The following is a 114,002-nucleotide window of genomic DNA, read 5'->3' on the forward strand; positions in this document are numbered from 1 at the left end:
GCGGCGATGTCACCGGAGCGCAGCACTCCGTCGCCGAAGTGGGCGGCCAGCGCGAGGCCGCCGGTGACGACGGAGATGGCCTCGGCCGTCGACAGGGTGCCGCTGGGCGACTTCAGTCTGGTGCGCCCGTCGGCCGTCACCCCGTCGCGCAGCTCGCGGAAGACGGTGACGACCCGCCGGATCTCGTCGATGCCGTCGGGCGCGGCCGGCAGGTCGAGGGACCGGCCGATCTGGTCGACGCGGCGCGCGACGATGTCGACCTCCGCCTCGGCGCTCTCGGGCAGCGGCAGCACCACCGTGTTGAAGCGGCGGCGCAGGGCGCTGGACAGGTCGTTGACCCCGCGGTCGCGGTCGTTGGCGGTGGCGATCAGGTTGAAGCCGCGGACCGCCTGCACCTCCTGGCCCAGCTCCGGTACCGGCAGGGTCTTCTCCGACAGGATGGTGATGAGCGTGTCCTGCACATCGGCCGGAATACGGGTCAGTTCCTCCACGCGGGCGGTCATCCCCTCGGCCATGGCCCGCATGACCGGGCTGGGCACCAGGGCGTCGCGGCTGGGGCCGTGGGCGAGCAACTGCGCGTAGTTCCAGCCGTAGCGGATGGCCTCCTCGGGGGTGCCGGCGGTGCCCTGCACCAGCAGGGTCGAGTCGCCGCTGACGGCGGCGGCCAGGTGCTCGGACACCCACGTCTTCGCCGTTCCGGGCACACCGAGCAGGAGCAGCGCGCGGTCGGTGGCCAGGGTGGTGACGGCGACCTCGACGATACGGCGCGGCCCCACGTACTTCGGGGTGATCACCGTGCCGTCGGGCAGGGTGCCGCCGAGCAGGTAGGTGGCGACGGCCCACGGCGACAGCTTCCAGCGGGCCGGGCGCGGGCGGTCGTCCTGCGCGGCCAGGGCGGCGAGCTCGGCCGCGAAGGCGTGCTCGGCGTGCGGCCGCAACGCCTCGGCGGCGGCCCCGTCCCGGGTCGGATCGACGGACGTCGGTTCTACGGACACAGTCATGGCGAGTCCCCCTCCAGCTCGGCCGGTTCGGTCTGGCACCAACCGTGCACCACACCACTGACAATCGCTCTGACCTGCACAAATGGCCCGGCGGGTGCTGTCGCGAGGCCGATTGTCAGTGGCACGTTCTACCTTCGGGGACATGACTCAGCAGGGGGTGCGCTGGACCGCGGACCAGGTGCTGGCACTGGCACCTGACGCCGCGTCGCGCAAAGCGGGCAGCAAACTCGGCGCGGCCGGTCCGTGGTCCGGGACGGGATGTACCGACGAGGGGACGGTGTGGGGGCTGTGCAAGGGCAGCGGCAGCACGCCGTACCGGACGGCCGTCGACGTCGCGGACGTGTCCGGGCCGGCGTACACATGCAGTTGTCCGAGCCGGAAGTTCCCGTGCAAGCACGCGCTCGGACTGCTGCTCCTGTGGGCGGGCGACGTGAGCGCGGTGCCGCGGGCCGAGGCGCCGGACTGGGCGGAGCGGTGGATCGCGGGCAGACGCGAGCGGGCGAAGGAGAAGGATGCGGGGGGCGCGGGGGGCTCCTCCGGTTCCGCGGGCGGGACCGCTGATCCCGAGGCGGCGCGGCGGCGGGCGGAGCGCCGGGCCGAGCGGATCACCGCGGGCGCGACGGAGCTGGAGCAGCGCCTGGCGGACCTGCTGCGCGACGGCCTGGCCGGTGCGGAACAGACCGGGTACGCGTTGTGGGAGGAGACCGCGGCCCGCATGGTCGACGCCCAGGCACCCGGACTGGCCTCCCGGGCGCGCGAGTTGGGCGCCCTGCCGTCGTCGGGTCCCGGCTGGCCGGTGCGGCTGCTGGAGGAGTGCGCGCTGCTCCACCTCCTCGACCAGGCCTGGCTGCGCCGCGAGCGGCTTCCGGACGCACTGGCGGCGACGGTCCGTTCCCGCGTCGGCCTGCCCGCACCGGCGGACGGCCCGCCGGTACGGGACCGATGGCTGGTCCTCGCCCAGTACGACACGGCGGACGCGCGGCTGACGACCCGACGCGTGTGGCTGTACGGCACCGAGTCGGACCGCACCGCGCTGCTCCTCTCCTACGGGGCCGCCGGCCGGGCCCCGGAGCTCGCGCTTCCGGTGGGCCTGACGCTGGAGGCGGAGGTGTCCTCCTACCCGGGCGCGGGTCAGCGACGGGTGGCTCTCGGCAAGCAGTTCGCACCGCCCGCGCGGACGGAGGCACGCCCGCCGGGAGTGACGGCCTCCCGGGCGGCCGCCCGTTACGGCGAGGCCCTCGGCGACGACCCGTGGCTGGAGTCGGTCCCGGTGACCCTGGACAGGGTCGTGCCCGTACCGGACGGTGACTCCTGGCAGCTGGCGGACGCCGACGAGGACACGGCGCTGCCCCTCACCCCGGCGGCCCGCAACCGCCCCGGCCTGTGGCGCCTCGTCTCCCTGGCGGGCGGCAGGCCGGTCACGGTCTTCGGCGAATGCGGCCACCGGGGCTTCACCCCCCTGACGGCCTGGCCCGACGGTCCGGGACCGGCGGTTTCGCTGTGCTGACCCACCCCGCGGAAGGGAACCACATGACCAGGACGCCCGCTCCCCAGGCGCCCCCGTCGGGCGACTGGGAGGAACTCGTCACCTCGGCGCTGCTCGGCACGCAGCGACGCACTCCTCGGGGCTGCGAGCCCGGCCGGGACGCACCGGCGGCACTGCTGGACGCCGCGGCCGTGGAAACCGTCCGCAGACGCGCCGGACTGACCCCGGCCCGTGCGGCCCGGCGTCCGGAGCCGGCCCCCGACGACGACCGTCCGCCACTGCCGGCCGCGGCCGCCCGCCGGCTCACGATGCTCCTCGCCGACCGCCCCGGAACGGCGGGCGGCGGGCGCAGAGGCACGGCACCCGATCTGATGGAGCTGCTGCCCCAGTGGCTGGCGACGGCGAACGCCCGCGGTTTCGCGGCCCCGCCCGAGGTGCTTCCGGCACTGCTGGACGCCGCCCGGGGGCGCACGGACCTGCGCCCGGCGGCGCTGGCCTTCGCGGGCCCGCGCGCCCTGTGGCTGGCCCGGCTGAACCCGGACTGGCGGTTCGCCCTGCGCGCGACGCCGGGCGGCGGCACCACGCTGCCCGGTCCCGAGGCCACCGGGCAGGTGCGCCGGTTGTGGCAGGAGGGTCTGTTCGCCGAGCGCGTCGCTCTGCTGGCGTCCCTGCGCTCCCGCGATCCGGCCGCCGCCCGCGAACTGCTCGCCTCGACCTGGGCGACGGAACGGGCCGAGGACCGGCTGATGTTCCTCGACTCCCTGCGGACAGGGCTGACGCCGGCGGACGAGCCGTTCCTGGAACAGGCGCTGGCCGACCGCAGCCGCAACGTACGGGCGACGGCGGCGGAGCTGCTGTCGGCGCTGCCGGACTCGGCGCTGGCCGCGCGGATGGCGGCGCGGGCCCTGACGTGCGTGTCGCTGGACCGCGCCCAGGACCCTCCGGTGATCACCGTGGAGGCGCCGCACGAGTGCGACGCGGGCATGGAGCGGGACGGGATCGTGCCCAAGCCGCCCGCGGGCCGGGGCGAGCGGTCCTGGTGGTTCGGCCAACTGGTGGAGACGGCGCCCCTCGGGACCTGGCCGGCCCGGCTGGGCGGACGCACACCGGAGGAGATCGTCGCGCTGCCCGTGACGGACGACTGGCAGGGCGAGCTGCACGCGGCCTGGTGCCGGGCGGCGGTCAGGCAGCGGAACGCCGCATGGGCGAGGGCGCTGCTGGGAGCGCCCACGGCACCGGAGGCGGGTGGTCCCGGCGCGGTGTCCCTGGCCGAGCGGGCCAAGCTGCTCGGCACGCTCGACGGGGGCGAACGGGCCGAGTGGGTCGCGGGGTTCATCGCGACGCACGGTCTGTCCGAGGCGTTCCAGCTGCTCGGCATGTGCGGGGTGCCGTGGGCTCCGCCGCTCGGACGGGCGGTGGTCGACGCGCTCAACATCGCCCGGGACGCGGGGAGTTACCCCTGGAGCTTCAGCGGTGTGATGGGGCTGGCCGAGCGCTGCCTCGACCCCTGCGAGGCCGGCCGCCTGGACGGGCTGCTGGCGGTACCGGACGAACCGGAGGACGCGTCGCCGGGTGCGGGCGGGTACTGGGCGGAGGCGTTCCAACGGCTGGTCACGACGCTGCGGCTGCGTGCGGTGATGGCCGAGGAGCTGGGGGCGGCGTAGGGGTGCGCCGACGCCGGGGAGGGGGCAACCGCGCGGACACAAGGACCGGCACGCCTGTCGGCTCCACGGCCCGGGGCGAGGCACGACCCGGCGCCGCGGCCCGGGGGCGGTGCAGCAGACCCTCGGCCAAGCCACCCCGACGCGCCGTCACCTCACCGCACCCCCCGGCGTCGCCCTCCGGGACGTGCGCCGGGGCGCCGGATGCACACGGGCGCCCGCGCAGGCCGCCGCGCCCACCCACAGACCGCCGTACCCACCGCACCGGCGCAAGCCGCGCCGTACCCGCCGCACCGGCGGAGTCCGCCGTAACCGCCCCGCCGACGGGCGAAGAGGTTACGCCTCCGCCGGCTGCCGTACGTGCGCCCGCACCCAGTCCACGATCGACGCCGTCGTCGCACCGGGGGTGAAGATCTCCGCGACGCCCTTCTCCTTCAGCGGGGCGATGTCCGCCTCGGGGATGATCCCGCCGCCGAAGACCAGGATGTCCGCCGCGTCCCGCTCCCGGAGCAGGTCGATCACGGCGGCGAAGAGCGTGTTGTGCGCACCGGAGAGGATGGACAGCCCGATCGCGTCGGCGTCCTCCTGGATCGCGGTGTCCACGATCTGCTCGGGTGTCTGGTGGAGCCCGGTGTAGATGACCTCCATACCGGCGTCGCGCAGGGCCCGCGCGATCACCTTGGCCCCGCGATCGTGGCCGTCGAGCCCCGGCTTGGCCACCACCACGCGGATCGGACCGGCTGCCACACCCATCACTGCCTCCATGAAGCGACTACATCCATCCGTACCGACAAGTACCGCACACATCGCCCACACCCGTACCCGTTCCGCACCAAGTGTGCGAAGTGCACGCCTCCGCGGTACAGGCATCCCGCACCACGCCGTCCGGGGGAAGTGAACGAACGTTATCGCCAGCATCCCGTAACCGGCAGTTTCGCGGTGGAGACAGAGGGGGAAATCACACAGAGGGACATGGTCGCCGCGCACCGGAGTCGCAGGGTCCGCGGCGGGAACACGCGCAGGGAGAACCGCAGCGAGGACAGGGCAGCCGCGGGCCTCGTCGCCGTCCGAAACGGCATCAGAGGGCACAGAGCCCACCGCACTGGCACACTGTTTACACAAACCTCGCAAACACCACGCAGCACCGGTGTCACGGCTCTCCACGAGGGCACACGGGGACAGAGGCGTTCCTCCGCGTGCCGACAGGAGGTCGGCCCATGAAGGTCACGACGGCAGCACTGCCCCTTCTCCCGCTCTGTCAGCGACTCCTGCCCTCCCTCCCGGCACTTCCGGCACTTCCGGCGGTCCCCACCCTGTCGGGACTCGCGGCTCTCCCGGGAATGTCAGCCCTCACCGGCTTCTCGGGCCTGTCCGGCATGACCGGCCTGTCCACCCTGTCCGCCCTGTCCGGCCTTCCCGGCAAGGTGACGGGGCTCTCCATGACCCTCCTGAAGGCCACCGCCCTGGAGGCCGCGATCCTCGCCGGGCACGTCCTCCTCTACCCCTCCGGCATCGTCCAGGAGCGCCGCTGCGTCTCCGAGCCGCCCCGGGCGGGCTCCCCGGGCCCGGAGTCCGCCTCCGTGCCCACCGCGCAGCTGCCGGCCCGCACCAGCCCGCCGGTCGTCCTGCTGCACGGTTTCATCGACAACCGCTCGGTCTTCCTCCTCCTCCGCCGCAGCCTGGCCCAGCACGGCAGGCACCGGGTGGAGTCGCTGAACTACTCACCGCTGACCTGCGACATACGCTGCGCGGCCGAGCTGCTCGGCCGGCACATCGAGGAGATCTGCGAGCGCACGGGCAGTGACCGCGTCGACGTGGTCGGGCACAGCCTCGGCGGCCTGATCGCCCGGTACTACGTGCAGCGTCTCGGCGGCGACCTCCGCGTCCGGACGCTCGTGACGCTCGGTACCCCGCACGCGGGCACCCGGGTGGTGCCACTGGCCAACGCCCACCCGATCGTGCGCCAGATGCGCCCCGGTTCGGCGGTGCTGGAGGAGCTGGCCCTGCCCGCGCCCGGCTGCCGTACGCGGTTCGTCAGCTTCTGGAGCGATCTGGACCGTGTGATGGACCCGCTGGAGACGGCCTGCCTCGACCATCCCGACCTGACCGTCCAGAACGTCCGGGTGAGTGGTATCGGCCACCTCGCCCTGCCCGTGCACCCCGCCGTGGCCACCGGCGTGCGGCAGGCCCTCGACACGCCCGGTCCGGAATCGGGCACGGCGACCGGTGGTCGCCCCGGCGGACTGACCGTCGCCTGAGACCGGCACTCTCACCCGATCGGCCGCAGACAGGCCTTCCCGGAGCAGCCGCCAGGCCGGCCACTCCGGCGGTGACCACCGGGACACACCCCGGCCGATGTCGAACAAACGTCGAACACAAAGCCAAACTCTCGCCCGCCGTCCCCCGAAACACGGCCGATTGCCCGTTTCCTGCGCGCGCGAAACCTGCAGAAGATTGTCGCGCCCGCATACCGCCGGGTACAGTCGCCGCACTGCTCTGGCAGCCCTGTTGTCGAGGCGAAAGAGAAGTTGGTGAACGACCGTCACCCGTCGGGGGGCATGACCACCCCGGCCTCGGCTTCCGACGCCGACCCGGCGCCCTACGCGCCGTACGGCACCGGGGAAGCCCAGTACGGCGACCTCACCACGTACGGCGGCTACGACACCACCGGTTTCGCCACCGGGCACCACACCACGGCGCCCTTCGCCGCGGACCCGCTCTTCGGCGGCCTCCCGGACCAGGACACGGGCGGCTACGACACCACCGGCTCGTACGACACCACGGGTGCCCACACCGCCACGGGCGTGTACGACTCCACCCAGTGGGCGACCGGCAGCCACCAGACGCTGTTCCACGACGCGTACGCCGCCCAGCACCACGCCGCCTACGACACCGGCGCCTATGACACGACCGCGTGGACGGCCGGCGGTCAGCAGTCCGCCACGGTGCCGGCGCAGGCGACGAGCGTCGAGTCGACGGGGCAGTGGGACACGGGTGCCTGGGTCCTGCCCGACCAGTCCGGCGCCCCCGCCGACCGGACCCAGCAGTGGGACTGGGGCACCCAGACCTTCGCGACGGGGACGTTCGGCACGGAGGCCTTCGAAGCGGAGGCCTCGGAGACAGGGCCCTTCGAAGCGGTGGCCTTCGGCACCGGCACGTTCGACACCGGCGCCTACGACGCCACGCAGTGGAACTCGGACGGCGCGGCGGCGCGGAACACCGCGCCGGACACCGCACCGGTCGCCACCACCGCCGCCACCTCGGAGGAACCCGACCCCCGCGACGACGGGTTGTCCGCCACCGGCGAACTACCCGCCGTGACCACCCTGCTCGAGGACCAGGAAGAGGTCGTCCCGGCCCCCCGGATCCCGGCGGCGCGCACCGCCTCCCGGGGCGCGGCGCGTTCCCGTCGGCGTCAGCCGGCCAAGCGCTCGGCGCTGTTGACCATCGCCGTTCCCTCGGCCTGCGTGATGAGCGTCGCCGGCATCGCCGCGGCCTCCGTCGGTGGTCTGAGCGGCGAGGACGGCAAGGAGACCACCGCGTCGGCGGAGGAGGCCGGCACGGGCGCCGTGCCGGTGAAGCCGTCCACCGCCAACAACAAGCTGGACACGCAGCTCGCGAGCCTCTCCGCCGGTGCCGACGACTTCGCCGACCGGGCCAGTCGGACGCAGGAGCGCATCGACCTCAAGGCCGAGCAGGCGGCGGAGAAGAGGAGGGCGGCGGAGGAGGCGGCCCGCAAGGAGCGGCTGCGTCCCAAGTTCGCGCTCCCGGTCGAGCAGCACGGACTCAGCGCCTACTACGGCCAGGCCGGCATCAACTGGATGTCCATGCACACCGGCATCGACTTCCCCGTGTCGTACGGCACGAAGGTGATGGCGGCGACCGACGGCACGGTGCGTACGCAGTACAACACCGCGTACGGGAACATGCTGATCCTGACCGCTAAGGACGGTACGGAGACGTGGTACTGCCACCTCTCCAGTTACCAGGTTCCCTCCGGTACGAAGGTCAAGGCCGGTGATCCGATCGCGTTCTCCGGCAACTCGGGCAACTCGACCGGACCGCACCTGCACTTCGAGGTGCGGCCCGCCGGCGGCTCGGCGATCGACCCGCTCTCGTGGCTGCGCAGCCACGGTCTCAACCCGTCGTGACGCCGTAGCGCCCCTGCGGACCGGTCCAGCCCGCGCCGGTCCGGCCCGAACCGGTCCGGTGCAAACGCACGAGACCGAACCGGTCCGGCCGGATCAACCCGACCGGACCGCCGTGTCCCTCAGAGCTTCTCCACCGGCGCGTACCGCAGCAGCAGCCGCTTCGGCTTGGCGTCCCCGAAGTCGATCGTCGCCTCCGCGTTCGCCCCCGTGCCCTTGACCCCGACCACCGTGCCGAGCCCGAACTGGTCGTGCGTGACACGGTCGCCGACCGCGAGCGAGACCGCCGGCTTCTCGGAGGCGGACCGGCTCGTGGCGAAGCCGGACGCGCCCGACGCCGACGACCGGGACCGGGACGACGACAGCGAGGCCGCCACCGCGGAGACCGGCGCGGACGGCGCGGGCCCGTTCGCCCCGGTCCGCTTCCACTCCAGGTGGGCCGGCGGGATCTCCTCGAGGAAACGCGAGGGCGGGTTGTACGACGGCTGCCCCCAGGCGCTGCGCAGCGTGGACCGGGTCAGGTACAGCCGCTCCCGCGCACGCGTGATGCCGACGTAGGCCAGGCGGCGCTCCTCCTCCAGCTCCTTGGTCTGGCCGAGGGCGCGCATGTGCGGGAAGACGCCGTCCTCCATGCCGGTGAGGAAGACGACCGGGAACTCCAGACCCTTGGCGGTGTGCAGGGTCATCAGGGTGACGACGCCGTCGCCGTCCTCTTCGTCGGGGATCTGGTCGGAGTCGGCGACCAGCGCGACCCGCTCCAGGAAGTCGGCCAGGGTCCCGGTGCCCTCACCCTCGCCCTCGGCCCGCTCCTGCTCGAACTCCAGGGCGACGGCGGCGAGTTCCTGGAGGTTCTCGATGCGGGTCTCGTCCTGCGGGTCGGTGGAGGACTGCAACTCGGCGAGGTATCCGGTGCGTTCGAGGATGGCCTCCAGCACGGTCGCCGGTCCGGCACCGGACTCGACGACGGTGCGGAGGTCCTCCATGAGCGCGTTGAACCGCTTGACGGCGTTCGTGGAGCGCGCGGCCATGCCGTACGCCTCGTCGACGCGGCGCAGGGCCTGCGGGAAACTGATCCTCTCCCGCTGGGCGAGCGCGTCGATCATCGCCTCGGCGCGGTCGCCGATGCCGCGCTTGGGGACGTTGAGGATGCGCCGCAGCGGCACCGAGTCCTCGGGGTTGGCGAGGACGCGCAGGTAGGCCAGGACGTCCCGGACCTCCTTGCGCTCGTAGAAGCGGACGCCGCCGACGACCTTGTAGGGCAGGCCGACGCGGATGAACACTTCCTCGAAGACACGGGACTGGGCGTTGGTGCGGTAGAAGACGGCGACGTCTCCGGCCCGGGCCTCGCCCGCGTCCGTGAGGCGGTCTATCTCGTCGGCGACGAACTGGGCCTCGTCGTGCTCGGTGTCGGCGACGTACCCGGTGATCCGCGCACCCGCGCCCTGGTTGGTCCACAGGTTCTTGGGGCGGCGGGACTCGTTGCGCTCGATGACGGCGTTGGCGGCGCTGAGGATGGTCTGGGTGGAGCGGTAGTTCTGCTCCAGCAGGATCGTCGTCGCGTCCGGGTAGTCCTCCTCGAACTGGAGGATGTTGCGGATGGTGGCGCCGCGGAAGGCGTAGATCGACTGGTCGGCGTCGCCCACGACGCACAGCTCGGCGGGCGGGACCTCGGCCCCGGGCGGCGTGTCGGCGGGGTGCTCGGAGGTGCCGACCAGCTCGCGCACGAGGGCGTACTGGGCGTGGTTGGTGTCCTGGTACTCGTCGACCAGGACGTGCCGGAAGCGGCGGCGGTAGTGCTCGGCGACGTCCGGGAAGGCGCGGAGCAGGTTGACCGTCGTCATGATCAGGTCGTCGAAGTCGAGGGCGTTGGCCTCGCGCAGCCGCGACTGGTACATGGCGTAGGCCTGGGCGAGGGTCTTCTCGAAACCGTCGGCGGCCTGGGCGGCGAAGTCCTCCTCGTCGATCAGCTCGTTCTTGAGGTTGCTGATCTTGGCGCTGAAGGACTTGGGCGGGAAGCGCTTGGGGTCGAGGTCGAGGTCGCGGCAGACCAGGGCCATCAGGCGCTTGGAGTCGGCGGCGTCGTAGATCGAGAAGGACGACGTGAAGCCGAGCCTCTTCGACTCGCGGCGCAGGATGCGCACGCACGCGCTGTGGAACGTCATGACCCACATGGCGTTCGCGCGCGGGCCGACGAGCTGCTCGACGCGCTCCTTCATCTCGCCCGCGGCCTTGTTGGTGAAGGTGATCGCGAGGATCTGGCCCGGGTGGACTCCCCGTGCGGCCAGCAGGTGGGCGATGCGGTGGGTGAGCACACGGGTCTTGCCGGAGCCGGCGCCGGCCACGATGAGCAGCGGGGAGCCGGAGTGCACGACGGCGGCGCGCTGGTTGTCGTTCAGCCCCTCCAGGAGAGCGGCCGGGTCCAGGACCGGGCGCGGGGCGCCGTCCCGGTAGTACGGGTCCCGGTCCGGCGGCATGTCGAACTTCCCGCCGAACAGATCGTGCGGAACCGGCTCCGGCTCGTGATCGTCCTCGGGCGGCGGCGGGGGTTCCTCCTCGTGACCGCGCGGGGTCTGGAGGCTCGCCAGGAAGCTTTCGTCAAAGAGGCTGCTCATCGCTCTCCGAGTCTAGGGCGCCCCGCCGACAACCGGCCGCCGCCCCGGAAAATGACCGGTATCCCACAGCCCGGGACGCCCGGGGACGGACGCCGTCGCACAGAGCGACCACTTACGCCAAAGGTCCGGACACGGAGCGACCCCTTACGCCGAGGATCCGGCGAGTCACGCCGAGGATCCGGCGAGTCGTCGGTCCGCAGCGTGGTGCGTCCGGCCCGGCGGCGGCGCTCTCTAGCATCGGCCCCATGTCATCCGGCACCCCTTCCCCTCTGCGCGCCTGGTGGGCGCGGCGTCCGCCGGCGGCCGGGGCCGCGGTGATGGCGACCGGCATCCTCTCGGTCGGCCTGCACCTGACGCACCACGAGCCGCTGTCCCGCGTCGCGCTGGTCCTGGCCTGCGTCGCGTGGCTGGCGCTCGCGGTGAACTTCGCCTCCCTGCTGCTGTTCGACCGGGCGAAGTGGGTGACGCGGGCGGGGACGCCCGGCGCGCTCACGGCCGTCGCCGCGACGACCGTGGTCGGCACCCGTTTCTCGCTGCTCGGCTGGACGGCCCCGGCGGCGGCGCTGCTGGCGCTGGCCGCGCTGCTGTGGCCGGGACTGCTGCTGCTGGTCGTACAGCGCTGGGGGCGGCGGATGCCCGGGGCGGTGTTCCTGTGCTGCGTCGCCACGGAGGGGCTGGCCGTGCTCGGTGCCTCGCTGGCCACGTCCACCTCGACGGCCTGGCTCGCGCACGTCTCGCTGGTGTGCTTCTGGCTGGGGCTCGCGCTCTACGTCATCGCGCTGTTCCGCTTCGACCCGCGGCAGGTGGCCCTCGGCGCCGGGGACCACTGGGTCGCGGGCGGCGCGCTCGCCATCTCGGCGCTCGCGGGGGCCGAGCTGCTCACCGCGGCCCACCACGGGCCGTACCTGTGGAACCACGACGACGACGCCGTGCTGCACGACGCGACCGTCGCCCTGCTGGCGGTCGACCTCGCGTGGTGCGTCGTCCTGCTCGTCGGCGAGATCGTGTGGCCGCGCCCCCGCTACGACGTGCGCCGCTGGTCGACCGTCTTCCCCCTCGGCATGACGGCGGCGGCGACGCTGTCCGTCGCCGCCGCCGTGGACGTCCCGTGGCTGGAGGGGCCCGGTCGGGCCCTGGTGTGGTTCGCGGTGGCCGTGTGGCTGGTGGTCGCCGCTGGGGCGGCCGTCTCGGCCCGGGCCGGGCTGCGGTCCGCCGCGGCGGGGGACGCGGACGTCAGGTCCACAACACGGCGATGAAGATGTTCACCAGGGTCAGCAGGCCGACGAGGCCGAACAGCGGCTTGTCCACCTTCTCGTCGTCGCGCTTCACGTAGACGAGGCCGAGGATCACGATCAGCACGGCCAGCTTGACGCCGATCTTGACGTTGTCGACGGGGTGGTCCTGAGCCTGGTTGAGGCCGACCAGGACCGCTCCGGTGACCAGCATCGTCAGCGCGCCGTGCAGCATGGCGGGGGTGAAGCGGGCGGCGCCCCGGCCCATCGCCTTCATCTGGGTCAGGAAGCCGCCGAGCAGGGCTCCGATGCCGACGATGTGCAGACCGACGAAGAGGTGGATGAGTACGTCCATGAGGCCGGAGCCTAGTCAGCGGCCGGACACGCTCCGACACCGGCCCGCCGGACCCGAGGGGGTCCGAGCGCATATATGCACCCCATAGCAGTTCGTCGTCCCCGCTTGCCCCCGATCCGGCATTTCGGTCATCACCCTGCGTGAAGGCGGCGGCCTCCCGGCCGGTCCTCGGTCACTTACGGACACCCCGCGGTCCGGTACCGCCAGTTCCACGCAATCCGTCACCGGCTCGTTACCCACCGGCCTAGCGTCCTTCCCCGGGCGACCGGCGCGAGCAGCGGCCGACGCACGGAACGGAAGACGGAACGGAAGGACGTGGATCCCTGGTGGCAGCGCATCGCAGACCGCGGAGGCGCCCCGCGGGCAACGGGACGGCCGCCCGCACCGCTGTCACGCTCACCCTCGCGGGGGCGGCCACCGCGGCCGGACTCGGCGGGACCGGGCACGCCGATCCCGAGCCGACGCCGGCGCAGGTCAGGGCCAGGGTCGACAAGCTGTACCAGGAGGCGGAGGTCGCCACCGAGAAGTACAACGGCGCGAAGGAGAAGGCCGACGCCGCCGAGCGGCGCCTGGAGGACCTGCGGGACGAGGTGGCCCGCAAGGAGGACCGGCTGAACGCGACGCGGGAGACGCTGGGCTCGGTCGCGGCGGCGCAGTACCGCAGCGGTGGCCTCGACCCGGCCCTGCAGCTCGTGCTCTCCTCCGACCCCGACCGGTATCTGGAGGGCGCCGCGTTCGTCGACCGGGTGGGCAGCCGGCAGACGGCCGCCGTCGGCCGGGCGCGCGAGGAACTGCGGGAGGTCGAACAGCTGCGCGGGGCCGCCCGGATCGAGCTGGCCTCGCTGACGTCCCGGCAGGCCGAGCTGAAGCGGCACCGCGCCACCGTCACCGGCAAGCTGGAGGCGGCGCGCCGCCTGCTGTCCCGGCTGACGGCCGAGGAACGCGCCCCGCTCACCGCCGCCCCGGACCGCGCCACCCGCTCGGCGGGCGCCCGCGAGAGCCTGTCGGCCTCCGCCGAGGCGCCGAACTCCCGTGCCGCGGCGGCCGTCGCGTACGCCTACCAGAAGCTCGGCAGCCCCTACGTCTGGGGCGCGACCGGCCCGAACGCCTTCGACTGCTCGGGCCTCGTCCAAGCCGCCTACCGCGCCGCGGGCGTCGCCCTCCCCCGTACGACCTACGCCCAGATCGGCGCGGGCCGCCGTGTCTCCCGTTCGGAACTCGCCCCCGGTGACCTGGTCTTCTTCTACTCCGGCATCAGTCACGTCGGCATCTACGTCGGCAACGGGCAGATGATCCACGCCCCGAACCCCTCGGCGCCGGTGCGCCTCGCACCCGTCGACGAGATGCCGTTCGCGGGGGCCACGCGGGTGGCGTGAGGCCGGGCGGCCGGAACCGATGCGTGCGCGGGCCCTTGCCACCCCAAGGGTCCGGCCCTACTCTCACGACCGGTGAAAGCGCTTTCGCTTTTGTCATGATCAGGTCAACTCTGCCCGCTCCTCCTCCCTCCCGAGCTGAGCGCGCGGACGAGCAGCCACCACCCCGGCACGTCACCGCACCACGGAACCAGGCACCCGGGTCCCGGAGAAACCGCTTCATGCGCCACAGGGCGGCGACGTCGAGGGCCCGCCGAACGACACGACAGCGTGCGGCGACCGCCGCCACGCGAAGACGAAAGGCGAGGCGAGAATGAGACGACCAGTCGCCATACGGCTCTCGGCCGCGGTCGGCACGCTGGCCCTGGCGGTCGCGACCGGCGCGGTCCTGTCCGCGCCCGAGGCGTCGGCCGCGGCCGACGGTGCCACCGGCTACGCGACGCAGAACGGCGGGACCACCGGTGGCGCGGGCGGGCGGACCGTCCGCGCCACCACGGGCACCGCGATCCACGAGGCGCTGTGCAACCGGGCCTCCAGCAGCACCCCGATCGTCATCCAGGTCGAAGGCACCATCAACCACGGCAACACCACCAAGGTGTCGGGCGGCAGCTGCAACACCGCGGCCGACCGGATCGAGCTGAAGCAGGTCAGCAACGTCACGATCGTCGGTGTCGGCAGCGGCGCGGTCTTCGACCAGCTGGGCATCCACATCCGGGAGTCCAGCAACATCGTCGTCCAGAACGTGACCGTCCGGAACGTCAAGAAGTCCGGCTCGCCCACCTCCAACGGCGGCGACGCCATCGGCATGGAGAGCGACGTCCGCAACGTGTGGGTCGACCACACCACCCTGGAGGCATCGGGCGGGGAGTCGGAGGGCTTCGACGGCCTCTTCGACATGAAGGACGACACCCAGTACGTGACCCTGTCCTACAGCGTCCTGCGCGACTCCGGCCGCGGCGGCCTGATCGGCTCCAGCGAGAGCGACCGCTCCAACGGCTACGTCACCTTCCACCACAACCTGTACGAGAACCTCGACTCCCGCGTGCCCCTGCTGCGCGGCGGCATCGCCCACATCTACAACAACCACTACGTGCGCCTGAACGAGTCCGGCATCAACTCCCGGGCCGGCGCGAGGGCCAGGGTCGACGGCAACTACTTCGAGGACTCCAAGGACGTCCTCGGCACCTTCTACACCGACGCGGCCGGCTACTGGCAGGTCAGCGGCAACATCTTCGACAACGTCACCTGGTCCGAGCCCGGCACCGACAACAACCCGGCCGGTCCCGACCCGAAGTCCAACACCAGCGTCAGCATCCCGTACGCCTTCACCCTGGACGACGCGGCCTGTGTGCCGGACGTCGTGAGCCGGACGGCGGGGGCGGGCAAGGGCCTGAAGGTGTCGGACGGCAGCTGCTCGGCCCAGTCCCCGGACCCGACCGGCCCGACGGACCCCACGCCCGGCCCGACCGTGCCCAGCGGCACCAACCTCAGCCTCGGTGCCGGCGCCGACGGTTCCTCCAAGGCGAGCGGCACGAGCTACGGCAACGTGCGCGACGGCGACCTGGGCACCTACTGGTCACCGGCCGGCTCGACGGGCTCCATCTCCGTCAAGTGGGACTCGGCCACCACCGTGTCGAAGATCAACATCAGGGAGGCGGCGGGCAGCTCGGGCACCGTCGGCGCCTGGAAGGCCGTCAACGGCGACACCGGCGCGACCCTGACCTCGGGCACCGGCGCGGGGGTCATCGCCTTCCCCGCGACCTCGCTGAAGAAGCTCACCTTCACCATCACCAGCGCGTCGGGCACCCCAAGGATCGCCGAGTTCGAGACCTACGCGGGCTGACCGGCCCGTCCCCCGAAGAGGCCCGTCGGCCGTGGCACCGGCCGACGGGCCCGGACGTGCGCAGCGGCTAGTACCGCGGCAGGCGACGTTCGCCCGGTGAGGAGCGGCGTCCGGTGCGTGCTCCGGGGGTTCCCCCGGCTGGAGGCTGGGGGAGTGTCGGCCGGAGGCTGGGCGAGTGGGGGCACCCCCTCCGGGGGAGCATGCCGGACGCCGCGACGGGACGCACGTCACCTGCCGCGGCGCTAGGCCCCGCTCCGCTTCTCCAGGCGGCTGCCGCGCGGGAAGGTGACGGACATGATGTCGCTGGGTCCGTCCAGTGCGATGCGGTGCCATCGCCCGCTCGGGACGATGGCCGCCGTTCCCGCCGCCAGCCTGATTTCCTCCTCCTTCCCGCCCGGCTGTTCCGGGCGGAAGCAGAGACGTATGCCGCCGCTGAGGCAGGACACGACTTCGTCCGCGGCGGAGTGGACCTCCCAGTGGTCGGCGTGGACGTCGGCGTCGGACTCCACATGGAAAGTCATCAACTGCCAGCCGTCCCGCTCGGGGTCGAACACGGGCTGCGAGGCGCGCACCTGACCGTCCTGGTCAAGGTGGATGAAGGAAGTGAAGAGATCGATCGGACCGATGGTCATGTCGATGCATCCATTCTGCGGTCATCGTTCATCTGCTGGGGCCGGGGGCCAGGGGCCGGCCTTGGCCCCGCCGTCTACGGGGCAAGGGCGCGACGCAGGGCTGCGCCGAGTTCGGCGAGTTGTCGTTGTGACACGTCGGCGGACAGGATCGCCAGCGAGCCGTGGAAGGTGCCTGGCCACTGGTGCAGTTCGACCGGGACGCCCGCCTGCAGCAGACGCAGCGCATAGGTGATGCCCTCGTCGCGGAGCGGGTCGAACTCCGCGGTGGCCACGTAGGCAGGGGGGAGACCGGACAGGTCGTCGGCCCTGGCCGGGGCCGCGTACGGTGTGGCGGGTTGGGAGCCCAGGTAGTGCCGCCACACCGCCGTGAGTGTGGCGCGGTCGTGCAGGGGTGTGTCGGTGAAGTTCCGCTGCGACCAGGTTTCCTGACGGTCGTCGAGTACGGGCTGATTGAGCAGTTGGAAACAGATCGCGGGCCCCTGCCGGTCGCGCGCACGCAGCGCCACCGCTGCTGCGAGCCCGGCGCCGCTGCTGTGCCCTCCGACGGCGATCCGGCGCGCGTCGACGCCCAACTCGGCCGCGTGGTCGGCCGCCCAGGTCAGTACGGCGTAGGTGTCGTCCAGAGCGGCCGGGAACCGGTGCTCGGGAGACCTGCGGTAGTCCACCGAGATCACCACCGCGTCGGTGGCGGCGGCGATCCGGGCGGCGAAGTGGTGATCGGAGTCCAGGTCCCCCATCACCCAGCCTCCGCCGTGCAGCCAGACGATGGCGCCTCGCGCGCCGTTCGGCCGGTAGATCCGCACCGGCACGTCCGGATCGGCGGGCACGGTGCGGTCCTCGGTCTCCATGCCCGAGGTGTCCGGCGCCGGTGCCGCGGCGGCCCGCGCCGCGTAGTTCTCACGGTCCGCCACCGGATCGGTCAGGTCGGGTTTCACGAGCAGGGGAACGAACGCTTCGAGTTCGGGATCCATGGCGACCATCCTTCATCGCCGCCCCCTGAGCGGTCGCCCGCCAACTGTCGCGTGAGGCCGCCCGGTTGCGCACCGAATGGCGCACCGCCTGCCCGTACCCTTGCACCATGGAGGCCTTGGCCGAACGGTTGTCGCACCTGGATCCGCACGCCCGAGGCGCGATCCGCGTCGTCGCGTTCTACGACGCGTTGATGCGCAGGAGGGTGGACCTCCCGGCACTCGTCCGAGCCTCGGCCGGACTGGCCGGGTGTGTGGTCGGGAGCCGGCTTCACGGCACGGGGCAGGTCATCCGCATCGCGCCCGACGGCAGACAGGCGTCCACTCCCCCACGCCCCGCGTCCACCACAGCGCCGATCACACTCGACGAGGAGGAGATCGGCACGGTGTGGCTGGAACGCCCCGGCCCGCCCGATCCGCTCGACGACGTGCTCCTGGACCGGCTCGCCATCGCCACCGCCGCGGTCGTCGAACGACACGGGCCGGCCCGTACCACCATGGCCGACCCCGCTCTCGTCGAGCTCGTGATCAGCTCCGACACCGACGAAGCGGCCCGGGCCCGGGCGCTACGACTCCTGGGATTCGCCGCCGGCCTGCCGGTCCGCGTCGTCGCCGTACGCTCGCGGCTCCCCCTCGACCAGGTCGGCACCCTGTTCTGCCCGGCTCGCACGGTCAAGGCGGCACCGCTCGCCGACGTGGGCGTCATTCTGGCGACCACCCTGACCCTGCCCCGGCTTCCGGCAGGCGTACGCGCGGGCATCGGCGCCGCCGAGAGCCCTGAACTGTCCTGGCGGCAGGCCCGGACGGCTCTCCGCTTCGCCACTCCGCACCGCCCGGTGGTCTCCTACGCCGATCTCGGCGCGTGGGCGCTGCTCGCGCGGGTTCCCCGGGACGACGCGCGCGACAACGCCGACGTAGCCGCGATCGCCCGCATCGCCGACGGCCCTCACGCCATGGACCTGGAGACGCTGGACGCCTACTGCGCCACCGGCTCCCTGCGCGGGGCCGCCGACCTCCTTCACCTGCACCACAGCAGCGTCGCCCGCCGCCTCGAACGGATCGGCAAGTCCCTGGGCATCGAACTCACCGAGCCCACCGGCCTGATACGAGCGGGGCTCGCCCTCACCACCTGGCGGCTGCTCGACGGCTGAGGAAGGCCGGCTTCCCACGAGCGGGGGACCGACGGAGCGTTCCGCGGTGCGGCTTTCGGGGCGCCGCCGTGCGGCGGGACGGTGCGGCGGGACGGTGCGGCAGCACCGGTGTCGTCGTCGGTGAGCGGCGTTCGCACGCGTGCCGCGCCGAGTGCGACCGGTCGCGCGCGTCCGGCCCCCGGCGCGGCGAGGCGCTCTTCGCCCACGAGTCCGGTGCCGGCCCGCCGCGCCGCAGGCGCACCTCGTCAACCCTCCTTGACCTCAGGAGGGCTTGAGGCCATACGGCCGGCGCGTCCTGGTGATCATCAGGGGAAGGAGGCGCGTGAGCATGGGAGTCAAGGAGTGCTCACGGGAAGAGCTGGCCGCCCAGCCCATCGGCGCGTGGAGCGGCGAGGCTTACCGCCGGGTGGTCGGAGCCCTTCGTGCGGAGCCGGCGGTGGAGGACCTCACCCAGCCCCATTGGTGGACGCTCGACCACGTCGCCGGGAAACCCGGCAAGTGGACTCGACTCGTCGCGGACGACGGCCCGTTCGAGACCGGCACCGGGGCACTCGGTCCGGCAGCACCCTGGCCCTGACGATGGCCATGACCGGATGTGCGGCGTATCTCGACGACCTGACAGGCGACGGTGTCGAGCGCCTTCGCGAGCGCTGCGGAACGGGGTGACGGCGAAGGCGGCCCCCTGCTCGTGAAGGCGGCGGGCCGCCGAAGCGGACCCGCGGGTGCCACGGTACGAGGGCGTGCGGGAGGTGGCTGATCACCGGCCCGGCCGTCGGGATGTGCCCGTCAGGCCCTTGACCGGATGCCGCTTCGACGGAGGATGGGCGAAGAGAGCGGGTCCGCGTGGTGAAGTGCGGGCCTGTGACAACCCCGGCAGCAGGGAGCGTTTCTTCCGATGACCGCACAGCCCGCACGCCCTGAGTGTGGTGGTCCCGGGACCGCCCTGGTCACGGATGCCTCGCCGTTCAAGCCTCCTCTCGTCAAAGCGGTGTTCAGGGACGTGACCCCGATGCACGTCTCTCGAACGGCCGCGTGGGCCGCCGCGTCGGTGACGCGGACGGTGCTGGCACAGATCATCGACGGAGCGAGGAGGGCGGCGGCGCAGGAGGCTCGGAAGAAGCTGGTCCCCGGGGACCTTCTCTCCGCGATCGACCGGAACGTCGAGCTCGAGGTGGGGAGCGGGTGGTACGACCACAGCCCGACGTTCCGGGGCCTGACCGGTGTCCTGTACGACGCCGAGGGTGTCGTCGCGCCTTCTCGTAAGCGCAGCAGGTCGCGCAGACCGAGTGCCGTGGCCGGCGCCCACCGGTTCGAGGCCGGGGTCAGGAAGCTGCTGCGGAGCCAGGGGGTGACGGCCGTCCCGGTGATGGTCCGCGACCTGAACGGAATCGCGAGCGTGTTCCTGACGGACCTCGCCCGGAGCGCGGCCATGGTCGTCCGCGAAGGCGGGATCAAACGTTTCGGCACGGTCACCCTGATGATGCCCGGCGAACCGGACCCGCCCCCGCTCCCGCCCCTCGACGCTTCCCTCCTGGCCCTGTCCACCCGCACGGGGGACGGGCGGACCGTCGGCAGGGATGACGTCCTGGCCGCCACCACGATTCAGTTGTTCGGCGACCTCAGACAGCGCGCCCTCACCGAAGCACGCGAGGCGACGCGGAACACCTCGGCCGACTGAGCGGGTGCGACCGGCATCGCCGCCTGCACCCCCATCCGCTGCCGCGGACCCGCCGAATGAGACGGCCGCCGGGAACCCCTAGCGGAGAGCCGCCGTGCCGTCTTCCGTTTCCCGGTGGCCCGGTCCGGCCGCGTATGCCAGCGGAGGGGCGATCGCCTGGGCGTCCGCTCCCTCGCCGACCCACAGGGCGATGAAGAGCGCGGCGGTCGCTTCCAGGAGTCCCGCACGTTCGAGACCCCCGCCGGCCACGGGTTCGCAGCCCACGTCCTGCACCAACTCGCGTACACGCGCGAGGGCCCTCTCGTCGTCCCCGCAGACCGGAACGGCCAGTGGCCGCCCGTCGAAGACCGGCGGCCGCATGCGCCACACGTCCTCGTGACAGAGGTTGAAAGCCTTGACCACATGGGCTCCCGGTGCCGCCGCGGCAAGTCGCTGCGCGGCCGAGGGGCCGCCTTCCGTCAGCAGCCGGAAGCCCGGCCCGACCGGGTTGGAGCAGTCCAGCAGCACCTTGCCCTCCAGAGCCGCGTGCAGGTCCCGTGCCACGTCCGCTCCCGCCCCGAAGGGCAGCGCGGCCAGCACCACCTGTCCGGACTCGGCCGCCGCGCGCAGACCGGCAGGCTCCGCGCCGCCTCCGACGCGTGCCGCGAGCCGCTCCGCCTTGCGTGCGTCCCGTCCCCCGATGATCACCTTGTGCCCGGCCCGCACCCAGTGGGTGGCGAGCGCGTCGGCCATGTTGCCCGTGCCCAGTACGCCGATTCTCATCACGCGGTCCCTCTCCGTGCCTGTTTCGACCGTTCACCCCGACGCTAGAAGGCGGTTCGGGCACCATTTGGTACGTGACGACCGACGCCTTCCTCGCCGACTGCCGCGCCCGCCTCGCCTTCGACCTGCTCTCCAACACCTGGAACGCCGTGGTGCTCTGGGCGCTGCGCGACGGTCCCAGGCGCCCGGTCGAACTCCGGGAGCGGATCGGGGGCATCAGCTCCAAGGTCCTCACCGAGACTCTGCGGCGGCTGCAGTTCAACGGACTGGTCGACCGGCAGGCAGACCCCGACACGGCAACGCGGGTCGAGTACCGACTCACCGATCTGGGACGGACCTTGCTGGTGCCCATCGACGCCGTCGGTGCATGGGCCTTCGAGCACGGCGATGAGGTCATGGCCGCCCAGGAAGCGGCGTGTACTCCCGACCCGCGGTTCCCTCGTCCGACCTGCCGAGGGGTCTGAACATCCGCCGGGCCCTCAGCGAGGAGGTCCGCCCGCTGCCGCAGGAGTCGGTGCCGGTGTCGGTCCCCCGGCGGCGTAAGGCTTCCGGGGCGCCCCCCTGGCGTTCTCCTGCTTCCGGCCCGGTCGTGGGCAAGGCGTTCGAAAAGAGTTTGCGCGCGGGGCCGTGGCCGGATAGACATTGCGGCTGAACCCCCGCCACGAAGGTGAGGGGCATGACAACGAGAGGAGGGATGAGCCGATGATCCCCATGATCACCGCGCTTGTGTCCTCCCGGGGCGCGGACCGCGTCTGACCCCGGAACGGACGGGCGCCTTCACCGGAGCGTGCCTCGACTGTGGAACAGAACGTCCTGACCATGCGTCCGATCAGCGGACGCGAAGAACTCGGCCTCTTCTCCCGACTGCCCTACGCCCTCAACGAAGAACTGGCGGACGACCTCGCCGTCGGCCGCCGACGTCCGGAATGGATGTGGGTCGCCCTGCGCGGTGACCGCCTGGTGGCCAGGGCGGCCTGGTGGAGCCGGCCCGGCAGCGACACACCCCTCATCCTGGACATCCTCGACATCGAGGACGACGCCTCGTCCCCCGATCACGTGGACGTCGGGGAGCGACTTCTGCGCACCGCGATGGCCGCCACCCTCCCGGAGGGGTCGCGCCCCCCGGAGTACAGCCGTTTCGTCCCGCCGGACTGGCGCGAGAACACGCTGTCCAGGCAAGCCGTCGAGAACCGCATGACGGTGCTGGAACGGACCGGCGCCCGGCTCTTCGTCGAACGGCTGCGCCTGGAATGGCGCCCGGAATCGCCGACTCCCGAGCCCGGCGGGCGCCTTGTGTTCCGTCCGCTCGGCGATGCCGGGGAACTCGTGGCTCTGATGACGTCGGTCCTGGACGGCACACTGGACGCGCACGGCCGCGACGACCTGACCCGGATGTCCGCCCGGGAGGCCGCCCGCAAGCACTACGAGGGCGAACTCGCGCGCTACACGACCCCCCGGGACTGGTGGCGGATCGCCACACTGCCCCACGGGGAACCGGTGGGGTTCGTCCTGCCGGCGCACAACGGCTACAACCCGGTCATCGCCTACATCGCGGTCCTTCCCGCGCACCGCGGCAACGGCTACGTCGACGACCTTCTCGCCGAGGGGACCCGCGTCCTCGCCGAGCAGGACGTCCCCCGCGTCCGCGCGTCCACGGACCTCGGCAACGTCCCGATGGCGAACGCCTTCCGGCGCGCCGGGTACGTCAGTTTCGAGCACGAGATCAATATGACCTGGAGCTGACCGAGGGGCGCCACCGTGCGGCGGGGAGGGTGGGTGGTGGGGGGAACCCCCACCACCCACCCTCACGAACGCCGCTCGGCTCCCGGGGCTCGCGTCCCGAAGCTCAAGCGCCGGTGCGGGCGTACGCGACGAAGGCCGTCCAGACGTCCCCGGCGACGGCGAACCGGGGACTTTGCCCCCCGAGCTTCGAGTCCCGGACGTGCACGGTGTGGGGGCAGGGGGCGACTTCGACGCAGTTGCCGCCCTCGGTACCGCTATGGCTGGACTTACGCCAGCCGAGAGCAACTTCCACACAGGCGCCGCCCTGGCTGTCGCTGTAGCTGGACCTGTACCAGGTGAGGCGTTCACTCATCGCTCTTCTGCCACCTTTCTGATGAATGTGGCCGACTCCTCCACGCTAAGGCAGTGCATGCGGATCATCGCATGGGCTTGGCTGAGTGCACTTACCTTGCCGGGACTCGCGTGCAGGACGCTGACCTCCGGCGCTTCGACGTATCCGTAATGGTCGTGCTCCGGCGTCTCCAGCAGCACGATGGTGCCGTTGAGAGCAACCCCGCTACAGCGGCCAAAAGGAAGCACCTGAATCGACACGTTACGAAGGAGGCCAACCTCCAGAAGGTGCTGAAGTTGCTCCCCCATCACCTGCCCACCACCGACTCGCGTTCGTAGGGCGGCTTCATAGATCACGAACCCATACATCACGCCCACCCGGCGCCGTAGGGCATCAGCCCTCCGGAGACGAGCCGCCACGCGCTCATCGACCGTTTCGTCATCCAAAGGAGGTGAGCTGGCACCGATCAGCGCTCGGGCGTAGGCCTCCGTTTGCAGCAGCCCAGGGATGAGCAGTGGCTCGTACCACGAGAGGGCGATCGCCTCAGCCTCAAGAGCCATGAACTCCTGCGACCGTGCCGGAAACGGCTCCGGCTTCAGGTACTCCTGTGCCGCGACCAGTTTCCCGCCCGCCCCGCACACCTGGTCCGCGACCTGGAGCAGCCGCAGCGTGGGCCGACGGCGGCCGTTCTCCATGGACTTGACGTACTCGTAGTCGTATCCGGCCTCCTTGGCCAGCGCCTCCCGGCCCACGCCGGCCTCCGCGCGCCACATCTTGATCTGGCTGCCGCAGTACCGCCACGCGATCGGCGGCTGGGAGTTCACCTCGGTCGCCATGCACACCCCGCAGGTCCACGCAAGGTACAGCCACCCGCTGTACCCGCTCCGTTCCTCGTGAGGCTACGCGCGAGCCGGGACGGTGATCCCGTCAACCGTGAAACATCGACGCAAGGGATGAACCGCGCATGCAGACCCCGTGGCCGCCGCTGCCCACGACCGCCCCGAAGGACATCGAGTGGCGGTTACCGCGTCACGCACGCAGCGTGGGCCGGGCCCGCGTCCTGTTCCGCGAGCAGGCGGCGTCCTGGGGGCTGCCGCCGGACGTCACGGACACGGCGGAACTGCTGCTGAGCGAGCTGATGACGAACGCGTACCGCCACGCGAAGGTCCCGGCCGGCCGGGAGATCCGGGCCCGCTGCGAACTCACGGAGGACCACCTCCGCGTCACCGTGACGGACGCCTCCGAAGTGCTGCCGACGCCCGCCACGGCTCGCCCGGACGAGGAGTCGGGCCGAGGGCTCGCGCTGGTGGTGGCGCTGGCGGCGGACTGGGGCGCGCGGCGAAGGAAGTGCGGCATCGGCAAGGAGGTGTGGTTCGTGCTCCCTCGCGGGATGTCCCTCCAGTAGCCCGAAGACCTGACGTCATCCGTCGGTGAGTTGCTGGACGGCCTTGAGGACCTGCCCCGCTCCGTCCTCCGTCGCCATGTGCCGCGCGCCGCCCGCGGCGGCTCGCGCGTACGTCTGCTGCTGTACGACCCGGCCGAGCGCGTCGGCGAGCCGTTCGGCGGTGAGGGACCGGAAGGGGATCGGGTCGGTGGCGGCGCCGAGGGCGGCGAGTCGCCGGGCCCAGAACGGCTGGTCGGCGGTCACGGGGACGGTGACCGCGGGCACTCCGGCGCGCAGCGCGGCGGCCGTGGTTCCCGCCCCGGCGTGGTGGACCACCGCGGCCAGCCGCGGGAACAGCGGGGCGTGCGGTACCTCGCCGATGGTGAGCACGTCGTCGCCGTCGGCGGCGAGCCCGGCGCTGCCGGCCTGGAGGATGCCGCGCAGTCCGGCGCGGCGCAGGGCCCGTACGGCGATCTCGCTCAGTCGTTCCCCGTCGCCGGCCGCCATGCTGCCGAAGCCGATGAGGACGGGCCGGGGGCCGGCGTTCAGGAAGTCTTCCAGGTCCGCGGGCAGCGGTTCCGCCGCATCGTGGTGGGGCCACCAGGTGCCCACCACCCGCAGGCCGGGGCGCCAGTCGGAGGGCCGGGGCACCAGGGCCGTGCTGAAGCCGTGCAGGACGGGCCAGTTCGCCTGTTCCTGCCGTCGGCGCGTCTCGGCCGGCGAGGCCGGGGGCAGCCCGAGGCGATGGCGCAGCTTCGCCACCGCCTGCTCGTAGACGCGGTCGGCCATCCGGAGGGCGAAGCGTCCGGCCATACGGTTGGCGTGTCGGCCCAGTGAGCGGGAGCCGGTGACGACGGGCGGGAAGTCGCCGGTCGGTGCGGTGGGCTGGAGGTACACGCCGAGGCTCGGTGTGCCCGTGGCCTCGGTGAGGTGCCAGCCGAGCGGGGCCGTGGTGGTCGACAGAAGCAGCAGTTCCGTGCCGTCGGTGACCGCGTCGGCGAACCCCTGACCCAGGTCGGTGATGAAGGCGGCGGCGGCCCGCATCAGTTCGCGCTTGCCCGTGGCTCCGCCGTGCGCCCGCGGATCGGCCGGAAGGGCGCGGAATTCCAGCCCCGCGTCGCGTACGAGGGGGGCGAAGGTGTCCGTGGTGGCGAGGGCGACGTCGTGTCCGGCCCCGCGCAGTTCGGCGCCCAGGCCCGTGTAGGGCGCGACGTCGCCGCGCGATCCGGCCGCGGCGATCAGGATTCTCATCGGTTCTCCCCGGAATCGGCGCGGCCGCCCGTGTGACGGGCCGCGTTGGCGTGGACCGCCTTGCACAGGTAGGCGGCCAGGCCCGGTCGTTGCTGTGACGGCGGTACGACCAGGGCGAAGGCGCGCGGGTCGGCGACGAAGTCGTCCGCGATGCGCCGGTGCATGTCGGGCGGGCAGGAGGTGAACCACCGTGAGATGTGCAGGCGGTGCTCCTCGGCGAGGTCCATGGCCCGCTCGCCGTCGCTCGGCTCCCCGTCGTCGAAGGCCGCGAGCAGCTCCGCGCGCCAGGCCGTGGCCTCGCCCATGAGCCGGCGCCAGTCCTCCTTGGTGTGGGCGGCCGCGCGCGCCATCGACTCGCGCTGTCCCGCCGAGTCCGCCCACTTCAGCTCCGCCTCGGTGGCGTAGCTCAGGTCGAAGGTGATCTCGCCGAACACCTCGAAGCGTTCCCGGGGGGTCAGGGACACCCCGGTCCGCTGGACCTCGATCGCCCGTTGCGCCACCTCGGCCAGTCGCTGCAGCCTGGCGATCTCCTCGCTCAGCTGCTTCTGCCGGGACCGCAGGTACTCCAAGGCGTTCGCCTGCGGGTCCTTGAAGATCGCGGCGATCTCGTCGAGGGAGAAACCGAGCTCGCGGTAGAAGAGGATCTGCTGGAGACGGACCAGGTCGGCCTCGCTGTAGAGCCGGTAGCCGGCCTGGCTGCGGCCACTGGGCGAGAGCAGCCCCGTCTTGTCGTAATGGTGCAGCGTACGCACCGTCACCCCGGCGAAGGCCGAGACCTGCCCCACGGAGTAGCTCATCCACCTGCCCTTTCGTCGGCATACAGCTTCAGGCCTGACGTAGGGGGAGGGTCAATGCGCCCTCACTGCGGTCCGGCGGGAACGGCCGTCACCTCGGCCGGGTCGCGCTTGCTCCGGGTGCGCCCGGAGGCCGGAAGCGCAGGATCACGCCCTCGTACTGCTGCCGCAGGACCCCGGGGTGCGGGCCGTACTCGCCGATCGGCAAGTACGGCCCGACGAACTCCCACCCTCCGCACGGCGGTTGTGCGCGCGTCACGCAGGACGGTCCACCGGGCCAGGCCCTGGAGCGGAGCGGAACCCACGGATTGGTCACGACGCGATCCGCTCCCTAGGCGGGCTGCGGGGCGGGCGTCACCGGAGCGGCCGCGACCTTGCGGGTCTCGCGCATGATCAGCAGGCCGTTGACCACCATCAGTGTCGCGGTCAGGCCGTGGACGCCGAACGCGGTGGCCACGGAGCCGTGGTGGGCCAGCACGGTGACCATGTCGCCGTACGCGGCGATGGCCTCCACCAGCAGCACCCAGCCCAGCGCCCGGCGTTGCCCCGTCACCAGCAGTACGCCCAGGACCAGAGCCAGGACGACGTCGCGGATTCCCTTGATGACCAGGAAGCCGCCGCCGTCGCCGGACGGCCAGCTCGGCAGGCCGAAGCCCGGCGCCGTCGTCTCCGGGCTCAGGATGAACTCCGTCCCGAACCAGAGGATGAAGAGGACGAAGGCGGCAGCCAGGACGGTGTTGATCTTCTTCAGCGACACGGTTCCGCTCCTTGTGAGTTTTCGTCGGCTTGTCGAGCTTCGTGGAGCTTGTTGAGTCGTGCGGGCCCTGCTCGGGCCGCGTGGACGCAGTTGATCGAGGAGCGCGGCTTGCCGGGATCGCGGTTGCGGGATGCGAGCGGCGGCTGTGTTCCCGGACGTCGGGCTTTCGGCGGTCAGCCGCCCCCGAGGAGCGCGGCTTGTGCGCCACCGGCGCGGCGCCGGCCCGCGCGGTCGGACATCCGACGCCCTCTCGGGCTCGCCCTGACGGGCGAGAACCGTCGATTCACGGGGACGAGCCAGCGCATGTCGGGGCGGCGGTGGTATCAGGCGAGGGCGGCGACCAGCAGGGTGAAGGCGGCGATGATGACGGCGACGCGGATGTAGTGGTAGCGGTTCCAGCGGTGCAGCTGCTGCTTCCAGTCGGCAGGCCGGTTCTCGGGGGTCCAAGTCCTGCTCCGGTTGTTGATCGGGGCGAGCAGCAGGATCGACATGACCACGCTGAGGATCAGCAGTCCGGCGGCGGTGACGACGAGTCCGGCGCCGTGGTGGTGCCATCCGGCGACGGCCCAGATCGCGCTGAGGACGAGCGATCCTATGTACCAGAACGGCATCAGGGTGCCGAGCATCCGGCCGCCGTGGGCGTGGCCGAGCTGGCCGCTGTCCTCGGGAAGCGCGTCCAGGATCCGGTTCATGATGAAGGCGACGGAGAACTCCACTCCCACCATCAGGCCGACGATCACGGTGGTGACGACTTCGAGTGCATGGAACACGACGATCCCCCCATTGAACTAGCGTTGCTAGCTGATGGGTCAACGCTAGAGCTGCTGCCGCTCGATTGTCTAGCGATGCTAGGATCGTTTCATGTCGGTAAAGGAACGCAAGGAGCGCGAACGGGCGGAGCGCGAACGCCTCATCGTGGCGACAGCCCGCGAACTCGCCGAGCAGCAAGGCTGGGACGCAGTCACCACCCGCCGGCTCGCCGAGCGCATCGAATACAGTCAGCCCGTCCTCTACAGCCACTTCCGCGGCAAACGGGAGATCATCGGCGCCGTCGCCCTGGAGGGCGCCGCCGAGCTGGCCGTGGCGGTGCGGGCCGCGACCTCCGCCGAGGACGACCCGCGCGCCCGGGTCGCCGCCCTGGCTCGTGCCTACCTCGACTTCGCCGCACGCAACCCGGCGGTCTACGACGCCTTGTTCCAGCTCGACGGCGGCCTGGCGTACGCGCAGGAGGACACCCCGGAGCCTCTGAAGGACGCCTTCGCCGCGCTGATGGAGAGCCTGGGCGAGGTCGCCGGGGACGGCGTCGACCCGGGGTTGTTCACCGAGGTGTTCTGGGCGTCCCTGCACGGCCTGGCGACCCTGTCCCGCGCGGGCCGCCTGCTGCCCGAGGACGCCGAGCAGAGGGTGGAGCTGCTGGTGGACCGGCTCGCCATGGTCTGACGCACCGCCCCGCGGGCACGCGGCCGGGACCCTCGGGGCCCGCCGCTGCCTGTCTGCCTGCTCCAGCAGGGCGTGTTCACCGCGGACGAGGTGTCGGCGCTGAACCTGCCGCACGGCCACACGCACGCCGCCGACGCCCGGTGCACCGGGCACGCTTGTGTCGCGGACGTGGACGACTACGAGCGGACGTGGGCGGGGAGAGACCCGGGGGTCGCCGCAGGACGCGGCGGGACGGTCACACCAGCCGGCGGGCCGTCGCCCAGCGCGTCAGCTCGTGGCGGTTGGACAACTGGAGCTTGCGGAGGACCGCGGAGACGTGGGACTCGACCGTCTTGACGGAGATGTACAGCTGCTTGGCGATCTCCTTGTACGCGTAGCCGCGGGCGATCAGGCGCAGGACCTCGCGCTCGCGCTGGGTGAGGCGGTCGAGGTCCTCGTCGACCGGCGGAGCGTCGGTGGAGGCGAAGGCGTCCAGGACGAAGCCCGCCAGACGCGGGGAGAAGACCGCGTCGCCCTCCTGGACGCGGAAGACGGAGTCGATCAGGTCCGAGCCGGTGATCGTCTTGGTGACGTAACCGCGCGCGCCGCCGCGGATCACGCCGATCACGTCCTCCGCCGCGTCCGAGACGGACAGGGCGAGGAAGCGGACGGGCCGCTCGGCGTCGGCCATCAAGGGGGCGCAGCGGCGCAGGACCTCGACGCCGCCGCCGCCCGGGAGGTGCACGTCGAGGAGGACCACCTCGGGCCGGGTCGCGGTGATGACCGTGACGGCCTGGTCGACGTCGGCGGCCTCGCCGACGACCTCGACGCCGGTCTGCGCGGTCTCGCCGATCTCGGCCTGGACCCCGGTGCGGAACATGCGGTGGTCGTCGACGAGGACCACCCGCACCCGGCGCTCCCCCGCACCGCCGTCCGCCGGTCCCGCCGCCGCGTTGCCCTCGGTCGCGTCGCTCATGACGTCTTCTCCGCCCTCTCCATCTCCAGCTCGACCTCCGTGCCGCCGTCCGGCACCGCGCGCAGCCGCGCCGTGCCGCCGTTGCGCTCCATGCGGCCGATGATCGATTCTCTGACGCCCATGCGGTCGGCGGGTATCGCGTCGAGGTCGAAGCCGGGACCGCGGTCCCGCACGGACACGAAGACCGTCCTGCCCTCGACCTCGGCGTACACCTGCACCGCGCCGCCCTCGCCACCGTACTTGGCGGCGTTCACCATGGCCTCGCGGGCCGCCTGCATCTGTGCCCCGATCCTCTCGTCGAGCGGACAGTCGCCGACTATCACGACCTCGATGGGCACACCGTGCTTGTCCTCGACCTCCGCGGCGTTGCGCTTGACGGCCTCGGCGAGGGTGGTGGGCTCGTCGTCCTCGTCCTTGCCGTTGCCCTCGGGCTTGTAGAGCCAGGCGCGCAGGTCGCGTTCCTGGGCACGGGCCAGGCGGCGCACCTCGCCCGCGTTCTCCGCGTTGCGCTGGATCAGGGTGAGGGTGTGCAGCACCGAGTCGTGCACGTGGGCGGCTACCTCCGCGCGTTCCTGGGCGCGGATGCGCATCAGCCGCTCCTCGGAGAGGTCCTGCGTCATGCGCACCAGGTACGGGCCGGCGAGGAGGGCGATGCCGACGAGGACGGCGAGCGCGGCCTGCAGGACGGAGCCCAGGTGGGCGGCCGACCCCTGCAGGACGAAGATCGCGGAGACACCGGCCGTCACCAGCAGGACACCGGCGACCGACCGCAGCAGCGTGACGGTGCGCCGGTCGCGGCCGACCTCGGCCCAGCGGGCCCGGCGGGCGTTGTCCGCCTGGCGCCAGACGAGGGCGACGCCCGCGCCGACCAGGACGACCGGCCACAGGTAGGCCCTGGCGCCGTTGCCGAGGTCCACGTTGCCCACGAAGATCATGGCCACGACGACCATGAGGAGCAGGGCGACGATCTGCCCCTTGTCCGGCTTGCGGGCGACGATCCTGCGCCGTCCGTCCGGCGAGGTCTCGGTCGTGACCAGGGACGGGGGTTTCTGCGCGTCGACGCCGCCGACGCCGAGCGGTACGAAGAACCAGAACGCCGCGTAGAGCAGGGCGCCGAGGCCGTCGGCCATGAAGAGGCCGACGAAGACGAGTCGTACCCAGATGACGGGCAGCCCGAGGTGTCCGGCGAGCCCCCGCGCCACGCCACCGAGCCAGCGTCCGTCGCTGCTGCGGTAGAGCTTGCGCGGCGGCCGCGGTTCGAGAAGGGGTGGTGCTGCGGCGTCCGGCATGTCAACGATGGTCACACGGCCCGCCGAGGGGGAGCATCAGGGTCGGTCCCTAAGACTCCCCTGATCTTCGGACCGCGGGCTCCTCGAACGCCTCCCGGGCGCCGGATCAGGGCCGATATCAGGGTCCGACCAGGGTCGCACCGGCTGCCGCCACGGCGTCGCGCCCGTCACCATGGACTCATGACAGATCACGAGCACGCCGCGACGGGCCCGGGACCCGGCTCCGGACCGCGCCCACCGCGGGGCGTCGGACCGCGGGACGCCGCACCCGCCGCGGATGCCGGGGAGGCCGTCGGCACGGACGTGCCGGAGCCGCCCCGCCGGTTCCACCGCGACCGGCGGCACAAGACGCTCGCCGGGGTGTGCGCCGGCCTCGGGCGGCAGTGCGACATGGACCCCGTGATCTTCCGCATCACGCTCGCGGTACTGGCCGCGACCGGGGGCATCGGCCTCATCTTCTACGGCTTCGCCTGGCTCTTCGTCCCGTACGACGACGAGGACGAGAACGAGGTGCGCAAGCTGCTGACCGGCCGGGTCGACGGCCAGGCCCTGACGGCCGTGCTGTTCGCGCTGGTCGGCTGCGGGGTGTTCCTGACCCTGCTGAACAACGGCGGGGTGCTCAGCTTCGCCGTGATACTTTCCCTCCTCCTCGCGGGTGCGGGCTACTGGTCGCGGCAGCGCGACGCCCCCGGCCCCGACCCGCTCGCCGCCCAGGCCGTCGCCGACGCCCCGCCCGAGGCCAAGGCGCCGCCGGCCGCCGTCACCTACCCGTCCTGGTGGCGCGACCCCATAGTCAAGGACGGCACCCACGTCGGCGGTACGGGATACCTGTGGGGTCCCGAGGACTCCCGCGACCGGGACATCGCGGCGGCCGTCACCATCGGGCGCGGCGCCTACCGCGACCGGGACCGGGACATCCCGGCCGACCGGTCCTCCCGGCGTCCGCAGCCGCGCGGCGTCCACGGCATCGGCGGCTTGGTCTTCCTGCTCGCCCTGCTCGCGGGATTCCTCGGCACCCGCCTGACCTGGGACGACCACCCGCTCGGCACCAGCCTGCAGACGGGGCTGGCCTGTGCGCTGGCGGTCTTCGGCGTGGGGATCGCGGTCAGCGCGTTCCTGGGCCGCACGGGGGCCGGTTCGGTCTTCCTGGCGATCCTCACGGCGGGTCTGCTCGCCGGGTCGGCCGCCCTGCCGAAGGACGCCGGCACCGAGTGGACGCGGAGCACCTGGAGGCCCGCGACGGTCGCCGACGTCCACCGACGCTACGACCTGGGCACCGGCACCGGCACCCTCGACCTGTCCCGCCTGGACCTGGCCCGAGGACAGACGGTGACCACCCGGGTCGACGTGGGCGTGGGGCGCATACGGGTGATCGTGCCGCGGGACGTGGCCGTGCGGCTGAACGCCGAGGTGGGCGTGGGCGACATCCAGCTCCCCGGCGACGACGCGAAGGACGTGGACGTGGCACCCGGCAAGCACAAGGAGGCCACGCTGTCCCCCGCCCAGGGCGTCGAGGACGCCGGCACGCTCGACCTCGACCTCCAGGTCGGCCTCGGACAGGCGGAGGTGTCCCGTGCTGCGTCATGACGTCCAGCCCGGCCGACTGGTCGCCGGTGCCTTCCTGACCGCGACGGCCGTGATCTACGCCGGTGACGCGGGGGCCCTGTGGGAGACCCCGTGGTTCGTGATCGTCCCCGTCGTCGTCGGCGGCCTCTGCCTGGCCGGCGCGGTCGGGGTGCTGACCCGGGCGGTACGCCGGCGCCGACGGACACTGCGCACGGACCCGGCCACGGACCCGGACGGGACCCGGGCGGACCTCACGGGCTGACCTCTCGGGCCGGCCTCTCGGACCGGCCTCTCGGACCGAGGGGCCTACCGGTACCCGCCGGTCCGCCGGCGGCGCCGGGTGTGCAGTACCGCGTCCAGCGAGAGGAACGGAGTACCGGCGAGGACGAGGGGGAGCCAGGCCATGAGGTAGGCGAGGTCATTGCCGTAGTAGTACGGGTCGGAGGCCCAGCTGACGGTCAGCCACAGGCTGAGCGAGATCAGCGCGCCGCCGAGCGCCGCCAGACGGCCCAGCAGTCCGAGCAGCGTGCCGATGCCGACGGCCAGCTCGCCCAGGGCGATGGCGTAGCCGAAGCCGGGCGGGCTCTTCAACGCCAGGTCGACCAGGGCGGGGACGGCCGAGGAGTCGCGGACGGCGCGCATCATGTCGCCGATGGATCCGGCGCCCGAGTCCTTCAGGAACGCGCTGTCGGTGAGCTTGTCCAGGCCCGCGTAGACGAAGGTGACGCCCAGGAAGATCCGCAGAGGCAGGAGGGCGTACCGGGTGGCGCCGTCGCGCCAGTCCCGGCCGCCGTTGAGACCGGACACGTGCGGGTCCGTCCGCATGCCGTGCGTCATCACTGCCAGTCACCTCTCGCCCACGCATGTCGACCCCGTCGAAGGTCAGCAGTCACCGACCTCTTCGACAGACCATACGCACGACGTACGGGCCACGCTCGGTCCCCGTCCGATCGGGGTGACCGGGGCGGTCAGTCCGTCACGTCGATCGCGTACCGGTTCGTCTCCACGCCCGCGCCCGTGATCACCTGGACCTCCACCCGGCCCGGCTCCACGTCCGCCGGCACCGGCACGGTCAGCACGGTGTCCGTCGGGTTGCTGAAGCCGCCGGGCACGGGGACCAGGGGCACGTGGACGTGGACGGTGCCGATGCGGACGATCATGCGCGACAGGCGGTCCGCGCGCTGGGCGCCCGGCGGCACGAAACCGGCGCCGCGGATCTCGATGTCGTCGCCGGTGCGGATCGGGGCGTCCAGGTCACCGGCCTCGCGCGCCCGGACCACGGACAGGATCACGGGCCGGCCGCCCTCCGCGTACTTGCCGGCCACGTAGGTCGCCGCCGACACCAGCACCACCACGGCGAGCCCCCACGGCAGGTCGGGCAGCTGCTCCGGCCGCCGGGCCAGCCGTACCGCCGCGAACACGAGGGCGACCGCGCTGATCACGACGTACTGGATGTCGGCGAACGTCCCGCGGCCCGCGTCGTCCGTCAGCAGGTCGGCCGCGCGCGGCCGGTCGGCGCGCACCTTCTGCAGCCGTTGCCCGAGCACCCGCAGCCCGACCACCCGGCGCACCAGCACCGCGATCCCGCACACCACGGCGAGCACGGTCACCACTCCGGCGCCGCGGGCGAGTTCGAGCCCGGAGATCAGCGCGTCCCGTCGCTCGTGCCCCGAGGCCACCGCGAGCTGCCCGGCCAGGACGAGCACGGCGTAGGCGACGAAGAGCACCCAGGCCGCCGCCACGGCCCGGGACGTGGAGAGGCGGTTGTCCTCGCCGATGACCGGGGCCAGGGCCCCGCCCCGTGCCCGGTGGAACCAGGACGCCGCCGTCAGCGCGCCGGCCACGACCACGGCCGCCGTCAGCCCCGCGGTGCGCGCCGCCGACCAGCCGGCGCCGACCGCGGTGAGCGACTGGGCGAGCAGCAGCACCACGACCGCGGCCCACACGGCCCCCGTGGTGCGGCGCCCCAGGCCCGCGAGCCACGCCTCGCCCTCGGCCCGGCCGCGTTCGGCGACGGCCTCCGCGGACTGGGCGAGCTCCTCGGAGACCCACTGCCGGGAGGCCGAGGCCGAGTGGGCCACCGCGGCCGGCAGCCCCTGCCCGGCCGCGAACTCGTCCCGCCTGAGCAGGAACGCGGCGACCGCCCGGCGGTGCCCCTCGCGGGCGCCGTGCGGACAGTCCCCGCACGTGCAGCCGCCTTTGTGCGGCGCCTCGTACGCGCCCTCGCCCGATCCGCTCCCGCGTCTCGCCTCCTGCACCGCCACGCCCGACGCCCGCCTTCCCGAAGCCTGCCGAAACACCTGCGGCACACACGTGCGCCGACACCCGTAAGTCCCTTGGGGCGCCTGCGAATTGTGCCGTACGCCAGGCCCCGCGCGCCCGGCGCCCCCGGTCCCCTCTGCTCAGCGCGGGTGACGTGCGGACCGCCGTGTTGACCCGGCCGCGAGAACTCCCCACGGCCGGGGCAGCCGGCGCGACGGGGCTCGGACGCTCGACGGCGGCACGGTCCGGATCGCGCGGGTGAGACCGGCGGAAAGACGACAGAAGATGTCCGGTATCGGCGCCACACTCCCCGTATGACACCGCGCACCAAGGGCCCCGGCTGGGCCTTCTTCACAGCCGCCGAACCCGGACTCGCCGCTCTCGTGGAGGCGCGCTTCGGGGCGTACCGGCACCACACGCTCGCGACCCTGCGCCGGGACGGGTCGCCCCGCACCACGGGCCTGGAGGTGCGGTTCCTCGGCGGCGAGCTGTGGCTCGGCATGATGCACGGCTCGCTCAAGGCGCTCGACCTGCGCCGCGACCCGCGCTTCGCGCTCCAGGCGAACCCCGGGGAGGGCACCGGCATGGGCGGCGGCGACGTACGGATCTGCGGGCGGGCCGTCGAGGTCGACGACCCGGAGACCAAGGGCGGGTACGTGAAAGAGGTGGAACCGCCGCAGCCGTTCCACCTCTTCCGCACCGAACTGACGGAGGTCGTACGGACCTACGTCGAGGACGAGACGTATCTCGTCACCCAGGTCTGGAGGCCCGGAGAGCCGGTGCGCACTCTCCGACGGACCTGACCGTCGGGACTACTCCCACTCGATGGTGCCCGGCGGCTTCGAGGTGACGTCGAGGACCACGCGGTTGACGTCCTTCACCTCGTTGGTGATGCGGGTGGAGATCTTGCCGAGGACGTCGTACGGCAGGCGCGACCAGTCGGCCGTCATCGCGTCCTCGGAGGAGACGGGCCGCAGCACGATCGGGTGGCCGTAGGTGCGGCCGTCGCCCTGGACACCGACCGAGCGGACGTCGGCGAGCAGCACCACGGGGCACTGCCAGATGTCGCGGTCGAGGCCGGCCGCCGTCAGCTCCTCGCGGGCGATGGCGTCGGCCTCGCGGAGCAGGTCGAGCCGCTCCTTGGTGACCTCGCCGACGATGCGGATGCCGAGACCGGGGCCGGGGAACGGCTGGCGCTGGACGATCTCCTCGGGCAGGCCCAGTTCCTGGCCGACCATGCGGACCTCGTCCTTGAACAGCTTGCGCAGCGGCTCGATCAGCTTGAACTCCAGGTCCTCCGGGAGTCCGCCGACGTTGTGGTGGGACTTGATGTTCGCGGCGCCGGTACCGCCGCCGGACTCGACCACGTCGGGGTAGAGGGTGCCCTGGACCAGGAACTCCACGGCCGGGCCCTCGTCGGCGATGATCTCGGCCTGGGCCTGCTCGAAGACGCGGATGAACTCGCGGCCGATGATCTTCCGCTTCTCCTCGGGGTCGGTGACCCCCTTGAGCGCGTTCAGGAACCGCTCGCTCGCGTCGACGACCTTCAGCTGGACGCCGGTCGCGGCGACGAAGTCCTTCTCGACCTGCTCGGTCTCGCCCTTGCGCATCAGGCCGTGGTCGACGTAGACGCAGGTCAGCTGGGAGCCGATGGCCTTCTGGACGAGGGCGGCGGCGACGGCGGAGTCCACGCCGCCGGACAGGCCGCAGATGGCGCGCTTGTCGCCGACCTGCTCGCGGATGGCCGCGACCTGCTCCTCGATCACGTTGCCCGTGGTCCAGTCGGGGCTCAGGCCCGCGCCGCGGTACAGGAAGTGCTCCAGCACCTGCTGCCCGTGCGTGGAGTGCATGACCTCGGGGTGGTACTGGACGCCGTAGAGCTTCTTCTCGTCGTTCTCGAAGGCGGCGACCGGGACGACGTCCGTGGAGCCGGTGACGGTGAAGCCCTCGGGGGCGGCCGAGCAGGCGTCGCCGTGCGACATCCACACGACCTGCTCGTCCGGGGTGCCCTCGAAGAGGGTGGAGGACGGCTTGGAGACCGTCAGGTCGGTGCGGCCGTACTCACGGGCGCCGGAGTTGTCGACGGTGCCGCCGAGGGTCTGGGCCATCAGCTGGAAGCCGTAGCACATGCCGAAGACGGGGACGCCGGCCTCGAAGAGGGAGCGGTCGAGGGTCGGGGCGCCCGGCTCGTACACCGACGAGGGTCCGCCGGAGAGGATGATGGCCGCCGGGTTCTTGGCGAGCATCTCCTCGACCGGCATGGAGCTCGGCACGATCTCGCTGTAGACCCGCGCCTCGCGGACGCGACGGGCGATGAGCTGGGCGTACTGCGCACCGAAGTCGACGACCAGGACGGTGTCGGGGGCGGCGGCAGCGGGAGTCGCTGATGACACGGGGTGCCTTCCGGCGGTCGGGCGGGGGTCTTGTACTCCCGATTCTACCGAGACGGGCAGGTGGAACGTCCCGCCCGAGGCGCCCCGCCCGCACCCGGCCCCGCGTCTCACCATGCGAACCCGTTTGGACACGGTCCGTTCCCGGGGCATACTGGGCCCATGCTCACGCACCAGACCTTCCTGTTTACCTATGGCAACCGGCCCACCGGCTGCCATGGTCGTGCTGCTTGAGCAACTGACAAGCGACTTCCCAGGCGCCCCGGGCCGACAAGGTCCGGGGCGCCTGTCGTTTCCGGACCCTGCCGGCCCGGGGCACCGCCCCACCCCCGGCGAGGAGCCCCCGAGATGACCGTCACCACCGCAGACAAGACCGGCGCCCGCACCACCGAGGCCGCCGACGTGATCACCGGCGCCCGTGAGCGCATCGACGCGCTCGACGACCGGATCATCGGCCTGATCCAGGAACGGATGGCCGTCTCCGCCGTCATCCAGGAGGCGCGGATCACCTCCGGCGGCCGGCGCGTGAACCTCTCCCGCGAGATGGAGGTCCTCGGCCACTACCGGGACGCGCTGGGCAAGCCGGGCACGGCGCTGGCGATGACGATGCTGGAGCTGTGCCGGGGTCGCATCTGAGTTCGGCACGTTCTCACCCGTACGGCGCGTGACCGTCGCGCGGGACGCTTCGTTGGTCCCGGTGTCCGCGCCAGCCAGGGGCGGGCCCGAAAGAACCACGCGTGGCTCACCGGAGCGATGAGACGTACGGATCGTGCCGTACGTCGTGGGACCTCGCTCCGGGAAGTGACCGGACGGCAGGGGACAGCAGTCCGGTCACCCAAGAGAACGGCCGGCTCCGGGGACGCCCGGGGCCGGCCGACGGAACGCCCGGGCCCGGGCGACCGCCGACAACTGCACGGGGAAGGGCCCCGCGGCCGCAGCCCGCGGGGCCCTTCCCTTGCGTGTGACACAGGACACATAAAGATCCTGTGAGTTCGGGGACAACCATTCACAGGGTTCACTGATCCAACACGTCGAACTGATGAACCAAGGGCCGACCCGCGCCCCCTGCGCGGAGGCCTCCCTGACTTTCCCTCCGTACCGCGCCCACGCGGTGCGCCGGACTTTCCGAGGTCTTCATGAAGCTTCGTCGCGCCATGGCAGCAGCGGCTGCCACGGCAGTGATAGCCCCCTTGGCGCTGCTCGCGGCCCCCGCCGCCTACGCGACCGAGGACCCGTCCCCGTCCGCCTCGTCCAGCACGTCCACGGGCGAGGAGACCAAGGAGCCGGACACCACGGAGTCCGAGACGGCGACCGCGCCGGCGCCGGGCGGCTCCACCTCGACCACCACCGCCGAGCCGAGCCAGTCGTCCACCGCGACCGCCCCGGCCCCCGGCGCGTCGCAGTCCAGCACCGCCGCTCCCACGTCCCCGGCGCCGAGCACCTCCGCTCCCGAGGAGACGGAGTCCCCGGAGCCCGAGCCGTCCGAGTGCGAGGACACCAAGGTCGACGTCAGCATCACCGGCCTGCCCGGCAAGATCGCGGCGGGCAGCGGCTGGCACAAGTTCTCGCTGAACGTGGTCAACAACTCGGACTCCACCCTCCAGGACCTGTCCTACCTCGCCGGCGCGTCCCCGGACGAGGACGGCTACGACCTGTTCAAGAGCAAGCAGGTCAGCCTGCAGGCCTGGAACCCCGACGACAAGGTCTGGGAGGACCTCGACGAGTACGGTTACGCCTTCGGCTGGGCCGGTTACACCCCCGAGCTGAAGCCCGACTACGAGGTCGACGTCCCGCTGCGCATCAACGTGAAGGCCGGTGCCCCGGTCGGCGCCGGCTTCACCCTGGGCGCCACCCTCTACGGTGACGCCGACGGTCAGTGCGCGGGCGTCGGTGCGGCCGCCTACAAGTTCCAGATCGTCGCCGCCGGCACGGACATGGACGGCACCAAGCCGCAGGAAGGCGGCAAGGCTCCCGTCACCGACAAGAAGCCCGCCGCCAACGCGCCGGTGGTCACCGGCAGCCTCGCCGAGACCGGTTCCAGCTCCGCGCTGCCGATGATCGGCCTCGCCGGCGGCCTCGCCGTCGTCGTCGGTGGCGGTGCGGTGTTCGCCGTCCGTCGCCGCAAGGCCGGTGCCGAGGCGTAAGCGCTGAACCGCACGGCTTGACGCAAGACAAGAAGGACCTGCGCTCGGAGGGGGGCGCAGGTCCTTCTCGCCGTACCGGGCGCGCTACTTCTTCGGCGGCACCGCCGGTATCCCGAGGAACGGCAGCCGCAGCGCGCCGAACGCCTCCGCCGGGACCGCCGGGGACTTGGGCTCGACGGGGGCCAGTCGTTCGTACGCCGCGCCCTGCGCCGGGCGCGGGTCCTCCTCGCCCTTGTTGGGCCAGTACGACATCGCCCGCTCGGCCTGGGCCGTGATGGTCAGGGACGGGTTGACGCCCAGGTTGGCGGAGACCGCGGCGCCGTCGACGACGGAGATGCCGGGGTGGCCGTACAGCCGGTGGTAGGGGTCGATGACGCCGGTCTCGCGGGAGGCGCCGATCGGGCAGCCGCCGAGGAAGTGGGCGGTGAGCGGGGTGCCCATCAGCTCGCCGACGTTGGAACCGGCGAAGCCGTTGATCTCGGCCGCGAGGGCCGAGGCCCCGTCCGTCGCCGCCTTGATCTGCTTCGGATTGGGCGAGCCGTGGCCCTGACGCGCGGTCAGCAGGCCCTTGCCGAGGCCCGTCTGCTTCAGGTACGTCGTCAGGGAGTTGTCCAGCGACTGCATCACCAGGCCGATGATGGTCCGCTCCGACCACCTGCGGTTGGACAGGGAGCGCAGCACCTGCAGCGGGTGCCGGGCCGCGTTGCCGAGGAAGCCCAGGACGCGGGAGGCGCCGGAGGCGTCGGGGCCGGCGTACGGGACCTGGAGGATGGACAGGCTGCCCATCGAGTTGGAGCCCTTGCCGTAACGGACGGGCTCGATGTGGGTGTCGGCGTCCGGGTGGATGGACGACGTGATGGCGACGCCGCGCGTGAAGTCGGCCCGTGGCTCGCCGGTGGCCCTGCGGTAGCGCCGGTCGTCGGTCAGGGCGCCGACCAGGGCCTCGGAGTTGGTGCGGGTCAGCTCGCCGAGCCGGTCGGAGAGGTAGGGCAGCTGGCGGTTCGCCTTCATGCGGTGCAGCAGCGTCTGGGTGCCGTAGGTGCCGGCGGCGATGACGACGCGGCGGGCCGTGAAGGTGCGGCCGGCGCCCTTCCTCCGCCGGTCGGTGGGGAGCGTGGCGACCGCGAAGCCGCCGCGTGAGTCGTCGGTGACCGAGACGACCGTGGTCATCGGGTGGACGACCGCGCCCGCCTTCTCGGCGAGGTACAGGTAGTTCTCGTTGAGGGTGTTCTTCGCACCGTGCCGGCAGCCGGTCATGCACTCGCCGCACTCGTTGCAGGCCCTGCGGTCCGGTCCCGCACCGCCGAAGTAGGGGTCGGGCACCCGCTCGCCCGGCCTGGCCCGCACCGTCCCGTCGGCGTCCTCGCCGTCGCCGAAGAAGACGCCGACCGGTGCCATGTGGAAGGTGTCGCCGACGCCCATCCGTTCGGCGGCGGCCTTCAGGTGCACGTCGGAGGGGGTCATCGTCGGGTTGAGGCGGACGCCGAGCATGCGGCGGGCCTGGTCGTAGTACGGCTTCAGCTCCTCCTCCCAGTCCGTGATGTCCCGCCACTGGGGGTCGTCGAAGAAGGGCTTCGGCGGTATGTAGAGGGTGTTGGCGTAGTTGAGGGAGCCGCCGCCGACCCCGGCGCCCGCCAGGACCATGACGTTGCCGAGCAGGTGGATGCGCTGGATGCCGAACATGCCGAGCTTCGGCGCCCAGAGGTAGTTCTTGAGGTCCCAGGAGTTCTTCGGCAGCGACTCGCGGGTGAAGCGGCGGCCGGCCTCCAGGACGCCGACGCGGTAGCCCTTCTCGGTCAGGCGGAGGGCGGACACGGAGCCGCCGAAGCCGGAGCCCACGACGAGGACGTCGTAGTCGTACCCGTCGTCGTGGCCGTTCTCGTCCCGGATCTGGACAGACTTCTCCTGCGACACGTGCTCTCCTCGTTGAGAACGGGCGGACTGGGGCCTAGCGGAAGCGGAACGCCTTCATCAGCCGCAGGCTCCGGCTCATGAACTCCGCGTACTTCTCGTCGTCCATGCCGAGGGACGGTGCCATCGGCAGCAGCCGCTGGTGGGCGACGGTCTGCGCCTCGGTGTACTTGAGGATGCCCTCGGAGCCGTGCCGGCGGCCGAGTCCGGAGTCCTTCATGCCGCCCATCGGCGACTGGACGCTGCCGTAGGCGGGCGCGTACCCCTCGTTGATGTTGACGGTGCCGGTGCGCAGCCGGGCGGCGACGTCCCGGCCGCGCCGGGCGTCCTTCGTCCAGACCGAGGAGTTCAGGCCGTACGGTGTGGAGTTGGCCTGCTCGACGGCCTCCTCCTCGGACGTGAAGCGGTAGACGGAGACGACCGGGCCGAAGGTCTCCTCGGCGCACACGGTCATGGGGGCGGTGACCCCGTCGAGGATGGTCGGCTCGTAGAAGTACGGGCCGATGTCGGGGCGGGCGACACCGCCGGTGACCAGCTTCGCGCCGTGCGCGAGCGCGTCCGCCACGTGCCGCTCGACCGTCTCCAGCTGCCGCTCCCCCACCAGCGAGCCCATGTCGGCGCCGTAGGCGAGGGAGGTGCCGAGCCGCATCGCCCTCGTGCGGGCGGCGAAGCGCTCCAGGAAGGCGTCGGCGACCGACTCGTGGACGTAGAGCCGCTCGATGGAGATGCACAGCTGGCCGGCGGAGGAGAAGCAGGCGCGGACGGCGCCCGCCGCGGCCTTCTCGATGTCGGCGTCCTCCAGCACCAGCATGGCGTTCTTGCCGCCGAGTTCGAGGGAGACGCCGACCAGGCGGGCGGCGGCACCCTGGGCGACCTCGCGGCCGGTGCGGGTGGAGCCGGTGAAGGAGACGTAGTCGGCGTGCCTGACGACCTCGGGGCCGACGACCGGGCCGTCGCCGAGGACGACCTGGAAGACCTCCGCGGGCAGCCCGGCCTCGATGAGGAGGTCACGGGCCCACAGGGCGGTCAGGCAGGTCTCGGTGTCCGGCTTCATGACGACCGCGTTGCCCGCGACGAAGGCGGGGAGCGCGTCCCCGACGGACAGCTCCAGGGGGTAGTTCCAGGGGGCGATCTGGCCGACGACACCGCGCGGGTGGCGCAGTTCGGTGACCTTCGTCAGGGTCGGGATGGCGCCGGCGTGCCGCTTCGGCTTCAGGTACGCGGCGGCACGGCGGCCGTAGTGCCGGGCGGCGACGGCGACGGCCTGGACCTCCTCGTGGGCGTGCAGGCGGGCCTTGCCGGTCTCCAGCTGGATGAGGTCGAGGACCTCGGCCTGGCGCTGGAGGACCAGGTCGTGGAAGCGCAGCAGGACGGCGGCGCGCTGCCGCACCGGTGTCCGGGCCCACACGGCCTGGGCGGCGCGGGCCTGTTCGAAGGCCCCGGCCACGTCCTCGGGCGTCGACTCGGGCAGGTCGGCCAGCTTCTCGCCGGTGAACGGCGTGTGGTTGGCGGTCCGTCCGGAACCGGCGACGCCCTTGGTGAGCCGGGCGACCAGCTCGGGGGTCACCACGTCCGCCGCGGTGCGGGCGCCCGCGGGGGCGGGGGCGAGGGGATTGGTGCCGGTGGTCTCCGGGGCCTGCGCGTCCGTCATGACTCGCAGCGTATGACGCCGGACGGGCTTTGTGTACCCGTGGGTAACGGGGATTCACGGAGTGCTCACACGCTGCCAGCGATCACTGGCGACAAACCCGCTGATCAGGCCGGTCAGAGCTGGTCGACCTCCCAGTTCTCGATCACCGTCCGGGCGATCCTCCGTCCTTCGTCGGCGAAGTACCCCGTGCGCGGGTAGTCGATCCAGAGGTTGTACATGTCACCGTTGTCGGCCCGGTAGTACACGATGTGGAACTCACGCTCGCGCGGGTTCTGCGTGTCCGTCGTCGTGTACTCGATGACGTTCTCGGCGGCCTTGCGGCCTTTGTACTCCGTCTCGCGCGGCTCGCCCTTGGGAGCGGGCTCGTCGGCGAAGTCCCAGGTGTACTCGCCGTCCTTGAGCAGGTCCCAGTCGGCCCAGGCGTCGGCCGCGGCGGTGTCCGGGATCTTGCCGTCCTTGTCGTCCTTCTTGATGTCGCGGTCCACGCGGACCGTCACCGCGCCGCTCGGGTCGGCGAACGTCTCGTGGGTGCCGTCCCAGTCGTCGTCGTGCTTCTGCTTGACGAACGCGGCCGGCACGGCGACGCTCATGCCGACCTTCTTGCCGAGGTCCTGCTTCTCCCAGCCTTTGGGCAACGGCCCCGCGAACGGGTCCGCGATCACCAGGTACGCCCCCACCGCCGCGGCGACGACCACCGCGCCGAGCGCGATCCACGCCCTGCGCCCCGGGCGGGCGCCCCGGCCGCCCGCCGGGGACCCGGCGATGACCTGGGTGGGCTGCGGCGCCGGCGGATTGGCGGCCGCCTCCAGCAGGGAGCGGACCCGGGCGGCGTCCGGGCGGCGGGCCGGGTCCTTGTCCAGCAGGCCGGTGATCGCCTCGGCCAGCGGGCCCCGCGCGGCGGCGGGCGGCGCCGGTACGGCGTTGAGCACCGACTGGAGCGTGGCCGGGGTGTTGCTGCGGCGGAACGGCGAGACGCCCTCCGTCGCCGCGTACAGCACGACGCCCAGGGACCACAGGTCGCTCGCGGGGCCGGGGCGGCGGCCCAGCACCCGCTCGGGGGCGATGTACTCGGGCGAGCCGACGAAGCCGCCGGTGTCGGTCAGGTTGGTGTCGCCCTCGATCCGGGCGATGCCGAAGTCGGTGAGGACGACGCGGTCGTACCGGCCGAGCATCACGTTGTCCGGCTTCACGTCCCGGTGCAGGACGCCCGCCGCGTGCGCGGCTTCCAGGGCGCCGAGCACCTCCAGGCCGATCCGGGCGGCCTCGCGGGCGTCCAGGGTGCCCTCCTGCAGGGCGTCGCCCAGCGAGCGGCCCCGCACCAGCTCCATCACGATCCAGGGGCGGCCGTCCACCACGGCGACGTCGTACACGTCGACGACGGCCGGGTGGTCGAGCCGGGCCGCGGCACGCGCCTCGCGGCGCATCCGCTCGAAGGCCTTGTCCCGCTCGGGTGCGGGGAGGCCGTCGGGGACGCGGGGCTCCTTGACGGCGACCTCGCGGTCCACCGTCTCGTCCTTCGCCCGCCACACGGTGCCCATGCCGCCGTGTCCGAGCTTGGCGATCAGCCGGTAGCGGCCCGCGATCAGCCGTCCGGCGCCCGGCTCGCGCACGTCAGCCCGTGCCGACGCGGGCTGCGCCGGGGCGGCGCCGGCCGGGTCCGGCTGCCCGGGGGCCGGCACGGCCTGGGCGGGCACCGCGTACGGGTTGCCGGGATGCGGTACGGCAGCGGGCGGATTCGGCGGTCGCAGCGCGAAACTCGTCGGCTCGTCGGGCCCGCTTCCAACTCCCCCGTGGTTGCTCATGGACCATCCCTATCGTGCCGGGTGCGCCGAGATCCACCGGCTGTGTTCCGTGGTCACAGACCCGTGACACGCTCTGACGCTTATTTCCTATTCGGGCGGGTCCGCGGGCGCGGGGACGGTCGCCCGGCGGGTCACGGTGACCGTGGCGGTCGGCCCCCCGGAGGGCCCGGCGGGGGCCTCGGCGGAGGGCGCGGACCCGGCCCCCGGCGACGAGACGGGCGGGGACGCCGTCGGCGGTGTGCCGGGCGCGGACGTCGCCGGCGTACCGCCTCCGCCGCCGTCCTCGCCGTCCGCGAGCAGCACCGCCGCCGAGATACCCGCCCCGGCCGCCACGGCGACCAGGAGCACGGCCAGGAGCACGCCGCGCGTGGAGTACCGCGGCCGGCCGGGGCGGTGCGGTGCGGGCGTACGGCCCGTGGCCAGGAAGGCGCGCAGCATCCGTTCCGCCTCGGCGGCGTCCAGCCGGCGTTCCGGGTCGCGTTCCAGCAGGCCCCGGACGACGGGCAGGATCGGCGCGGCCTGCGCGGGCGGTCGGATCTCCTCCCAGACCACGGCGTGCAGGATGCCGCCCAGCGAGTCGCGGTGGAAGGGCGACACACCGCTGAGGACGGCGCACAGCAGCACGCCCAGCGACCACAGGTCGGACTGCGGTCCGGCCTTGGCGCCGGACATCCGCTCGGGGGCGGTGTACTCGGGCGAGCCGACGAAGGAGCCGGTCTCGGTGAGCGTGGTGGCGCCCGCGACCTGGGCGACGCCGAAGTCGGTGAGGACGACCCGGCCGTCCTCGGCGACCAGCACGTTGGACGGTTTCACGTCCCGGTGCAGGATGCCGGCCTCGTGGGCGGTGCGCAGGGCGCCGAGCAGGGCGACGCCGATCCGGGCGGCCTCGGGGGCGTCGACGGGGCCGTGGGCGAGGACGCGGTCGGCGAGCGAGCCGCCGTCGACGAACTCCATGACCATGTAGGCCCGTTCGTCGTCCTCGACGACGTCGTGGACGACGATGACGTGCGGATGCCGCAGCTGTGCCACCGCGCGGGCCTCCCGCAGGGTGCGCTCGCGGCGCCGCCGGGCCTCCGCCGCGGAGAGGGTCTCGTCGCGCGGGAGCGCCTTGACGGCCACCTGACGGCCGAGCAGCTGGTCGGTCGCCCGCCACACGATGCCCATGCCGCCGGCGCCGAGCCGCTCATGGAGACGGTAGCGGCCGGCGATGACACGCCCGCCGGACCCCTGGGTCACCATGTGTCCCATCATGCCCCACCAGGTGCTTCGGCTCCGGGCCGCCGGGCGGCGCGTGGCCGACAATCGACGGGCGTGCGGGCGCTGTCGGCCGGGCTCCCGCACGTGCGTGCGGCAGGGGTCAGGCCGGCTTCTCCCGCCAGCTGCGCAGCACGGCGGCGAAGTGCTCGCTCGTGACCGTCCAGTCCCGCGCGGGGGCGGACATGTAGATGACGTACTCGACGCCGTCCCTGGACATGTACATCTCCTCGACCGCGCGGCGCGGCCCGGCGACGTAGGGCGGGTCCTTGGCCAGCGCCGTCCAGGTGTACTCCCAGCGGGCACTGGGACGGTCGCGGTAGCTGGAGTGCTCGAGCGTCAGGCGCCGGTAGTCCACCAGCCGTTGGAGCTGCTGCTCCAGGTCGAGCTGGTGGGCGTAGGGGTCGCTGAAGTCGGGCGCGGTGTCCACGGCTATGCGCACGAAGTGCAGGCCGCCGTCGGGGGTGTAGTCGACCTGCCGCAGGCTGCCGCTGCCCTCGAGTTCCCGCCGCTCCCAGCCCCGGGGCAGGGAGAGGCTGAAACCCAGCGGGTCGTCGTGGCGCTCCCAGCCGGCCGGGACGGAACCCGTGGCCTCCTCGTCCGCGGAGGCGGAGGCGGAGGGTGATCCGGACGCGGACGCGGAAGGGGAGCCGGAGGCGGGCGGGGCGGACGTCCGGGCGGCGGCCCCCCGGTCCGTCTCCCGTCCCTTGTCCGCCGCCTGGAGCAGCACAGCGGTGCCGCCGCCGACCAGGGCGGCGACGACCAGCGCCAGGGCGAGCGTCCACAGGCGGCGCCGGGGACGTGCGGGAGCGCCGCCCGCGGGGCCGGCGGACGGCTGCCCCGGGACCGGCGTACCGCCGCTCGGCACGGGGCCCGCCGCCGGGCTTGCCGCCTGCTGTCCCACGGCCGTCGGGCCGGTCACCGGCGGGTACGGCGTCCACCCGTCCGTCCCCGGGTGGGCCGGAGGCTGCGCGTGCCCGGTGCCCGCGTACTGCGTCGGGACGTACGCCTGGGCCGCGTCCGGGCGCCGCCCCTCGGCCGCCTCGGCGAGCAGCTGCTCGGTCTCGGTCGCGTCGGGCCGGTCGGCCGGATCCTTGCGCAGCAGGGCGTTGATGACGGGCGCGAGCGGACCGGCGTCCCGGGGCTCGGCGGCCTCCTCCTCGACGACCGCCTGCATGGTGGTCAGCGGCGAAGTGCGGCGGAACGGCGACCGGCCCTCCACCGCCGTGTACAGCGTCGCGCCGAGCGCCCACAGGTCGGACGCGGGGCCCGGGTCGTGGCCGCGCACCCGCTCGGGCGCCAGGTAGTCCACGGAGCCGACGACCTCACCGGTGCGGGTGATGGTGGAGTCACCCTCGATCTGGGCGATGCCGAAGTCGGTGAGGAGCACCCGGCCGTCGTCGGCGAGCAGCACGTTGCCGGGCTTGACGTCGCGGTGCAGGACCCCGGCGGTGTGGGCGGCGCGCAGGGCGCGCAGCACCCACAGGCCGACACGGGCCGCCTCCCGCGGCTCGACGCACCCGTCGTCCTTGACCGCGTCGGCCAGGGAGCGGCCCTCGACCAGCTCCATCACGATCCACGGCCGGCCGTCGTGTTCGAGGACGTCGTGCACGGTGACGACGGCCGAGTGGTTGATCCGCGCGGCCGCGCGCGCCTCGCTCCGGGTGCGTGCCAGCAGGATGGCCCGGTCGCTCTCGGAGACGTAGTGCGCGGCGGTCAACTCCTTGATGGCGACGATCCGATGGAGCACCTCGTCGTGAGCGCGCCACACCCGGCCCATGCCACCGCTGCCGATGGGTTCGCCGAGCCGGTAACGGCCCGCGACGAGCCGGTCCTGCATCTGATTCACGTTTCCCCGCAATGGTCTTGTCAGGGCCAGACTAGGTACCGAGTCCCGTTCGGGGAACGGGCGGGGCGGTCCGGAGACCGCTCTGTGACGGTTGTCGCTTCCCGCGCCGGGACGCAACCGCCGGGCCGGTCACCGCGTCGGCCGGCGGACGCGCGCGGTCCCCCCGGTGCCCCAAGTCCCTTCAGCGCGTGTACTGGTACGTCGCCGACGCCTGTTCGTACAGCCGGGTCACCTCGTCGCGCTCCGCCTCCGGACCGCGCACCTGCACCACGTGGTAGCGCCCGCCGATCAGCATCGCGACGTTGCGCACGAACAGTTCGCCCCCGTCGGCGCCGGTCCAGGTGAACTGCCCCTCGGCCATGGCGCGTCCGCCCACCTCGATGTTCTTCAGCCCGCCGGCGGTGGCCCAGCTGGAGGCGCGGTACGGCGCCAACTCGGGTTCGCTGTCGCGCTGGTAGGTCATCGGGTCGGTGCCGAACTCGCCCGAGCCGTCCCGGCCGGGCACGATGATGAGCTGGAAGTCGCCCTTGCTGTAGACGACCTGGCCGCTGCCGTTGCGCGGTGTGCGGGTCCAGCCCTCGGCCACGGCGACCCGGAAGCCCTCCGGGTCCTTGCGCAGATCGAACCCGTCGGCGGTGTCGGGGCCGGCGGTCTGTGTCTCGGCGGATCCGGCCGACCCCGAGGAGGCGGGGTCGCTCTTCGGGGACGACCGCTCGGGCCGCGGCCCGCCGCCGGCCCCGGGCGACCGCTCGGACGGCGCCCGGCCCGCCTCGGCGGCGGCGCCCGTCCGACCGGGCGCGCCGGCCCCGTCGGTGTCGCTCTTCGGCATGAAGAACATGGCGTACGCGACCGCTCCGGCCAGGGCGAGCAGGATCAGCAGGAGCAGGGTCCGGCCGAGGCTGCGCGGTGAACGGTCCGGTTCCCGCCGGCCCCTTTTGTGCCGCCCGTGGTGGTCGGGCAGCCCGGCGCGCCGCCTGCGCACCAGCTCGCCCCGGCGGCGCACGATGGGCAGCCTGCTGGTGTCGGCGGGCGGGGCCGCGACGACGTGCAGTCCGGCCTCCGGTTCGGGTGCCGACCGCACCAGGGAACGCAGCCAGCCGCTCAGCTCCTCGAAGTCGATGCGCTCGGTGGGGTCCTGACGCAGCAGCGACTCCACGACCGGCCGCAGCGGTCCGCACTCCTCGGCGAACGCGGGCGGCTCCGCGCACACGATCTGCACCAGCTCGGCGGTCGACTCCTCCGGGTAGGGCGCGTGTCCCTGGACGGCGCGGAAGAGCAGCGCGCCCAGCGCCCAGAGGTCGGTGGCGGGGCCGATGGGAGCGGCCAGCTGCCAGTTCTCGTGCACCGGCCCGGCCTGCTCCGGGGCCCAGCGCTCGGTCACGGGCCCGACCACGGCCATCCGGGCCTGCCGTGCCCGCTCGGCGGCGAGCGCGGTGTCCGGCCCGCGCCGCGCGGGGGCGCGGGCGCCCGGATCGTCCCAGCCGCCGGTGGCCGGGGCGGGGGCGGCCTCCCGCCGCGGGGCGGGGGGCAGACCGGTGCGGTCACCGGCCGGTGCGGGGGCGGGGGTGCCCGCCGGGTCGCCGGACGTACGGGGCGTGGCACCGTGCCAGGGGGTCGTACGGACGCCGTAGGGGTCGGTGATCTGTCCGGGCGGTGCGGGGGCGCTGCCGTGCGCGGTGGTGCCGTCGTCGGGGGCGGAGCGGGCGCCGGGCAGGGCCGCGCGGCCGTTCTGCGCCTCCTGGACGCGGGCCGCGGCGCGGGCGCCCGCGCGGTAGGCGGCGATGGCCCCGGCGCGGGCGGCGCGGATGTCGCCGCCGGTGTCGCGCGGGGCGGGGGTGAAGCCGGCGGGGAGCCCGCGGGGGCCCTCCGGGCCGGCCGTGGGCAGTCCGCGCTCGTTGCGCGCCTCGATGGCGGCCCGCCGGGCGGCCTCGGGATCAGCGGCACCGGTTCCGGAGACCCCGGTCGTGCGTCCGGTACCGCCGGAACCGAAGGCGCCGGTGGCGGGTCCGCCCCCGCCGGAACCGAACGCCTCGGCCGCGGGACCGGGAAGGCCGCCACCCGACGCACCGGCCTCGCCACGGGTCCCGCCGGGACCGAACGCACCGGCCCCCGTGTCCGCCCCGCCGGGCCCCAGGGGCCCCCGAGGGTCCCGTGCCCCGGCCGCACGCCCGGCCGGACCGGCCCCCGGCCCACCGCTCTGTCCGTCGAAGCCCGAAGCCCCGGCCCCGGGGCCGGCACCGCCGGGACCCGGCGTTCCGCTTCCGCCGGTCCGCCCGCCCGGGCCCGGCGCCCCGGCAGCGTCCGCCCGCGCGGCCGGATCCGGGCCGTCCCCGTCGTCCTCCGGGGCGGGCACCGGGTCGTAGCCGCACAGCGCTTCCTCCGCCGCCCCGACCGCCAGGCCGGTCAGCATCACCCGGCCGTCGTCGCAGACCATCACCGTGCGGGCGGTGATGTTCCGGTGCACCCAGCCGTAGCCGTGCAGCACCCGCAGCGCCATGAGGACGTCGGAGGCAACCTCGGCCGCCCGGTACGGGGTCAACGGCTGCTCGGCGAGCAGGGCGGCCAGGGGCCTCGCGGCCACCAGCTCGCTCACGATCCACAGCGAACCGCCCTCGGCGAAGACGTCGAACACCTGGTCCAGACGCGGGTGGTCGGGAACCGCGGCCGCGGCCTGCGCGGCCTCCACGGCGCGCCGCACCACCGGGTCGGCCGGTCGCCCCGGGCCGCCCGGGGACGCCTGGTACCGCGGGCCGGGACGCCGGGCACCGCCGTCCCGGGCGGTGAAACCGTCGGGCAGGCCGTCCGCGTCGAGCACCTCCGCCTCGACGACCTCCGGCAGCGGCACCTGCCGGACCAGGACCTCCTGGCCGCTGTAGGTGTCGAAGGCCCGGCTCTCGGTCGGTTCGTACTCGTCGGAAGGCGGCAGCGGCAGGCGGTAGCGGTCGGCGAGTACCCGTCCCGCGTAGTCGTCCACGTTGCCTCCCCCGGCAGCCCGGTCGGTCGGTACCGGTCGGTCAATTCCGTTCGCCTGGCGGCCCGTTCCGGGTGCGTACGGTCCGCAAGCACTCACGATACGTGCCGGAGGCAACCCGCAGAGAGGGGATGCCGGATCTCGGGCCGCTCGGACCCGGGACCGCCGGGCTCAGGACTTGGGCGTGAAGGTCTTCGTCAGCGTCCGCCAGCTGTCCCGGCGCTGGTCGCCGTCCCAGTCGTCGGCCTTCGCCGTGTACATGAGCGCGTACCCCTGGTGGTCGTTGACGACGAACCCCCGGTCGACGGTCCGGTACGCGGTGCCGCCGTCCTGGTAGGTGAACTCCCAGTCGGCCGCGTTCCAGCCGCGGTAGCCCACCTTCTCGATGCGGATCTTCTTGTACTGGGGGCGCACCATGGACCGCTCCTGGTTGTTCCAGTCCGCGACCGGGTCGTCCTTGGGCGTGGACGTCCAGGCGACCAGCAGCTTCTGCCCGCCGGGCCCGGTGAACCGGTCGCCGGTGGAGCCCGAGGACTGGAACTTCCATCCCTCGGGCAGCCCGATCGAGTAGCCCTGGCCGCCCCGGTGGGTGGTGGCCGCGCCGTCGTCCTCGCCGGAGGCGCTCGCGCCGGGGGTGCCCGCGTCCGAGGAGGTGCCCGTCGCCGGCCCGGAGGCGGAGCCGTCGGTGCTGGGCCCTCCGGTCCCGTCCTGCCCGGTGTCACCGCTCGCGGCGGCGGTGGCGGTCGTGCCGCCGCCGGACGCGCCCTTGTCCGCGTCGTCGTCGCCACCGAGGGTGAGGGCGAGCACGGTGCCGAGGACGGCGAGGGCGACGATCACCGCGATGATCACGAGAGTCCGCTTCGGCACCACGTCGGTGAGCGGTGCGCGGGGCACGGGCCGGTGCGGCAGGTCCGGCGGCGGCATGACGGGCCAGCCGGAACTGCGTCCGCCCGCGGCGGCGTTCGGCGCGCCGGCGCCCCCGCCGGTCCCGGTCCCGGGGGCCGTCGTCCGGGCCGGTGCGGCCGCCGCCCCGGCGGTGCCCGACGCGGCGGTGGCACCGGCGGAGCCCGACCGGGTCCGTTCGTCGGCCGGCTCGGTGCGGGACGTGGCCGCGGCACCCGTCGCGCCCGCGCCCGCGGTGGCCTTCCGCACGGAGCGCAGGGCCCCGCGCAGCCGCTCCCCGGCCTCCTCCCGCTTGCCCGCGACGCCCGCCGCGCCGCCGCGCCGCGTGCTCTCGTCCTGCTGCGCCGGCAGCGGTACGACCTTGGTGGCGTCCAGCGGCTCCGCCGCGTCCGCGCGGGCCGCGGGCGCGTGGATGACCCTGTTGAGCATCGCGCGGGCGCCCGCGTCGTCGAGCCGCTGGGCGGGGTCCTTGGTGAGCAGCCCGTAGATGACGTCCCGCAGCGGTCCGGCGTTCTTCGGCTCCTCCAGGTTCTCCGTCATCACCGCGGTGAGCGTCGCGATGGCGGAGCCCTTGTCGTAGGGCGGGGTGCCCTCCACCGCCGCGTACAGCAGGCCGCCGAGGGACCACAGGTCGGCGGCCGGGCCGGGCTTGTGTCCGCGGGCGCGCTCCGGGGAGATGTAGGAGGGGGCGCCGACGAGCATGCCGGTGGAGGTGATGGACGGGTCGCCCTCGACCTGGGCGATGCCGAAGTCGGTGAGCACGACCCGGCCGTCCTCGGCGATCAGGACGTTGGACGGCTTCACGTCACGGTGCAGGATGCCCTCGCGGTGCGCGGAGCGCAGCACGTCGAGGACGGCGAGGCCCACCTCGGCGGCGCGCTTCGGGTCCAGCAGGCCGTCCTCCCGGATGACCTCGGCGAGCGACTTGCCCTCGACGAGCTCCATCACGATCCACGGCCGGTCGTCCTCCTCGACCACGTCGTAGACCGTCACGGCGCTGTTGTTGCGGATCCGTGCGATCGCCTTGGCCTCGCGCAGCGTGCGCGTGATCAGGCGGCGCTTCTCGTCCTCGTCGATGTTGCCCGGGAACCGCAGCTCCTTGACGGCGACCGTGCGCCCCAGGGTCTCGTCCTCGGCGCGCCACACCGTCCCCATGCCGCCGCGGCCGAGCACGTCCCCCAGCCGGTACCGCCCGGCGAGGAGACGTGCGCTCTTGTCCGTACGGGATGTCCCCGCCCGCTCCGCCTCCGACATGCGTCCCCTCATGCAACCCGCCCTGACAGAGCCTTCATTGTCTCTCACCCGGCAAGTGCTCGACGCCCAGGGTGCCTCTCGTGCCGCGCCCCGGCCCGGCACGGCGCGGGGCCCGTGGAACGGCGCGTTCCGCGGGCCCGCGCGAGGGGTGCGGGAACGCGCCGCACGGCGTACCGACCCCGTGTCACCGCGCCCGGCTCCCCTGTCGCGGCACGGCCGCCTACCGCGGCACGATGTCGGGCGCCCCGAGCCGGGCCGCGTCGGCCGTCAGGTCGTCCGGCTGGCGCTGCGACTCCCGCTCGGCCTCGACCCGCTTCTCGTAGTGCTGGACCTCGCGTTCGATCTGGCCCTTGTCCCAGCCCAGGACGGGTGCCATCAGCTCGGCGGCCTCGCGGGCGCTGCGGGTGCCCCGGTCGAAGGTCTCGATGGAGATGCGGGTGCGCCGGGTCAGGACGTCGTCCAGGTGCCGCGCGCCCTCGTGCGAGGCGGCGTAGACGACCTCGGCGCGCAGGTAGTCGTCGGCGGCGTGCAGCGGCTCGCCGAGCGAGGGGTCGGCGGTGACGAGATCCAGCAGCTCCTGCGCCATGGCGCCGTACCGGTTGAGCAGGTGTTCCACGCGCACCACGTGCAGGCCGGTGCGCGCGGCGATCCGCGCCCGCGCGTTCCACATCGCGTGGTAGCCCTCGGCGCCGAGCAGCGGGGTCTCCTCGGTGACGCAGTCGGCGACCCGCATGTCGAGCCCGTGCACCGCCTCGTCCACGGCGTCCTTGGCCATCACCCGGTACGTCGTGTACTTGCCGCCCGCCACGACGACCAGTCCCGGTACCGGGTGGGCGACGGTGTGCTCGCGCGACAGCTTGCTGGTGGCGTCCGACTCGCCGGCCAGCAGCGGTCGCAGCCCGGCGTACACGCCCTCGACGTCGTCGCGCGTGAGCGGCACGGCCAGCACCGAGTTGACGTGTTCCAGCAGGTAGTCGATGTCGGCGCTGGAGGCGGCCGGGTGCGCCTTGTCGAGGTCCCAGTCGGTGTCCGTGGTCCCGATGATCCAGTGCCGCCCCCAGGGGATGACGAACAGCACGGACTTCTCGGTGCGCAGGATCAGCCCGGTGGTGGAGTGGATGCGGTCCTTGGGCACGACCAGGTGGATGCCCTTGGACGCCCGGACGTGGAACTGGCCGCGCTCGCCGACCATCGCCTGGGTGTCGTCGGTCCACACACCGGTCGCGTTCACCACCTGCTTGGCGCGGATCTCGTACTCGCCGCCCCCTTCGACGTCCTGTACGCGCGCGCCGACCACGCGTTCGCCCTCGCGCAGGAAGCCGGTGACGCGCGCCCGGTTGGCGACCGGGGCGCCGTACGCCGCGGCGGTGCGCACCAGGGTGGTGACGAACCGGGCGTCGTCCATCTGGGCGTCGTAGTACTGAAGCGCGCCGACCAGCGCGTCCTTCTTCAAGGCGGGCGCGACGCGCAGCGCGTGACGTCTGCTCAGGTGCCGGTGCAGGGGCAGGCCCCGGCCGTGCCCGCGGGCCATCGACATCGCGTCGTACAGCGCCACGCCCGACCCCGCGTACAGCCGCTCCCAGCCCTTGTGCTGCAGGGGGTACAGGAACGGCACCGGCTTCACCAGGTGCGGCGCGAGCCGCTCCAGCAGCAGTCCGCGCTCCTTCAGTGCCTCCCGTACGAGCGCGAAGTCGAGCATCTCCAGATAGCGCAGGCCGCCGTGGATCAGTTTGCTGGACCTGCTGGAGGTGCCCGACGCCCAGTCCCGCGCCTCGACCAGGCCGGTGGACAGGCCGCGCGTCGCGGCGTCCAGGGCGGTGCCCGCGCCGACCACGCCCGCGCCGACCACCAGCACGTCCAGTTCACGCTCGGCCATGGCCGCGAGCGCCTCGGCGCGCTGCGCCGGCCCCAGTGTCGCTGTCCTCACTGCTGCCTCCCGCTGTCGGTCGCGTCGGCCGCACCCGTCGGGCGTAGCCCGGTTCCGTGTACCCCCTGCCCAGATTCTGACCGGGTTGCCCGACTTCAGCCACCACGCGCCCCAGCCTGTGGACAACCTCCCCACCGGTCACCGTCGACACTCGCCCGGACTCGGCCGATCAATCCCGCAAATCGGTCATATTTACTCCTAGTCTGACCTTGTGCTCGCCCTCTCTGTCCACCGGGCTTGCGCACCTGCCCCGCTTCGGTTACTGGGAAGGACGGCCCACGCCATGCCCGCAGATCTCGCCGTCATCGGACTCGGCCCGTACGGCCTGCCCCTGGCCCAGGCCGCCGTCGCCGCCGGCGTCCCCACGCTCGGTTACAAGACCGGACCCGAGCCCGGGCCCCTGACCCCCGCCGAACTGCGCCGGATGCTCTCGGGGGGCTTCCGGACCCCGGCGGGCCCCACCGAGCTGGGCCGGGTGCGCACCGCGGTCATCTGCGCGCCGACCCCGCCGGGCCCGGACGGCGGCCTGGACCTCGGCCAGGTGGAGGCCGCGGCCCGCACCCTGGCCGCCCACATGCGCCCCCACACCACGGTGATCCTGGAATCGCCCGTGCAGCCGGGGACGACGGAGGAATTCCTGCGCCCCCTCCTCGAGGAGGGCTCCGGACTGCGCGCCGGCCGCGACTTCCACCTCGCCTACTCCCCCAGCCGCGTCGACCCGGGCAACCGCGACTTCACGCCGGCCAACACCCCGAAGGTCATCGGCGGCCTCACCCCCGCCTGCACCGAGTCGGCCGCCGCCTTCTACGGCCGCCTCACCGACAAGGTGGTCCGCGCGCGCGGCCCCCGCGAGGCGGAGACGGTCCAGCTCCTGGAGACCAACTTCCGGCACGTCAACATCGCCCTGGTCAACGAGATGGCCGTCCTCTGCAACGACCTGGGCGTGGACCTGTGGGACGTCCTGCGCTGCGCGGAGACCAAGCCGTTCGGCTTCCACGCCTTCCGCCCCGGTCCGGGCGTCGGCGGCCACTCAGTGCCCCAGGACCTGACCGGCCGGGCCCCCCGCGGCCTGCGCCTGGTGGAGCTGGCCCAGCAGGTCAACGAGCAGATGCCCCGCTACGTCGTCCAGCGCGCCGCCGCCCTGCTCAACGAGCACGGCAAGTCCGCGCGCGGCGCCCGCGTCCTGCTCCTCGGCGTCACCTACAAGGCCGACCTCGCCGACCAGCAGGCCGCCCCGGCCGAGGAGGTCGCGACCCGCCTGATGTCGATGGGCGCCGCCGTCAGCTACCACGACCCGCACGTCCCGGCCTGGAACGTCGCCGGCCGCCCCGTCCCCCGCGCCGACTCCCTGTACGAGGCCGCCGCGGACGCCGACCTGACGATCCTCCTCCAGCAGCACCGCACGTACGACCTGCAGGGACTGTCGGTGAAGGCCCAGCTGCTGCTGGACACCCGGGGGGCGACGCCCACGGGTGCGGCGCACCGCCTCTGAGCGCCCCCGGACGCGCGAAGGGGCCCGGAGCGTTCGCTCCGGGCCCTCGGTACGCCGTTCGGGTGACTACCGCCGGTGCTGCGAGTCCCCGACGGTGACCTCCACGCGCTGGAACTCCTTCAGCTCGCTGTAGCCCGTCGTGGCCATCGCGCGGCGCAGGGCGCCGAAGAAGTTCATCGAGCCGTCCGGGGTGTGGGACGGGCCGGTGAGGACCTCCTCGATGGTGCCGACCGTGCCGAGGTCGACCTTCTTGCCGCGGGGCAGTTCCTCGTTGACGGCCTCCATGCCCCAGTGGTTGCCCCTGCCCGGCGCGTCGGTCGCGCGGGCCAGCGGCGAGCCCATCATCACCGCGTCGGCGCCGCAGGCGATGGCCTTGGGCAGGTCGCCGGACCAGCCGACACCGCCGTCGGCGATGACGTGGACGTACCGGCCGCCGGACTCGTCCATGTAGTCGCGGCGGGCGGCGGCCACGTCGGCGACGGCCGTGGCCATCGGGACCTGGATGCCCAGCACGTTGCGCGTGGTGTGCGCGGCGCCGCCGCCGAAGCCGACGAGGACGCCCGCGGCGCCGGTGCGCATCAGGTGCAGGGCCGCCGTGTAGGTGGCGCAGCCGCCGACGATGACGGGGACGTCGAGCTCGTAGATGAACTGCTTCAGGTTCAGCGGCTCGTGCGAGGACGACACGTGCTCCGCGGAGACCGTGGTGCCGCGGATGACGAAGATGTCGACGCCGGCGTCCACGACCGCCTTGGAGAACTGGGCGGTGCGCTGCGGGGAGAGCGCGGCGGCGGTGACCACGCCGGAGTCGCGGACCTCCTTGATGCGCTGCCCGATCAGCTCCTCCTTGATGGGAGCGGCGTAGATCTCCTGGAGGCGGCGGGTCGCGGTGTCCGCGTCCAGTGCGGCGATCTCGTCGAGCAGCGGCTGCGGGTCCTCGTACCGGGTCCACAGGCCCTCGAGGTTCAGGACGCCGAGGCCGCCGAGCTCGCCGATGCGGATGGCGGTGGCCGGGGAGACGACCGAGTCCATGGGAGCGGCCAGGAACGGCAGCTCGAAGCGGTAGGCGTCGATCTGCCAGGCGATCGAGACCTCCTTCGGGTCCCGCGTACGGCGGCTGGGGACGACGGCGATGTCGTCGAAGGCGTACGCCCGGCGGCCGCGCTTGCCGCGCCCGATCTCGATCTCAGTCACGTCTGTGGCCTTTCCCTGATGCGTTGCAGCGCCTTCCAGTATCCCCGATGTCCCCTCCGGGCACGGCGAGGGCGGCCCCGGAACCCGTCCGGGGCCGCCCTGGAAGGCCTTCTGCCTACTTGCGGCTGTAGTTCGGTGCCTCGACCGTCATCTGGATGTCGTGCGGGTGGCTCTCCTTGAGGCCGGCGGAGGTGATCCGCACGAAGCGGCCCTTCGACTCCATCTCCGCGATCGTCGCGGCCCCCACGTACCCCATGGTCTGGCGCAGGCCGCCGACGAGCTGGTGCAGCACGTTGGCCAGCGGGCCGCGGTAGGGCACCTGGCCCTCGATGCCCTCGGGCACCAGCTTGTCGTCGGAGGCCACCTCGGCCTGGAAGTAGCGGTCCTTCGAGTACGACCGGCCCTGGCCGCGGGACTGCATGGCGCCGAGCGAGCCCATGCCGCGGTACGACTTGAACTGCTTGCCGTTGATGAACTGCAGCTCGCCCGGGGACTCCTCGCAGCCCGCGAGCAGGCTGCCGAGCATCACCGTGTCGGCACCGGCGGCCAGCGCCTTGCCGATGTCGCCCGAGTACTGCAGGCCGCCGTCGCCGATCAGCGGGACACCGGCCGCGCGGGCCGCGAGGGACGCCTCGTAGATGGCGGTGACCTGCGGGACGCCGATGCCGGCGACGACGCGGGTCGTGCAGATCGAGCCGGGGCCGACGCCGACCTTGATGCCGTCGACGCCGGCGTCGATCAGGGCCTGGGCGCCGTCGCGGGTGGCGACGTTGCCGCCGATCACGTCCACGCCGACGCTGGACTTGATCTTCGCCATCCAGCTCAGGGCGTTGCTGTTGTGGCCGTGCGAGGTGTCGACGACCAGGAAGTCCACGCCCGCCGCGGCCAGGGCCTGGGCACGCTCCAGCGCCTCGGGGCTGGCGCCGACGGCGGCGCCGACCAGCAGCCGGCCCTCGGAGTCCTTGGCGGCGTGGGGGTACTGCTCGGCCTTGACGAAGTCCTTGACCGTGATGAGGCCCTTGAGGACGCCCGCCTCGTCGACCAGGGGAAGCTTCTCGATCTTGTGGCGGCGCAGCAGCTCCATGGCGTCCACACCGGAGATGCCGACCTTGCCGGTGACCAGCGGCATCGGCGTCATGACCTCGCGCACCTGGCGCGTGCGGTCGGACTCGAAGGCCATGTCCCGGTTGGTGACGATGCCGAGGAGCTTGCCGGCCGGGTCGGTGACCGGGACGCCGCTGATGCGGAACTTGGCGCACAGGGCGTCCGCCTCGGCCAGCGTGGCCTCGGGGTGCACGGTGATCGGGTCGGTGACCATGCCGGACTCGGACCTCTTGACGAGGTCGACTTGGTTGACCTGGTCCTCGATGGAGAGGTTGCGGTGCAGCACGCCGACGCCGCCCTGGCGGGCCATGGCGATCGCCATGCGGGACTCGGTCACCTTGTCCATCGCCGCCGAGAGCAGCGGGATGTTCACCCGGACGTTGCGGGAGATGCGGGACGAGGTGTCGACCGCGTTGGGGAGCACCTCTGATGCACCCGGCAGCAGCAGCACGTCGTCGTAGGTCAGCCCGAGTGTCGCGAATTTCTCGGGCACTCCGTCGACGTTGGCAGTCATGACACCTTCCCCAAATGGCCTTGCTCGGTGCGGATGTCCATGCTAACGGGAAGCGGAGGTGGATCATTCCACGATCAAGGAACCCTTCAGCGGTCGTGGTTTCGCACGAATGCGCGCGAAGGAACCGCTCCGCCCGCCCACCTGGCGGGTTACTGCTCGGCCAGCGCCCGCAGGCGGCTCAGCGCACGGTGCTGGGCGACGCGCACGGCCCCGGGTGACATTCCCAACATCTGACCCGTCTCCTCGGCCGTGAGCCCCACGGCGATGCGCAGCAGGAGCAGCTCCCGCTGGTTCTCGGGCAGGTTGGCCAGCAGTTTCTTGGCCCAGGCGGCGTCGCTGTTGAGCAGCGCCCGCTCCTCCGGGCCGAGCGAGTCGTCCGGCCGCTCGGGCATCTCGTCGGACGGGACCGCCGTCGAGCCCGGGTGTCGCATCGCCGCGCGCTGGAGGTCGGCGACCTTGTGGGCGGCGATGGCGAAGACGAACGCCTCGAAGGGGCGTCCGGTGTCCTTGTAGCGCGGCAGCGCGAGGAGCACCGCGACGCAGACCTCCTGGGCGAGGTCCTCGACGAAGTGCCGGGCGTCGCCGGGCAGCCGGGACAGACGTGTCCGGCAGTAACGCAGCGCCAGGGGGTGGACATGGGCGAGCAGGTCGTGCGTGGCCTGCTCGTCCCCGTCGACGGCGCGGTGCACGAGCCCGCCGACCGTCCCTTGGTCGGGGGCCGCCTCGTCGTCACGCATCGGTCCATGGTGCCTTGCGGCTGTCCGATCCGTGGCTCCGTGCCCGTTGTTGTGCACCGAAGCGTTATGAGCAGGTGCGCCGGAACTCATCCCCTGCGCCCTCCCCTTCCGCTCGACCGACTCGTCCCCGAGGAACTCCACACCTCAAGGATGCGTCATCCGCGGCGAAACGAGCAGCGGGCATCCGGCGGGTCGGCTTGTCATCCCCGCCCACCTCGCGGTAGGCGGGGAACCGAGCACCTCCGTCGGGCCCTGGGGGCCTCCACCACACGGGGTTCCCTACCGGACGAGGCCCCACCGGAAACCGAGCGCCACCGCATGTGCCCGGTCCGAGGCGCCGAGCTTCTTGAAGAGCCGCCGGGCGTGCGTCTTGACGGTGTCCTCGGAGAGGAACAGCTCGCGTCCGATCTCCGCATTGGACCGGCCGTGACTCATCCCCTCCAGGACCTGGATCTCCCGCGCCGTGAGCGTGGGCGCGGCGCCCATCTCGGCCGAGCGCAGCCGGCGCGGGGCGAGCCGCCAGGTCGGGTCGGCGAGGGCCTGCGTGACGGTGGCGCGCAGCTCGGCGCGCGAGGCGTCCTTGTGCAGGTACCCGCGGGCACCGGCGGCGACCGCGAGGGCCACGCCGTCCAGGTCCTCGGCGACGGTGAGCATGATGATGCGCGCACCGGGATCGGCGGACAACAGGCGCCGGACGGTCTCGACGCCGCCCAGGCCGGGCATGCGCACGTCCATCAGAATCAGGTCCGAGCGGTCGGCACCCCAGCGGCGGAGGACTTCCTCGCCGTTGGCAGCCGTCGTCACGCGCTCGACGCCGGGCACGGTCGCGACCGCGCGCCGGAGCGCCTCTCGGGCAAGCGGGGAGTCGTCGCAGACGAGGACGGAAGTCATGGCCGTCCTCCGCAGCTGATGCGCGTCACGTTGAGCCTCCAGGCTGTTACGAAATCTCACCTGTGCGGTCGACCGTCCCGGACGCCCGCCCGAGCACCTGTTCCTTCAACCGCCTCCGCACTCTCAACGACGGTCACTCGAAAGAGTTACGGGGCTGTGTGTCGTCTTCGGCACTCTACGTGAGGGGGCGCTCACGGTGCAGATACGCGCGGCGGACCCACGTTCTTTCATCACAAGACATGCCCCATTTAGCCGCTTTTCTTCCGCTTCGCTGGTGTCTGCGGCTAGATTCGCAATGGGTCATATTTTCATCTCCTTAGATCGTAGTTGTACGGTCGTGGACACCGGATCCACCCAGATCGGCTACAAGGGGTCACGCAATGGCAGATTTCTCCCGCCTTCCCGGACCGAACGCGGACCTGTGGGACTGGCAGCTCCTGGCTGCCTGCCGCGGGGTGGACAGCTCCCTCTTCTTCCATCCGGAGGGTGAGCGCGGTGCGGCCCGGAGCGCTCGCGAGAACTCGGCCAAGGAGGTCTGCATGAGGTGCCCGGTCCGCGCGGAGTGCGCGGCGCACGCGCTGGCGGTGCGCGAGCCGTACGGCGTGTGGGGCGGACTGACCGAGGACGAGCGCGAGGAACTCATGGGACGGGCACGCAACCGCCTGGTGGCGGCATCCGCGCCGGCGTCGGCGTCGGTCGGCGGAGACGCCGCCGCACACCACTGAAGGAACGTTTTTCCGATACTTCGATACATCGTCGATCACCGGACCCGGTCGACCGCCGGACCCCGTCGACCGCCGGAGCCCGTCGGTCCGGGCACGCGCCCGCGCGCCCTTCCCGCTCAGCGCACGGCGGCCTGGCCGGAGGCGGCCCGGGCCAGCTCGTCCAGCGTCGCCGTCACCGCGGGCACCTGGGCGAGGTCGGGCAGCGTCAGCGCGACGATCTCCCGCCGCACCTCGGGCTCCAGCGCCACCGTGCGCACGCCCCGGGGCCGTACGGACTCGACGGCGAGCTGGGGCAGGACGGCCACGCCGAGACCGGCCCCGACCAGGCCGACCACCGCCGGATAGTCGTCGGTCGCGAAATCGATGCGCGGGGTGAATCCGGCGCCCTCGCAGACCTCGACCAGCTGGCCGCGGCAGCGCGGGCAGCCGGCGATCCACGGCTCCCGGGCCAGCTCCCCGATGGCCACGGCCCCCTCGGCCCCGGTACCGGCCAGCCGGTGCCGTTCGGGCACCAGGGCCACCAGGCGGTCGGTCAGCAGCGGCCGGACGACCAGGTCGTCCCACTCCTCGACACCCGCCGCGCCCTCGTAGCGGAAGGCCAGCGCCACGTCGCAGTCGCCCTCGCGCAGCAGTTGCACGGACTTGGGCGGCTCGGCCTCCTCCAGGAAGACCCGGGTGCCGGGGTGGGCGGCGCGCAGCGCGGCCAGGGCCGTGGGAACGAGGGTGGAGCTGCCGCTGGGGAAGGAGACGAGGCGGACCCGCCCGGCCCGCAGGCCCGCGATGGCGGCGACCTCCTCCTCGGCCGCGGTCAGTCCGGCGAGGATCCCGGCGGCGTGCCGCACCAGCGCCTCACCGGCCTGGGTCAGGCGCATCTCGCGGCCGGTGCGCACGAGCAGGGGCGTGCCGACGGAGGCCTCCAGGGCCTTCATCTGCTGGCTGACGGCGGGCTGGGTGCAGCCCAGCTCACGCCCGGCGGCGGAGAAGGAACCGGTGGATGCCACGGCGCGCAGCACGCGGAGATGACGGGCCTCGATCACACCGTCGAGCATAAGCGACGCTTTGACCGGACGCCGAATAATGCGTCGACGCTTTGACGGGGCCTGTCCTACCGTTCGTCCATGAAGCTTCTGTCAGTCAATCTGGGCCGTCCGAAGGCCGTGCCGTACACCGACCAGCCCGACGGCGTCACCGGCATCGACAAGCAACCGGCCGACGGGCCCGTCCGGGTGACGGCGCCCGGGACGGAGGGGACCGGCGCGAGCGGTCTGGCCGGGGACGCGGTGTGCGACACGCGCCACCACGGCGGCGCCGACCAGGCCGTGTACGCCGTGGCGCGCGAGGACATGGACGACTGGGAGCGCGAGCTGGGCCGCCCGCTGCCGCACGGCTCGTTCGGCGAGAACCTCACCACGGTGGGCGTGGACGTCTCCGGCGCGCTGATCGGCGAGCGCTGGCGCGTCGGCCCCGACCTGGTCCTGGAGGTCACCTCCGGCCGGATCCCCTGCCGGACCTTCCAGGGCCATCTGGGTGAGAAGGGGTGGGTGAAGCGCTTCACGGCCAAGGGCGCGCCGGGCGCGTACCTGCGGGTGATCGAGCCCGGTGCGATACGGGCGGGCGACCCGGTGGAGATCGTGCACCGGCCCGCCCACGAGGTGACGGTGGCACTCCAGTTCCGGGCGGTGACGACGGAACGGGAGCTGCTGCCCCGGCTCCTCGCGGCGGGCGACGCCCTGCACCCGGATCCGCTGGCCGCGGCGCGGAAGTACGTCGCGGCACAGGGGGGCTGTCCCTGACTCACCTGGTCCTTCTCCACAGGTCCTTCATGTTTCGCGGTCCTGGTGTGCGAAACGGGACTGGTCGGCCCGGACCCATAACCTTGCGCCATGACAACGGCATTGATTACCGGATCGACGGCGGGCATCGGCGCCGCGTTCGCGCGACGGCTGGCGGCCGACGGGCACGACCTGGTGCTGGTGGCCCGTGACATCGAACGGCTGCGCGAGCAGGCGACCGAACTGCACGACCGGCACGGCATCGAGGCCGAGGTGCTGACGGCCGACCTGGCGACGGACGCGGGCATCGAGGCGGTGGCCGCCCGGCTGGGCGACCGCAGGAACCCCGTCGACCTGCTGATCAACAACGCCGGCTTCGGCAACAAGGGCCGTTTCCTCGAGGTCCCGGTGGCCGACGAGCTGACGATGCTCAAGGTGCACTGCGAGGCGGTGCTGCGGCTGACCGCCGCGGCGACGGAGTCGATGCGGGCGCGGGGTCGCGGCGGCGTGGTCAACGTGGCCTCGGTCGCGGCCTTCGTCCCGCGCGGCACGTACGGCGCGTCCAAGGCGTGGGTCGTGCAGTTCACGCAGGGCGTGGCGAAGGACCTGGCCGACAGCGGCGTACGGCTGATGGCCCTGTGCCCCGGTTTCGTGCGCACGGAGTTCCACGAGCGGGCCGGCATGGGCACGGACAACATCCCGAACTGGATGTGGCTGGACGCCGACAAACTGGTCGCGGCGGCCCTCGCCGACCTGTCCCGCGGCAAGTCCCTGTCGATCCCCGATCCGCGCTACAAGGCCCTGATGGGCGCGGCGAAACTGGTGCCGCGGGGGATGCTGGGCGGGATCTCGTCCCGGACGGGGCGGAAGTACGGACCGCGGTAAGGGTACGAGTACCGCCCCTTCCTCCACGCCCCGGGGCTCGCGAGCTGGCTGGACGAGTTCCAGCGCACCTCCGTCCACGGCCGCAACGACGGTGTGAGCGGTCCGCCGAAGATCTGGGACGACCTGCTGAGCCGCCCTCCGGAGCGCGCGTCCTGGCGGATCACCCCGCTGGTCAGCCAGCGGCTGGAACAGCGCATCGACATCAGTCGCTCCACGGCGAGCTGGCGCGTCCGGGCGAGGAGGCGAAGACGAACCCGTCGAGCGGAATGTGGCGGCTGATCCAGGAAGTCGTGCCGGGAGACCAGCGGATCCGAGCTGTCTGCCGTGAGGCTTCCGAGCAAGACCCGCTTGGCTGGACTCGGTTGGGATGTGAAGATCTCAAGGAGATCGGGACATGGCAATAGACGCCCCCGGCGGGCCGTAACCGGACGGGAGTCCACGTGGGCAGCGAGTCCTTGACCTCCTGGACAAGGCGATCGACTTCCAGAGCCCGCTGGTACGCAGGAACATCGCCCGGGCCCGCCAGCGAAACCCCGAGGCGACGCCCGCCGTGTCCCCGTCGGCCGCGGGCACTCACTCGCCCGACGCGCGCGCGGATGATCCCGCCCGGGTCGTGGTGGAGGAGCTGGACGGCGGACTGCCCCACTCGGTGGTGGACACCGGCCTCACCGTGGAGTGGAAGTTCCACGTCCGTGCCGAGCACCTTCTGCACGGCACGTGCCCCGTGCCGCCCGAGACGGCCGCCCGGGCCGCCCCGCAGGAGCCTCTGGACCTCACCTTCCTGCGTGGGCGCCGCCGCATCGGAGTCCTTGACGAGCAGCAGGGCGCCAGGCTCCGGACGACCGGTGGGGAGCCCCATCTCGCGGGGGTGACCTGGCGGTCCTTCGTCCTGCCCGGGACGCGGGTGTCGGTGCGGTGGGACACCTGGCGAAAGCTCCGTCTGGCATACACCCCGTTGGACAAGCCCGTCGTCTTCGGCGGGACCGTGGTGCGTTACGCCTACGACCCGAGGGTCATGACCCGTGAGCTCGCGGCGTTCGACGCCCGCGTGGACCGGGTGGAGGAGCTCGTGCTGATCGCGCTGCGTGAGCTCGGGTATCTGGACGAGAAGGGCCGGGCCCTGCTTCCGCGGGAGGCGTTGATCCGCAACACCATCGAGCGCGCGCAGTCGGAGCGACCGGCCACGAGGAAGATCCGCGGGGCGATCGAGCGGCTCCCGTCCCGGTCCGCCCTGACGTGGGAACAGGGCAGCATGAACCGGGCGGCCACGCTGCACCATCCCGCGCGGCCCGGTGAGACGCCGGTCGCACTGCTCTGCTACGCCCCGGTCCTTCGGGAGGCCGACCGCGAGGAGCTGCGGAACAGCGAGGCGGAGGGCGTGTACAGCGCGGGCGCGCACCGGGTGGCCGGACATCTGATGCGCATCGGCCACCTGGGCAGGGAGGCGAGCCCGGAGGCGCAAGCGGCCTACCGGGAGGACCACAGGAGAGCCGGCCTGGCCGGGCCTCACGAGCTGCCCCGCGGCTTCACCTACGTGCGTGAGCACGAGCGGGGGATATAGGCAGCGTGTGCGGTCGGTCGCTCCTGGGGGTGGGGGGCCGCCGAATTGTAGGGTGTGGCTCAACTCGTCTTTCTTTCAGGGGCGTTGGGGTCCGTCTGGCTGACAGCCCTGCCCCGGCCCCCTACCATGTTCAGTCCTGTCGGCTACCCGCAGCGGGGGTGACTGGTGGCCACGACCGTCGTCGGTTCCGCCCAGCCCGGCCGTGCCTTACGGGCGTCCGCACCCCGTGTACGGCGCCGTGCGTCTTCCGTGCCGTCGAGGTCCGATGCCACGCGTTCCTCCCCGTCCGGTCCCACGTGGTCGGAGCTGGTGGCCGGGTTGCGGGATCCTCTCGTCGAGGAGCTCTCGGCCGACTGCCGGGATCTCGTGGCAGCCGATGCCGCGCTGTGCGGGATCAGCTCCCGGGACTTCGACATCCAGTTGCGCCTGTATGCCCCTTCGGTCCTCGGCGACGGACGCACCAGGCGCTCTTTTCACTCTCTCTACAGCGCATTACGGCCCCAGCTCATCGCCCGTTGCAGTCGAATCGCCGGTTACACCGAGGACGCCGATCTCCTCGCCAACAGCTCCCTGCTGATCGGGGGCGGCAAGGCGCGCCGGGATTTCACCGTCCAGCGTGCCGACGGTTCATCCGTCGGGGTGACTTTCGGCCTGGTCCAGCCGAGCGTCGGTCATCTGTACCAGTCGAGGGTGCACTACCTGCTCAGCCCGAGGGCCGACACGTTCGTGGAGGTCGGCTGCTATCTACAGGGAGCCTCGCGGCCCTTCACCTACCTGGCCTTCTCGGTCTGCGACAGGCCCGGCATCGTGGAGGCCCTGAGGGCTCAGGGAGTCCCGGCGGAGCGCACCAACTTGCTCATCCTCACCCGCGCCCTAGGCTTGTCGGACGCGGCACGGAACCTGATGAGCTTCACCATCGGCCAGGCCGTGAAGTACGTACGGACCATCGGCTGCAAGTACATCGTGACGGCATTCAATCCGTTGCTCGGTTTCACCGGTTCGGCATTGCATGCGACCAATTTCCAGCCTTTCGCCACCGCCCCGGTGGCATACTGCTACGACGCCTACGGTAATTACCTGACACGACGGCAATCCGTGTCGAAGAAATCGGACCGCCGGGCGGGAAGCTACCGGAATCTCCTGGTGGCGCTCGGCACGGACAGTGCGACTAGAAGAGAAATCCGTAAAGTGAAGACCCTCGAACACCTGGCGGAGCCGGCGGCCGGCCGGCCGGCCGCCCCGCGCCTGTCGCTGGACCTCGCCGACCTGTGGCGCTACCGGTCCCGGCTCGAAGCCGTGTGGTCCGCGAAGACCACGCACCCCAGTTACGCCCTCGAACCCCCGTCCTCGAAGGGGCAGTGCGGGGTCAGTTCGGTGTGGCTGGCGCGCAGGCTGCGGCAGCAGGAGATCGAGGCGACCTACTGCTTCGGCAGCCTGCGCTTCGACGACCCGGCCATCTCGTCCGTCGACCACCACTGCTGGATCGAGATCGGTCCTCCCGGCGACTCCGCCCGCCTGGTCGTGGACCTCACCGTCGACCAGGCCGACGGTTTCGAGGAGAAGGTGATCTGCCGCCGGTTCGACGAGCTCACCCGTGACGGTATCCACTACCGCCCCACGACCCGGCTGTCCGTCGACGACCTCCCCAACGACCGTGTCTGGTCGCGTTACACCCGCCTCGAGGAGTCCATGCGCCAGAAATGGGGCATCCAGACCCTGCACGACTCGGTCTGAGCCTGGTACGCGCTCAGACTGACTGGGGAAAAGCGGGGGGAGAGGCCATTGAGTGCCCAGGCGGAGCGTCCGGAAGTCCTGCTGCTGTCGTCGAACCGGCGCCGCCGCTATTCCGAGGACATACTCACCGCGCTGGCGCTTCCCCGGGGTGCGATCATCCGCTTCCGCTACGAGGCCCGGTATGTGGCTCCGCCGCTCCAGCAGAAGGTCGCCAACGGCAGCGTCCTCGGTGTGCGGACGCTCATAGGTTTCGTCGCCGACGAGGACTCCCCCACCGACGCCTTCCTGCTGCCCGTGAGATTCGCCGAGGTCGTGTCCGCCGAGTGCGCTGCGGACATCTTCCGCTTCCACCTGCGGGTCACCGAGCACGTGGACCTCGACGAGTACTCGCTGAACCGGGGCGAGATCAAGGTGGCGAGCCGCAAGGCCATCGACAAGATCAAGGAGAACAACAACGACACCTACTACCCCGCCGTCCTGAAGTTCCCGCCGTTCCCGGTCCGCACCGGCAGTGACGAGGCGCAGCTCTGGATCGGTGTCGCGCGCCGGCTGGCCCTGCACCCCACGTTCGAGAACTCCTACTTCATGCGCGTGGACCCACCGGCGCACCTGAAGAGCGCGACGACCTTCGCCTTCGACGCGGAGGGCCGTCTGGTCCTGGGCGACATGCAGCCCGCCCGGCTGCCGGTCAGTTTCCACGCCGAGCGGTACGCCGAGACGCCGAAGATCAGTCTGGACTGCGACACGGACGGCCGTTTCCTCCGAGTCTCGTCCGACGCCTCCCACGATGTGGCGTCGCGCTACGACTCCACCGAGTTCTGGCTCCAGCCCGACGCGTCCTCCTTCGACTCCCTCACCCATGTCACGGTCCGCCTCGGCCCCGGAGAGCCGGGGACGACGCCCGTCGCGGACGTCCGCATCCCGGTCGTCGTCAAGCATTCCCGTGTGCGGCTGCTCTCCCGGGTCGTGATCAGCGCGCTGGGAGCGTTCCTCGTCGCCACGCCGGCCATACTCGGCCCGGGCTCCTCCCTCTCCCTGCGCGTCCTCCTCGCCGTGATCGGCTCCGCGGCCCTGAGCACGGCCACCATCGTCATGGGCCGCCCGCGCGACTGAGCGCTCCCCTGCGGCCACCGGCGGCTCACGGCCGTCGCCGCGAAGATCCTCCGGCGGATCGGCTCGGGCCGTGCCTGCGGGACAGCCCGCGGGGACAGCCCGCGGGGACAGCCCGCGCGGCGGCGGAAGGCCCCCGCGCCGGCGGGACGGCTCGCCGGTCAGGCCGCGGGGACGGGCAGCAGCCGGTAGGCGTCCCCGTGGGCGACGACCCGGCCGGCGGTGGGCGGGGCGAAGTGGGTGCCGAGCAGCAGGGTGTCGGTGCCGGCGAGGGAGGCGAGCAGCGCGCGGCGGGTGGCCTCGGACCGCTGGGGGTCGATGTCGACGCAGGCGCCGACGGCGGGGTGGGCGAGCTGGACCGGGTGGTGGACGCAGTCGCCGGTGATCAGTGCCGTTTCCCCCCGGTCGGCCAGTTCGACGGCGACGTGTCCGGGGGTGTGGCCGGGGGTCGGGAGCAGGCGCAGGCCCGGGACGATCCGCACGCCCTCGGCCGGGACGTCGACCAGGTCGAGCAGGCCGGCCCGTTCCACCGGGATCACCGAGTCGCCGAACATCTGGCGGCGCGCCTCCTCCATGTCGTACCCGGCCCAGAACTCCCGTTCGGCGCGGGCGGTGAGGTAGCGGGCGTCGGGGAAGGTGGGCACCCACGCGCCGTCCACCTCCCGGGTGTTCCAGCCGACGTGGTCGGCGTGCAGGTGGGTGAGGACCACCAGGTCGACGGAGTCCGGCGGGAAGCCGGCCGCGGTGAGGCGCTCCAGGTAGTCGGTGCGCAGGCCGTGCCAGGCGGGGTTGGCCCGTTCCTTGCCGTTGCCGATGCCGGTGTCGACGAGTACGCGGAGCCCGTCCACGACGAACGCGAAGCTGTGGCTGTCGATGCGGAGGGTGCCGTCGGGGCCGGCGAAGTCGGGGCGGAGCCAGTCCTGGCCGGCCACCACCTCGGGGGTGGCGTCGGGCAGCAGCCACGGCCCGGTCTCCGGCGGCAGGAGGACCTCGTCGATGCGGTGGACGGTGATGTCGCCCACGGTCCAGGAGGGAACGGTGGCGGTGGAGGAGGGGGGAGTCTGCATGACCTGTCGTTTCCTTTGCTCTTCGGCGGAGGTGGCCGGTCGCGGGGCGGACCCAGGTGGTCGGAGAGCGCTCCGGTGGCGAGCGGAGCCGGCGGCAGCGCCGGTGGGTACGCGCCGAAGGCCACCGTGACGCCGGGCATGAGCCCCTCCCCGTAAAAGCAATGTGTTTGCTTTAAGTGACGATAGAACCTACAGTCGCACTAACGCAAACCATTAGCTTTTGGCGTGGGGTGCTTCGTCGCTCCAGCCCCGGTCAGAAGAGGGATCCGTGTCGTCCACCGAACTCACGCCGCCCGAGGCCGCCCGCTGGGCCGCTCGGGCCGGGCTTCCGCTGCCCGACGACCGCCATGCCGCGGTCGCGGCCACCGCCGGCCACATCCACTCCGTCGTCGCGGTCCTGCGCGAGCTGGACTTCGGGGACACCCCGCCCGGCAGCGCCTACCGCGCGGGAGGAGACCAGCCCGATGCGGCCGCATGAACTGACCCTCGCCACCGCCGCGGCCGAGATCCGGGAACGGCGGCTGTCCCCCGTCGAACTGGTCGACTCCGTCCTCGAACGCATCGACCGGGTGGAACCGCACGTCGGGGCCTACGTCACGGTCACCGCGGAACAGGCCCGCGGCACGGCGCGCGAGGCCGAGCGGGAGGTCGCCCGGGGCGGGCACCGGGGGCCGCTGCACGGCATCCCGGCCGGCCTCAAGGACCTGATCGACGTCGCCGGGACGCCCACCACGGCCAGCTCCCGGGTCCGGGCCGGCCACCGGGCGGCCACCGACAGCACGGTCGCCGCCCGGCTGCGGGCCGCCGGCACCGTCCTGGTCGGCAAGACGCACACCCACGAGTTCGCCTACGGTCTGACCACCCCGCAGACCGGCAACGCCTGGGACCGCGGCCGGGTCGCCGGAGGCTCCAGCGGCGGGTCCGCCGTCGCGGTGGCCGCCGGGGCGGCGACCTTCGCCCTCGGCACCGACACCGGCGGCTCCATCCGGGTGCCCGCCGCGCTGAACGGAGTGGTGGGGCTCAAGCCCACCTACGGGCTGGTGCCCCGCCACGGCGTCACCCCACTGTCCTGGTCCCTCGACCACGTCGGGCCGATCACCCGCACCGTCGAGGACGCGGCCCTGGTCCTGGCCGCCCTCACCGGGCACGACCCGCGCGACCCCGCCTCGCTGGACGCCCCCGCCCCACCGGGCACTCCCGCCGTCGGCCACCGGCCGGACCCGGACCCGGACCTGACGGGCGTGCGCGTCGGCGTGCCGAGCACCTACTACTTCGACCACGTCGACCCGGAGGTGGCCGCCGCCGTCCACCACGCCATCGCACAGCTGGAGGCGCTGGGCGCCCGGCTCGTCGAGACCGACGTCCCCATGTCCCGCTACGTCCAGGCCGTGCAGTGGGGCCTGATGGTGCCGGAGGCCACCGCCTACCACGCGCGCACCCTGCGCACCGTGCCCGAGCTGTACCAGGCCGACGTCCGGATCCTCCTGGAGGCCGGCGAGCTGATGGGCGCGGGCGACTACCTGCGAGCCCAGCGCGCCCGCACGCTGATGCGCGACGCATGGGCCCGCGTCCTGGAGGAGGTCGACGTGATCGCCGCCCCGGCGGTCCCGATGACCGCGGTCCGAGCCGGCCAGGAGACCGTCACCTGGCCCGACGGCACGGTCGAGGGCGTCTCCGACGCCTACGTCCGCCTCTCCGCCCCGGCCAACATCACCGGGGTGCCCGCCCTGTCCGTCCCGGTCGGCCACGACACGGCGGGCATGCCCATCGGCATGCAACTGCTCGGCCGGCCCTTCGGCGAACGGACACTGCTGCGGGTGGGCCACGCCTACGAGCGGACGCAGCCCGCCCGAGCGCTCGCACCGGTCGCCCGAGCGCGGTGACGGCATCGGCGATGCCTCCGGCACAGCCGCCTCGACGACCCCAGGGCGGGCACCCCTCTAAACGCAATAACTGTGCTTTAGAGTGATGTCATGAGCCGCAAGCAGATGGTGCGCCCCGGCGGGCGCAGCGCCCGGGTCCAGGCCGCGGTGCACTCCGCTGTGCGTGAACTCCTGTCGGAGGCGGGGCGCGACGCGCTGACCGTCCCGCTGGTCGCCCAGCGTGCCGGCGTCACCCCGTCGACGATCTACCGGCGCTGGGGCGATCTGCAGGAACTGCTGTCGGACGTCGCGGTGGAACGGCTGCGTCCCGACGGCGAGCCGGAGGACCACGGCGATCTGCGGACCGACCTCACGGCCTGGGCCGAGCAGTTCCTCGACGAGATGTCGTCCCCCTCGGGCCGCGCCTACATCCGCGACGCCCTGCTCGGCGATCCGGACGGCGGCAACGCCGGCCGGTGCTCGGCCTACGCGGCCGAACAGATCGACGCCGTCATCGCCCGTGCGGCCGGCCGCGGGGAGGACACTCCCGACGCCGAGACGGTCCTGGACCGCGTCGTCGCCCCCATGATGTACCGCATCCTCTTCCGCCCGGCCGGCCTCGACGCCGCGTATGCCCGCCGGCTCGTGACCGACCTCCTCCGCGCACGCGGGGAAGGCGGCCGGTGACCGGGGGACGGCTCCTTCCGCGTCTTCGGGACCGTCAAGCCGCCGGTGCCGCGCATCGATCGGTCGCGAGCACGGGCGGCCTGTGAGAAGCCCGGTGCGCCCATGGGTGGACCACCACCGCACGAGCGCGTGCGAGCGGTGGTTCACCGGTCTCCTGAGCCGCCTGCGCACGCCTCACACACCTCACACGCGCGTAGACCGTCACCCGAACGTGTGATCCACCTCCGTCCACGGCAGGCCCCGCACCCGGTCGACGTAGCGTCAGGTGGCTGCGCCCGCAGCGGGCGGGAGGTCACAGGTTCGGTGAGGGAAGGGCGGCATCGCGTGAACGCGGGCACTGGTGACGGGGACGAACTGTCCGTCGACGGCACTGACCAGAGGTGTACGGACAGGGTGAGGACGGGCCGGGGGCCGGTGACCGGCGCTGGGATGGTGTTGTTCTCCGACGCTCCCGGCAGCAGGTCGCCGTCGGCGGCCCCCGCCTCCGCCCGCACCGGTGCCGCCGGTGCCGGGGCTGCCCCTGTCCCGCGCTCCCGGCCCGCCCCGCGTGCCCGGCCCGGCGGTGTCCCTGCCGGATCCCGGAGTGACAGGCGATGGGCGAAGGTCGCGCAGCGGATCGTGCCGCACGACCTGCAGCCCGACGTACTGCGGCTGGAGCTCGTCGAGCTCGGGAACGCGTTCCGCGCCTACCAGCGGCGTCCCGAGCCCGACCTCGCCCTCCTCTCCGAGCTCCACGAGCGCAAGGCCCGCGCGTTCGCCGCGTGGGCCACCGTGACCGACGACGCGTCCCTGCGCGAGGAGGCCGAGCGGGCGAAGGCGGCCGCCCGGACCACCCGCGAGATGCACGCGAACCGTCTCGGCATCGTGGCGGACGGGGACGGGCCGCTGATCGAGCGACTGCTGACCCGGGGCCAGGGCGCCCACGCGCGCAGAGTGCTGGAGCACATCCGGACCCACGCACCGCTCCCCGAGGCCGAGGCGCGGCTCGCGGTGCTGATGCTCACCCTGCGGTCCGCGCGCGCCGGCACCGGGAACGTCACCGGGCAGGACCTCAACGGCTGGCTGCAGGACGATGCCGAGCGGGTGCTCCAGCGGCTCGTCGACGCCGGCTGGTTGCGCCTGCCGGAGACGGTCACCGCCGCCGACGCGCTGGACTCCCGGCCCGAGGAGCCCGCTCAGGTCACCGTCCCCTCGCTGCTGCCCGGCGAGCCCCGCCCGTTCTCCTTCGGCAAGGTCACCCGGGCGCGGCTGTCGGGGTGGGCGCAGAAAGTGGTGGGCGACCGGAAGATCCGCAAGAAGAAGCCGACCGCCGCCACCCGGCTCCTCGCCGTGTACACCGCCGCCCACAGCCGTCCCGACGGCCGTCTCGAAGACGCCGGGGACGCGGGGGACGCGGGTCTCGGTCTGGACGCGGTCGCCATGTTCTGCGGCCTGCGGTCCGAGGACGTCGCCGCGCACGCCGATCGGCTGGTCGCCGCCGACTGGCTCGCGGAGGCCGAGATCACCGGGGGAAGGCTGCGCGGCCGGCTCGCCGAGCGCGTCCTGCCCCTGGGAGGACTGGTGTGACGCGGTGCCCCGGCGGCGCGTTCCGCGGGCGACCGGCTTCGCACCCGATGCCGTAGGCGCGGACCGAGGAGCGCCGGGACCTGCCCTCGGCGAGCAGGATCCCGGCGGGCACGGCTCACCGTCGGCCGGTGGGCCGACGGTCCGGCCTCACTTCAGGTGCCGGATGAAGAACTGGGCCGCGGCGTCTCCCGCGAACTGCGGGACGCCGGTGTGTCCGCCCATGTTGGCGTGCAGGGTCTTCTCCTTGGAGCCGAAGGCGTCGAACAGGTCCAGGGCCGCCTGCCGGTCGTTCCCCTCGTCGTCCCACTGCAGCAGTACGTGCAGCGGGACGGTGATCCGGCGGGCCTCCTCCACCATGGCGGCGGGCACGAGGCTCCCGGCGAACAGGACGGCGGCCGAGATGCGCGGCTCGACCGCCGCGAGCCGGATGCCGATGGAGATCACTCCCCCCGAGTACCCGACCGGGCCGCCGATCCCGGGCAGCGACAGGAGGGCGTCCAGGGCGGCCTGCCATTCCGGGACCGCCTTGTCGACGAGCGGGAGGACGAGGGCGTCGACGGTCTCGGCGTCGACCGGCTCGCCGGCCTCCACAGTCCGGCGCAGGGCGGTGCGGGCCTGCTCGGCGGCGGCGGAACGGGGCCGGTCACCGCTCCCGGGGAGCTCGATGGTGGCCGCGGCGAATCCGTCCGCCACGGCGTCCCGGGCCCGCGCCACCAGCCGGGGGTACATCTTGTGCAGTCCGAGCGGGGGGTGGCCGAGCAGGATCAGCGGCACCGGAGCGGATGCGGACGCGGCGACGGGCGTCCACAGGATGCCGGGGATCTCGCCGAGGGAGAACGCGCGCTCGATGACGTCGTCGTCGAGGTGCTGTTCAGAAGTGAACTGCATGGTCGTGCCTTTCGGGAGGGCTCAGAAGCGGCGCTCCCGGACGACCTGTCGCCCGACCGTGACCCCGGAGGAGAGCACCCAAGTGAATACGTTCACGGGTACCACCTCCTCGTTGCTCTCGCACGGCCGTGGGAAACGTAGCAGTGGTCGCGGCGAGCCGCCCAACGGTTTTCCGCGCGGGCTCCGTGACCGGATGCCGAGGAGCGCGGTCCGCGCCGCGTCGCCGTCCGTCACGTGGTCGGCACCGTTCTCCGCGTGGTGGTGCATCGGCTTGGCCTCCGTGAGCTCGCCCGGGCCTTTCATCCCTTTTACGTCAGTACGGCGCATAGGGGACCGGTGAGACCGAGCAGCCGACGAGAGGCGAACGCGCCGTGGGCCTCGCCCGCGCTGTCGGAACGGTGCCACGACCTGGCCTCCCCGGCCCGCGCGCACCGCGCCGTCCGGACCCGCGAACACCAGGGTGACCGTCGGCGCGCCCGTCGCTGCGTCGCGGAGATCCTTCGGCGATTCGTGGAATCGGTGACCCGGCGGAAGTGCCCGACTCACCAACTGCTCCAAGCGTGCGGGTCGGGGGCGACGCTTGTCCCGTACGAGGCTCGCCCTACCGGCTCGGGGCTTGGCGCCCTCGCGCACCGGGTATCGCAGGCGCATGCGGGCAGCGGCACGCCGTATGCCGCTTCGAGCGGGCCGGCCTCCTTCGGCTCCGTGTGCAGGGCGCTCACGTCCTGCACCTCCGCGTAAGCCATCCTGCGCCGTTCCAACGACGGGTACCGGGCCTTCGCCACCTCCTCCTTCATCTTCATCGCCACCAGCACCCCGCGCGCCCCACCACCCGGTCCACCGCGTCGACCAGCCCCGGCTTCGGGATGCGCCGCCCCTGCCCCACTGCCGCGATCTGCGCCTCGCCGTACCCGACGCGCTCCCCCGACTGCGCCTGCGTCAGGCCCGCGGCCCCGCGCAGCAGTTTCATCTGGCGGCCGAAGCAGCGCGGGAACTGCCCGCTGGAGTCCGGTTCCGTTCCGCCCGTGCCCGCATCCGCTCCCGCGTCGATGCCGCCTCGTTCCCTTGGCGTCATGCGGCCACTGTCCGTAGCCGGGGGGGTAGGACGTGCGCGCGTCGACAAGAGGTGTGCGCAGGCAAGTTGCCCCGTGTGAGTGAACGAGCAGCGAAAGCCTTCTTCACTCGACGCGTCCGAACGGCATCACCCCGTGCGTTGTCGTCGGCTCGTCAGCACAGGCAAAGAAACAGCCCCCGCGTCCGGCTTGCACCCGCCCGCGAGGGCCTGAACCACTAGTGGGTCGGAGCTCCACCCGCTCTGCCGAGCGGTACGGCACAGTCACCCTGCGGGGCAGCCGTGCTCAGCTCGCGCCCCGGAGCACGTCGCCCCGTTGCCCCGCTCGGGTCCGCGATCAGTTGTGCTCCTCGTCGATGGTGACGGCGACCCCGTTCTCGACCTGGACGACGACAGCGACGCCGCCCTTCTTGGCCACGGCTTCGAGGTCTTCCTCGGTGCAGGGCGTGACGGTCGCCGCGTCACCGCAGATCCAGCCGGCGCCGTTGATGACGGTGTCGGTGGCGGTGACGAACGCACGCTCTTCACCGTCGCGGCTGAGGGAGTACTTGCCCGGGGCCATGTACCCGAGCGTGCCGGAGAAGAGCCCCGACTTCTCGCCCTCGCCCATACCGTTGCCGCCGTCGGTACCGTTGCCGCCGCCGGTACCGCTGCCGCCACCGGTGCTGGTGTGGTCCTCGATGATGCTGACCGCCACTCCGTCCTTGACGTCGACCGTCGCTCCGAACCCCTTCTTGGCCGCGGCTTCGAGCTCCTCCTCGGTGCACGGCGTGGCGGCCTGGCCGTCCGCGTCACCGCAGATCTTGCCCGCGCCCTCGATGTCGGTGTCCTCGGAGGTGAAGAACGCCTGCTTCGCGCCGTTCGCGTCCGTGACGGTGTACTTGCCGGGGGCGAGGTAGGAGACCGTGCCGGACCACTTGCCCGACACCTTGCCGCTCTTCGAGCCCTTCGCGCCCGACGAGGACTCGCTGCCGGTGCCGGTGCCACTCCCGGCGTCGCCGGACTTGCCCTTGGCGGCCGAGTCCGAGGCCGTGGCCCCGGCCGGCTTGCCGCCGTCCTCCGTGTCCTCTCCCTGACAGGCGGTCAGCAGCATCGTCGTGGCCACCAGGGCCGCGGCGGCGAGGACGGACTTGCGGCGGCGGGTGCGAAGCATGGTGGGACTCCCCCTGCTGATGGTGATGCGGCCGGGCCGGGCTGGTCATTCCGGCTGGCCTCTGCCTTGTCGATCACCATCCTGACCGGTGCGGCGGCCCCCGGGGAAGCGCGGTTACGGTGTCATGACACTCCTGTCGTGAGCACGGGACACCGCTCCCACATCCCCGAGCCCATGCGGCACGGCCGGCCTCTTCCCCGCCGGTGACGCCGCGCACACCGCGCCGCCCACCGGCACACCGTCGGCGACGTGGTCACCTTCGCCCGCGCCCTGGCCCACCGCACCGGAACCGGCTCCGGCGAGCTGCTCGACGCCTGCTCCACGACCTGCCTGCGCCGCGTCCGGCAGGCCGAGCGGTTCTCGTACGACACGACGTCAGGTCCGGGGTCGGCGGCGGCCGGTGGTCCGACTGCCCCAACAACCGGCGGACCGACCGCTACAGACACCGGCCGTAGGAACGGAACGCCTGGTCGGGGCTGCCGTCGAAGCGGGATCTTCGGGGCATGACCACCGCTTCCACCGGCGTCCCCGCCTTCACGGCCGCCGCCTCCTTCGCCTTCCGTTCCAGCGCCGCCCCGCTCGGCGCCCGTCTGGCCCGGCGGCTGGCCTCGCACCAGCTGGACGGCTGGGGGCGGCCGTACGGCACCCCGGGCCACGACGTCGTGGAGCTGGTGGTGGCCGAGCCGGCGGCCAACGCCGTCGCCCACGGGCGGGTGCCGGGGCGGGACGCGGAGCTGCGGCTCGCGTACGACGGCGAGGGGCGTGTCCTGGTGGCGGTGAGCGACGTGCGCGGGGAGCGGTGGCCGGTGCTCGCGCCGGACCGGCCGGCGCTCGCGGACGGCGGGCGGGGCCGGCCCTGGTGGCGGAGCCGGCCGAGACGTGGGGTGTGGCCGAGCGGCCGGGTGCCCCGGGGAAGACCGTGTGGGCCGTGGTGCCCGCCGTGCCGGTGCGCGGGTGAGCCGGGGAAGGAGCGGACGGCACGAGGAGGGCCCGGCACTCCTCGAAGGAGTGCCGGGCCCTCACTCAGTGGCTGTCAGCCTCGCGTCGTCAGTGGGCGTGGCCGTGGCCGTGGCCCGCGGCGGCCGGCTCTTCCTCTTCCTTCTTCTCGACGACCAGGGTCTCGGTCGTCAGGAGGAGGGAGGCGATGGAGGCGGCGTTCTCCAGCGCGGAACGGGTGACCTTGACCGGGTCGATGACGCCGGCCTTGACCAGGTCGCCGTACTCGCCGGTGGCGGCGTTGTAGCCGTTGCCCTTGTCGAGCTCCGCGACCTTGGAGACGATGACGTAGCCCTCGAGGCCCGCGTTCTCGGCGATCCAGCGCAGCGGCTCGACGGCGGCCTTGCGGACGACCGACACACCGGTGGCCTCGTCGCCGGTCTTGCCGAGGTTGCCCTCGAGGACCTTGACGGCGTGGACCAGGGCGGAGCCACCACCGGAGACGATGCCCTCCTCGACCGCGGCGCGGGTCGCGGAGATGGCGTCCTCCAGACGGTGCTTGCGCTCCTTCAGCTCCACCTCGGTGGCGGCGCCGACCTTGATCACGCACACGCCGCCGGCCAGCTTCGCGAGGCGCTCCTGGAGCTTCTCGCGGTCCCAGTCGGAGTCCGTGTTCTCGATCTCGGCCTTGATCTGGGCGACGCGGCCCTGCAGGTCCTCGGCGTTGCCGGCACCGTCGACGATCGTGGTGTCGTCCTTGGTGACGGTGACGCGGCGGGCGGAGCCGAGCACGTCCAGGCCGACCTGGTCGAGCTTGAGGCCGACCTCCTCGGAGATGACGGTGGCGCCGGTGAGGACGGCCATGTCCTGCAGCATCGCCTTGCGGCGGTCGCCGAAGCCCGGGGCCTTCACCGCGACGGCGTTGAAGGTGCCGCGGATCTTGTTCACGACGAGGGTGGACAGGGCCTCGCCCTCGACGTCCTCGGCGATGATCAGCAGCGGCTTGGAGGAGTTGGTCTGGATGACCTTCTCCAGCAGCGGCAGCAGGTCGGCGATGGAGGAGATCTTGCCCTGGTTGATGAGGATGTACGGGTCCTCGAGGACGGCCTCCATGCGCTCCTGGTCCGTCACGAAGTACGGCGACAGGTAGCCCTTGTCGAAGGCCATGCCCTCGGTGAAGTCCAGCTCCAGGCCGAAGGTGTTGGACTCCTCGACGGTGATGACACCGTCCTTGCCGACCTTGTCCATGGCCTCGGCGATGAGCTCGCCGACCTGCTGGTCCTGGGCGGACAGCGCGGCCACGGCGGCGATGTCGGACTTCTCGTCGATCGGGCGGGCGGTCGCGAGGAGGTCCTCGGAGACGGCCTTGACGGCCGCGTCGATGCCCTTCTTCAGCAGCGCCGGGGAGGCGCCGGCGGCGACGTTCTTCAGGCCCTCGCGGACCAGCGCCTGGGCCAGGACGGTGGCGGTGGTGGTGCCGTCACCCGCGATGTCGTTGGTCTTGGTCGCCACCTCCTTCACCAGCTGGGCGCCGAGGTTCTCGTACGGGTCCTCGATCTCGACCTCGCGGGCGATCGTGACACCGTCGTTGGTGATGGTGGGGGCGCCGAACTTCTTGTCGATGACGACGTTGCGGCCCTTGGGGCCGATCGTCACCTTGACCGTGTCGGCAAGCTTGTTGACGCCGCGCTCGAGGGCGCGACGGGCGTCCTCGTCGAACTTCAGGATCTTCGCCATGGGAGCGGTGAGCCCTCTCGGAAAGCTGATCTAACGGAAAACAGACTGCGCCCCTCGCGCCCGGCTTCTTATCGGTCGCGGGGGCCAGGGGCGCAGCTGTCGAGCAGAGTCGAGGTGAGTCGACCTACGTCTTGTTTCTCGACGTCTTACTTCTCGATGATCGCGAGCACGTCGCGGGCCGAGAGGACGAGGTACTCCTCGCCGTTGTACTTCACCTCGGTGCCGCCGTACTTGCTGTAGAGCACGACGTCACCGACGGAGACGTCGAGCGGAAGACGGTTGCCGTCCTCGAAGCGGCCCGGGCCCACGGCCAGGACGACGCCCTCCTGGGGCTTCTCCTTGGCGGTGTCCGGAATGACCAGGCCCGAAGCCGTGGTCTGCTCGGCGTCGAGCGGCTGGACCACGATGCGGTCCTCGAGCGGCTTGATGGCAACCTTGGAGCTGGTGGTCGTCACGATCCGACCTCCCCCTTCGGAGATCTCACGGGGTTAACTGTCTGAGGTGGCGACCAGGTGGATCCGTCGTCGCGGGTGCCGGACCTGCCCGTCGCGTAGTTGGCACTCTCCAGGGGGGAGTGCCAGAGCCGAGACTATGACCGCGATTAGCACTCGGTCAAGCGGAGTGCCAATGCCGACGGCGCGTCGGCGGACTTTCCCGTGCGGACGCCGGTTCTGTGGCGCACCCGGCGTGGGTGCCGGCGCCGCTGGGGACTGCCGCCCCCAGACCCCCGCTTCGGCCTGGATGGCCTCGCCCTCGATCGCCGGACGGGCTGGACGCGTGGCCCGGGCCGTGAAGCAGTGGCCCGTCCACGGAGGTCAGAGGTGGTCCTCCAGACGGCCCACCCGCAGGCCCCGCTCCTCGATCCGCCGCAGGAGATCCTCCGTGCGGGCCGGGGCGGTGACGGAGACGATGTCACCGGGGCGCAGGCCGGGGGCGCCGCGGGTGTAGGTCAGGGCGCCGTCGGCGGTCAGCTCGGCCCGCCACAGGACGACGGCCGTGATGCCGCAGTCGGCGGCGGCGCGCAGGGTCGTCGGGTCGTACCGGCCGTAGGGCGGGCGGAAGAGGCGGGGGCGGACGCCGAAGCGGGCGTGGAGCTTGGTCTGCTGGCCGCAGATCTCGGCGCGCTGCCCGGCGTAGGGCAGGCCGCGCAGGGAGCGGTGGTCGAGGGTGTGGTTCTGCAGGCTCGCGCCGACCGAGCGCAGCCGGGCGAAGTGGCCGTACGCCGGTCCGGCCACGGTGTCGGTGAGGAACAGGGTGACCGGGAGCCCGCGTTCGCGGATCAGGGCGGTGAGGCGGGGGTCCCGGTCGGCGCCGTCGTCGTAGGTGAGGAAGACGACCCGGTCGGTGGTGCGGACGTGGTCCAGGACGGGCGGTGCCGCGCGGTCCTGCCCGCCCGCCCGGGCCGGTTTCCCGGCCGTGGGCGGGACGGCGGGGCCGGCGAACTGGGCGCAGCCGGTGAGCAGCAGGGCGGCCAGGACGGCCCCGGCCGGCCGGAACCGCCCCCGCCTCACAGGTAGTCCTCCAGCCGGGCCACCGCGTATCCCTCGGCGGTCACCCGGTCCAGGAAGCGGCGGGCCAGGTCCGTCATCGTGCCGTCCCAGTCGTCGCGGCCCCGGAAGTGGGTGAGGACGATGTCACCCGGGTGGAGGTCCTGGTCCCACTCGCGGTACTCCCAGTGGTCGACGTAGACCTCCTCGTTCCAGATCGGCGCGTACTCGACGCCGCAGGACTTGGCGGCGCGCAGGGTGTCCCGGTTGTAGTTGCCGAAGGGCGGACGGAAGAGGGCGGGGCGCTTGCCGTAGCGCTCCTCGATCACCTCCTGCATGCCGCAGATCTCGTGCTTCTGCTGCTCGTAGGAGAGCGCCGGGAGGTAGGGGTGGCTCAGGGTGTGGCTGTTGAGGGTGACCCCGCGGTCCTGCATCTCCTCGAAGTAGCCGTAGTCGTCCTTGATCTCGTCGTCGGTGAGGAAGACCGTGTACGGGATCTTCAGCTCGCTCATCATGCGCAGGAACGCCGGGTCCTTCTCGGCGCCGTCGTCGATGGTGAGGAAGAGGACCCTCTCCTTGGTCGGGACGGTGGTGAAGACCGGCGGGAGGTCCTCCTGTCCGTCCACCTCGAAGCCCGCGCGCGCCGTGATCTCCGGCTTCTCCGCGGGAGGCGGCGGGGCCGTCAGCGGGACCTGTCTCAGGTTCCAGCGCTCGGCGGCGGCGACCCGGGCGGCCCGCTCCGCGCGCAGCTTGGACGCGTAGGTGTCGAGCGCGCGGGCCGGGGGCGCCTGGAGGGGCTGCGGGCCAAAGGCGCCCCGCACCTCGGAGGTGTCCTGTGCGCAGCCGGAGGCGAGGGAGGCGACGAGGAGCACGGCGAGGCCTCCGAGCACCCGGGTCCTCGACGACATGCCGGAAGCGACCCGGGCCGTCCGGGATGCCCGGCTTTTGTCATTTTGTAGTACTAGTCGCATGGTGCCGGATCCTCGCAGTCCCGGGCTCCCCGCCCGTGCCCGACACCACGTCGGAGGCGCACCTTCCACCGACTGGCCCACAATGGGCCGGTGAACGACCTCGACGCCCTCCTCGCCCTGCTCACCCCCGAAGGCCGCGCCCTGCTCGACGAGGTCCGCGACACCGACCCCGCCCGGGAGCTGGCCGTCGCCACCCGGCTGCGCCGCGAGCACCCGGCCGCCCTGGTGTCGGCGGCGCTCGGTCAGGCGCGGCTGCGGCAGCGGGCGGTGGCGAAGTTCGGGGCCGAGGACGCCGGACGGATGTTCTTCACCCCGAACGGGGTGGAGCAGTCGACCCGGGCGAGCGTGGCCGCGTACCGGGCGGGTCGCTTCAAGGAGCTGGGGGTCGCCTCCGTCGCCGACCTGTGCTGCGGGATCGGCGGCGACGCGATCGCGCTGGCCCGTGCGGGTATCCGGGTCCTGGCCGTCGACCGCGACCCGGCGACGGCCGCGGCGGCCCGCGCCAACGCCGGGGCACTGGGACTGGACGACCTCATCGAGGTCCGCGAGGCGGACGTCACGGAGGTGGACACGAGCGGGTACGACGCCGTGTTCGTCGACCCGGCGCGGCGTGGCGGACGGGGCCGGATCTTCGATCCGGAGGCCTACTCGCCGCCGCTGTCCTGGGCCGTGGCGGCGGCCCGTACGGCGGCCCGCGCCGCCGCGCTGAAGGTGGCGCCCGGCATCCCGCACGAGGCGGTGCCCGAGGACGCCGGGGCCGAGTGGATCTCGGACGGCGGGGACGTGAAGGAGGCGGTGCTGTGGTTCGGCACCGCGCCGGGGCCGGTCCGGGCGACGCTGCTGCCGGGGCCGCGCACCCTGCTCGGCACGGGCCTGCCCGACCCGGAGGTCCGCACGCCCGGCCGGTACCTGTACGAACCCGACGGCGCCGTCGTCCGCTCGCACCTGGTCGCCGAGGTCGCCGCACAGGTCGGCGGCGGGCTGCTGGACGCGACCATCGCCTACGTCACCGCCGACGCGCTGGTGCCGACGCCGTACGCCACGGCGTACGAGATCACCGACCGGATGCCCTTCAACGTCAAGAAGCTGAAGGCGCTGCTGCGGGAGCGGGGGGTGGGCACGCTGACCGTGAAGAAGCGCGGCTCGGCGGTCGAGCCCGAGGAGCTGCGGCGCAAGGTCAGACCCCAGGGGCCGAACGCGGCCACGGTGTTCCTGACCCGGGTCGCGGGGGCGCCGACGATGCTGATCGGGCGCCCGGCAGCCGCCTGACCGGCGCGGGCGCGGCGTACGGGAGGCCGCGTCCGTCCGCGTGGGGCGGGTCGGCACGCCCGCGCGTCCGGGCCGGCGCCGGAGATCCGTCCCGGCGGCACCTGGACGCGGGCGACGGACAGAGACCGGCGGGGGCGACGGTGACGGGCCGCACGCACCGAAAGTTTCGAAACGGCGGCCGATCCGCTCCCTCAGGCGGCCTGCGGCGGTGCCGTGCTGCTGCGCACCTCCAGGCTGGTGGCCAGCTCCACCCGGGTGGCCGCGGCCGAGCCGTCGTCGCGCCCCAGCTCCAGCACCAGGCGGGCCGCGGCCTCGGCCATCTCCGTGAGCGGCTGCCGTACGGTCGTCAGCGGCGGCCCCACCCAGCGCGCCACCGGCAGGTCGTCGAAACCGACCACGCTCAGGTCCTGCGGGATGCGCAGCCCCAGTTCGCGCGCGGCCTCGTACAGCCCGAGCGCCTGGAGGTCGTTGCCGGCGAAGACCGCGGTGGGCCGGTCGGGGCGGCGCAGCAGCTCCAGGCCCTGCCGGTAGCCGGCCTCGTGGTGGAAGTCGCCGGTGACGATCAGGCCGGGGTCGACCGGCAGCCCGGCCGTCTCCAGGGCGGCCCGGTAGCCGTCGACGCGGGCGCGGCTGCACATCATCCGGGTGGGTCCGCTGATGGCGCCGATGCGGGTGTGCCCCAGGTCGATCAGGTGGCGGGTGGCGGCGAGTCCGCCCTGCCAGTTGGTGGCGCCGATGGACGGCACGTCGGCGCCCGGGTCGCCGGCCGGGTCCATGACCACGAACGGGATGGAGCGGCTGGTCAGCAGGGCCCGCTGGGACTCGTCCAGTCCGGACAGCACGAGGATCACACCGTGCGGACGGCGGGCGGCGACCTGGTCGGCCCAGGTCCTGCCGGGCGTGAGGCGGCCCGCGCTCTCGGAGAGCACGACGCTGAGCCCCGCGTCCCGCGCCGCGTTCTCCACACCCCGGATGACCTCCATCGCCCAGGCGCTCTCCAGCTCGTGGAAGACCAGGTCGATCAGGGGCGATCGGGTCGCCTCGGCCCGCCTGCGCCGGTAGCCGTGGGTCCGCAGCAGGTCCTCCACGCGGGCCCGGGTGGCGGGGGCGACGTCGGCACGGCCGTTGAGGACTTTCGAAACAGTCGGTGCCGACACACCGGCCTCGCGCGCGATCTCGGCGAGGGTCGCGGTCTGCGCGGACCGCCTGTGCGGCCGGGTTTCGGCGGGCTGCGGGGATGTCATGGCGGCGATCGTATCCCTGCCGACCCCCTTGACGAAGACTTCGGGGGGTCATAGGTTTCCGGAACATTCGCTTGAAGCTTCGAAACATTCGATGCGTCGGCTGTGAAGAAGCGCTCGTGAGAGGGCAGCTGTCCCGTCCACCCCGACAGGAGTTCCATGACCACCGCGCCCTGGCGTGACCCCGCCCTGCCCGCCGCCGCCCGTGTCGACGACCTCCTGGCCCGGATGACCCTGGAGGAGAAGACCGCACAGCTGTACGGCGTGTGGGTGGGCGCCGCCACGGACGGCGACGGCGTCGCCCCGCTGCAGAACCAGATGAGCGCCGACCACGACTGGGACGAGCTGATCACCCACGGCCTCGGCCAGCTCACCCGTCCCTTCGGCACCGCCCCCGTCGACCCGGCCGTCGGCGCGCGGTCCCTCGCCCGCGCCCAGCACCGCATCCGCGAGGCCGGCCGCTTCGGCATCCCGGCGCTCGCCCACGAGGAGTGCCTGGCCGGCTTCACCGCCTGGCGGGCCACCGCCTACCCGGTGCCGCTGGCCTGGGGCGCCACCTTCGACCCCGCCCTGGTCGAGGAGATGGCCCGGCGCATCGGCCACGACCTGCGCTCGGTCGGCGTCCACCAGGGTCTCGCCCCCGTCCTGGACGTCGTACGGGACGCCCGCTGGGGCCGGGTGGAGGAGACGATCGGCGAGGACCCGTACCTGGTCGGCACGATCGGCACCGCCTATGTGCGGGGCCTGGAGTCCGCCGGGGTCGTCGCCACGCTCAAGCACTTCGCCGGGTACGCCTCCTCGGCCGGCGCCCGCAATCTGGCCCCCGTGCGGGCGGGCGTGCGGGAGCTCGCCGACGTGACGCTCCCGCCGTTCGAGATGGCGCTGCGCGAGGGCGGCGCCCGGTCGGTGATGGCGGCGTACACGGAGACGGACGGCGTCCCCGCCTCGGCCGACCCGGCGCTGCTGACCGCGCTGCTGCGCGACGAGTGGGGCTTCACCGGCACGGTGGTCGCCGACTACTTCGGCATCGGCTTCCTGGAGACCCTGCACCGGGTCGCCGGCACCCCCGCCGAGGCGGCGCGCCTGGCCCTCGCGGCCGGCATCGACGTGGAGCTGCCGACCGTGAGGTGCTACGGCAGACCGCTGCTGGAGGCGGTCCGCGCGGGCGAGGTCCCCGAGGAGCTGATCGACCTGTCGGCCCGCCGCGTGCTGCTCCAGAAGTGCGAACTGGGCCTGCTGGACGAGGACTGGACCCCCGAGCCGGCCGGCGACCCCGCCGCGATCGACCTGGACTCCCCCGCCAACCGCGCGCTGGCCCGCCGTCTGGCCGAGGAGTCGGTGGTGCTCCTGGACAACCCCGACGGCCTGCTGCCGCTCGCCCCCGACGCCCGGATCGCGGTGGTCGGCCCCCGGGCCGCCGACGCCCTGGCCATGCTGGGCTGCTACTCCTTCCCGTCCCACGTCCTGCCCCACCACCCCGAGGTGCCGGCGGGCATCGACATCCCGACCGTGCTGGACGCCCTGCGCGCCGAACTGCCCGACGCCAAGGTGACGTTCACCGAGGGCTGCGACACCTCCGGCCCGGACACCTCGGGCTTCGAGGAGGCGGTGGCGCGGGCCGCCGAGGCCGACGTGTGCGTCGCGGTCCTGGGCGACCGGGCCGGACTGTTCGGTCGGGGCACCTCCGGCGAGGGCTGCGACGCGAGCGACCTCCGGCTGCCCGGCGTCCAGGGCGCGCTGCTGGACGCGCTGGTCGCGACGGGCGTGCCGGTGGTCCTGGTGCTGCTGACCGGGCGCCCGTACGCGCTCGGCCGCTGGCACGGGCGGCTCGGCGCGGCCGTGCAGGCGTTCTTCCCCGGCGAGGAGGGCGGCCCCGCGGTGGCGGGCGTGCTGTCGGGCCGCGTCAACCCCTCGGGCCACCTCCCGGTGAGCATCCCGCAGCTGCCCGGCGGCCAGCCGTGGACCTACCTCCAGCCCCCGCTGGGCCTGGCCGGCGAGGTCAGCAACCTCGACCCGACCCCGCTGTACGCCTTCGGCCACGGCCGCTCGTACACGACGTTCGCCTGGGAGGACTTCACCGGCGGCCCCGGGAGCGGTCCCGGGGGCGGCGCGGAGACCGGCACGGACGGCACGTACGACGTGTCGGTGACCGTCCGCAACACCGGCGACCGGGCCGGCGCCGAGGTGGTGCAGCTGTACCTGCACGACCCGGTGGCGTCGGTGACCCGCCCGGACGTCCGCCTGATCGGCTACCGGCGGCTGGAGCTGGCGCCCGGCGAGGCCCGCCGGGTGACGTTCCGGTTCCACGCCGACCTCGCGGCGTTCACCGACCGCGCGGGCCGCCGGGCGGTCGAACCGGGTGCCCTGGAACTGCGGTTGGCGGCGTCCAGCGCGGACGTCCGCCACACGGCACGGCTGACGCTCACGGGGCCGGCCCGGGTGCTCGGCCCGGACCGGCGGCTGCACTGCGACACGGAGGTGTCACCGGTGGACTGAGCCCCGCGACGGACGGGTCGTCGCGACGGACGGGGCGTCGCGACGGTCAGTCCGCGGCCACCGACTCGAACCGCCACCGGTGCACCGCCCGCGTGACCAGCTCCCCGTCCGGCTCCGGCAGTTCGGGGAGTTCGGCGTCGTGGGCGGCGTCCCACCAGGTGATGACGAGGACCCGGTCCTGCGGGGCGCGCAGCGTCTCCCGGCGCAGCGGCTCGCCGTCGAGCGGCTGCGCCCGCGCCCAGGCCAGCAGATCCTCGCCCCGGCCGGACACGGCCCGCGCCTCCCACATCAGGGCGACCGTCATGAGTACAGGTTCTCCTCGCCGACCTCGTGCACGTGGTCGTGGCCGGGCACGTGCGGGTCCGTCACCGGCAGCGAGGAGTCCGCCGACAGGTCCCAGTCGGAGGCGGCCCGGTTACGGGCGACCATCTCGGCGCCGAGCGCGGCGACCATCGCGCCGTTGTCCGTGCACAGCTTGGGCCGCGGTACGCGCAGCCGGATGCCGGCCGCCTCGCAGCGCTCCTGCGCGAGCGCCCGCAGCCGGGAGTTGGCGGCGACACCGCCGCCGATCATCAGGTGGTCGACGCCCTGGTCCTTGCAGGCGCGCACCGCCTTGCGGGTCAGCACGTCCACGACCGCCTCCTGGAAGGAGGCCGCCACGTCCCGCACCGGCACCTCCTCGCCCGCCGCCCGCCTGGCCTCGATCCAGCGGGCCACGGCCGTCTTCAGCCCGGAGAAGGAGAAGTCGTACGCCGGGTCGCGCGGACCGGTGAGCCCGCGCGGGAACGCGATCGCGTCCGGGTCGCCCTCGCGCGCGTACCGGTCGATGACCGGGCCGCCGGGGAAGCCCAGGTTCAGCACGCGGGCGATCTTGTCGAAGGCCTCGCCGGCCGCGTCGTCGATGGTGGCGCCCATCGGGCGGACGTCGGAGGTGATGTCCGTCGACAGCAGCAGCGAGGAGTGCCCACCGGAGACCAGCAGCGCCATCGTCGGCTCGGGCAGCGGGCCGTGCTCCAGCTGGTCGACGCAGATGTGCGAGGCGAGGTGGTTGACGCCGTACAGGGGCTTGCCCAGCGCGTAGGCGTACGCCTTGGCCGCCGAGACGCCGACCAGCAGGGCACCGGCCAGACCGGGACCGGCGGTGACGGCGATGCCGTCGAGGTCGCGGGCGCTGACGCCCGCCTCCTTCAGCGCGCGGTCGATGGTGGGGACCATTGCCTCCAGGTGGGCGCGGCTCGCGACCTCCGGCACGACCCCGCCGAAGCGGGCGTGCTCGTCGACGCTGGAGGCGACCGCGTCGGCCAGCAGCGTGGTGCCGCGGACGACGCCGACGCCGGTCTCGTCGCAGGAGGTCTCGATCCCCAGTACGAGAGGTTCGTCGCGTGAGTCAGGCATGGTTGTCGGTTCCTTGTACGGGGTCGGCGCCCGCGGCGGGGCCGCCGCCGGGCGCTGTGGTCAGGCGCATCACCAGGGCGTCCACGTTGCCCGGCTGGTAGTAGCCGCGCCGGAAGCCGATGGGTTCAAAACCGAAGCGCTCGTACAGCCGTTGCGCGCGGGTGTTGTCCACCCGGCACTCCAGCATCACTTCCGTGCACTCGAAGGCGGTCGCCGCCCGCAGCAGTTCGGTCAGCAGCCGCGCGCCGAGCCCGGTGCCCCAGTGGTCGCGGGCGACGGCGATGGTCTGCACGTCGGACTGCTCACCGGAGGCGACGAGACCCGCGTAGCCCACGATGCGGTCGCCGGTCCCGCCGTCACCGCCGCCGTCCTCGCCGTCGCCGCCGGTCTCGCCGCCTCGGCCCGGCAGCACCGCGACGACGTACTTCCGGGTCGCGCCCGGCCCGCGCGCGTGGGCCAGCTCGGACCAGAACATCCCCCGCGACCAGGCGTCCTCCGGGAACAGCTCCCGCTCCAGCCGGAGCACGGGGTCGATGTCCCACCAGCGCATCTCGCGCAGTACGGCACTCTCGGGCGACGTCACGGGCTCGGTCACTTGGGGGTGACCACCTTGTAGTTCTTGGGGACCTGCGCGTCGGGCCGGCGCAGGTACAGCGGCCGGGGCGCGGGCAGCTCCTCGCCCGCCGCCAGCTTCTCGGCGGCCAGGCACGCCAGGGCGGCGGCGGACACGTGCTCGGGCTCGTGCGCCTTCGGGAAGGTGTCCGGGTACAGCAGGGCGCCCGCGCCGACGGCCGGGAGACCGGCCACCTGGTCCGCGATGTCGGCGGGCCGGTCGACCGCCGGGCCGGTGAGGCGGGTGCGGGAGTCGGCGTAGCGCGCCCAATAAACCTCCTTGCGGCGGGCGTCGGTCGCCACCACGAAGGGGCCCTCGAGGTCGGCGGCGTACGCCAGTCCGTCCAGCGTGCACACGCCGTGCACGGGCACGCCGAGCGCGAGCCCGAAGGTGTCCGCGGTCATCAGGCCGACCCGCAGTCCCGTGTACGGGCCGGGGCCGATGCCGGCGACGACGCCGGTGACGGCGTCCAGTCGCAGTCCGGCCTCGGCGAGCACCCGGTCGACGGCGGGGAGCAGCAGCTCACCGTGCCGGCGTGCGTCCACCTGGCTCGACGAGGCGATGACGTCCGTACCGTCGTGCAGCGCGACGGTCACGGCGGGCGTGGCGGTATCCAGAGCGAGCAAGAGCACGCAAACAGCCTACGGCGCCCGCGGGCCCGTGTCGGACGGCCGGGTCGGACGACCGCCTGCTGCTACCGTCGCCGGGAGCACCAAGCGTGACGTTCTCATCTCTCTGCGTGACGCGGTGTCCATGAGTGCGACGTACGACGCCTAGGTGGTCCCAGTGGCAAGCAGCAGCGCCGGTTGGGTGGCCGTGCTCACCGCGGCGGCCCTCGGCACGGTCGGTTTCCTCGCCCACCAGGCGTCGGACCGCATGCCGGCCGAACTGAGCAGGGTGCACGCGACCAGCGTCCCCGCCCCCGGCGCCTCCAAGGCACCTCGCGACGCCCGGCATCCGGACGCCCTGCCCCTCGGTTCGGGCCGGGGCGAACGGGTCGTGTACTCGCTGGACGACGACCGGGTGTGGCTGGTCGGCCCGGACAACAAGGTGCAGGACACCTTCACGGTCACCCCTGGCAGGGTCGACCCGGTGCCGGGCACCTACGCGGTCACGTCGCGCTCGAAGAGGATCACCGGATCGGACGGCGTCCCGGTCGAGCACGTCGTGCGCTTCACCAGCGTCGAGGGCGTGGTCATCGGTTTCAGCGCGGCCGTGGGCGGCTCGTCCTCGAAACCCGCTCCGGGCCTGCGGACCGGCGGCATCCGGGAGTCCCGCGCGGACGGTGACGTCATGTGGCGGTTCGCGACGATCGGCCAGCAGGTCGTCGTCATCCCCTGACACGCCCCGGAGGCCGCCCCCCGGGCGGGCGGCCGTCCCGGGTCAGGCGGCCGTCCCGGGTCAGGCGGCCTCGCGGTGCTCCCGGGCGGGGTGGCACTCCTCCGGCTCCGGCGCGCGCGGCGGCGTGGAGACGGCGGCCGCCGCGGCGCAGGTCGCGAGCAGGTCACGCATGGACACCCCGGCGGGCACGGGCGGCTGCGGCTGGGTCACGGGCTCCGGCACGGACGCCTCCTGAAGGTCGGGGGCGGACGTAGTTAGGCATGCCTAACTACGGGCTGGATACCATGTGACCACGGGCGGGACCCCGTTGGCAATATCTTCCCGACGTGTTGTCGGGATCAGCCGTGCGTCGCGGACGCGGTGGCCGGGGAACGGTCCGGAGGCGAACGCGGAGCGGCTCAGGCGACGAGGACGCTCAGGTCGACCGCGGCCCAGCGCTCGCCGACGCCCGTCAGCGTCACGTGCCGCACCTCGTCGGTGGTGGCGCCCACGGCCCGGTGGATCAGCAGCTGCAGCCGGTCCTCGGTGAGCTCCTCCACCTTGCCCTCGCCCCACTCGACCACGATCACCGAGTCGGACAGGGAGACGTCGAGGTCGAGGTCCTCCATCTCGTCGAGGCCGCCGGACAGCCGGTAGGCGTCGACGTGGACGAGCGGCGGACCGTCGCCGAGCGAGGGGTGCACGCGGGCGATCACGAAGGTCGGGGAGGTGACGGCGCCGCGCACACCGAGGCCCTCGCCGAGTCCCCGGGTCAGCGTCGTCTTGCCCGCGCCCAGCTCCCCGCTCAGCATCACCAGGTCACCGGCGCGCAGCAGTCCGGCGAGCCTGCGGCCCAGTTCCCGCATCTGCTCCGGGGAGGTGACGGTGATCTCGGCCCGGCCGGCCTCTGTCGGGATGTGCGCCTTCGCGGTTTCTTCCATCGTCACTCACTCGCAGTAGTCGCTTGTCGGCCCCGCAGGGGGTCGGGTCGGGCTGGACCGCGACCGGGGGCCGGAAGCCGCTTCCGGTCAGGAAGAGGCGGAGTCACAGCCCTCAACGGTAGCCGTTGGCGGCAACGCCCCCACGCGGGCGAGCAGGTCGGCGAGGCGGTCGGTGACCAGCTCCGGGTGCTCCAGCATCACCAGGTGCCCCGCGTCGGGAACGAGCACCAGCTCGGCGTCCGGCAGCAGGTCGGCGATGGCCTCGCTGTGCTCGCTGGGCGTCACCAGGTCCCGCACCCCGGCCAGCACCAGCACCGGGAGACCGCGGAAGCGGGCGAGGGCCTCGGTCTTGTCGTGGTCGTTGAACGCCGGGTAGTACTCGGCGACCACGTCGATCGGCGTCGATTCGATCATCCGCTCGGCGAACCGGGCCACGGCCGGGTCGACGTCCCGGGACGCGAACGAGTACCGCTTGATGATCCCGGCGAACAGGTCCGCCGTCGCCCGCCGCCCCTTCTCCACCAGCTCGGCGCGCTGCCCCAGCGCCTTCAGCACCCCGGGCAGCACCCGCCGCACCGCGTTGACGCCGGCCACCGGCAACCCGAAGTTGACCTCGCCGAGCCGCCCGGACGACGTGCCGACGAGGGCGACGCCGACGACGCGCTCGCGGATCAGGTCGGGGAAGCCGTCGGCCAGGGCCATCACCGTCATGCCGCCCATGGAGTGCCCGACCAACACGATCGGGCCGTCGGGCACGGCCGCGTCGATGACGGCCTTCAGGTCCCGGCCCAGCTCGTCGATGGTGACCGGCTCGCCGTCGCGCACCTGGGCCACGCCCCGCCCGGACCGCCCGTGGCTGCGCTGGTCCCAGTGCACGGTGCGCACGACGCCCCTGAGCGCCGCCCGCTGGAAGTGCCAGGAGTCCTGGTTGAGGCAGTAGCCGTGGCAGAAGACGACGGTGACGGGGACGGGCGCCTTGCGGCCGAAGAGACGCCGGCGGCGCCGGGTGAGCGCGGACTCGGTGTCCGGACCGACGTCGTCGACCTCGTAGTACAGCTCGGTGCCGTCGTCGGCGTACGCCTTGCCGGGGGTGCCGCGCAGTCCGCCGTACGGCCCCGCCGCGTCGAGGGCGAGCCGCGCCTTCCGGCGCATGCCGCGGCCGACGGTGAGCCGTTCTATCGCCACGCCGGCCGCCGCGCCCGCGGCGACCACGCCTATCGCGACGCCGGCGATCCCGGTCGCCCGGCGCCAGCCTCCGGCGGCCACGTCGGTGGCGGCCTCCGCGGCGGAGGCGACGGCCGCCGCGGCGACGTCCGCGACACCCTCCGCACTGCTCTCGCTCACGTACCGCTCCTCTTCACCGGGCCGCGGGGCGGAGCCCCCTCTTGTTCCTCATTCACCCGAACGTGTGTGGCATGCACGTCATACACGCCGGACCGGGCACACGTCACGCGTCACCGGTCACGCGGGTCCGCGACCGTCACCCGTTCACATGGACGCGGGGCACGCGCGCGCCGATCCGGGTGACGATCTCGTACGCGATGGTGCCGGCGGCCTGCGCCCAGTCCTCGGCGGAGGGCTCGCCGCGGTCGCCGGGCCCGAACAGCACCGCCTCGGTGCCGGGCGGGGGCCGGTCCCCTCCCAGGTCGACGACGAACTGGTCCATCGCGACCCGCCCCGCGATCGTGCGCCACTTGCCGTCGACCAGGACGGGCCCGGTGGAGGAGGCGTGGCGCGGGATGCCGTCCGCGTAGCCGAGGGGGACGAGGCCGAGGGTGGTCTCGCCGGGGGTGGTGTAGTGGTGGCCGTAGCTGACGCCGTGGCCGCCGGGGACCTGCTTGACCAGGGCCAGGGCGGCGGACAGCGTCATCACGGGGCGCAGTCCGAAGTCGGCGGGGGTGCCGATCTCGGGGCTGGGCGAGATGCCGTACATCGCGATGCCGGGGCGTACGAGGTCGAAGTGGGTCTCGGGGAGCGTGAGCGTGGCCGGCGAGTTGGCGATGTGCCGCACCTCGGGGCGGACGCCCTGCCGCTCGGCGTACGCCGTCATCTCGCGGAAGAGGGTGAGCTGGGCGGCGATGGAGGGATGGCCCGGCTCGTCGGCGCAGGCGAAATGCGACCAGAGCCCGGTGACGCGGACCAGCCCCTCGGCCTCGGCGCGCAGGGCCTCCCGGACCAGTTCCTCCCAGTCCCCGCCCGGCTGGCAGCCGTTGCGGCCGAGCCCGGTGTCGGCCTTGAGCTGCACCCGCGCGGGGCGTCCGGCCGAGCGCGCCGCCGCGGTGACCTCCGCCAGGGCCCACATCCCGCTGACGGAGACGTCGAGACCGGCCTCGACGGCCTCCCGCCAGGGGCCGCCCGGCGTCCACAGCCAGCACATGATCCGCACGTCGTCCGGCAGCCCGGCCTCCGTGCGCAGGGCGAGCGCCTCCTGGGGCGTGGCGGTACCGAGCCAGGTCGCGCCGGCCGCGACGGCCGCGCGGGCGCACGGGATCGCGCCGTGGCCGTAGGCGTCGGCCTTGACGACGGCCATGAGGGCCGCGCCGGGCGCCCGTTCACGCAGCGCGCGCACGTTGGCCCGCAGGGCGGCCAGATCGATCTCGGCACGCCCCCGCAGGGACGCGTCCCACCGGACGGAAGTCTCACTCATCGCCCCCCAGTCTCTCAGAGCCCCCGATCACCCAGCGCAACCGGCGTAGCGGCCGCCCGGCTGCGGGCGGTCGTGCCGCCGCAGCCACGGGCAACCGCGCCACCGCAGCCACGGGAAATCCCGCCGTCCCGCAGCTGCGGGCAGTCGCGCCTCCCCCAGTGCCTCAAGGACCTGGGAGGTACCCCCAGGACGGCACGGGTGGGCGCTGGGGGTACCCCCTCCGGGGGAGGCACCCCGTAGCGCCGGGCGCGCACCCCACCCCCGGCACCGACGCCCCCGCCCACGCACCCCGGCCCACGGCACCCCGGACCGCCGGCACCGTCACCCCCGCCCGCCGGCAACCCCCCGCACGTCCCGCCAAGCCCTCGGCACCGCCTCCGCCACGTCATGCGCCCCCACCGGCGCCCCCACCGCCGCCATCCGCCCCGCGAGCCCGTGCAGATACGCCCCCACGCTCCCCGCGTCCACCGCCGAGAGCCCCGCCGCCAGCAGCGACCCCGCCAGCCCCGACAGCACGTCCCCGCTCCCCGCCGTGGCCAGCCACGACGTCCCCGTCGCGTTGACCCGCACGGGCCCCTTCCCGCCCGCCGCGGCCACCACCGTCGTCGACCCCTTCAGCAGCACCGCCGCCCCGTACCGTCCCGCCAGCTCCCGCACCGAGGCCAGCCGCGCCCCCTCGACCTCCTCGCGGCCCACCCCGAGCAGCGCCGCCGCCTCCCCGGCGTGCGGCGTCATCAGCGTCGGCGCCGTACGTCCCCGCACCGCCTCCGCGTCGGCCAGCCGCAGCCCGTCCGCGTCGATCAGCACCGGCACCTGAGCCGCCAGCACCTCCGCCACGGTCCCGGCGTCGTCCCCGGCCCCGGGCCCGACGACCCACGCCTGCACCCGCCCCGCCCGCTTCGGCCCCCGGTCCGACACGAGCGTCTCCGGGAAGCGCGCGATCACCGCGTCCCCCGCCGGCCCGACGTACCGCACCGCACCGGCACCGCCGCGCAGCGCCCCGGAGACGGCGAGCACGGCGGCCCCCGGGTAGCGCGCCGACCCGGCGGCGATGCCGACGACCCCGCGCCGGTACTTGTCGCTCTCCACGCCCGGCACCGGCAGCAGCCGGGCCACGTCCGCGTGCTGCAGGGCCTCCAGTTCGGCCGCGTCGTCCGGCAGCGCCAGCCCGATGTCCACCAGCCGCACCGACCCGGCGTACTCCCGCGCCGGGTCGACCAGCAGCCCCGGCTTGTGCGCCCCGAAGGTCACCGTCAGATCGGCCCGCACCGCCTCCCCGCGCACCTCCCCCGTGTCGGCGTCGACCCCGCTCGGCAGGTCGACGGCGACGACGGCGGCCCGCGACCGCCCGGCCGCGGCGGCCAGCGGCACCGCCTCGGCCCGCAGCCCGCCCCGGCCGCCGATCCCGACGATGCCGTCCACGACCAGGTCGGCCCGCTCGATCAGCCGCTCCCCGTCGCCGTCGGCGGCGACGCGCCCGCCGGCCCGCCGCAGCGCCGCGAGGCCGCCGGCGTGCGCGCGCTCGGGCGTGAGCAGGACGGCCGTCACCCCGGCCCCGCGCCGGGCGAGGCGCGCCCCGGCGTACAGGGCGTCGCCGCCGTTGTCGCCGCTGCCGACGAGCAGCACGACCCGGCTGCCGTAGACCCGCCCGGCCACGCGGCCGAGCACCTCCGCGCAGGCGGCGGCGAGCCCGGCCGCCGCCCGTTGCATCAAGGCCCCCTCCGGCAGCCTCGCCATCGACTCCCGTTCGGCCGTCCTGACCGTCTCCACGCTGTACGCAGTCCGCATGCCGACGAGTCTTCCCGGTCCACGGCGAACGTCACGACCCGCACCGGTCCGTTTCACTCCCGCCCGGGGCCGGCCCGGGGTCCGGGCGGAGGGCCCCGCGGGCCTGCCCGGCGGCGACGACCACGGCGGCCTGCCGGACACACCGGACGACCACGGCGCCCTGCCGGGCGTACCGGACGAGCGGGGCCTTCGCGGCGGGGAAGCTAGCCCTCCGCGATCACCACCGCCGACGCCACCCCCGCGTCATGGCTGAGCGACACGTGCCACGACGTCACCCCCAGCTCCGCCGCCCGCGCCGCCACCGTCCCGGTGACCCGCAGCCGTGGCCGCCCGCTGTCCTCGACGTACACCTCGGCGTCCGTCCAGTGCAGCCCCGCCGGTGCGCCGAGCGCCTTGGCCAGCGCCTCCTTCGCCGCGAACCGGGCGGCGAGCGAGGCGACGCCCCGGCGCTCCCCGCTCGGCAGCAGCAGCTCGCTCTCCAGGAAGAGCCGCCCCGCCATGGCCGGCGTGCGCTCCAGCGACGCCCCGAAACGGTCGATCTCCGCCACGTCGATCCCGACCCCGATGATGCTCATGCCGGGCAGCCTAGGCCGACGCCCGGACGGTCACTCCACCGTCACCGATTTGGCCAGGTTCCGCGGCTGGTCCACCTCGTTGCCCCGGACCGTGGCCAGCTCGCAGGCGAAGACCTGCAGCGGCACCGTCGCCACCAGCGGCTGGAGCAGCGTCGGGGTGGCGGGGATCCGGACGAGGTGGTCGGCGTAGGGGACGACCGCCTCGTCGCCCTCCTCCGCGATGACGATGGTCCGCGCGCCCCGGGCCCGGATCTCCTGGATGTTGGACACGATCTTGTCGTGGAGCACGGAGCGGCCGCGCGGGGACGGCACGACCACGACGACCGGCAGGTCCTCCTCGATCAGCGCGATCGGCCCGTGCTTCAGCTCGCCCGCCGCGAAGCCCTCGGCGTGCATGTACGCCAGCTCCTTGAGCTTCAGGGCGCCTTCCAGCGCGACCGGGTACCCGACGTGCCGGCCCAGGAACAGCACCGTGTCCTTGTGGGCGAGCGAGCGCGCCAGTTCCCGTACCGGCCCCATGGTCCCCAGGACCTGGTCGACCGCGCCGGCGATCCGGGAGAGGTCGCGGACGACGCCGCGGATCTCGTCGGCGTACTTCGTGCCGCGGACCTGGCCCAGGTAGAGGGCGACCAGGTAACAGGCCACCAGCTGGGTCAGGAAGGCCTTCGTCGAGGCGACGGCGACCTCGGGACCGGCGTGCGTGTAGAGCACCGCGTCGGACTCGCGCGGGATGGTGGAGCCGTTGGTGTTGCAGATGGCCAGCACCTTGGAGCCCTGCTCACGGGCGTGGCGCAGCGCCATGAGGGTGTCCATGGTCTCGCCGGACTGCGAGATGGCGATGACCAGGGTCTGCCGGTCGAGGATGGGGTCGCGGTAGCGGAACTCGCTGGCCAGCTCCACCTCGCAGGGGACGCGCGTCCAGTGTTCGATGGCGTACTTGGCGATCAGCCCGGCGTGGAAGGCCGTACCGCAGGCGACGATGACGACCTTGTCGGCCTCGCGGAGCACTCCCACGGGGATCCGCAGCTCGTCCAGGGTGAGGGAGCCGGAGCCGTCGATGCGGCCGAGGAGGGTGTCGGCGACCGCCTTGGGCTGCTCGGCGATCTCCTTGAGCATGAAGGAGGCGTGGCCGCCCTTCTCGGCGGCCGAGGCGTCCCAGTCGACGTGGTACGAGCGCACGTCGGCGGGGCTGCCGTCGAAGCCGGTGACCGTCACGCCGTCCCGGCGCAGCTCCACCACCTGGTCCTGGCCCAGTTCGAGGGCGTCCCGGGTGTGGGCGATGAACGCGGCGACGTCGGAGGCGAGGAAGGACTCGCCCTCCCCCACGCCCACCACGAGCGGTGAGTTGCGCCGCGCGCCCACGACCACGTCGGGCTCGTCGGCGTGCACCGCGACCAGCGTGAACGCGCCCTCCAGCCGGCGGCACACCAGCCGCATCGACTCGGCCAGGTCGGCGCAGGCGGAGTACTCCTCGGCGAGCAGGTGGGCGACGACCTCGGTGTCGGTCTCGGAGGCCAGCTCGTGACCGCGCTCCGCCAGCTCGGCCCGCAGCCGCGCGAAGTTCTCGATGATGCCGTTGTGGACCACGGCCACCCGGCCGGCGTTGTCGAGGTGCGGGTGGGCGTTGGCGTCGGTGGGTCCGCCGTGGGTGGCCCAGCGGGTGTGGCCGATGCCGGTCGCGGCGGCCGGCAGCGGGTGCTCGGCCAGTTCCTTGTCCAGGTTGACGAGCTTGCCGGCGCGCTTGGCGGTGGCGAGCCCGCCGTCGGCGAGCACGGCGACGCCCGCCGAGTCGTATCCCCGGTACTCCAGCCGCTTGAGTCCGGCCATCACGACGTCGAGCGCCGACTGCGGCCCCACATATCCCACGATTCCGCACATGACCGGCAGCCTACGGTCAGCTTCGATCACGAACCCGTTGCCGCGTGCCCGAAATCGGAAATTCCCACCGGGGTACGAACACCCCGGTGGGAATTTCCGGCCGGTTCCGGTCAGCCCAGCTTGGCGAGCTGGGCGTCGCTGATCTCCGTGGGGAACGGGAAGTCCTTGCCGTCGGCGGCGGCGGCCAGGTTGAGGACGGTGAAGGAGGCGACCGTGGAGCCCTTGCGGGTGACGGTCACCTTGACCGGGAACTCGTCACCCTCGTCACCGGTCAGCGTCATGGTCAGTGCCACGGCCTCGTCGGCACCGCCGGGCGCCTTGTCCTCGGCCACCTTGGCGATCTTCACCGGCCGGCCGGCCGCCGTGTAGGCGAAGCCCCCGGCGCACGTGCCGACGGCGGCCTTGACGTCCTTCAGGGCCGTCTCGGCGCCGCCGCCGTCGTAGGAGGCCAGCGTCACCAGGGCCTTGTCCAGATCGAACGCGCTGTCGAGCGCCTCCTCGGACACGTCGCCCCCGGCCGGTTTCTTCGGCCCCTCCGTCCAGGACCGCTTCACCGTGGCCGCCGGCTTGCCCGCGGCCACGCCGGTCTGGGCGAAGGCGAGCGGCTGGCACTCGGCCTTCTGCGCCTTCACCTTGTCCTGCGCGATGTCGTCCGTCGCGGCGGCCTCGGTGACCTTGCCGTTCTTGACGTCCGTCTGGGCCAGGGCGGCCTTCTCCAGCTCGGCGGCGGTCAGCGCCTTGGCGGCGGCCGGAGTCGCCGAGGCGTTCTTGTCGCCGGCCTTGCCGTCACCGGCCTTGCCGCCGCCGTCGGAGGACCCGTCGTCGGAGGACCCACCGCAGGCGGTGACGAGGAGGGCCAGGGCGGCGGCGGAGGCCGCCAGGGCGGTACGGCGCACAGCGGTCGATCTCACTCGGATGACTCTTTCTGCCAGGACTGCGGAGGAGCTCCGCACGTTTCGCGCGCACTGTACTCACCGGCAGATCACAGATGATCACTCCATCACCACCCGGTACCCGACCGTGACGCCGACGTGATCTTTCCCGGCGGACGACGGGTGGCGGGCGGCGGGCTGCGTCCGGCGTGACACAGCCCACCCGCCACCACGTTCGAACTCCGTTAACAATGGACTGTGATCTCTCCGGTCCCCTCGATGCCCCGGAGCGCCCACCGGTCCCGGCCGGAGGCGACTCCCTACGTCGACCTCACCCGCCCCGAGTGGAGCGCGCTGCGCGACAAGACGCCGCTGCCGCTGACCGCCGAGGAGGTGGAGAAGCTGCGCGGCCTCGGCGACGTCATCGACCTCGACGAGGTGCGGGACATCTACCTCCCGCTGTCCCGGCTCCTCAACCTCTACGTCGGCGCCACCGACGGGCTGCGCGGCGCGCTGAACACCTTCCTCGGCGAGCAGGGCTCCCAGTCCGGCACGCCCTTCGTCATAGGGGTCGCCGGCTCGGTCGCGGTCGGCAAGTCCACCGTCGCCCGCCTCCTGCAGGCGCTGCTGTCCCGCTGGCCCGAGCATCCGCGCGTCGAGCTGGTCACGACCGACGGCTTCCTGCTGCCGACGAGGGAGCTGGAGGCGCGCGGCCTGATGTCGCGGAAAGGTTTCCCCGAGTCGTACGACCGCCGGGCGCTCACCCGCTTCGTCGCCGACATCAAGGCGGGCAAGGCCGAGGTGACCGCCCCCGTCTACTCGCACCTCATCTACGACATCGTCCCGGACGAGAAGCTCGTCGTGCGCCGCCCCGACATCCTGATCGTCGAGGGCCTGAACGTGCTCCAGCCCGCGCTGCCCGGCAAGGACGGCCGCACCAGGGTCGGCCTCGCCGACTACTTCGACTTCAGCGTGTACGTCGACGCCCGCACCGAGGACATCGAGCGCTGGTACCTCAGCCGCTTCCGCAAGCTGCGCGCGACCGCCTTCCAGAACCCCTCCTCGTACTTCCGCAAGTACACCCAGGTCTCGGAGGAGGAGGCCCTCGACTACGCCCGCACCACCTGGCGCACCATCAACAAGCCGAACCTGGTGGAGAACGTGGCCCCCACCCGGGGCCGGGCCACCCTGATCCTGCGCAAGGGACCGGACCACAAGGTGCAGCGCCTGAGCCTGCGGAAGCTGTGACGACGAGGGCCCGGGGCCTGTAGAAATACCGGATGCTGCATCTGCGTCTGATCACCCCGGCCGACCGGACCGACGAGGTGGTCCGCCTGATCGACCGGACGGTCGGCACCACCCACCTCGTCGTCCTGCCCGGCGCCGCACGCGACCCGAAGGGCGACGTCGTCACGTGCGACGTGGCCCGCGAGGCGGGCGACGAGCTCATCAACCGGCTCCGGGCGCTGGGCATCGACGACTGCGGCGCCATCACCGCCGAGAACATCGACCTGTCCCTGTCCAAGCGCGCCGACCAGGCGGAGCGGGACGCCCCCGGCGAGCCCGCGGACGCCGTGCTGTGGGAGCAGCTGGAGGAGGCGACCCACGAGGAGTCGACCCTCTCCATCACCTACGTCGCCTTCATCACGCTCGCCACGATGATCGCGGCCTGCGGTGTGGTGCTCGACAACGCCATCCTGATCGTGGGCGCGATGGCGGTCGGGCCGGAGTTCGGTCCGCTGGCGGGGATCTGCACCGCGATCGTCCAGCGCGCACCGCGCCTGGCGCTGCGCTCGGCGATCGCGCTGCTGGTGGGCTTCGCGGTGGCGATGGTCGTCACCGGCGGCTTCAGCCTCTTCATGGACGCCGTGGACCTGTTCAGCAAGGCACAGCTGGAGGCGGAGCGGCCCAACACCGGGTTCATCTACGCCCCGGACTGGTTCTCGTTCGTCGTGGCGGTACTGGCGGGAGCCGCGGGCACGCTGTCCCTCACCTCCGCGAAGTCCGGCGCGCTGGTCGGCGTCGCCATCTCGGTGACGACGGTTCCGGCCGCGGCGAACGCGGCCGTGGCCCTCGTCTACGGCGACACCCACCAGGCCTGGCACTCGGCCGAACAGCTCCTGCTGAACCTGGTGGGCATCATCCTGGCCGGCACCCTCACGCTCTACGCCCAGAAGGCCCTGTGGTCAACCCAACGCGGCCGCCTCTCGAAGCCGGAGAGGCACTGAGGAAACGGCGCCTTCCCGACGCCGGGCCGGGACAACGCCGCCAGGGGCGCGGGGAACTGCGTGGCAAGCCACCGCGGACCCGCGGTCCGCGACGGCACAGCACCCTCACCTCGGCCACCCGGCCCCGCGGAACTACCCCAGCGCCGACTTCACCGAATCGGCCAGCCGCCCCGCCACGGCACGGGCCTGCTCGATGTCGGCCGCCTCGACCATCACCCGCACCAGCGGCTCGGTCCCCGAGGGCCGCAGCAGCACGCGCCCCGTGCTGCCCAGCTCCCGCTCGGCCTCCGCGACGGCGGTCGCCAGCTCCGCGGACGTCGTGACCCGCGACTTGTCCACGTCGGGCACGTTGATCAGCACCTGCGGCAGCCGCTCCATGACGGACGCGAGGTCCCGCAGCGTACGGCCGGTCTGCGCGACCCGCGCCGCCAGCATCAGGCCGGTCAGCGTGCCGTCGCCGGTGGTGGCGTGGTCGAGGATGATGACGTGGCCGGACTGCTCGCCGCCGAGGGCGTAGCCGTTGGCCTTCATCTCCTCCAGGACGTACCGGTCGCCGACCCCGGTCTGCACGAAGTGGATGCCCTCGCGCTCCATGGCCAGCTTGAAGCCCAGGTTGGACATGACGGTCGCGACGACGGTGTCGGAGCGCAGCGCGTCCCGCTCCCGCATCGCCAGCGCGAGCACGGCGAGGATCTGGTCGCCGTCCACCTCCGCGCCGGTGTGGTCCACGGCCAGGCAGCGGTCGGCGTCGCCGTCGTGGGCGATGCCGAGGTCGGCGCCGTGCTCGACGACGGCGGCCTTGAGCAGGTCGAGGTGGGTGGAGCCGCAGCCGTCGTTGATGTTGAGGCCGTCCGGCACCGCACCGATGGTGACGAGCTCCGCGCCGGCCCGCGCGAACGCCTCCGGCGAGACCCGGGAGGCGGCGCCGTGCGCCTCGTCGAGGACGATCTTCAGGCCGTCGAGGCGGTTCGGGAGGACGCCGACGAGGTGGGCGACGTACTGGTCGAGTCCCTCGTCGTAGTCGCGGACGCGGCCGACGCCGGCGCCGGTCGGGCGGTCCCACGGGGCGCCGGTGCGGTGCTCCTCGTAGACGGACTCGATGCGGTCCTCCAGCTCGTCGGCGAGCTTGTGGCCGCCGCGGGCGAAGAACTTGATGCCGTTGTCGGGCATGGCGTTGTGGCTCGCGGAGAGCATCACGCCGAGGTCGGCGCCGAGCGCACCGGTGAGGTGGGCCACCGCGGGCGTCGGCAGCACGCCGACCCGCAGCACGTCCACGCCGGCGCTGGCCAGACCCGCGACCACGGCGGCCTCCAGGAACTCCCCGGAGGCGCGCGGGTCCCGTCCGACCACCGCGGTCGGCCGGTGTCCGGCGAAGGTGCCCGCCTCGGCCAGTACGTGCGCCGCGGCGACGGAGAGACCGAGCGCCAGCTCGGCCGTCAGATCCGCGTTGGCGACACCGCGCACGCCGTCCGTGCCGAAGAGTCGTCCCACTTGTCCTCCTGAGGAAACGTCAATTCCGGGAGCGGACGCAGGTGCGGCCCGCACAGTCGGCTCCCGTGGTACCGGTCACGCGTCACGCCGCGCCGCCCGGTCATCCGATCACACAAGCCTTTGAACCTCTGAGCATCTCAACGTCTCAGCGTCTCAGCGTCTCAACGTCTGAGCGTCTGAACATCTCAGCGCCTCAGCAGCCCAGCGCTTCAACATCTCAACGTCTGAGCGTCTCAACGTCTTGTGCTGTTATACGCCCAACAGCAGAGATAAACGAAAGCCCCGACAGCACAGTGGCGTGCCGCCGGGGCGTTCGGAGTACAGGCAGCGAGGCTTAGCGCTTGCTGTACTGCGGAGCCTTGCGGGCCTTCTTGAGACCGGCCTTCTTGCGCTCGACCGCACGGTCGTCGCGCTTGAGGAAGCCGGCCTTCTTCAGCGGGCCGCGGTTGTTGTCCACGTCGGCCTCGTTCAGCGCACGGGCGACACCGAGACGGAGCGCACCGGCCTGACCGGAGACACCGCCACCCGCGATGCGGGCGATGACGTCGTAACGGCCCTCGAGCTCGAGCACCTTGAAGGGCTCGTTGACTTCCTGCTGGTGCACCTTGTTCGGGAAGTAGTCCTCGAGGGTGCGACCGTTGATCTTCCACTTGCCGGTGCCCGGGACGATCCGGACACGGGCGATGGCGTTCTTGCGACGGCCCAGGCCGGCGGCCGGCTGGGGCTCACCGAAGCGGGACGCCATGGACTCCGAGGTGTACTCGCCCTCGACGGGGACCTCGGACTCGGTGGTGTAGCTGTCGATGTCGATCTCTTCGAGCGGCTGCTCGGCAGTGGTCTCGGCCACGATGCTCCTCAGATTCTCTTCAGTCTTAGGGGGTGGCCGGACTTACTGCGCGACCTGGGTGATCTCGAACGGCTGCGGCTGCTGCGCGCCGTGCGGGTGCTGGTCACCCTTGTAGACCTTCAGCTTCGAGAGCATCTGACGGCCCAGCGTGTTCTTGGGGAGCATGCCCTTGACGGCCTTCTCGATGGCCTTCTCCGGGTTCTTGTCCAGCAGCTCGTCGTAGCGCACGGAGCGCAGGCCGCCCGGGTAACCGGAGTGACGGTACGCCATCTTCTGGGTCCGCTTGTTGCCCGAGAGGTGCACCTTGTCGGCGTTGATGATGATGACGAAGTCACCGGTGTCGACGTGGGGCGCGTAGATGGGCTTGTGCTTGCCACGGAGGATGGAGGCCGCGGTGGAGGCCAGACGACCCAGGACGACGTCCTGAGCGTCGATGACGTGCCACTGGCGCGTCACATCGCCGGGCTTGGGGCTGTACGTACGCACGGTTCGTAGCCTTCGCTTCTTCAGTGAATGGTCCTGACAAGGTCACCGAAGACGATCACGACAGCCCTGACCGCACTGCGGTGACGCAAACCGCGTGCTGGTCGCTGGTCATCGGTCCCGGTCGACCGGTGTAAGGGCCCCTCACGTGAGAATGAGCAAGCCAATACACATACGACTGTGCAGAGTACCCGGCATGCCCCAGCCGGGTCAAAACGGAGCCGCCGGCACCCGCGCGGCGTCCGTCGCGCGCCCGGCCCCGCCGTGCTCGTCGGCGGGCACCGCGCCGCCCCGGGCCCGCCGCGCCACCGCCCACGCCAGCGCACACAGCGTGAAGGCGTCCTTGAAGGCCCGCTGCCGCACCGACTCCAGCCAGGGCCAGGTCAGCCCGGGCGCCTGGGGCACCAGGGCGAGCCAGAACCAGGGCCCCCGGGCCACCGCCCCGGCGTACGGCAGCCCGGCGAGCAGCAGCGGCACCGCGACCAGGAGGTAGTGGTCGTACGACGGCCTGGAGACCAGGAACGCCGACAGCATCAGGCCGGCGCCGGTCTCCGCGTACCGCAGCGGCCCCGGGTCGGCGCGGCGCCAGCGCAGGTACGCGCACAGCACCCCGGCCCCCGCCGCCGCCACCGCGATCCCCTGCGCCGGCGGCCCCGCCACCCCGAGCCGGGGCAGGACGGCCGCCGGGGAGGCCTCGTAGAGCCGCAGGAACCCGTCGTCGCCGTGGAGCAGGAACGGCAGGGTGCGGGTGAGGAAGCCGGCCGGGTCGGGCATCAGCAGCGCCGCCGCGCCGGAGGCCAGCGCGGGCACCAGGACGGCCGCCGCCAGGCCCCGCCACCGTCCGGCGAACACGAACAGCAGGACCACGGGTGCCAGCAGCGGCTTGAGCGCCACGGCCGCGCCGATGACGGCCCCCGCCGCCGTCCACCGCCCCCGGCTCGCCAGCAGCAGGCACAGCGGCAGGCCCACCGCCGCGGTCACCGTCCAGTTGCCGAGCCGCACCAGGTGCCCGAACGGCGCGAAGCCCGCCGCGAGCCCGAGGAGCCCGAGGACGCCGAGGCGGCTGCCGTACGGCACCCGGTGCAGGCGCAGCGCACAGCCCCAGGCCAGCGCCAGCAGCCCCGTCACCGCCGGCGGTGCCAGCACCCGCAGCACCGCCCCGGGCAGCAGCGCCTGCGGGACGGCGGCCAGGACCGCGCTCGGCAGGTAGAGGAAGTGCGGATCGTCGTACGGGGAGCCCCCGGCCAGCCAGGTCCGGGCGGCCCGCACGACGATCGCGTTGTCCATCCCCCCGTCCGGGGCCGCCCGGGCCGCGCTCAGCGCCGACGCCCCCAGCACCGCCACGAGCGCCGCCCACGCGTGCCCGCCCGCAGGTCGCACCAACCACCCGGAGATGTCGCTTTTGCCCGTCCGCATGGGGGGAACGCTAGGCGCTGCGGCCCCTCCGCAGGCGCACCAGCGCGCCTCTCGGCCCGTCTAAGATGCCGCCCATGAGCTTTGGGCAGGGGGGACCTCAGTCGCAGTGGGATCCCTGGAAACCGCAATCGCAGCAGCAGCCCTGGAACAGCGGCGGCGGCGATTCCCCGGACTGGGCCGCCCTCGCCGAGGCCTCCGAAGCCCGTAACAAGCGGCGCCGGCTCCTGCTCATCGGCGGCGGTGCGCTGGCCACCGTGGCGATCGCGAGCGCCGTCGCCGTGGCCGTGGTCTCGGCGAACGGCTCGGACGAGGCGTCGGACACCCCCTCCTCCCAGCTGCCGGCGACCGCGGACATCCCCAGCCGGTCCGCCGCGGCCCCGTCGTTCGCCCCGACCAGTGCCCCGCCGCCGCTGGACCCGAAGGACTTCGTCTCCAGCAGCAAGAAGGACAAGGCCCCGCTCGGCCCGGACACCCTCTTCCCCGGCACGCAGCTGACCATGGGTGAGACCGTCTACAAGAAGGGGCCGACGGCCGACACCCGCACCTGCGCCTCCGCCGCCCAGAACACCCTGCCGGGCGTCCTCACCGCCAACGGCTGCACCCGGCTGCTCCGCGTCACCTACACCAAGGGCGACATCGCCGTGACGGTCGGCGTGGCCGTCTTCGACACCGAGGCGCAGGCGCTGAAGGCCAAGGGCCAGACGGACAAGAAGAGCATCGTGCGCTCGCTGTCCGGCGGCGGCGTGAAGCCGTTCTGCACCGGCGCGGTCTGCCGCTCCACCACCAACTCCTACGGCCGCTACGCCTACTTCACGATCGCCGGCTTCACGGACGGCAAGAACGTGACGCCGAAGACCACGGACGTGTTCCGCACCGGCGACGACCTCGGCGAGTTCACCTTCCGGCAGATCCGCCGGCGCGGCGAGGCCCAGGCGTCGGCGGCGGCGACGGCCGAGGGCTGACCGCCGCCTCCCGTCACAGCCGCTTGGCGCTGCGCAGCGCCCTGGCGTAGTGGCCGTCGCCGTCCAGCCGGAAGACGCCGCCCGGGCCGCCGACGGCCGGGCCGTCGAGCCCCTCCCGGCCGGAGACGAAGAGCAGATGGCCCTCGGCGTCGTAGCCGAGCACCATGCCCATGTGGTCCAGCCGCCCCTCGCTGCGCGGGTCGAGCTCGAAGAAGACGCGGTCGCCGGGCTGGAGCCGGTCGATGGCGGACGGCCGGTGGTCCGGCGAGACCCCGGTCAGCGGGAGGACGTCGACGCCCTCCTCGGAGCGGGCCACGGCGTCGGCGGTGCGCGGCAGGCCGCCACCGGCCCGGACGACGCCCCGCCCGTCCTTCTCCCGCGGGGCACCCGCCGCGTACCGGAAGACGGCGGCGAACAGGTCGTCCTCCTCGCTGTCCTTGTACCGGGCGTACCACTGCGTGAACCACTTCTCCTTCTCGGCGCCCTTCCTCCAGGGCTCGGGCATGAGCCGGACCCAGTCCGTGGTGGAGACCCCGGAGGAGGCCGGCGCGGGCTCCTCGAAGGTGCGTGCCGGCCCGGTCAGGGTGGCGGTGCGCGCCCCGTCGGTGAGCACGGCCCTGACCCTGCCGTCCGCGTCGCGCAGCACGGAGCGCGCGGGGTTCTCCAGCCGGAACCAGCTCTCCCCGCCCTCGTCCCCCGGGGCTCCGCCGATGCCGCGGGTCCCGTCCAGGACGCCGGCGTCCACGACCTCGGTGACGCCCGTCCCCTCCCGCTCGCGCAGCTCCAGGGTCAGGTGGCCGGAGACCGCGACGAGCACGAGCACCACGAGGCCCGAGACGACCGGACGCGGCTTCTTCCTGGCCTTCGCTGCCATGGTTCGCTCCTCCTCGGTTCTCAGACGGCGGGCATGACGCCGAGCAGCAGGCCGGCGGTGACGACGACGTAGGCCAGGAGCGAGACGGTGCCCGTGGCCAGCAGGGTGGCGCCCTTCGGCTGGCGCACCATCTGGTACGCGACCAGGCCGGGCACGATGAATCCGAGGGTCTCGTTGCCGTACATCAGCGGGAACCCGATCGACAGCGCGATCGTGACCGTGGCCTGGAGCAGCACGCCCAGCAGCACGACCGCGGCGAACAGCCGCTTGCCGTAGAGGATCACCAGCCGCTGCATGACCCTGGTGCCCGCGTAGGTCAGCGCGGTGACGCCCACCATCATGGCCGCGCGCTGGAGGTCCTCGACGAGGGTCAGCGCGATCCAGCCCGGCGTGATCATGCCGCCGGGGGACAGATTGGTGGTGAGGTAGCACAGCAGGGAGAAGAACAGGCCTACGGCGATGCCGAGGGCGGCCATCTCGGGGGTGAGTGCGGCGGTGGTCAACGGGGGCTCCGGGCTGGGGGACGAGGGGTCCCGTCGTAGGGGTCGTCGTGCGCTTCGTCGTGGGGCGGCCGGGGCCGCGGGGCGGGGGCGTACCGCTCGTGCCGCTGCTGCTCGTGCTCGCCGCGCCGCTGCTCGTGCTCGCCGCGCCGCTGCCCGCGCGGTCCCGTCTGCTGGGCCGGAATGCGGACCACCGGGGGGACCGCCGGGGTCTCCCGGGGCCGCGCGGCCCGGTGGTGCTCCTCGTGCGCCGTCGGGCGCGAGCCGGACGGGACCGGCCGCGGCTCCCGGGCCGGTGCCTCTGCGGCCGGGCCGGGCACGGCGGGGCCGGGGCCGGGGCCGTCGTCGGCCGGAAGTCCGGCCAGGTACTCCAGGAGTTCCTCGCCCTGGCCGTGGATGTTGCCGACGGCGACCAGGGAGGAGCCGTCGGACATGCGGTCGAGCAGGGCCGGCACGAACTCGTCGGCGGGCCGCCGCTCACCGCCGAGATCGACCGCCCGGTCCCGCCACCCGGGCGGGACGGCGTCGAGGGCGCTCTTGGCCGGGTGGCCGATGACGAAGACATTGTCCGGCTCCAGGCCGGGGACGATCCCGCCCATCTGGGCGTTGCGCTCGACGCGGTCCGGACGGCAGTTGATCACGACGTTGAGCGGACGGCGGACGGCGCCGAGGTCGAGCAGCTGGTCGATGTTCATCAGCGTCGACTCGGGGTCGTTGGCCGCGAAGACGTTGGCGAAGGCGATCCGCTTGCCCCCGGGGGCCACGTAGCGTTCCACGGAGAGCACGCCCGGATCCGGCGGGGCGTCGTACATGCCCTGGAGGGCGACCTGCCGCTCCACCCCCAGCAGTTCGGCGACGGCCAGGGCGATCGCGACGTTCTCCTTGAAGGTGAACCAGCCGAAGCCGCGCAGCTCCTCGTCGGTGACCGTGTCCGGGTCGGCGTAGACCAGCCGGCAGCCACGGGCGTCCGCCTCCTCCTGGAGGATGGGGAAGCGCTCCTTCTCGGCGGTGACGCAGATACCGTTCTCCGGCATCGAGCGGCACAGCGAGCGGGCCACGTCGTCCAGGGTGGGGCCCATCTCGGCGAGGTGGTCCTCGCGGACGTTGCACAGCACGCCGATCGTGGAGCGGATCAGCTTGCTCTGATTGACCTCCTGGAGGGCCGGCATGACGGCCATGCACTCGATGACCAGGGCGTCGGGGCGGTAGGCGGCGGCCCGGCGGACGATGCCGATCTGCTCGACGACGTTGGCGATGCCGAACTTGCGGTAGACCGGCTCCTCGGTGGCGTCGGGGTGGATGAAGCGTGCGGCCGTGCCGGTCGTCTTGGCCACGGTGACCAGGTCACCGCCGCGCAGCGCGCCCGCGCACAGCCGGGTGATGGAGGACTTGCCGCGGATGCCGTTGACCAGCACGCGGGCGGGGATGGAGTGCAGGGCCGCATAGTGGCGGCGCTGCTCCACGATGCCCGCGACGAGCAGGAAGAGGCTGCCGGTCAGCAGGACGACGTACAGGTAGAGCACGGGGGTCACCTTCCTCCGGCGCCGGGCCGGGGCTCGGCGGGGCGGGGCTCGGCGGAGCGGGGTTCGCCGGGCCTGGGCTCGGCGGGCCTGGGCCCGGCGGGCTCCGGCTCGGCGGGCCGGCGGGCCTGGTCGTGCCGGCGGGCCCGCAGCTGCCGGCGGAGCACTTCGAGGCTGCGGACGACGGCCCCGACCTCGTCCTGGTAGCGGGGGTGGTGCACGGTCCCGAGGTCTCCGTCGGCGAGCCTCTCGGCGCTGGTGGCCAGGGCCCTCAGCGGCCGGGCGACGACGAGGTGCACCCAGCCCAGGCAGACGACGGCCGCGGCGAGGCCGAGCATCCCGACGAGGACGCTGCGGTCCTCGCGCTCGTAGGCGGCGATCGCGAACCGGCCGGCGTCCTGACTGCTGACCACGGTCCAGCCGATGCCGGACGTGACGCCGCCGCCGGAGAAGGGGGCCGCGGCGGCCACGGTGACGTCACCGCCGTCCCGGAGGAGCAGGCCGTTCGCGGCGCGGGCGGCGCCGGCCCGCACGTCGCCCGCGCGGACCAGGTCCCTCAGGGCGTCGTCGGGCAGCTCCTCGAAGGCCAGGAAACCGTCGTCGGCCGCGACGGTCCGCGCGTCGGCGTCCACCACCCGGACCTCGCCGAGGCCGGGCCGGTCCAGCAGCGAGTTGAGGAACTCCACCCGTACCTCGCCGACCAGGGTGGTGCCCTCGTGCCCCGGCACGGGGGCGCCGGCCTGGATCACCGGCTTCCCGTCGTCCTCGCCCGAGACGCGGACCGGCGGCAGCCCCTCGTCGTCGCTCCAGTCGTGCGGGTCTCCCCCGGCGCGGGCGACGACCCCGCCGCCGGCGTCCACGACGTACAGCGCCCGGTAGCGGGGGTGCGCCTCCAGGGCGTCCGTCAGCAGGGTCCCGGCGGAGCCGGGGTCGCCGGCGTCGATCGTCCGGGAGACCGAGACGAGGTCCGTCCGGGCCTCGTCGAGGGCCCGCCGGACGCGGTCGGCGATCGCACCGGTGCGGTCGCGCTGGTCGTCGACGAGGACGGCGGGCACGTCGACCGAGCCGTCGGTGCGGTTCAGCAGCAGACCGACGGGCGCGCACCACAGCAGCAGCAGAACGGCGGCCACCGCCAGCGGCACCCGTACGCCGAGGCGGACCCTGCCGCGTCCGGCGCCCGGCGCCTCGCCGCCACCGGCCCCGGTGAGCCGACCCCGCAGGCGTTCCAGAGCGGCGCCGATCCGGGCGGCCTCGCCCCAGCGGGGCACCGCGACGGGCCGGGACAGATCACCGCGGGCGAGCCGACGGGACTCCAGGAACAGCCGCAGCAGGGGGCGCTGTACGCCCGCCCACAGCACGGCCGCGGCGGCCAGTCCGAGCACGACCAGCGCCCCGGCCGCGAGCAGCCCGTACGGTTCCCGGTCCGTGTCGGCGCCGCCCTGCTGCCGGTCCACGGGCAGCACGGCCACCACCGTGAGGCCGAGACCGGCGGCGGCGCTCGCCTTCCCCTCCGGGTCGGAGGAGGCGAGGGAGGCGTATCCGGCGGTGGCGATCCGGCCGTCGTGGTCGTCTCCCAGCAGGGTGCCGCTGACGCCGGGGTAACCGCGGGAGCCGGGCTCCCGGGCGCTGACCGGGTGCTCCCCGGTCCGTTCGGCGGCCCGCTCGGAGAGCCGCGACAGCTGTTCCCGCAGGAAGGTGCGCTCCGCGCGTTCCCGGTCGGCGCCGGCGGCCCCGGCCTGCTCCGGGCCCTCGGCCGCGAGGACCTCGCCGTCCCGGGTGACGACCGCCATGCCGCGCACCGGCCCCAGGTCGACGGCGGGTACGGACAGGCCGCTGGACGCGATCAGCAACCGCTGCGGCCCGCCCTTCCCGTCGAGGACGGTCATCGTCATCAGCCGGACGTCGCCCGTCTCCAGCCGCACCATGCGCGGGGTGAGGGCGTGCTCCCCGGTGAGGACGTCCTCGTCGAGCCAGCCGAGAGGAATCGTTTCGCCACGAGCGGCGAACACCTCGCCGCTCTCCGGGTCGACCACGGTGGTACCGGTCCACTTCTGGTAGGTCCGGCCCAGGTCGGACAGGACCCGTTCCGGCTCCCCGCCCCCTCGGGCGTTCCACGCGGCGGCGGTGCGCCGCAGGTCCGTGACCCGTTCGTCGATCGAGGCGCGCAGCGCGACGGCACCGTCCTCCGCGAAGTGCCGCTGCGAGGCCAGCACCGCCTCGGACACCACGGCGCCGTCACTGGGACCGAGCACCTTCGCCGTGAGCCCGGCCAGGGCGACGACCAGCAGACACAGCACCGCGATCGGGGGTCGGACACCGCCCAGGAGAGGCATGTCCGCCCGCCTGCGGCGGCGCGGCCGGGTCTTCCGCCCGAAGGACGCGTCACGACGCGACGTCACCGGGCTTCTTCCCCGGTCGCCGCGGGGTGCCCGGCACACGCCGGCCGCACCGCCGCCGCGGTCGTGCGACGCCGCCACGTGAACACGGGGTGAACGCCGTCGGGGCGCGGCCTCGCCGCGGAACGGGCGGTGGCCCCGCCCGCTCCTCCCGGGCCGGCGGCCTCGGGCCGCCGCCGCCGAGCCGTTCCCCCCGGGGCTCCCCCTCCCGCACCGGGAACTCCGGTGCGCTCCCGCCGCCCCCGGAAGATCCCCCCGGACTTCCCGAGTACGTCACCCGCGGCGGCTACGGTGCACGGGCGACCGGCCGGTTCCACCTGCGGCTCCTCGGACCCGGAGGCGCACGCGGCGGCCACCGGGTCGCCGGCGGCCAGGACCGGCACAGCACGTCCCACACGGAGAGGCTTGCGTAATGTCACCGAAGCACGTTCACATGAGCCTCGGAACTCGCTCTGACTTTGTCATTACCAGTCAGTTACTTGCGCGCGTCTTCAGCCTGATCGGTGTCCTCCTGGTGGTGTCCGGGTGCCAGGCGTCCTCCGGGACGTCCTCCGGGGCATCCCCCGGAACGTCCACCCACGCGTCCCCGCACGCCTCGCGGCCGAAGGCCCGTGAAGCGGCCGACCTGCGCGGCCGCGTCCTGTCGTACACGGAAGACCTGGCCCCCGACGGCCCCTACTCGCCGCCCGACGACGACCAGCGCGCCCGGCTGGCCGAGGGGATCGGGAGCCTGCTGGAGGGGGACGCGCGCGAGGCCGGGCGGCTGCTCGCCCCGCTCGGTCTCGGCGTCACCCGGCTCACCGACACCGGGTCCGGCCGCCGTTACGACGAGGTCGCGGCCACCGGCCCCGGCGAGAGCGCCCGGTGGGGCCGGCTGTACCTGGACGCGGACTCCCCCCTCCGCTGGAGCGCGCAGGTGCCGCACCCGGTGTCCGACCGGGACACCGAGGAGCTGGGCGTACGCCTGCTGGAGAGGACGCCGGGCGGCGCGCTGGTCCTGGCCGGCGCCCACCGCCGGGCCGGGCACGGGGACGCCGACGTCGCCCACCGCGAGGACAGCGCCTTCCACGGCATCGTCCTGGAGCTGCAGAAGCGCGGCGTGCCCGGCATCCAGCTGCACGGGTTCGCCGAGTCCACCACGGACCGCTACGACGCCGTCCTGTCCACCGGCACCGCCGGGAGCACCCCCGGGGAGGTGTCCGCTCTGGCCGACCGGATGGAGTCGAGAGGGCTGCGGATCTGCCGCGGCTGGACGGCGCACTGCCCGCTGGAGGGCACGACGAACGTCCAGGGCCGGGCGGCCGGGCGCCGGCACGCGACCTTCGTCCACCTGGAGCTGGCGCCCGGCGCCCGGGGCGACGGCCCCGACACCGACGCGGCCGCGGACGCCGTGGCCGGCCTGCTCAGCGCCTGGGCGAGCGACTGAGCGGGCGCCCGCGGACGCCCGCTCAGCAGCAGCCGGCCCCCGGCAGGGACCGCCGGTTGCGGGCCTCCTTGTTCCGCGCCGCCAGCAGCTCGTCCGCCGGGTAGCCGACCTCCTCCAGGGTCAGCCCGTGCGGCCGGACGACGTGCACGGCGGAGTCCCGGACACCGGCGGCGAGCACCTTGGCGGGCCAGTCGGGCGGGCGGTGCCCGTCGCCGACGAACAGCAGCGCCCCGATCAGGGAGCGGACCATGTTGTGGCAGAAGGCGTCGGCCCGCACGGTGGCGGTGATGATCCCGTCGTCGCCGCGCACCAGGCTCAGTTCCTGCAGCGTCCGGATGGTGGTGGCCCCCTCGCGCTTCTTGCAGTAGGCGGCGAAGTCGTGCTCCCCGAGCAGCCCCCGGGCGGCCTCGTTCATGGCGTCCACGTCGAGGGGCCAGTCGTGCCACAGGACGTGTCCGCGCAGCAGCGGGTCGACGCCGCCGGGGTTGTCGGTGACCCGGTAGGCGTAGCGCCGCCAGACCGCCGAGAACCGGGCGTCGAAGCCGCTGGGCGCCTCTCTGAGGGCCCACACCCGCACGTCCCTGGGCAGCCGCCCGGCGAGCCGCTTGAGCAGCTTCCCGTGGTGCTCGGCCCAGACCTCGCGTGGCAGGTCGACGTGGGCGACCTGGCCCCGGGCGTGCACCCCGGCGTCGGTCCGCCCCGCCACGGTCAGCTCGTACGTCTCACGGGACCGCGTGACCGTCCGCAGCGCGTCCTCGATCTCCCCCTGCACGGTCCGCCGCCCGCCGGCCTGTTTGGCCCAGCCGGAGAACCCGGTGCCGTCGTAGGAAAGATCAAGGCGCACCCGTACGTGCCCGGGCTCTACTTCCTCACTCACCCCTGAATCCTCTCAGGAACGGCGAACGGGCCCGCCCCGGAGGACGGACCCGCTGCCGGACCGGCCGCCGGTCAG

100 protein-coding genes and 2 pseudogenes (2 of these 102 running past the window's edge) are annotated in these 114,002 nt (G+C 73.1%); 38 read left to right on the plus strand and 64 right to left on the minus strand.

Annotated elements, in window-relative coordinates:
* On the minus strand, positions 1-1,001 hold the 5' portion of the coding sequence (locus tag ACIRFH_RS02405; protein ID WP_403516706.1) for an AAA family ATPase. It extends 133 nt beyond the left edge of the window; only the first 1,001 of its 1,134 coding nucleotides appear in the window; the start codon lies at positions 999-1,001; its stop codon lies off the left edge, out of view.
* A gap of 142 nt (positions 1,002-1,143) precedes the next feature.
* On the opposite strand from ACIRFH_RS02405, the gene ACIRFH_RS02410 reads away from it, so the two are divergent.
* Both ACIRFH_RS02410 and ACIRFH_RS02415 read left to right on the plus strand, forming a co-directional pair.
* On the plus strand, positions 1,144-2,508 hold the full coding sequence (locus tag ACIRFH_RS02410; RefSeq protein ID WP_403516707.1) for an SWIM zinc finger family protein: 1,365 nt from the start codon (positions 1,144-1,146) through the stop codon (positions 2,506-2,508).
* Between the two features lie 23 nt (positions 2,509-2,531).
* Positions 2,532-4,151 carry a DUF5691 domain-containing protein gene (locus ACIRFH_RS02415; protein WP_403516708.1) on the plus strand — a complete coding sequence of 540 codons (1,620 nt, stop codon included), beginning with the start codon at positions 2,532-2,534 and terminating at the stop codon, positions 4,149-4,151.
* A 333-nt stretch (positions 4,152-4,484) separates the two neighbouring features.
* Here ACIRFH_RS02415 and ACIRFH_RS02420 read toward each other — a convergent pair whose 3' ends face one another.
* Entirely contained in the window at positions 4,485-4,901 is a 417-nt protein-coding gene (locus tag ACIRFH_RS02420; RefSeq protein WP_403516709.1) for a cobalamin B12-binding domain-containing protein, read from the minus strand.
* Between the two features lie 464 nt (positions 4,902-5,365).
* Here ACIRFH_RS02420 and ACIRFH_RS02425 point away from each other — a divergent pair, with 464 nt between their 5' ends.
* Both ACIRFH_RS02425 and ACIRFH_RS02430 read left to right on the plus strand, forming a co-directional pair.
* Entirely contained in the window at positions 5,366-6,406 is a 1,041-nt protein-coding gene (locus ACIRFH_RS02425; protein ID WP_403516710.1) for an esterase/lipase family protein, read from the plus strand.
* 273 nt (positions 6,407-6,679) lie between these two features.
* Positions 6,680-8,299, plus strand: coding sequence for a M23 family metallopeptidase (locus ACIRFH_RS02430; RefSeq protein WP_403516711.1), 1,620 nt, complete (start codon positions 6,680-6,682; stop codon positions 8,297-8,299).
* A gap of 119 nt (positions 8,300-8,418) precedes the next feature.
* Here ACIRFH_RS02430 and pcrA read toward each other — a convergent pair whose 3' ends face one another.
* A complete protein-coding gene (pcrA, locus tag ACIRFH_RS02435) occupies positions 8,419-10,908 on the minus strand; it encodes a DNA helicase PcrA (protein WP_403516712.1) in 2,490 nt (829 codons plus the stop codon).
* Positions 10,909-11,153: 245 nt separating this feature from the next.
* Here pcrA and ACIRFH_RS02440 point away from each other — a divergent pair, with 245 nt between their 5' ends.
* A complete protein-coding gene (locus ACIRFH_RS02440; RefSeq protein WP_403516713.1) occupies positions 11,154-12,164 on the plus strand; it encodes a tellurite resistance/C4-dicarboxylate transporter family protein in 1,011 nt (336 codons plus the stop codon).
* Here ACIRFH_RS02440 and ACIRFH_RS02445 read toward each other — a convergent pair.
* Entirely contained in the window at positions 12,142-12,495 is a 354-nt protein-coding gene (locus ACIRFH_RS02445; protein ID WP_403516714.1) for a hypothetical protein, read from the minus strand. The genes ACIRFH_RS02440 and ACIRFH_RS02445 overlap by 23 nt on opposite strands.
* Before the next feature lie 326 nt (positions 12,496-12,821).
* On the opposite strand from ACIRFH_RS02445, the gene ACIRFH_RS02450 reads away from it, so the two are divergent.
* Together ACIRFH_RS02450 and ACIRFH_RS02455 are read left to right on the plus strand one after the other, a co-directional pair.
* Positions 12,822-13,871: an NlpC/P60 family protein gene (locus ACIRFH_RS02450; RefSeq protein ID WP_403516715.1), complete on the plus strand. Its 1,050-nt coding sequence runs from the start codon at positions 12,822-12,824 to the stop codon at positions 13,869-13,871.
* Positions 13,872-14,181: 310 nt separating this feature from the next.
* Positions 14,182-15,711 (plus strand): polysaccharide lyase family 1 protein, encoded by a 1,530-nt coding sequence (locus ACIRFH_RS02455; protein WP_403516716.1) that lies wholly within the window; start codon positions 14,182-14,184, stop codon positions 15,709-15,711.
* 242 nt (positions 15,712-15,953) lie between these two features.
* On the opposite strand, the gene ACIRFH_RS02460 is transcribed toward ACIRFH_RS02455, so the two are convergent.
* Together ACIRFH_RS02460 and ACIRFH_RS02465 are read right to left on the minus strand one after the other, a co-directional pair.
* Positions 15,954-16,343, minus strand: coding sequence for a cupin domain-containing protein (locus ACIRFH_RS02460; RefSeq protein ID WP_403516717.1), 390 nt, complete (start codon positions 16,341-16,343; stop codon positions 15,954-15,956).
* A gap of 74 nt (positions 16,344-16,417) precedes the next feature.
* Complete coding sequence (locus ACIRFH_RS02465) at positions 16,418-17,314, minus strand: alpha/beta hydrolase (RefSeq protein WP_403516718.1); 897 nt, start codon at positions 17,312-17,314, stop codon at positions 16,418-16,420.
* A gap of 107 nt (positions 17,315-17,421) precedes the next feature.
* Between ACIRFH_RS02465 and ACIRFH_RS02470 the strand changes: the two genes are divergently transcribed.
* A complete protein-coding gene (locus ACIRFH_RS02470; protein WP_403516719.1) occupies positions 17,422-18,462 on the plus strand; it encodes a PucR family transcriptional regulator in 1,041 nt (346 codons plus the stop codon).
* Positions 18,463-18,572: 110 nt separating this feature from the next.
* Here the strand turns inward: ACIRFH_RS02470 and ACIRFH_RS02475 are convergent.
* Positions 18,573-18,686 (minus strand): annotated as a pseudogene (locus ACIRFH_RS02475) (VOC family protein); the annotation flags it as partial.
* A gap of 98 nt (positions 18,687-18,784) precedes the next feature.
* Here ACIRFH_RS02475 and ACIRFH_RS02480 point away from each other — a divergent pair.
* Together ACIRFH_RS02480 and ACIRFH_RS02485 are read left to right on the plus strand one after the other, a co-directional pair.
* On the plus strand, positions 18,785-19,039 hold the full coding sequence (locus tag ACIRFH_RS02480; RefSeq protein ID WP_403516720.1) for a hypothetical protein: 255 nt from the start codon (positions 18,785-18,787) through the stop codon (positions 19,037-19,039).
* A gap of 318 nt (positions 19,040-19,357) precedes the next feature.
* Positions 19,358-20,140: a hypothetical protein gene (locus ACIRFH_RS02485; RefSeq protein ID WP_403516721.1), complete on the plus strand. Its 783-nt coding sequence runs from the start codon at positions 19,358-19,360 to the stop codon at positions 20,138-20,140.
* 78 nt (positions 20,141-20,218) lie between these two features.
* On the opposite strand, the gene ACIRFH_RS02490 is transcribed toward ACIRFH_RS02485, so the two are convergent.
* Positions 20,219-20,902: an NADPH-dependent F420 reductase gene (locus tag ACIRFH_RS02490; RefSeq protein WP_403516722.1), complete on the minus strand. Its 684-nt coding sequence runs from the start codon at positions 20,900-20,902 to the stop codon at positions 20,219-20,221.
* A 74-nt stretch (positions 20,903-20,976) separates the two neighbouring features.
* Between ACIRFH_RS02490 and ACIRFH_RS02495 the strand changes: the two genes are divergently transcribed.
* Positions 20,977-21,366 carry a winged helix-turn-helix transcriptional regulator gene (locus ACIRFH_RS02495; RefSeq protein WP_403516723.1) on the plus strand — a complete coding sequence of 130 codons (390 nt, stop codon included), beginning with the start codon at positions 20,977-20,979 and terminating at the stop codon, positions 21,364-21,366.
* Between the two features lie 355 nt (positions 21,367-21,721).
* The gene (locus ACIRFH_RS02500) at positions 21,722-22,645 is read left to right on the plus strand and encodes a GNAT family N-acetyltransferase (RefSeq protein ID WP_403516724.1); all 924 of its coding nucleotides are present in this window, start codon (positions 21,722-21,724) and stop codon (positions 22,643-22,645) included.
* 103 nt (positions 22,646-22,748) lie between these two features.
* Here ACIRFH_RS02500 and ACIRFH_RS02505 read toward each other — a convergent pair whose 3' ends face one another.
* Positions 22,749-22,997 carry a DUF397 domain-containing protein gene (locus ACIRFH_RS02505; protein WP_403516725.1) on the minus strand — a complete coding sequence of 83 codons (249 nt, stop codon included), beginning with the start codon at positions 22,995-22,997 and terminating at the stop codon, positions 22,749-22,751.
* A complete protein-coding gene (locus tag ACIRFH_RS02510) occupies positions 22,994-23,812 on the minus strand; it encodes a helix-turn-helix domain-containing protein (protein ID WP_403516726.1) in 819 nt (272 codons plus the stop codon). Before ACIRFH_RS02510 ends, ACIRFH_RS02505 begins: the two co-directional genes overlap by 4 nt.
* Before the next feature lie 128 nt (positions 23,813-23,940).
* On the opposite strand from ACIRFH_RS02510, the gene ACIRFH_RS02515 reads away from it, so the two are divergent.
* Entirely contained in the window at positions 23,941-24,381 is a 441-nt protein-coding gene (locus ACIRFH_RS02515; protein ID WP_403516727.1) for an ATP-binding protein, read from the plus strand.
* 15 nt (positions 24,382-24,396) lie between these two features.
* Here ACIRFH_RS02515 and ACIRFH_RS02520 read toward each other — a convergent pair whose 3' ends face one another.
* The 4 genes from ACIRFH_RS02520 to ACIRFH_RS02535 form a co-directional block, all read right to left on the minus strand.
* Positions 24,397-25,611, minus strand: coding sequence for a glycosyltransferase (locus ACIRFH_RS02520; protein WP_403516728.1), 1,215 nt, complete (start codon positions 25,609-25,611; stop codon positions 24,397-24,399).
* Entirely contained in the window at positions 25,608-26,408 is an 801-nt protein-coding gene (locus ACIRFH_RS02525) for a MerR family transcriptional regulator (RefSeq protein ID WP_403516729.1), read from the minus strand. Before ACIRFH_RS02525 ends, ACIRFH_RS02520 begins: the two co-directional genes overlap by 4 nt.
* A gap of 328 nt (positions 26,409-26,736) precedes the next feature.
* Entirely contained in the window at positions 26,737-27,162 is a 426-nt protein-coding gene (locus ACIRFH_RS02530; protein WP_403516730.1) for a DUF4267 domain-containing protein, read from the minus strand.
* A gap of 323 nt (positions 27,163-27,485) precedes the next feature.
* A complete protein-coding gene (locus tag ACIRFH_RS02535; protein ID WP_403516731.1) occupies positions 27,486-27,932 on the minus strand; it encodes an anthrone oxygenase family protein in 447 nt (148 codons plus the stop codon).
* Between the two features lie 91 nt (positions 27,933-28,023).
* Between ACIRFH_RS02535 and ACIRFH_RS02540 the strand changes: the two genes are divergently transcribed.
* Positions 28,024-28,602, plus strand: a complete 579-nt coding sequence (locus ACIRFH_RS02540; protein WP_403516732.1) for a TetR/AcrR family transcriptional regulator — start codon at positions 28,024-28,026, stop codon at positions 28,600-28,602.
* Between the two features lie 235 nt (positions 28,603-28,837).
* On the opposite strand, the gene ACIRFH_RS02545 is transcribed toward ACIRFH_RS02540, so the two are convergent.
* Together ACIRFH_RS02545 and ACIRFH_RS02550 are read right to left on the minus strand one after the other, a co-directional pair.
* Positions 28,838-29,557 (minus strand): LuxR C-terminal-related transcriptional regulator, encoded by a 720-nt coding sequence (locus tag ACIRFH_RS02545; protein ID WP_403516733.1) that lies wholly within the window; start codon positions 29,555-29,557, stop codon positions 28,838-28,840.
* Positions 29,554-30,846: a PspC domain-containing protein gene (locus ACIRFH_RS02550; RefSeq protein ID WP_403516734.1), complete on the minus strand. Its 1,293-nt coding sequence runs from the start codon at positions 30,844-30,846 to the stop codon at positions 29,554-29,556. Before ACIRFH_RS02550 ends, ACIRFH_RS02545 begins: the two co-directional genes overlap by 4 nt.
* A gap of 180 nt (positions 30,847-31,026) precedes the next feature.
* Between ACIRFH_RS02550 and ACIRFH_RS02555 the strand changes: the two genes are divergently transcribed.
* Positions 31,027-32,433 (plus strand): PspC domain-containing protein, encoded by a 1,407-nt coding sequence (locus ACIRFH_RS02555; RefSeq protein WP_403516735.1) that lies wholly within the window; start codon positions 31,027-31,029, stop codon positions 32,431-32,433.
* A complete protein-coding gene (locus ACIRFH_RS02560; RefSeq protein WP_403516736.1) occupies positions 32,420-32,674 on the plus strand; it encodes a hypothetical protein in 255 nt (84 codons plus the stop codon). The genes ACIRFH_RS02555 and ACIRFH_RS02560 overlap by 14 nt, the downstream gene beginning before the upstream one ends.
* Positions 32,675-32,718: 44 nt before the next feature.
* Here the strand turns inward: ACIRFH_RS02560 and ACIRFH_RS02565 are convergent, their stop codons facing one another.
* Both ACIRFH_RS02565 and ACIRFH_RS02570 read right to left on the minus strand, forming a co-directional pair.
* On the minus strand, positions 32,719-33,249 hold the full coding sequence (locus ACIRFH_RS02565; protein ID WP_403516737.1) for a DoxX family membrane protein: 531 nt from the start codon (positions 33,247-33,249) through the stop codon (positions 32,719-32,721).
* A 131-nt stretch (positions 33,250-33,380) separates the two neighbouring features.
* The gene (locus ACIRFH_RS02570; protein ID WP_403516738.1) at positions 33,381-34,676 is read right to left on the minus strand and encodes a hypothetical protein; all 1,296 of its coding nucleotides are present in this window, start codon (positions 34,674-34,676) and stop codon (positions 33,381-33,383) included.
* Between the two features lie 312 nt (positions 34,677-34,988).
* Here ACIRFH_RS02570 and ACIRFH_RS02575 point away from each other — a divergent pair, with 312 nt between their 5' ends.
* Complete coding sequence (locus tag ACIRFH_RS02575; RefSeq protein ID WP_403516739.1) at positions 34,989-35,477, plus strand: pyridoxamine 5'-phosphate oxidase family protein; 489 nt, start codon at positions 34,989-34,991, stop codon at positions 35,475-35,477.
* A gap of 9 nt (positions 35,478-35,486) precedes the next feature.
* On the opposite strand, the gene guaA is transcribed toward ACIRFH_RS02575, so the two are convergent.
* Positions 35,487-37,067 carry a glutamine-hydrolyzing GMP synthase gene (gene guaA, locus ACIRFH_RS02580; RefSeq protein ID WP_403516740.1) on the minus strand — a complete coding sequence of 527 codons (1,581 nt, stop codon included), beginning with the start codon at positions 37,065-37,067 and terminating at the stop codon, positions 35,487-35,489.
* Positions 37,068-37,412: 345 nt separating this feature from the next.
* Here guaA and ACIRFH_RS02585 point away from each other — a divergent pair, with 345 nt between their 5' ends.
* Together ACIRFH_RS02585 and ACIRFH_RS02590 are read left to right on the plus strand one after the other, a co-directional pair.
* Positions 37,413-37,700: a chorismate mutase gene (locus ACIRFH_RS02585; RefSeq protein ID WP_403516741.1), complete on the plus strand. Its 288-nt coding sequence runs from the start codon at positions 37,413-37,415 to the stop codon at positions 37,698-37,700.
* A gap of 518 nt (positions 37,701-38,218) precedes the next feature.
* Positions 38,219-39,208: an LAETG motif-containing sortase-dependent surface protein gene (locus tag ACIRFH_RS02590; RefSeq protein WP_403516742.1), complete on the plus strand. Its 990-nt coding sequence runs from the start codon at positions 38,219-38,221 to the stop codon at positions 39,206-39,208.
* Between the two features lie 84 nt (positions 39,209-39,292).
* On the opposite strand, the gene ACIRFH_RS02595 is transcribed toward ACIRFH_RS02590, so the two are convergent.
* From ACIRFH_RS02595 to ACIRFH_RS02630, 8 genes are all read right to left on the minus strand, one after another.
* Positions 39,293-41,122 carry a GMC oxidoreductase gene (locus tag ACIRFH_RS02595; RefSeq protein ID WP_403516743.1) on the minus strand — a complete coding sequence of 610 codons (1,830 nt, stop codon included), beginning with the start codon at positions 41,120-41,122 and terminating at the stop codon, positions 39,293-39,295.
* A gap of 34 nt (positions 41,123-41,156) precedes the next feature.
* Positions 41,157-42,770 (minus strand): succinic semialdehyde dehydrogenase, encoded by a 1,614-nt coding sequence (locus ACIRFH_RS02600; protein WP_403516744.1) that lies wholly within the window; start codon positions 42,768-42,770, stop codon positions 41,157-41,159.
* Positions 42,771-42,883: 113 nt separating this feature from the next.
* Entirely contained in the window at positions 42,884-44,572 is a 1,689-nt protein-coding gene (locus ACIRFH_RS02605; RefSeq protein ID WP_403516745.1) for a serine/threonine-protein kinase, read from the minus strand.
* An 87-nt stretch (positions 44,573-44,659) separates the two neighbouring features.
* On the minus strand, positions 44,660-45,820 hold the full coding sequence (locus ACIRFH_RS02610) for a protein kinase (RefSeq protein ID WP_403516746.1): 1,161 nt from the start codon (positions 45,818-45,820) through the stop codon (positions 44,660-44,662).
* A 109-nt stretch (positions 45,821-45,929) separates the two neighbouring features.
* The gene (locus tag ACIRFH_RS02615) at positions 45,930-47,666 is read right to left on the minus strand and encodes a protein kinase (RefSeq protein ID WP_403516952.1); all 1,737 of its coding nucleotides are present in this window, start codon (positions 47,664-47,666) and stop codon (positions 45,930-45,932) included.
* 190 nt (positions 47,667-47,856) lie between these two features.
* The gene (locus tag ACIRFH_RS02620; protein WP_403516747.1) at positions 47,857-50,649 is read right to left on the minus strand and encodes a protein kinase; all 2,793 of its coding nucleotides are present in this window, start codon (positions 50,647-50,649) and stop codon (positions 47,857-47,859) included.
* A gap of 168 nt (positions 50,650-50,817) precedes the next feature.
* Positions 50,818-52,803 carry a serine/threonine-protein kinase gene (locus tag ACIRFH_RS02625; RefSeq protein ID WP_403516748.1) on the minus strand — a complete coding sequence of 662 codons (1,986 nt, stop codon included), beginning with the start codon at positions 52,801-52,803 and terminating at the stop codon, positions 50,818-50,820.
* A gap of 220 nt (positions 52,804-53,023) precedes the next feature.
* Positions 53,024-54,730 (minus strand): glycerol-3-phosphate dehydrogenase/oxidase, encoded by a 1,707-nt coding sequence (locus ACIRFH_RS02630; protein WP_403516749.1) that lies wholly within the window; start codon positions 54,728-54,730, stop codon positions 53,024-53,026.
* A gap of 283 nt (positions 54,731-55,013) precedes the next feature.
* Here ACIRFH_RS02630 and ACIRFH_RS02635 point away from each other — a divergent pair, with 283 nt between their 5' ends.
* Entirely contained in the window at positions 55,014-56,222 is a 1,209-nt protein-coding gene (locus ACIRFH_RS02635) for a nucleotide sugar dehydrogenase (RefSeq protein ID WP_403516750.1), read from the plus strand.
* Between the two features lie 66 nt (positions 56,223-56,288).
* Here the strand turns inward: ACIRFH_RS02635 and ACIRFH_RS02640 are convergent, their stop codons facing one another.
* The 4 genes from ACIRFH_RS02640 to ACIRFH_RS02655 form a co-directional block, all read right to left on the minus strand.
* Complete coding sequence (locus ACIRFH_RS02640; RefSeq protein ID WP_403516751.1) at positions 56,289-57,413, minus strand: GuaB3 family IMP dehydrogenase-related protein; 1,125 nt, start codon at positions 57,411-57,413, stop codon at positions 56,289-56,291.
* Between the two features lie 115 nt (positions 57,414-57,528).
* Entirely contained in the window at positions 57,529-59,031 is a 1,503-nt protein-coding gene (gene guaB / locus ACIRFH_RS02645) for an IMP dehydrogenase (protein ID WP_403516752.1), read from the minus strand.
* A 149-nt stretch (positions 59,032-59,180) separates the two neighbouring features.
* The gene (locus ACIRFH_RS02650) at positions 59,181-59,768 is read right to left on the minus strand and encodes a sigma-70 family RNA polymerase sigma factor (protein WP_019329587.1); all 588 of its coding nucleotides are present in this window, start codon (positions 59,766-59,768) and stop codon (positions 59,181-59,183) included.
* Positions 59,769-60,047: 279 nt separating this feature from the next.
* Positions 60,048-60,659, minus strand: coding sequence for a response regulator transcription factor (locus ACIRFH_RS02655; protein WP_003948568.1), 612 nt, complete (start codon positions 60,657-60,659; stop codon positions 60,048-60,050).
* 380 nt (positions 60,660-61,039) lie between these two features.
* Here ACIRFH_RS02655 and ACIRFH_RS02660 point away from each other — a divergent pair, with 380 nt between their 5' ends.
* Positions 61,040-61,384 (plus strand): WhiB family transcriptional regulator, encoded by a 345-nt coding sequence (locus ACIRFH_RS02660; RefSeq protein ID WP_161163903.1) that lies wholly within the window; start codon positions 61,040-61,042, stop codon positions 61,382-61,384.
* A gap of 116 nt (positions 61,385-61,500) precedes the next feature.
* Here ACIRFH_RS02660 and ACIRFH_RS02665 read toward each other — a convergent pair whose 3' ends face one another.
* Entirely contained in the window at positions 61,501-62,421 is a 921-nt protein-coding gene (locus ACIRFH_RS02665) for a LysR family transcriptional regulator (protein ID WP_403516753.1), read from the minus strand.
* Between the two features lie 81 nt (positions 62,422-62,502).
* On the opposite strand from ACIRFH_RS02665, the gene ACIRFH_RS02670 reads away from it, so the two are divergent.
* From ACIRFH_RS02670 to ACIRFH_RS02690, 5 genes are all read left to right on the plus strand, one after another.
* Positions 62,503-63,177 carry an MOSC domain-containing protein gene (locus tag ACIRFH_RS02670; RefSeq protein WP_403516754.1) on the plus strand — a complete coding sequence of 225 codons (675 nt, stop codon included), beginning with the start codon at positions 62,503-62,505 and terminating at the stop codon, positions 63,175-63,177.
* 90 nt (positions 63,178-63,267) lie between these two features.
* Positions 63,268-64,041, plus strand: coding sequence for an SDR family NAD(P)-dependent oxidoreductase (locus ACIRFH_RS02675; protein ID WP_403516755.1), 774 nt, complete (start codon positions 63,268-63,270; stop codon positions 64,039-64,041).
* Between the two features lie 550 nt (positions 64,042-64,591).
* Positions 64,592-65,602, plus strand: a complete 1,011-nt coding sequence (locus ACIRFH_RS02680) for a hypothetical protein (RefSeq protein WP_403516756.1) — start codon at positions 64,592-64,594, stop codon at positions 65,600-65,602.
* 366 nt (positions 65,603-65,968) lie between these two features.
* Positions 65,969-67,336 carry a hypothetical protein gene (locus tag ACIRFH_RS02685; RefSeq protein WP_403516757.1) on the plus strand — a complete coding sequence of 456 codons (1,368 nt, stop codon included), beginning with the start codon at positions 65,969-65,971 and terminating at the stop codon, positions 67,334-67,336.
* Between the two features lie 48 nt (positions 67,337-67,384).
* Entirely contained in the window at positions 67,385-68,449 is a 1,065-nt protein-coding gene (locus ACIRFH_RS02690) for a hypothetical protein (RefSeq protein ID WP_403516758.1), read from the plus strand.
* 158 nt (positions 68,450-68,607) lie between these two features.
* Here ACIRFH_RS02690 and ACIRFH_RS02695 read toward each other — a convergent pair whose 3' ends face one another.
* The gene (locus ACIRFH_RS02695; RefSeq protein WP_403516759.1) at positions 68,608-69,513 is read right to left on the minus strand and encodes an MBL fold metallo-hydrolase; all 906 of its coding nucleotides are present in this window, start codon (positions 69,511-69,513) and stop codon (positions 68,608-68,610) included.
* A 268-nt stretch (positions 69,514-69,781) separates the two neighbouring features.
* Between ACIRFH_RS02695 and ACIRFH_RS02700 the strand changes: the two genes are divergently transcribed.
* The 4 genes from ACIRFH_RS02700 to ACIRFH_RS02715 all read left to right on the plus strand — a co-directional run bounded on the left by ACIRFH_RS02700 (position 69,782) and on the right by ACIRFH_RS02715 (position 73,628).
* A complete protein-coding gene (locus tag ACIRFH_RS02700) occupies positions 69,782-69,991 on the plus strand; it encodes a hypothetical protein (RefSeq protein ID WP_403516760.1) in 210 nt (69 codons plus the stop codon).
* Complete coding sequence (locus ACIRFH_RS02705; RefSeq protein WP_403516761.1) at positions 69,978-71,396, plus strand: amidase; 1,419 nt, start codon at positions 69,978-69,980, stop codon at positions 71,394-71,396. Before ACIRFH_RS02700 ends, ACIRFH_RS02705 begins: the two co-directional genes overlap by 14 nt.
* A gap of 90 nt (positions 71,397-71,486) precedes the next feature.
* Positions 71,487-72,062: a TetR/AcrR family transcriptional regulator gene (locus ACIRFH_RS02710; protein WP_403516762.1), complete on the plus strand. Its 576-nt coding sequence runs from the start codon at positions 71,487-71,489 to the stop codon at positions 72,060-72,062.
* Positions 72,063-72,680: 618 nt separating this feature from the next.
* Positions 72,681-73,628 (plus strand): hypothetical protein, encoded by a 948-nt coding sequence (locus tag ACIRFH_RS02715; protein ID WP_403516763.1) that lies wholly within the window; start codon positions 72,681-72,683, stop codon positions 73,626-73,628.
* Positions 73,629-73,775: 147 nt separating this feature from the next.
* On the opposite strand, the gene ACIRFH_RS02720 is transcribed toward ACIRFH_RS02715, so the two are convergent.
* The 3 genes from ACIRFH_RS02720 to ACIRFH_RS02730 all read right to left on the minus strand — a co-directional run bounded on the left by ACIRFH_RS02720 (position 73,776) and on the right by ACIRFH_RS02730 (position 76,741).
* On the minus strand, positions 73,776-74,516 hold the full coding sequence (locus ACIRFH_RS02720; RefSeq protein ID WP_403516764.1) for a dienelactone hydrolase family protein: 741 nt from the start codon (positions 74,514-74,516) through the stop codon (positions 73,776-73,778).
* A gap of 799 nt (positions 74,517-75,315) precedes the next feature.
* Entirely contained in the window at positions 75,316-75,591 is a 276-nt protein-coding gene (locus ACIRFH_RS02725) for a helix-turn-helix domain-containing protein (RefSeq protein WP_403516765.1), read from the minus strand.
* 334 nt (positions 75,592-75,925) lie between these two features.
* On the minus strand, positions 75,926-76,741 hold the full coding sequence (locus ACIRFH_RS02730; RefSeq protein ID WP_403516766.1) for a hypothetical protein: 816 nt from the start codon (positions 76,739-76,741) through the stop codon (positions 75,926-75,928).
* A gap of 144 nt (positions 76,742-76,885) precedes the next feature.
* Here ACIRFH_RS02730 and ACIRFH_RS02735 point away from each other — a divergent pair.
* Positions 76,886-77,119: pseudogene (locus ACIRFH_RS02735) on the plus strand (FAD-dependent monooxygenase); the annotation flags it as partial.
* 58 nt (positions 77,120-77,177) lie between these two features.
* Here the strand turns inward: ACIRFH_RS02735 and ACIRFH_RS02740 are convergent.
* The 5 genes from ACIRFH_RS02740 to ACIRFH_RS02760 all read right to left on the minus strand — a co-directional run bounded on the left by ACIRFH_RS02740 (position 77,178) and on the right by ACIRFH_RS02760 (position 81,872).
* Positions 77,178-77,435 carry a hypothetical protein gene (locus ACIRFH_RS02740; protein WP_403516960.1) on the minus strand — a complete coding sequence of 86 codons (258 nt, stop codon included), beginning with the start codon at positions 77,433-77,435 and terminating at the stop codon, positions 77,178-77,180.
* 353 nt (positions 77,436-77,788) lie between these two features.
* On the minus strand, positions 77,789-79,414 hold the full coding sequence (groL, locus tag ACIRFH_RS02745) for a chaperonin GroEL (RefSeq protein WP_403516767.1): 1,626 nt from the start codon (positions 79,412-79,414) through the stop codon (positions 77,789-77,791).
* A 146-nt stretch (positions 79,415-79,560) separates the two neighbouring features.
* Positions 79,561-79,869, minus strand: coding sequence for a co-chaperone GroES (gene groES / locus ACIRFH_RS02750; protein WP_053135717.1), 309 nt, complete (start codon positions 79,867-79,869; stop codon positions 79,561-79,563).
* A gap of 360 nt (positions 79,870-80,229) precedes the next feature.
* Positions 80,230-80,925 (minus strand): polysaccharide deacetylase family protein, encoded by a 696-nt coding sequence (locus ACIRFH_RS02755; RefSeq protein WP_403516768.1) that lies wholly within the window; start codon positions 80,923-80,925, stop codon positions 80,230-80,232.
* A complete protein-coding gene (locus tag ACIRFH_RS02760; RefSeq protein ID WP_403516769.1) occupies positions 80,922-81,872 on the minus strand; it encodes a polysaccharide deacetylase family protein in 951 nt (316 codons plus the stop codon). The genes ACIRFH_RS02755 and ACIRFH_RS02760 overlap by 4 nt, the downstream gene beginning before the upstream one ends.
* 90 nt (positions 81,873-81,962) lie before the next feature.
* Here ACIRFH_RS02760 and ACIRFH_RS02765 point away from each other — a divergent pair, with 90 nt between their 5' ends.
* Complete coding sequence (locus ACIRFH_RS02765; protein ID WP_403516770.1) at positions 81,963-83,141, plus strand: methyltransferase domain-containing protein; 1,179 nt, start codon at positions 81,963-81,965, stop codon at positions 83,139-83,141.
* 191 nt (positions 83,142-83,332) lie between these two features.
* Here the strand turns inward: ACIRFH_RS02765 and ACIRFH_RS02770 are convergent, their stop codons facing one another.
* Complete coding sequence (locus ACIRFH_RS02770) at positions 83,333-84,385, minus strand: LacI family DNA-binding transcriptional regulator (RefSeq protein ID WP_403516771.1); 1,053 nt, start codon at positions 84,383-84,385, stop codon at positions 83,333-83,335.
* A gap of 156 nt (positions 84,386-84,541) precedes the next feature.
* Here ACIRFH_RS02770 and ACIRFH_RS02775 point away from each other — a divergent pair, with 156 nt between their 5' ends.
* Entirely contained in the window at positions 84,542-86,878 is a 2,337-nt protein-coding gene (locus ACIRFH_RS02775) for a glycoside hydrolase family 3 N-terminal domain-containing protein (RefSeq protein ID WP_403516772.1), read from the plus strand.
* Positions 86,879-86,924: 46 nt separating this feature from the next.
* Here the strand turns inward: ACIRFH_RS02775 and ACIRFH_RS02780 are convergent, their stop codons facing one another.
* The 4 genes from ACIRFH_RS02780 to tsaB are packed head-to-tail and all read right to left on the minus strand — an operon-like array spanning position 86,925 to position 89,518.
* The gene (locus ACIRFH_RS02780) at positions 86,925-87,182 is read right to left on the minus strand and encodes a hypothetical protein (RefSeq protein WP_403516773.1); all 258 of its coding nucleotides are present in this window, start codon (positions 87,180-87,182) and stop codon (positions 86,925-86,927) included.
* Entirely contained in the window at positions 87,179-88,273 is a 1,095-nt protein-coding gene (gene tsaD / locus ACIRFH_RS02785; protein ID WP_403516774.1) for a tRNA (adenosine(37)-N6)-threonylcarbamoyltransferase complex transferase subunit TsaD, read from the minus strand. Before tsaD ends, ACIRFH_RS02780 begins: the two co-directional genes overlap by 4 nt.
* On the minus strand, positions 88,266-88,868 hold the full coding sequence (locus tag ACIRFH_RS02790) for a GNAT family N-acetyltransferase (protein WP_403516775.1): 603 nt from the start codon (positions 88,866-88,868) through the stop codon (positions 88,266-88,268). Before ACIRFH_RS02790 ends, tsaD begins: the two co-directional genes overlap by 8 nt.
* Positions 88,865-89,518 carry a tRNA (adenosine(37)-N6)-threonylcarbamoyltransferase complex dimerization subunit type 1 TsaB gene (gene tsaB, locus ACIRFH_RS02795; RefSeq protein ID WP_403516776.1) on the minus strand — a complete coding sequence of 218 codons (654 nt, stop codon included), beginning with the start codon at positions 89,516-89,518 and terminating at the stop codon, positions 88,865-88,867. The genes ACIRFH_RS02790 and tsaB overlap by 4 nt, the downstream gene beginning before the upstream one ends.
* 154 nt (positions 89,519-89,672) lie before the next feature.
* On the opposite strand from tsaB, the gene ACIRFH_RS02800 reads away from it, so the two are divergent.
* Entirely contained in the window at positions 89,673-90,227 is a 555-nt protein-coding gene (locus ACIRFH_RS02800; protein WP_403516777.1) for a hypothetical protein, read from the plus strand.
* Positions 90,228-90,287: 60 nt separating this feature from the next.
* On the opposite strand, the gene ACIRFH_RS02805 is transcribed toward ACIRFH_RS02800, so the two are convergent.
* The 8 genes from ACIRFH_RS02805 to ACIRFH_RS02840 all read right to left on the minus strand — a co-directional run bounded on the left by ACIRFH_RS02805 (position 90,288) and on the right by ACIRFH_RS02840 (position 98,946).
* A complete protein-coding gene (locus tag ACIRFH_RS02805; protein WP_403516778.1) occupies positions 90,288-90,449 on the minus strand; it encodes a hypothetical protein in 162 nt (53 codons plus the stop codon).
* A gap of 176 nt (positions 90,450-90,625) precedes the next feature.
* A complete protein-coding gene (gene tsaE / locus ACIRFH_RS02810; RefSeq protein ID WP_403516779.1) occupies positions 90,626-91,147 on the minus strand; it encodes a tRNA (adenosine(37)-N6)-threonylcarbamoyltransferase complex ATPase subunit type 1 TsaE in 522 nt (173 codons plus the stop codon).
* 87 nt (positions 91,148-91,234) lie between these two features.
* Positions 91,235-92,491, minus strand: coding sequence for an alpha/beta fold hydrolase (locus tag ACIRFH_RS02815; RefSeq protein ID WP_403516780.1), 1,257 nt, complete (start codon positions 92,489-92,491; stop codon positions 91,235-91,237).
* A gap of 136 nt (positions 92,492-92,627) precedes the next feature.
* Positions 92,628-93,794 carry an alanine racemase gene (gene alr / locus ACIRFH_RS02820; protein ID WP_403516781.1) on the minus strand — a complete coding sequence of 389 codons (1,167 nt, stop codon included), beginning with the start codon at positions 93,792-93,794 and terminating at the stop codon, positions 92,628-92,630.
* Between the two features lie 321 nt (positions 93,795-94,115).
* Complete coding sequence (locus tag ACIRFH_RS02825; RefSeq protein ID WP_403516782.1) at positions 94,116-95,582, minus strand: NAD(P)H-hydrate dehydratase; 1,467 nt, start codon at positions 95,580-95,582, stop codon at positions 94,116-94,118.
* 203 nt (positions 95,583-95,785) lie between these two features.
* Positions 95,786-96,157, minus strand: coding sequence for a holo-ACP synthase (locus tag ACIRFH_RS02830; protein WP_403516783.1), 372 nt, complete (start codon positions 96,155-96,157; stop codon positions 95,786-95,788).
* A 30-nt stretch (positions 96,158-96,187) separates the two neighbouring features.
* Positions 96,188-98,035: a glutamine--fructose-6-phosphate transaminase (isomerizing) gene (glmS, locus tag ACIRFH_RS02835; RefSeq protein WP_403516784.1), complete on the minus strand. Its 1,848-nt coding sequence runs from the start codon at positions 98,033-98,035 to the stop codon at positions 96,188-96,190.
* Positions 98,036-98,145: 110 nt separating this feature from the next.
* Complete coding sequence (locus ACIRFH_RS02840) at positions 98,146-98,946, minus strand: hypothetical protein (RefSeq protein WP_403516785.1); 801 nt, start codon at positions 98,944-98,946, stop codon at positions 98,146-98,148.
* Positions 98,947-99,186: 240 nt separating this feature from the next.
* On the opposite strand from ACIRFH_RS02840, the gene coaA reads away from it, so the two are divergent.
* On the plus strand, positions 99,187-100,155 hold the full coding sequence (gene coaA / locus ACIRFH_RS02845) for a type I pantothenate kinase (protein ID WP_403516953.1): 969 nt from the start codon (positions 99,187-99,189) through the stop codon (positions 100,153-100,155).
* A gap of 32 nt (positions 100,156-100,187) precedes the next feature.
* On the plus strand, positions 100,188-101,135 hold the full coding sequence (locus tag ACIRFH_RS02850) for a DUF389 domain-containing protein (protein ID WP_403516786.1): 948 nt from the start codon (positions 100,188-100,190) through the stop codon (positions 101,133-101,135).
* Positions 101,136-101,267: 132 nt separating this feature from the next.
* Here the strand turns inward: ACIRFH_RS02850 and glmM are convergent, their stop codons facing one another.
* From glmM to ACIRFH_RS02870, 4 genes are all read right to left on the minus strand, one after another.
* A complete protein-coding gene (gene glmM, locus ACIRFH_RS02855; protein WP_403516787.1) occupies positions 101,268-102,626 on the minus strand; it encodes a phosphoglucosamine mutase in 1,359 nt (452 codons plus the stop codon).
* Between the two features lie 334 nt (positions 102,627-102,960).
* Positions 102,961-103,473: a 30S ribosomal protein S9 gene (gene rpsI / locus ACIRFH_RS02860; protein ID WP_077796742.1), complete on the minus strand. Its 513-nt coding sequence runs from the start codon at positions 103,471-103,473 to the stop codon at positions 102,961-102,963.
* A gap of 42 nt (positions 103,474-103,515) precedes the next feature.
* Positions 103,516-103,959 carry a 50S ribosomal protein L13 gene (gene rplM / locus ACIRFH_RS02865; protein ID WP_055632362.1) on the minus strand — a complete coding sequence of 148 codons (444 nt, stop codon included), beginning with the start codon at positions 103,957-103,959 and terminating at the stop codon, positions 103,516-103,518.
* A gap of 207 nt (positions 103,960-104,166) precedes the next feature.
* Positions 104,167-105,372: a glycosyltransferase 87 family protein gene (locus ACIRFH_RS02870; protein ID WP_403516788.1), complete on the minus strand. Its 1,206-nt coding sequence runs from the start codon at positions 105,370-105,372 to the stop codon at positions 104,167-104,169.
* A gap of 74 nt (positions 105,373-105,446) precedes the next feature.
* Here ACIRFH_RS02870 and ACIRFH_RS02875 point away from each other — a divergent pair, with 74 nt between their 5' ends.
* Positions 105,447-106,334 carry a hypothetical protein gene (locus ACIRFH_RS02875; protein WP_403516789.1) on the plus strand — a complete coding sequence of 296 codons (888 nt, stop codon included), beginning with the start codon at positions 105,447-105,449 and terminating at the stop codon, positions 106,332-106,334.
* A 13-nt stretch (positions 106,335-106,347) separates the two neighbouring features.
* Here ACIRFH_RS02875 and ACIRFH_RS02880 read toward each other — a convergent pair whose 3' ends face one another.
* Genes ACIRFH_RS02880 through ACIRFH_RS02895 form a run of 4 tightly spaced genes read right to left on the minus strand, consistent with a single transcriptional unit; the run spans position 106,348 to position 111,561 of the window.
* Positions 106,348-107,208: a hypothetical protein gene (locus tag ACIRFH_RS02880; RefSeq protein ID WP_403516790.1), complete on the minus strand. Its 861-nt coding sequence runs from the start codon at positions 107,206-107,208 to the stop codon at positions 106,348-106,350.
* 20 nt (positions 107,209-107,228) lie between these two features.
* Positions 107,229-107,711 carry a poly-gamma-glutamate biosynthesis protein PgsC/CapC gene (locus ACIRFH_RS02885; protein WP_403516791.1) on the minus strand — a complete coding sequence of 161 codons (483 nt, stop codon included), beginning with the start codon at positions 107,709-107,711 and terminating at the stop codon, positions 107,229-107,231.
* Positions 107,708-109,231: a poly-gamma-glutamate synthase PgsB gene (gene pgsB / locus ACIRFH_RS02890; protein ID WP_403516792.1), complete on the minus strand. Its 1,524-nt coding sequence runs from the start codon at positions 109,229-109,231 to the stop codon at positions 107,708-107,710. Before pgsB ends, ACIRFH_RS02885 begins: the two co-directional genes overlap by 4 nt.
* Before the next feature lie 5 nt (positions 109,232-109,236).
* A complete protein-coding gene (locus ACIRFH_RS02895) occupies positions 109,237-111,561 on the minus strand; it encodes a HAMP domain-containing protein (protein WP_403516954.1) in 2,325 nt (774 codons plus the stop codon).
* Between the two features lie 496 nt (positions 111,562-112,057).
* Here ACIRFH_RS02895 and ACIRFH_RS02900 point away from each other — a divergent pair, with 496 nt between their 5' ends.
* On the plus strand, positions 112,058-113,050 hold the full coding sequence (locus ACIRFH_RS02900) for a hypothetical protein (RefSeq protein ID WP_403516793.1): 993 nt from the start codon (positions 112,058-112,060) through the stop codon (positions 113,048-113,050).
* Between the two features lie 22 nt (positions 113,051-113,072).
* Here ACIRFH_RS02900 and truA read toward each other — a convergent pair whose 3' ends face one another.
* Together truA and ACIRFH_RS02910 are read right to left on the minus strand one after the other, a co-directional pair.
* On the minus strand, positions 113,073-113,927 hold the full coding sequence (gene truA, locus ACIRFH_RS02905) for a tRNA pseudouridine(38-40) synthase TruA (protein ID WP_403516794.1): 855 nt from the start codon (positions 113,925-113,927) through the stop codon (positions 113,073-113,075).
* A 71-nt stretch (positions 113,928-113,998) separates the two neighbouring features.
* Positions 113,999-114,002, minus strand: partial view of a hypothetical protein gene (locus ACIRFH_RS02910; protein ID WP_403516795.1) — the 3' end only. Its footprint extends 1,406 nt past the window's final position; 4 of the gene's 1,410 nt are visible here — the last part of the coding sequence; its start codon lies off the right edge, out of view — the gene reads right to left on this strand; the stop codon is at positions 113,999-114,001.

It is taken from the genome of Streptomyces sp. NPDC093586 (assembly GCF_044764905.1).
GTDB lineage: Bacteria > Actinomycetota > Actinomycetes > Streptomycetales > Streptomycetaceae > Streptomyces.

Bases quoted from the DNA above. Each gene is read 5' to 3' on its own strand.
- tsaE (WP_403516779.1), bottom strand. From the start codon at position 91,147: ATGGAAGAAACCGCGAAGGCGCACATCCCGACAGAGGCCGGCCGGGCC.
- ACIRFH_RS02770 (WP_403516771.1), bottom strand. From the start codon at position 84,385: ATGACATCCCCGCAGCCCGCCGAAACCCGGCCGCACAGGCGGTCCGCG.
- glmS (WP_403516784.1), bottom strand. From the start codon at position 98,035: ATGTGCGGAATCGTGGGATATGTGGGGCCGCAGTCGGCGCTCGACGTC.
- ACIRFH_RS02460 (WP_403516717.1), bottom strand. From the start codon at position 16,343: ATGACCATCGGTCCGATCGATCTCTTCACTTCCTTCATCCACCTTGAC.
- ACIRFH_RS02900 (WP_403516793.1), top strand. From the start codon at position 112,058: ATGAGCCTCGGAACTCGCTCTGACTTTGTCATTACCAGTCAGTTACTT.
- ACIRFH_RS02695 (WP_403516759.1), bottom strand. From the start codon at position 69,513: ATGCAGACTCCCCCCTCCTCCACCGCCACCGTTCCCTCCTGGACCGTG.
- ACIRFH_RS02465 (WP_403516718.1), bottom strand. From the start codon at position 17,314: ATGGATCCCGAACTCGAAGCGTTCGTTCCCCTGCTCGTGAAACCCGAC.
- ACIRFH_RS02425 (WP_403516710.1), top strand. From the start codon at position 5,366: ATGAAGGTCACGACGGCAGCACTGCCCCTTCTCCCGCTCTGTCAGCGA.
- ACIRFH_RS02825 (WP_403516782.1), bottom strand. From the start codon at position 95,582: ATGCGGACTGCGTACAGCGTGGAGACGGTCAGGACGGCCGAACGGGAG.
- ACIRFH_RS02510 (WP_403516726.1), bottom strand. From the start codon at position 23,812: ATGGCGACCGAGGTGAACTCCCAGCCGCCGATCGCGTGGCGGTACTGC.
- ACIRFH_RS02650 (WP_019329587.1), bottom strand. From the start codon at position 59,768: ATGCGTGACGACGAGGCGGCCCCCGACCAAGGGACGGTCGGCGGGCTC.
- ACIRFH_RS02870 (WP_403516788.1), bottom strand. From the start codon at position 105,372: ATGCGGACGGGCAAAAGCGACATCTCCGGGTGGTTGGTGCGACCTGCG.
- pcrA (WP_403516712.1), bottom strand. From the start codon at position 10,908: ATGAGCAGCCTCTTTGACGAAAGCTTCCTGGCGAGCCTCCAGACCCCG.
- ACIRFH_RS02555 (WP_403516735.1), top strand. From the start codon at position 31,027: ATGACAGATCACGAGCACGCCGCGACGGGCCCGGGACCCGGCTCCGGA.
- ACIRFH_RS02730 (WP_403516766.1), bottom strand. From the start codon at position 76,741: ATGCTTCGCACCCGCCGCCGCAAGTCCGTCCTCGCCGCCGCGGCCCTG.
- ACIRFH_RS02780 (WP_403516773.1), bottom strand. From the start codon at position 87,182: ATGACGGTCGCCCTGATGTGGGAGGCGCGGGCCGTGTCCGGCCGGGGC.
- ACIRFH_RS02635 (WP_403516750.1), top strand. From the start codon at position 55,014: ATGCCCGCAGATCTCGCCGTCATCGGACTCGGCCCGTACGGCCTGCCC.
- ACIRFH_RS02895 (WP_403516954.1), bottom strand. From the start codon at position 111,561: ATGCCTCTCCTGGGCGGTGTCCGACCCCCGATCGCGGTGCTGTGTCTG.
- ACIRFH_RS02875 (WP_403516789.1), top strand. From the start codon at position 105,447: ATGAGCTTTGGGCAGGGGGGACCTCAGTCGCAGTGGGATCCCTGGAAA.
- ACIRFH_RS02725 (WP_403516765.1), bottom strand. From the start codon at position 75,591: ATGACGCCAAGGGAACGAGGCGGCATCGACGCGGGAGCGGATGCGGGC.
- ACIRFH_RS02775 (WP_403516772.1), top strand. From the start codon at position 84,542: ATGACCACCGCGCCCTGGCGTGACCCCGCCCTGCCCGCCGCCGCCCGT.
- ACIRFH_RS02600 (WP_403516744.1), bottom strand. From the start codon at position 42,770: ATGACGGACGCGCAGGCCCCGGAGACCACCGGCACCAATCCCCTCGCC.
- alr (WP_403516781.1), bottom strand. From the start codon at position 93,794: ATGAGTGAGACTTCCGTCCGGTGGGACGCGTCCCTGCGGGGGCGTGCC.
- ACIRFH_RS02455 (WP_403516716.1), top strand. From the start codon at position 14,182: ATGAGACGACCAGTCGCCATACGGCTCTCGGCCGCGGTCGGCACGCTG.
- ACIRFH_RS02575 (WP_403516739.1), top strand. From the start codon at position 34,989: ATGACACCGCGCACCAAGGGCCCCGGCTGGGCCTTCTTCACAGCCGCC.
- ACIRFH_RS02415 (WP_403516708.1), top strand. From the start codon at position 2,532: ATGACCAGGACGCCCGCTCCCCAGGCGCCCCCGTCGGGCGACTGGGAG.
- ACIRFH_RS02520 (WP_403516728.1), bottom strand. From the start codon at position 25,611: ATGAGAATCCTGATCGCCGCGGCCGGATCGCGCGGCGACGTCGCGCCC.
- ACIRFH_RS02720 (WP_403516764.1), bottom strand. From the start codon at position 74,516: ATGCAGTTCACTTCTGAACAGCACCTCGACGACGACGTCATCGAGCGC.
- ACIRFH_RS02500 (WP_403516724.1), top strand. From the start codon at position 21,722: ATGCGTCCGATCAGCGGACGCGAAGAACTCGGCCTCTTCTCCCGACTG.
- ACIRFH_RS02830 (WP_403516783.1), bottom strand. From the start codon at position 96,157: ATGAGCATCATCGGGGTCGGGATCGACGTGGCGGAGATCGACCGTTTC.
- ACIRFH_RS02410 (WP_403516707.1), top strand. From the start codon at position 1,144: ATGACTCAGCAGGGGGTGCGCTGGACCGCGGACCAGGTGCTGGCACTG.
- ACIRFH_RS02670 (WP_403516754.1), top strand. From the start codon at position 62,503: ATGAAGCTTCTGTCAGTCAATCTGGGCCGTCCGAAGGCCGTGCCGTAC.
- ACIRFH_RS02515 (WP_403516727.1), top strand. From the start codon at position 23,941: ATGCAGACCCCGTGGCCGCCGCTGCCCACGACCGCCCCGAAGGACATC.
- ACIRFH_RS02470 (WP_403516719.1), top strand. From the start codon at position 17,422: ATGGAGGCCTTGGCCGAACGGTTGTCGCACCTGGATCCGCACGCCCGA.
- ACIRFH_RS02605 (WP_403516745.1), bottom strand. From the start codon at position 44,572: ATGAGCAACCACGGGGGAGTTGGAAGCGGGCCCGACGAGCCGACGAGT.
- ACIRFH_RS02590 (WP_403516742.1), top strand. From the start codon at position 38,219: ATGGCAGCAGCGGCTGCCACGGCAGTGATAGCCCCCTTGGCGCTGCTC.
- ACIRFH_RS02550 (WP_403516734.1), bottom strand. From the start codon at position 30,846: ATGCCGGACGCCGCAGCACCACCCCTTCTCGAACCGCGGCCGCCGCGC.
- ACIRFH_RS02565 (WP_403516737.1), bottom strand. From the start codon at position 33,249: ATGACGCACGGCATGCGGACGGACCCGCACGTGTCCGGTCTCAACGGC.
- ACIRFH_RS02760 (WP_403516769.1), bottom strand. From the start codon at position 81,872: ATGCGACTAGTACTACAAAATGACAAAAGCCGGGCATCCCGGACGGCC.
- ACIRFH_RS02675 (WP_403516755.1), top strand. From the start codon at position 63,268: ATGACAACGGCATTGATTACCGGATCGACGGCGGGCATCGGCGCCGCG.
- ACIRFH_RS02880 (WP_403516790.1), bottom strand. From the start codon at position 107,208: ATGGCAGCGAAGGCCAGGAAGAAGCCGCGTCCGGTCGTCTCGGGCCTC.
- ACIRFH_RS02615 (WP_403516952.1), bottom strand. From the start codon at position 47,666: ATGCAGGACCGGCTCGTCGCGGGCCGTTACCGGCTCGGCGAACCCATC.
- ACIRFH_RS02420 (WP_403516709.1), bottom strand. From the start codon at position 4,901: ATGGGTGTGGCAGCCGGTCCGATCCGCGTGGTGGTGGCCAAGCCGGGG.
- tsaD (WP_403516774.1), bottom strand. From the start codon at position 88,273: ATGCCTGACTCACGCGACGAACCTCTCGTACTGGGGATCGAGACCTCC.
- ACIRFH_RS02545 (WP_403516733.1), bottom strand. From the start codon at position 29,557: ATGAGCGACGCGACCGAGGGCAACGCGGCGGCGGGACCGGCGGACGGC.
- guaB (WP_403516752.1), bottom strand. From the start codon at position 59,031: ATGACTGCCAACGTCGACGGAGTGCCCGAGAAATTCGCGACACTCGGG.
- ACIRFH_RS02445 (WP_403516714.1), bottom strand. From the start codon at position 12,495: ATGGACGTACTCATCCACCTCTTCGTCGGTCTGCACATCGTCGGCATC.
- ACIRFH_RS02585 (WP_403516741.1), top strand. From the start codon at position 37,413: ATGACCGTCACCACCGCAGACAAGACCGGCGCCCGCACCACCGAGGCC.
- ACIRFH_RS02850 (WP_403516786.1), top strand. From the start codon at position 100,188: ATGCTGCATCTGCGTCTGATCACCCCGGCCGACCGGACCGACGAGGTG.
- ACIRFH_RS02710 (WP_403516762.1), top strand. From the start codon at position 71,487: ATGAGCCGCAAGCAGATGGTGCGCCCCGGCGGGCGCAGCGCCCGGGTC.
- ACIRFH_RS02540 (WP_403516732.1), top strand. From the start codon at position 28,024: ATGTCGGTAAAGGAACGCAAGGAGCGCGAACGGGCGGAGCGCGAACGC.
- ACIRFH_RS02660 (WP_161163903.1), top strand. From the start codon at position 61,040: ATGGCAGATTTCTCCCGCCTTCCCGGACCGAACGCGGACCTGTGGGAC.
- ACIRFH_RS02490 (WP_403516722.1), bottom strand. From the start codon at position 20,902: ATGAGAATCGGCGTACTGGGCACGGGCAACATGGCCGACGCGCTCGCC.
- groL (WP_403516767.1), bottom strand. From the start codon at position 79,414: ATGGCGAAGATCCTGAAGTTCGACGAGGACGCCCGTCGCGCCCTCGAG.
- ACIRFH_RS02440 (WP_403516713.1), top strand. From the start codon at position 11,154: ATGTCATCCGGCACCCCTTCCCCTCTGCGCGCCTGGTGGGCGCGGCGT.
- ACIRFH_RS02610 (WP_403516746.1), bottom strand. From the start codon at position 45,820: ATGGGACACATGGTGACCCAGGGGTCCGGCGGGCGTGTCATCGCCGGC.
- ACIRFH_RS02705 (WP_403516761.1), top strand. From the start codon at position 69,978: ATGCGGCCGCATGAACTGACCCTCGCCACCGCCGCGGCCGAGATCCGG.
- ACIRFH_RS02625 (WP_403516748.1), bottom strand. From the start codon at position 52,803: ATGTCGGAGGCGGAGCGGGCGGGGACATCCCGTACGGACAAGAGCGCA.
- ACIRFH_RS02655 (WP_003948568.1), bottom strand. From the start codon at position 60,659: ATGACTTCCGTCCTCGTCTGCGACGACTCCCCGCTTGCCCGAGAGGCG.
- ACIRFH_RS02525 (WP_403516729.1), bottom strand. From the start codon at position 26,408: ATGAGCTACTCCGTGGGGCAGGTCTCGGCCTTCGCCGGGGTGACGGTG.
- ACIRFH_RS02485 (WP_403516721.1), top strand. From the start codon at position 19,358: ATGACCGCACAGCCCGCACGCCCTGAGTGTGGTGGTCCCGGGACCGCC.
- ACIRFH_RS02505 (WP_403516725.1), bottom strand. From the start codon at position 22,997: ATGAGTGAACGCCTCACCTGGTACAGGTCCAGCTACAGCGACAGCCAG.
- coaA (WP_403516953.1), top strand. From the start codon at position 99,187: ATGCCCCGGAGCGCCCACCGGTCCCGGCCGGAGGCGACTCCCTACGTC.